A 115343-nucleotide genomic window follows, 5' to 3' on the forward strand; every position below is an offset into this window, starting at 1 on the left:
TAGCTTTAATTTTATAGTGTGGAGCCGTGGTGTAGAGGCCTAACATGCCTGCCTGTCACGCAGGAGACCGCGGGTTCGAATCCCGTCGGCTCCGCCATTATTTCTAATTACGGAATAAGAGTATTGATTTATCAACAAAATATGATATAATTTTTGTTACTGTCATTATTATTTGGCTCGGTAGCTCAGTCGGTAGAGCAGAGGACTGAAAATCCTCGTGTCGGCGGTTCGATTCCGTCCCGAGCCACCATAACATAAATAATGACAAATGCCGGTGTAGCTCAATTGGTAGAGCAACTGACTTGTAATCAGTAGGTTGGGGGTTCAAGTCCTCTCGCCGGCACCACGTGGAGGCTTAGCGAAGTGGCCAAACGCAGCAGACTGTAAATCTGTTCTCGTACGAGTTCGGTGGTTCGAATCCATCAGCCTCCACCAGTTATATAGGGGCATAGTTTAAAGGTAGAACAAAGGTCTCCAAAACCTTTGGTGTGGGTTCAATTCCTGCTGCCCCTGCCATTTTTCAAAAAAAGAAAAGAATATTTATTATGGCGGTCGTGGCGAAGGGGTTAACGCACCGGATTGTGGCTCCGGCACTCGTGGGCTCAAGTCCCATCGATCGCCCCATTTCAATTAAATGAATATTATTGGGGATTAGCCAAGCGGTAAGGCAACGGACTTTGACTCCGTCACTCATAGGTTCGAATCCTATATCCCCAGTATTTATATGCGGACGTGGCTCAGCGGTAGAGCATCGCCTTGCCAAGGCGAGGGTCGCGGGTTCGATTCCCGTCGTCCGCTCCATCTATATTATGGCGCCATAGCCAAGTGGTAAGGCACAGCTCTGCAAAAGCTTTATCCCCAGTTCAAATCTGGGTGGCGCCTCCATTTGTTTTTTTGCGGGAGTGGCGGAATCGGCAGACGCACAGGACTTAAAATCCTGCGGTAGGTGACTATCGTACCAGTTCAAGTCTGGTCTTCCGCACTGTTTGAACTCATGCGCCCTTAGCTCAGCTGGATAGAGCGTTTGACTACGAATCAAAAGGTCAGGAGTTCGAATCTCTTAGGGCGCGCCATATAACTAAATTAAATGTGCCGGTGTGGCGGAATTGGCAGACGCGCGCGACTCAAAATCGTGAGGGAAACCGTGGGGGTTCGAGTCCCTTCACCGGCATCACACAGACGGGTTTATAAAATTGCTTAAGAGCAGTTTTATAAACCCGTTTTTGTTCTTCTTATAAATAATCCCTGCAAAATACTCCCGAAAGCATACCGTTGACTTGGATGCTTTCGGGAGCTACTTATACGATGAAGAAGTTACAGCTGAATCTAATATAAGCTAGCTTCTCGCCCGCTGATCCATCCGATAGGTCTTCACCGCCGGAGGGGTATAGTTTGCGAATTGGTCCAGAATACCACTTGGGGTAGTATCTGTAATGACCATGGAGCGATAGTTATCGTGCATGAATCTCTCTTGGGCCATATGATCGAACAGAGCGATCAGGGAGTCGTAATAATGATGGATGTTTAGAAGCCCGCATGGCTTATGGTGCAATGCTAATTGTCCCCAGGTCAAGATCTCGAAGTATTCCTCCATCGTTCCGGGACCCCCTGGCAGGGCGATAAAGCCGTCAGCCAGTTCAGCCATCTTTGCCTTCCTCTCGTGCATGGAATCCACGATGATCAGCTCTGATAAAGTCGTATGAGCGATCTCACGGTCCTGCAAGAAGCTTGGGAGAACTCCTATCGCACGTCCGCCTTTTTCAAGGACAGAGCTGGCTACCTCACCCATGAGCCCGACGCTTGCGCCGCCGTAAATCAATGCAATGCCGCGTTCCGCCAGTTCATAACCTAACGCCCGTGCTCCCTCTTGATACACCGGGGATGCTCCAATACTGGAGCCGCAATATACTGCTATACTTTTCATAGTTCGGCTTTCTCTCCTTCATTTGAATATCTGCCTTTTAATTTGGCTTGATGGGATAGACATATTTCTTCCAGAGAGATGTCGTATCTGTTTGCAATAATCATTAAATTACCGAGCACATCTCCTAATTCCTCGATCAGTTCCTGTCGGTTCTCTTCGAATGTGCCTTCGATTTCATCCGGCCGGTCTCTGCCGATCTCCAATGCCCGAATGGCTCTTGCCACCTCTCCGGTCTCCTCTGCAAGGAAGCCGATGCGTACGAAGATGTCCAGATCGGACCAGCCTCTGTCCTTATAATGCTGCTTCACCCATTGCTGAAATTCAGTTATATCCACTTCAGAACCTCCACTAAAAAGACTAACATTCGGAACGAATGTTCCCTTTTCAGTATATCTTATTATTACTTCAAATTGGAAGCAATAAATGATTTATGAGCAAGTAGAGGAGGGGTCACTGGATAATACGATGAATGTGAAGCAAATATGCCTTCCGATTCAGCGGATTAGGACGGCTTCTGGATTTTTCCGGGGGTGCGCCTTCGATGGGATAATACTCTCCCGGCTTAGTGGAGAGAAAGCCTTCACCCCCTGTAAAAGAATACAATATCTGCTTCAGCGAGTCAGTATTACGCACCGGAAGGGCTCCCTGCAGGCTATATCCGTTAGGTTCCGGGATGGGATCGGAGAATGTGGCCTGCAGCCTAGTTAAATGATATAGGGCCTTATTCAAGCTGGACTCCGGAATACGCAGAAAATAGTTGTGGTAAGGCTCATAAACCAGCGTACTTGCTTCATCAAGAGCCTCCATCAGGACTAAAGGCACGAGATTACGAAAATCGCCAGCGGTTGTCACCGGGCTGGAGTATCCCGTCTGTGTCAGCGTAACGACCAAATCTCTTACTTCCCATCCATGCAGTCCTTCACGTAGTGTATCTTCAACGGTGTCTTTAATCGCTCTTTGAAACGGCAGGGGCAGCGAGCCGAGCTCTACTTCCCGGCGATATTGCAGTCCTGTGCCGGCGGCGCCGGGCTCAATTCGAAAGCCTATCGTGGCGTAGAAGGGGTTGCCTGCCTCGCCGATAAATTCAACAGAAGACCCTGTGGATACAGGTCTTTCTATGCAAATGACTTCGGGATTGGAGAAGTTCGCTTCAATCCCAAATTCACTTTTTAAAGTTTCTTCAATCACTTCTTTTTGAATATCTCCGAAAATTTTGATGCTCATTTCGCGAGTTACAGCGTTCTGCGCGTATTGAATGAAAGGATCTTCTGCGGTCAGGTCCTCTAGTGCCTCATGCAGGCGATGAGTGTCCTCGATTTGCCGAGCGGCAATCTGGATTCGGATCGGTGGTTCCTGAAAGGCAATGACCTTTATCCGATCAGAACGCTGTCCGAGAATATCCCCGATCCGTAAATCCGAACCGAACAGCACAGCTATATCTCCGCTGTACACGCAGGAGACTGATGTTCTTCCCCCGAGCTCCAAGGTTTCGAGCTTTTTGATTTTAAAGCTGAATTTCTCTTCCGCATCTGTTCGAATGATGTCAACTTCGCTGCGAATGGCCAGGAAGCCCTCGTAGACCCTGATATAAGCCAACCTCTCACCGGTGATACTCTTTTCCACTTTGAAGACAATAGCAGAAAGGGGACCTTCTTCATGTTCTTCATGGTGAAGGTTCACCGGGAAGAATTGCCGAAGATACTGCAATATCCGGTCAACGCCGATCCCTAGAGCAGCAGAGCCCGCAAGCACGGGAAATATCCGGGCCCCCTGTGTCTGCACACATAATTCTGTAAACAACTCACTGTCCTGAACCGTTACATTCTCGATATAATTGGATAACAGACGCTCATTATGAGCGGATAAGCGCTCGATCCATACATCTATGTCTATCTGGCGATCTGCTATTGCAACGTCAGGGCAACCTTCATTACTGATTTGCGTTAGCTCAATAACCGCATCCGTAAGGGAAAGTTTGATTTCCTCTATTACTTTGCTGTAATTGGCACCGAGGCGATCCATTTTATTAATGAACAGCATCGACGGGATTCCCAGATCGGTCAATGTGTTCATCAGCACTTTGGTCTGCGACTGTACCCCTTCAACCGCGGAGATGACGAGAATTACCCCGTCCAGGATACTGAGCGAGTGCTCTACTTCGGATATAAAATCGGCATGACCCGGTGTATCGATCAGGTTGATTTTTACGTCGCCGACCCAGAAGGATACCGCAGAAGCTTTGATGGTGATTCCCCTTTTCCGTTCAAGTTCCAGGGAATCCGTTATTGTGTTCCCTTTATCTACGGAGCCAACCGCATTAATAATGCCGGTTTCAAGCAGAATACGTTCCGTTAAAGTCGTCTTTCCAGCGTCAACATGGGCCAGTACCCCTATATTTATCGTTTTCATGATATAACCTCACTATTATATTCATTGGATAGAATGTTCCTTTCGTCATATCATTTTTGAATTGCCGCATGTACAACGCCTCCATTTATTTAGGTTGAATTTAGTGTAGCATCATTTCTAATATTTTAATTGCATAGCATGTGAATTAATGTAAATTATGAATGGAAACTTTAGTTATAGTTGTTTTCGGAATGTGAGAACACGTAGAATAAGGAAATAGAACTTAGAGGAAGGCAGGTGGACGGATTGATCATCAGCGCCAGCAGAAGGACGGATATTCCCGCTTTTTTTGGAGATTGGTTCATGAAAAGGATAGAAGAAGGTTATTTCTACAGGGTGAATCCGTTCAATACCAAGCAGGTCAGCGGCTTTAGCCTGAAGCCAGAGGATGTGGACATAATCGTGTTCTGGACGAAAAATCCGCGGCCTTTTCTGAAGCATCTGCCTACACTGGATGACAAGGGTTATAGCTATTACTTTCAATTCACGTTAAATGATTATCCGTCTGAATTCGAGCCTAATCTTCCGACGCTGGACAACAGGGTGGAGGTATTCAAACGGCTAAGCCAGCAAATTGGTTCCAACCGGGTAATATGGCGTTATGACCCCATTATTATTAGCAGCTTAACGCCAGTGGAATATCATCTGCAGCGGATTGAAGCTCTGGCCCGGCAACTGAACTCGTATACTCATCGCCTAGTAATCAGCTTTATGGATTTCTATGGGAAGACGGAGAATAAAATCAAGAAGCAGCCCGGCCTAAATGATGTTTCTTTTACGGATATAACGAAACCCGAATATCAAGGGCAGCTTGAAGAGATAGCACAGCAGATCAGCCGCATTGGTAATGCTAACGGAATGCAGGTCGAGACCTGCGCTGAGGCTGTTGAACTGGCGCATTGCGGTATTCAGCATGGGAGTTGTGTAGATGGAGAATTGATTTCCGGACTGCTTGGTAGCGATATTCAGGCCAGGAAGGACAAAAACCAACGGGGAGCCTGTCAATGTGTCGAATCGGTGGACGTTGGAGTATACAACACCTGCAAATTTAATTGTATTTACTGTTATGCGGTGCAAAGCGAACAAGCGGTGGATAAGACGTTGAAGCACCATAATCCCGACAGTCCGTCCCTAATTTATCAGTATGATCAAGAGATTGATATCAGAAAATCTTAATTCGATAATTCCTTCAAGGCTGCTTGTCAAGTGTCCAGCATCACCGTACAAATTTTTTCGTTATGTTATACTCTCTGGGCATATTCGAAAATCGTTGGTTTGGCCCCTTAGCAGGAGGGTTTTACAAAAAAAATTGTATGAAGGATGAACGAAATGCTAGTAATTAAGCGAGATGGTTCAGAGGTTGCGTTCAATCAACAGAAAATTATTGATGCGATTTGCGCAGCTATGAACAATACGGAGAAGAAGGTAGATTTGGAGCTTGCACATAAATTAGCGGACAAGGTGACGCACAAGATCTCCAAACTCGATAAAGTAGACATTGAGCATATTCAGGATGAAGTTCAGTCTGCACTTATGAATAGTAGAAGAAAAGACGTCGCTGAGGCATATATCGCCTATCGTGAGGTCAGAACCTTGAAGCGGCGCGAGCGCAGCAGCCTGGATCGGAAGGTGCTGGGATTGCTCGAGCTGACGAATGAAGAGGTGCTGAAGGAGAATTCCAATAAAGACGGGGCGACGATTCCGACGCAACGCGATTTGTTGGCCGGAATTATGGCCAAGGATTTCGCTCAGACCTACATGATTCCTAAACGGGTGGTTGAAGCTCATAATAGCGGTGATCTGCATTTTCATGATCAGGACTACAGCCCGTATTTTCCAATCTACAATTGTATGCTGATCGATCTGAAGGGGATGCTTGAGAATGGCTTCAAGCTCGGCAACGCTCAGATCGAGACGCCAAAATCAATTACTACAGCGACTGCGATTACTGCGCAGATTATTGCCCAGGTAGCCAGCCACATCTATGGTGGGAATACGATTAATGAAATCGATAAAATTCTGGCGCCTTATGTCCTGGAATCCTTCAAGAAGCACTATCGCAAGGGATTGGAATGGCTATATATGCTGGAGGAGTCCGAGATCAACGAGCTCGATATCTCTTGGGAGAATGAAAAATTGCACGAGAAATACCCTCGATGCCTGGACTATGCGAAGAAGCTGACGGAAAAAGAGACCTTTGATGCCTTTCAATCTCTTGAATATGAGATTAATACGCTCGTGAGCGCTAATGGGCAGACCCCGTTCAGCACGTTTGGCTTTGGCCGCGGCTTGTCTTGGGCTGAGCGTCAGATTCAGATTTCTATTCTACAGAACCGGATCCGCGGTCTGGGCAGGGACGGGAAGACGGCTATTTTCCCGAAACTGATTTTTGCTATCGAGGATGGCGTTAATTTGAAGCCCAGCGATCCTAACTACGATATTAAGCAGCTGGCTTTGAAATGCAGCACGCTGCGCATGTATCCGGATATTATATCTGTTCCGAAAGTGAAGGAGATTACGGGTTCCTTCAAATTTCCAATGGGCTGTCGTTCTTTCCTGGGGGTATATGAGGAGAATGGAGAGCTGCTGCATGACGGACGCTTCAATATGGGGGTTGTGACCGCTAATCTACCTCGTATTGCCATCCGTGCTCAAGGTTCGGAGGAGAAATTCTATCGGCTTCTGGACGAGCTGCTGGAGGCTTGTAAAGAAGGGCTGCTCTATCGGATTGAGCGGCTAAAAGGGGTTAAGGCCAAGGTGGCTCCGATTCTGTACATGGAGGGGGCGGCGGGCAGCCGGCTTCATGCGGAAGATACGATCGATCACTTGCTGGAGAATGGCCGGGCTAGCATTTCGCTTGGTTATATCGGTATTCATGAGACGATGATGGCCCTATACGGCAGATCTATCTTTGAAGATGAAGTGCTCCGTGCCAAAGGTTTGGAGATCGTCAAATATTTAAGTCGTAAAACAGCGGAGTGGAAGGAAGAGACGGGGTACGGCTTCAGCTTGTATTCAACCCCCGCGGAATCCTTATGCTATCGCTTCTGCAAGCTGGATGAGGAGAACTTCGGTGTAATTCCTGGCGTGACGGATAAAGGGTATTACACGAATTCCTTCCATCTTGACGTAAATAAGAAAGTGACTCCGTTCGAGAAGATTGAATTCGAGCGGGTGTATCCGCAGCATGCAAACGGCGGCTTTATCACTTACTGCGAGTTCGATTCCCTGGTGAATAATCCGGAAGCATTGGAGGCCGTATGGGATTACGCCTATGAAAGAGTGCCTTATTTCGGGACCAATACACCAACGGACAAATGTCTCGAATGCGGCTATGAGGGGGAGTTCGAAGCGACTAACAGCGGATTCAAATGTCCGAACTGCGGCAATAGCAACCCGAAAACTTCATCCGTCATCCGGCGCTGCTGCGGTTATTTATCGGAGCCAAGCCAACGCCCGTTCAACGTCGGTAAACAGAAGGAAGTTCTGTCCCGTGTTAAGCATATGTGATGGCTATGTATATTGCTGATTATAAGAAGTTTGATGTCATTAATGGAAAAGGGCTGCGCCATTCGCTGTTTACTTCGGGATGTACGCATCACTGCAAGGGTTGCTTCAACGCGGCTACCTGGAATTTTAACTACGGGACGCCTTATACCAAGGAGCTGGAGGATCGGATCATCGCCGATTTGAATATGCCGGATGTGAGGATAGCGGGGCTATCCATATTAGGAGGCGAGCCCTTTCAGAATGTGGAAGGCCTGTCCCCGTTAATCTCAAGGGTCCGCCGCGAATGCCCGGGTAAGGATATTTGGATCTGGTCCGGGTATACCTTCGAGGAGATTGTTGCGGATGCCCCTAAGCTAAAGCTGCTGTCAGACTGCGATGTTCTGGTCGACGGCAAATTTATACTGGAAGAGCGAAATTTGAAGCTGAAGTGGCGTGGTTCAAACAATCAGCGAGTCATTCATATTCAGGAAAGCCTGAAGGCGGGGCAAGCTATTTCATATGAATAAATAAGGAGAAGCCGCTCTTTCCGTGATCAATGGAGAGAGCGGCTTCTTAATTAGCTTTTGATCGTGATTTCACTATGGGGATCGCAATTTTTGACAATGGATTTGAGACGGTTGAGCTCCCAGCGATGGCATTTGCAATGGAGCACAGCCTCCTGACCCGAGGACGGTTCCTCATAGCTTGGGTCGCGGTTCAAATAAAGTGCGATCTCTTGCCGAATTTCTTCGCTTTTACGGCTGCTGATCATTACAGAGACATGCAGCCTGATACCGCGGAGCGATAGTTTGACCGATTCAAATACGAAAATATAAGCGATAACGGAATGCGTTGCCTGTTCAAAGCCAAGCAGCCAAATGGCACTGATGAATATAAGGCAGTTGAACAACCAGATCATTGCCTCTGTCGAGATTGGCAATTTGCAGTGTAGCCAATCGAATAGCTTCTCCGAAGCATCCAGAGCCCCACCGAAGCGAATGGCGATTCCGACCCCAAAGCCCAATGATAATCCGCCAGCGAGTGCAGCCGGAACGGGGTTACTGGTAAGCGCAGGGAAGGGATGGAGCATAAATGATCCGAGCGAGAGCACGAGCAGCCCGAGGATGGATAGAGATGTGAAGCCGCCGATTCGCTTCCAGCGCTGCAGCATAAGCAGCGGCAGATTAAGCAGAAATAAGAACAGGCCAAGCCTCATCTCTGTGTAAAAGGCGAGTAATGCCGATAGTCCGGTCATTCCGCCTACGATGATTCCGTGTGGCATCAGGAATAGCTCCAGGCCGATAGAAGCGAGCAACGCTCCGGCAATGACACCCAATACCCTCGTAAGCCGCCGGGAGTCGGGAACTCTGGTGTGAAGCTGTCGCTTCACAGGAGAGAATAACGTGAATTTGCCGTTCAAGTTCATTTCCCCTTTCCAAACCGTATTGCCTGGCGAGATAGTGATAAAATGCTATCCGAAAAGCAGCGGTTTAGGAAGGAAGGTTCTCTTCCTGAAGTATGCTTTGTTAGACCAGGCGTTGGTGATAGGGTACATCAAGTCTGTGAACATATTGCCCATGGAAAATATTAATCGATAAAAGAACGCCGCAGAGCGACGAGGAAACGCTGAGGACAAGGACAAGGGCCGGACAGAACGGAAACAAGCGCGAGGATAATATCTACAAACATGACATGCCAAGCACTTTCTCCGTTGCCGGATGGACGGTCCGTTTGAGATCTGCTACAACTTTTACAGTAATGGAACTGGAGAAAAATGTTGATACGGATTGATCTGCCGGATGAACTTCAGGCTGGCGATAGCCCAAGGTTCTCTATACGCCAACCTGACTTTAAATCCGCTATATGCTCTAAATCATGAAATTCCACTCAATAATATCTGTCTAATCTGCTGCTGGTGAAGACGCTCGCCAAGAACGACTACCAATGCGTCCGAAGTAAGCAGTAAATCCGGGCCTGGATTGATGTGCTTGGAGTGGTTCTTCTCAATCACCGCGATAATAGTGGCTCCGGAGCGCTGGCGAATGCGCAGGTCACCGATCGTCTTACCGATCGCTTTATATTGAGGATCAAGTCTGTACCATTCAATAATAAGATCACCAAGAGCAACTTCGATATTTTCGAGAGCGGTCGGTTTATAGGTTATTCCACCAATAATGGCTGATACATATCTTGCCTCATCATCGTTAAGCGTAACCAGCGAGTTAATCTCGTCATGGTCATCTCTGTCATAATGGAACACTTCACGTCTGCCGTCATCATGAATAATAATGGCAAGCTTATCACCGCTTTTGGTTTCGACTACGAATTTTTTACCGATTCCGGGCAAATCCGTTTCTTTGAGATTCATTTTACTTCAGGCCTCCAGTTATAAAAATGACAAATAAGGAAAAGCATATAGCCATAAATCCCTCGGAATTGTTACAGGCAACAAATCGGCAAGGATTCTTGTGCTTAAGCTACAAACTTGCTGGTAAATTTAATTGGTGCTAACAGGGTGCGCTTGAGACGCAGAGAGAAAAGCGGTCGAAAGGAATCTCTAGGTATGGTCAGCAAATAATATGCCGCAATTGACAGTACCAGGAGAAATTGAACAAATGCCTTCTCGAGAGGAAGTTTATTCGGGAAAAAAGTACTGGCTCTTACAAAATGTCGGGTAGGATGGTTCGTCTTATAAATATGCTTATAGACCGACTTTTGATGCTGCCCCTGTTCGGGGGCCGTTTCTCCCGAGTAATTAACAAGAGAGACAGACATGATCAAGGCGAGACAAATCAGAAAAATGATTGCGACATTTCCTCTATTGCTCCTCGTCACGGCTGCCCCCCCTTTTTGATAGCTAGGTACTTTAAAGATAGCATAAAACGCCTGATATCACAAAAGAAAAGAGTAGCTAAAAATACCTCAGCAGGATGTAAACGCTCGATATCACGATTGACAACAGCATAAACGGAAAACCGTACTTCAAGAACTTCATAAAGCTGATGGGCTCATGCTCTTTGGCTGACATTCCGGCTGCGATCAAGTTAGCGCTGGCCCCGATTAGTGAGCCGTTGCCGCCAAGGCATGCTCCCAGCGAAAGACTCCACCATAATGGTTCAAGATTGGAAATCCCCATGTTGCCCATATCCTGAATCATCGGGATCATCGTGGCTACAAATGGAATATTGTCGAGAAAAGCGGAAGCGATCGCGCTGAGCCACAGAATTAACATAGAGCTAAGCAGCGGATCTCCGCCCGTCAGATTTACGGTACGCTCTGCAAGCAGCTTGATGGTTCCCGTCTCAACCAGCCCGCCAACAAGCACAAATAACCCAATGAAGAAGAAGATCGTCGGCCATTCCACAGACTGGAACGCTCTTTCCATGACCTGTTCTCCGGTTAGAAGCAGGAGCAGAAAAGCACCGGTTAAGGCTACTGTTGCTGACTCAAGATGCAAGCTCTGATGCAAGAAGAAACCTAATAAGGTCAGGCCCAGGACAATTAGTGATTTTATCATGAGCCTGGAATCCGTAATGAGGTCGTCCAGCTTCATATTCATGATAGCTTTGCGGTTCTCCTCAGAGGTCGTCATCCCCTTCTTGAAAATAACAGTAATTAATGGAATCGTGGCGGCCATGATAAAGATGACTACCGGTGTAAGATTCATTATGAAGGAAATAAACGTCAATTCTTTAGCTGCGCTTCCGATCATAATATTAGGCGGGTCACCGATTAAGGTCGCTGTTCCCCCGATATTGGATGCAATAATCATCGAGAACACATAAGGGAATGCCCTAATCTCGAGCTTGCGGGTCATGCTGAAGGCGATCGGTACCATAAGAATGATGGTCGTGACATTATCAAGAAAAGCAGAGCCCACGGCTGTTATAATCATTAATAAGCACAGTATCATTACGGGTTTGCCCTTAGCCTTTTTGGCCGTCCAGATTCCTATATAATTGAAAAGCCCTGTCTCGGCCATCGTATTGACGATAATCATCATGCCGATCAATAGCCCAAGTGTATTGAAATCGATGTGATGAATCGCCATATCCTGATTAATAATACCGAGAATGAGCATGAGTGCGGCGCCGATCATGGCGATTACGGTACGGTGAACCTTCTCTGAAATGATGAGCGCATAGGTGAGCAAGAATATACCGATGGCCCATATAGCTTGATGTTCCATATTTTCCTCCTAAACGATGACAGATAGGATTGCCGTTATTTTTCCACATGAAGGATGTATTATCCAGAGAATGGATTTCAAAGACAAAAAAAGAGCCCGCAACATGGCAGGCTCCTCCGTTAACTGTCGTCTTAAGTTGTAATGAATCCTTTGTACAAATTGCACTGCTGTTTATTCTATTATAAATCGTTTTGGATGTAAATATGAAATTTGCAGAATTTCGAATCGTGTTGGAGACTGTGAATTCATAACTGTGCGTTCCCCGCGATCCAAAGCGAGCTTGTTGAGCTGCCTCTCTAAGGTCTGATTGAGTCCCCGACTTAGGTCTAGTATAAAGAACCGTCCGCGGTCCGTTTTGAGAAAGCTTGATTCCACCTACAATATAGACATAAGGTTAATCAATTTGAAAGGCGGTGAATATGAAATGAGAACCAACCGGTCAAATGGTTTTGCGGTAATACTTATTGCTCTGGGCGCTTTGATCCTGCTCGGCAAGTTGTCTCCGCTTCTGGGAAGTGTGCTTGGCGGCTTGTTCGGAATATTGTTCGCAGTAGCGATGATTGCACTAGGGTATTATGGAATCCGCCGTGGAAATGCATTTTTTGGATGGATCGTCCTGTTCTTCGGGATCCTGTCCTTGATCTCTAAATTAGCCTGGTTGATCGTACCGGCAATCGGTATCGGTATTATCATCTACGGTGTCTCCTTACTTAGAGGGAACCATGGATATTGATATGAATAACGAATTTACTTACGAACGAATGACCGATCGTATAGGAGGGATGGAAAGCCATGAGCGTGTTTCGTAGAGTGCGGGATATTACATTAGCGAATTTGAATGAATGGTTGGAGGAGTCACAGGATCCGGTCAGATTGATCGATCAGTTTCTGATTGAGACTCGCCAGGAGATAGCTGAGGCAGAGAAATTGCATTATCAATATGCCGGCCACACCAAACAATTGAAGCAGCAGGTTGATCAAGCTAAAGTGATGCGCGATAAACGCGAAGAACAAGCGCTGCTTGCCCTCAAGGCTGAGGAGGAACATCTGGCTAAGCTCGCATTGCAGGAGAAGATGCTGTATGAAGAGAAAATTACCCAGTACGCCGACCTGTATGAACAAAGCCGGCAGTCCCTGCAAGATCTTGAGAGTCAGTTGAATGAATTAAAGACCGAATATCAGGTAGTCTATAGCAAGAGACAATATTATTTTGCAAGAATGGAAACACTTCGCTTGCAGCAGCGCATGAATCAGCGGATGAATGGCTTCGGAACACAGGATGTGCCCAAGATGTTCAATCGCTTGGAGGATCGGGTGTCCGATATGGAATGGGAAGCCCGCAGTCTTCGCGAACTCCGCAAGACAGGACAAGATTTCGTAAGCCAAGCGAACTCTACGCTGGATGAAGAGCTCTCCCGTCTGAAGCAGAAGCTGCAAGACAAGGGAGAGGAGTGAGACGTATGGATAGATTGTACCGCTCAAGACGTGACAGATGGTTCACCGGTCTGCTTGGCGGATTAGGTGAAAAATTTGGAATAAGTCCTGCTCTACTTAGAGTAATAATGATCTTCAGTGTATTCTTTACGGGCGGGACGACGATCATGATCTATCTGATTGCTTCCCTGGTCATATCGAAAGAACCTTATATTCCTCATGACCCGTATTTTAACGGCGGGTGGCAGCAGCGTGGTGGTTACGGCAACGGCGGCTTCGGCGGTCCGGGTGGAGGAGCACCAGGCGGTCCAGGAGGGTATGGAGGCAGCTTTGGCGGGAATTGCCGGCCTAACGGCGGCAACTTTTATAACGGTCCGTCCGGACAGTTCAGCGGTCCAGGAGTGAACTCCGCGAACCGCGGCAATTCGGATCTGGACTCTATGATGGAAGACATTGAGATGAAGGCAATGAAAAAAGAAATCGAGGAGCTTCGCAAGAAGGTCTCCAAATATGAGAAGGGAGATTTGTAAAATGGGAGTTTTTAAAAGAATTAAGGATATCACAAAGGCGTCGGTTAACGATATGCTCGATAAGGTGGAAGATCCAATTGTCATGTTGAATCAGTATTTGCGTGACATGGAGAAGGAAATCCGTGATGCTGAGGTGACAGTAGCCAAGCAAATGGCTGATGAACGCAGAATGAAACAGCGCTTGGAAGAAGCTGTACGCATCTCTGCACAGAGAGAAGCTCAAGCGGAAGCTGCCCTGAAGAATGGTCAAGAGGAAGTTGCCCGCAGATTGCTGGAAGAGAAGCTTCATTATGATCAGAAGCAAGTGGAATTCAGCCAACTGCATGCCAGCTCTGAAGCGCACGCTGCTGAATTGAAAGAACAGCTTCATGAAATGAAGGATGAGTTCTACAAGCTGCGCAACAAACGCAATGAGCTTGTAAGCCGTGCTCAAATGGCTAAAGCAAGAAAGCAAATGTCACAGGTCAGCAGCTTGCATTCGATCGACAGCGGCGGCGCATCGCTTGGTTTCCAACGTATGGAAGAGAAGATCATGCAGTTGGAAGCAGAAGCTGAAGTCGCTGGCGTAGTATACCGCAGAGATCCATCCTCGACTTATGTAAATCCTGCAGATGCTGAGAAGCAATTGAAGGTAGATGCTCAATTGGAAGCCTTGAAAGCTAAACTCAACACAACCCCAGCGGGTAAGGATAGCGCTGAATAATAGCTACAAGTCTTATGGACAATATGTTATGCTAGACGTGGTGAAGCCATACGGTAGAATATACCTTATGGCTTTTCCAACTCTTAGAACGGCAGGAGGTGCGACATGGATAAGCGAAAAAGACTCTTAGCCGCGGGATTGATTGTGCTCGGCGTCATGATGATATTCGGGAAAGGGCTAAGCTTCTTTACCATTGTTGCGCTCTTCTTATTGGGATACGGCATCTATAAGGTCCGTCAAGGAGAAGAAACGAAAACAGGATATATCCTGCTTGCCATTGGTGTCGGTTTGATCCTGCTCAACAATTTCATGCTGGTCGTTGCCATCCTGATGATCTCACTTGGTCTTTATTATGCGAAGGTACGTAAGGTTCAGCCACATGGCAGCTATACGCAAAGACAGAATATCACTTCTTCCGTCCATTGGGATCGTGATCCCTGGGTATTACAAAATACAAGCATGTGGCATATTCTTGGCGAATTGGATATTGATCTGTCGCTGGCCATTGTGGAAGGTTCTCATAACGTATTGATGTTCCAAGGGGTTGTTGGGGACATTGATATGAGCTTGTTTGAGGGATATGGAATCGAGATCGAAGCTTTTGTACTGTTCGGACAAATCGAATTGGGACAGGAGCGTCGCACAGGTATATTTAATCGGGTGAACTGGAGATCGCCGAACTATGATGTCTGTGAACAAAAAGTGAAAATAATGATTTCCTACATTATAGGAGATATTGATATACGTCTATCTTAAAGAGGTTGCATTAAATTTCGAAAGAGAGGATCTACGCCGCATGAAGAGAAAAAAGCCTGTCAGTATGGTCTCACGCAGTATGCGCGGAGGGATCCTCTTCTGTTTTATTTTATTAGCGGTCATTCTATATGTTCTGTATACATATGGTTATTTCCAACTGACCGATTCCTGGAAGAAAGCGATTATGGCAGGGCTTACTCTGCTGACGCTATTGATCAGCCTGGGTTCGGTATACGGCTTCTGGCAAGGCTACAAGTATAAGAAAAAAGTAGATACGATGCGCAATGCGCTGCTGCAATGGGAGAAGGGGAACCAGACCGGGACCGTTCCGGAGTTAGGTGAGGATGAGATCGGACAGTTGGGCGAGCAGCTTGTACGAATCGGCAAGCGCTGGGAGGAGCAGGTATCCTCCTTGCAGCGTCTCTCGACCCATAATGCGCAGCTTGCCGAGCAAGCCCGTGTATCAGCGATCGTCGAGGAGCGCCAGCGTCTGGCTCGTGAGCTTCATGACGCAGTCTCTCAGCAGTTATTCGCCATATCTATGACCGCTACGGCAGTAGGACGGACCATGGATAGGGATTTCGAAAAAGCCAGGCGTCAGGTGGAGCTGATTGAGGAGATGGCTTCCGTAGCCCAGTCCGAGATGCGGGCATTGCTGCTGCATCTGCGTCCGGTATATCTAGAGGGCAAGCAATTGTCTCAGGGCTTGCTGGAGCTCGTTAGCGAGCTGAAAGCGAAAGTGCCGATTGAGCTGATGCTGGAGATGGACGAAGGGCTTAATCTCGGGAAAGGGATCGAAAATCATCTGTTCCGCATTATTCAGGAAGCAATGTCGAATACGATGCGCCATGCCAAGGCCGACAAGATGGAAATTCGTATCCATCGGCGGGGGGATGTCGTCAAGGTCACATTAAGGGATAATGGGGCGGGCTTTCAGCTCGATGACAAGAAGCAAGCCTCTTACGGCTTATCAACTATGCAGGAGCGGGTGCTTGAGGTTGGAGGTTCAATCCAGATTATCACCGCTCCGGGCAAAGGTACTCGTATAGAAATCACAATTCCGTTAATGAACGAAGAGAACGGGGAGGATCAGCAGCATGGAGAATGAGATAGACAATGAAAGAGACATCAAGGTACTGCTAGTCGATGACCATGAGATGGTGCGGATCGGGCTGGCCGCCGTGCTGGGAACCGAAGATGGAATCGAAGTTGTCGGAGAAGCAAGCAGCGGGGAAGAAGGTATCCGTCTCGCTCAGGAATATAAGCCCGATGTGGTTCTGATGGATCTTGTGATGGAGGGGATGGATGGAATTGAAGCAACAAGACAACTGCTGAAATTGTATCCGGACTGCAAAGTCATCGTGCTGACGAGTTATCTGGATGATGAGAAGATGTACCCTGTTATTGAAGCGGGAGCCTTCAGCTATTTGCTGAAGACGTCGCGCGCTTCGGAGATTGCCGAAGCGATCCGGGCAGCCGCCAGAGGGCAGTCTGTGTTGGAATCGCAGGTGGCCTCTAAGATGATGAACCGGCTGAGACAACCGAAGGCGGAGACGCCTGCCCATGAAGATCTTACGGATCGGGAGATGGATGTGCTCCGGCTTCTGGCACAGGGCAAGTCCAATCAGGAAATTGCCGATGATCTGATCATTGGTGTGAAGACGGTCAAATTCCATGTTACGAATATTTTGGCCAAGCTCGGTGTAGATGACCGCACTCAGGCGGCAATCTATGCCTACAAGAATGGGCTTGCAGAATAAATAAAACCATCTGTATCCTTGTGAACAAGGACCTGGCATATAGCCGGGTCTTTTTGGTTTGAGGGACAATCTGTATAAAAGAGTGATACATAGAACAGCTTATGCGAGTATAAATCTTTTCTGGCAGGGAATCCTAGATTTATAGATTAGTAGATTCCAGAATCGGGGGATTTAAGATGCCGGGAAGAGAACGAGCAGGACTTGATATTTTGAAGCGTTTTGGCTTCTTTATGATTGGTTTTGCACTTATTATAATGATAATTGGCTTTGCTGGACGGGATGAAAGCAAGGTGAATAAAGTGGATGCGGCGGATCAACAATGGAAGAGCGTACTTGCACTGGCACAGAATTCATCGGAGGGAAAGCTGCATGCCACTGTGAAATGGCAGGGAACATGGAATTCGCTGCTTGAGCCTGGCGAGGCTGCTTATGCGCTAACCGCCAGGCTTGGATTGTCCATACCGGAGGAGAATGAGGTCCAAGGCCATACCGTTTACAACGCCCAGGGTTCTAATAGCGGCGTCTATTCAAAGTTGTCTGTTATGCCCGAAGAGGGAGGGACCTCCTATTATGTCATCCTGCTCATGGAAGGGGATGCTCGTGCGAATGCTGATGCTTTCCGTGAATTGCAGACCATTTATGGCCATTCGCTTCAGGATGAGGGGGTCGATGTGAACTGGAATGCGGCTCTGCAAGGTTCCGTAGCTTCCGGTTTTACCAAAGGCCTGAGGATGGATGCTCAGTCACCTGAGTATTCAGGCAACTCGATTCAGAAGTTATTGAATAAGATTGAACAGCAGACAGGGTCCACATTCAAGCTTCATAAAGCTGAAGAGTATATTGATGAAGACTCGCAGACGATAAGCCGCTCCTATGAAGCTGGAGGACTGCCGATATCTGTCCGCAGCGGAGATTACAATGTCTCCCTTCAGATGGCAGTGCATTATAATGTGGACACCGGCGAGCAGGAAATCTCCTTTGGATCCCCGCTGCTTACGGTAGAATATTAAAAACGAAGTATAAGATGAACTTAAAATTAATGTTAGATTAATATTAGATGAATTTTCAGGAAACCCAACAATTTTTGATATGAATGTGATGGCAACCTTCGCGTTAATGTGCTAAAATTACATCACTACCTAGTCATGCCTTGTAAGGTGATGGTATTGATAGGAATTGTATAAATATACACTATAATATATAGAAAGAATGAGGAGCCATGACTGAAAATCAAAATCTAGAATCACTTCAGACACCGGGAGCGGTATTTTTTATTTTTGGTGCTACTGGGGACTTGGCGCGTCGTAAGCTCTTTCCTGCTATCTATTCGCTGTATCGCGAAGGGAAGCTGGCTGAGGATTTTGCAGTTATCGGCGTTGCCCGGAGACCACGCACTCATGAAGAATTTCGGGACGATCTATATCGTTCCATTCAAGAGTTCTGCCGTTACAAAGTCAAAGAGGCTGACCTTGAGGCTTGGACGAAGTTTGCGGAGCATTTCTCTTATAAATCGCTGGATATTCACAATATCGATGGGTATCATGAATTGCGGGATTTAACGGAATCCGTGGAAGACCGCTTCAATATACCGGGTAACCGCTTGTTCTATCTCGCGCTCGCTCCTGAATTGTTCGGCAGCGTATCCTTCAATCTGAAGAAGGGCGGCATGCTTGCCAGCGAAGGCTGGCATCGCCTGGTGATCGAGAAGCCGTTCGGCTACGATCTGAGCTCTGCTCAGAAGCTGAACGAAGAATTAAGCCAAGTGTTCAAGGAAGAGGAGATCTTCCGGATTGACCACTATCTCGGCAAAGAGATGGTTCAGAATATCGAAGTTATTCGCTTCGGGAATTCCTTCTTCGAGCCATTATGGAACAATAAACATATTGCCAACGTGCAAATTACGCTGAGTGAGACGGTCGGCGTGGAAGAGCGTGGAGGCTACTACGATCATGCGGGGGCATTGCGTGATATGGGTCAGAACCATATGCTGCAAATGCTGACGATGATTGCTATGGAGGCGCCTAGCCGCCTGTATCCAGAGGATATCCGCGATGAGAAGGTTAAAGTGCTTCGCTCATTGCGTCCATATGAGTCTGAAGAAGACGTGAAGGCTCATGTCGTTCGTGGTCAATACAAGTCCGGAGAGAGCCAAGGCAAGGAGATGCCGGGCTATCGTCAAGAGGACAAAGTAGATCCGGAATCCACTACAGAAACTTACTTTGCGGCTAAGGTATTTGTAGATAACTTCCGCTGGGCTGGGGTGCCGTTTTATATTCGTACCGGCAAGCGTCTGCCAGTGAAGACCACGGAAGTCGTGGTGGAATTCAAACAAATGCCAACGAACGTATACTTGGGCCAGAAGCATAATCTTGAGCCGAATCTGCTCGTCATCCGCGTTAATCCGATGGAAGGCATTTATATCAAGATCAATGCCAAGAAGCCGGGGGCAGAGTCAAAGATCGAGCCATTCGCGATGGAATTCTGCCAGAGCTGTCAGGTAGGCATCAACTCGCCTGAGGCTTATGAACGCCTCATCTATGATGCGGCCAATGGCGATTCCACTTACTTTACCCGTTGGGATGAAGTAGCTGCAGCTTGGTCCTTCGTGGATCGCATCGCTTCCGCTTGGGGCCAGAACCCGTCTGACATCCAAATGTATCCTGCAGGATCATGGGGACCTGAGCAGGCCGATGAGCTGCTTGCTTTGGATGGATTCCACTGGTGGCCGGTGAACGGACAGGAAGAAGACAACGTAATCTGGATCAAGCAGTAAGTATATCTGATCCCGGATTTAACGATAATAAGCTATATAGAGAGTCGCGCCAAACGAAAAACAGTTTGGTGCGTCTTTTTTTGCCAAATGTCCGTGAAGGAATATGCGTACTTGCATAAAAAAATATGTTAAAATAAAAGGCATGAATTTGTGAAGCGAGAGGAAAGTGAGAATGAGCAAAGCATTGGAGCAAGAGCTGCAGCAGGAAGTGGACAAACGCAGAACGTTTGCTATCATTTCCCACCCGGATGCCGGGAAGACGACCTTAACGGAGAAATTGCTGCTGTTCGGAGGAGCGATCCGTCTAGCCGGCTCGGTTAAGGCGCGTAAGGCAAGCAAGCATGCAACGAGCGACTGGATGGAGATTGAGAAGCAGCGGGGGATATCAGTAACCTCTTCCGTGATGCAATTTGATTATAAAGGACACCGCATTAATATTCTGGATACGCCCGGTCACCAGGATTTTAGTGAGGATACGTATCGGACATTAACGGCTGCCGATAGCGCCGTTATGTTGATCGACGTGGCCAAAGGCGTCGAGGCGCAGACCATCAAGTTGTTCCAGGTCTGTGCCAAGCGGGGAATCCCGATCTTTACATTTATTAATAAGCTGGACCGTGAAGGACGCAGTCCGTTTGATCTGATGGAGGAAATTGAACAGGTTCTAGGTATTCGTTCTGTACCGATGAACTGGCCTATCGGCTCCGGACGCGAGCTGTGCGGTGTATACGACCGGATGAAGAATCAGGTGGAGCTGTTCCAGGGAGACGATCACGATCATATTGAAGTGAAGAAGGTCGAAGGCTACAATGATCCACTCATCCGTGAGATGGCTGGAGAATATTTGCATGATCAGCTATGCCAGGACCTGGAGCTGCTTGATGTAGCAGGAGACCCATTTGATCTGGAGAAGGTTAAGAATGGGCAGCTTACTCCTGTGTTTTTCGGCAGTGCGGTAAATAACTTTGGGGTTCAGACCTTCCTGGAGAATTTCCTGCAGCTGGCACCTAAGCCTGAGCCGCGTCGCAGCACGAATGGATCCGTTGAGCCTACAAATGAGAAGTTCTCGGGTTATGTATTCAAGATCCAGGCGAATATGAACCCGGCTCACCGTGACCGGATTGCCTTCTTGCGTATTGTATCCGGCAAATTCGAACGAGGTATGTCGGTGAAGCAAATGAGAACCGGCAAGGACATTAAGCTCTCTCAGCCACAGCAATTTTTAGCTCAGGACCGGGATATTGTGAGCGAGGCTTATCCGGGCGATATTATCGGTCTGTTTGACCCGGGTATTTTCCGTATTGGGGATTCGTTAAGCCAGGGCGGGGGCGTTGTCTTTGATGAGATGCCGACCTTCTCACCAGAGATATTTGCCAAAGTTACTGTAAAGAATGCGTTGAAGCATAAGCAATACCAGAAGGGGATTGACCAGCTGACCGAAGAGGGGACGATCCAAGTATTCACAACCGTTGGGTTTGAGGATACGCTGTTGGGCGTCGTCGGACAGCTTCAGTTCGAGGTGTTCGAGTACAGAATGAAAAATGAATATGGGGTGGATGTACAATTACAGCGTATGCCATTCCAATTCGCACGCTGGATCGTTGCCGAGAAGGTGGACCCGTCCAAATTCCGGATTAATTCAACGCTTGTAACGGATAAGAAAGGCAACTATGTGGCCTTGTTCGAGAACGAATATGCGATGCGTACCGCGATGGAGAAAAATCCGGATGCGAAGTTCCAGGAGACTGCTCCGTAAGCAACCTTTAAAAAGCTTGCAACAACGTTATATAGAACAAGCCTTTACTTGGCCGAATTTCGGTTAGTAAAGGCTTGTTCTATACATGGGGCAGCCATCTTATTTCAAAGGCTTTATTTCCATTTGAGCAAGCTGCTGATTGAGAATGGCGAGCAATTCATCCTGCTTGGTCTGATCGATGTTCTTCCAGATGATCTCGAACATGACACCAAGCCCGGGCAGCGCTGCTTCCTGAGCGTCGATGGAACCCTCAATCATCTCGCGCAGCCCCTCCTTGTCCTTGCCATGTACCTTGTGAATGACAGCCTGACGCAGATCAAGCATAATTGACATGGAGAACCCTCCTTGAAATAGTATAGGCCCAGTGGTTAATGTTCCCGATCCGGCCTGTATAAATTCAAGTTTTGAATCGAATATGGTATACTAGATCGAATCCAAAATTTCGGGGTGAAAATAGTGGCACGCACAGAAAAGAAACAATTTGCCGTAATAGGTATGGGAAGATTTGGTCTTAGTGTCGCGAGTGCTCTTAGTGGCATGGGATTCGATGTTCTTGCAATCGATGCGAATGAACAAAGAACCCAGGCTGTATCCAATATTGTAACACATGCGGTATCCGCTGATTCTACGGATGAAGAAGCGCTGCGAGCGCTCGGTATCCGAAATTTTGATGTCGTGGTTGTGGCGATTGGCCAGGATATCCAGGCTAGTATTCTCACGACTCTAATATTAAAGGATCTCGGGGGACCGCTGATCGTTGTAAAAGCGCAGAACGAGCTGCATGGTAAAGTGCTGAACAAAATCGGAGCCGATAAAGTCATATATCCGGAAAGAGATATGGGACTTCGAGTAGCGCATCATCTGACTTCACCTAATATTCTGGACTATATTGAGTTATCCGATGAATATAGTATCGCCGAGATGCGGGCGACTTCCGGCATGCTCGGTCAGAACCTGAAGGAACTGGACGTTCGGGCCAAATTCGGCTGTAACGTAATGGCGATCAAACGGGGCACGAAGATGAATATTTCACCTACAGCGGATGACCGTCTTGAGGAAGGCGATATTCTGATTATCGTAGGGCAGAAGAATGATCTTACGAAGCTGGAACTGGCTTATGCAGAATCTTGATCGGTTAGGATGAAATAAATATGATGGAAATTTTATCGCCGCAAAATGCCCGAGTGAAAGAGTGGGCCCTGCTGCTTGAGAAGAAGCAGCGGGACAAGCAGCATAAATACCTGATCGAAGGCATCCATTTAGTGCAGGAGGCGCTTCGTTCAGGTGCGGACATAGAGTGTATTTGTTATGAGCAGGAGAACGGCATTCCGGCGGAATTATCTTCGGCAGCGGCAGCGCGGCTTGATGTGAGCTGGATCGCTGTGTCAGCGGCGGTAATCGCCAAATGCAGCGACACGAAGACGCCTCAGCCGGTATTTGCCGTTCTGCGCAAGCCGGATGAGCAGGTGCAGATGAAGTCGCTGCTGAACAAGGATCGCAGCCTTGTGGTGGTGCTCGACGGAGTCCAGGATCCCGGCAATGTTGGTACAATTATTCGTACGGCGGATGCCGTGGGAGCCGATGGTGTTATTGTCGGCTCAGGGAGCGCTGACATTTACAGTCCCAAGGTGATTCGTTCCACGATGGGGTCGTTATTTCATCTGCCGATTTTGCGAGATCGGTTAGCGGAAATTTTACCGCAAGCCAAGGAACGAGGCATTCGTCTTGCCGGCACTAGTTTGCAGGCGGCGGTGAACTGCTACGAATATGATTTCACAGGCCCTGTCTGGCTGCTGTTCGGCAGTGAAGGCGGCGGGCTGAGCGAAGAAGTCCGTGCGCTGATGGATGATGGACTGATCATCCCGATGCGCGGCCAGGCGGAATCGCTTAATGTGGCCATGGCCGCATCGGTGCTGTTGTATGAAGGGCTGCGGCAGCGGTATTTTAACAAATAAAAAACCGTTCTTTGGTAGCCCAATCCTAAAATGCCCTTAGGAAGTTAGACGATATTTATTTAGGCCGCCTGTTGAGCATATGTTCGGTTTTAGTCATGAAAACTGCACCTCCAATCCTTAGATGTTGTCTAACAATGGGGGGTGCAGTTTATTTTTTTACGTATTTTCTAATGTCGCAACATATATAAGCTGCAAGTGCTCTTCTTAGTTCTTACCGCCATAGCCCTTATAGGTAGCGTACACTTGATTGGCATATTGATCTGCGAGAATTGGGCGCCCATAAGAATCGGTAGCTCCGGGATACCAGTTATCTCCTCCGTTATAATGTAATAGCCCATTATATATGCTGCCGAATCTTACTATCTTTTCATTTAAGATGAGTCCGCCCAGGCGTACCTGATCTAGTTCACTGCCATGATTATATGCATGACCAAATTTAGAACTGAATTGAGATAAATAGGCTGCGCGAGTATTAGGTTCCACCTGCATTAATCCGTCACCCCCGGATGGGCTGCCAGGCAAGCCGGCTCCAAAGCTGCTCTCCTTCTTGATCACCGCACTTAGTAACAAGGCAAAATCCCCGCCTTTACCATATGCATTATCTACATCCATCACGTATGACCAAATATGACTTGGTACCTCGCCAGGTTTTGTCACTGAAGGAGATGGCGAACCAATATAAATTTTAACCGATGACATCTTGTCATTGATCTCGCTGCCGACCCAGGAAGAACTTGCGGTAAAGGTCCATTTTGTTCCTCCAAAGTCATTGTGCTCATACACCTCAACAGTCCAGCCGTTAGGGACCTTGAGCGAGGACATCCAGTCATTCGGAATGCCTGCCGCGTTCAGCTGAGACAGCGTATAATTGCCTACTCCAAGGGTTATGGCTGCTCCTCCGTAATTGATATCGGCATAGAATGTCACTCCATTGGCAGGTGGAGGAGTTGTTGGGGGAGTTCCACCTCCTCCTTGCGCCCATAAGGCAGGGACGACAGGGGGTTCCCAGCCGACGATAGAGGTGTGGGCCTGAAGGCAGGTGTACGTACTTCCGTTATACGTAACGTTATCATTTACTGCGTATGCTGTGTTGGGAGCCCAGGCCCCTCTACTGGCAGCACTTGCCTGTAAGGGGGGAAAGGCTGTAGAAATAAACACGGCTAAAATGACTAAAAGAGATAAAACCTTAAGAAACAAACTTAACCTTTTTTGATTCATATTCTTACCTCCTGATCAATGGTTTGTTAGCTGGCGACTTGAAGTTTTACAACTTATCACATTATATCGGTCTAATAAAGGTAATTATGAGTAAAAATAACAGTTTTAGTTGTAGATTTCTATATCAATAATCAGTTTGAAATTAATTAGAAATAGTGGTGCGGGCTTGAAGGGCAGTCCTTCTTTTTTGGCCAGGTCCGGCATAACTTGTATAGAAGTGTGTGTTCAAGAGCGGGCTTGAGCAACAAACCTCTAGAAGTTGCCTGCTGGCTGGGAGGGTGAGAGATGCTGCGATTCAGAAGGGGTTGGCGTAGCCGGAGGAGACGGCCAAGAAGAAAGTCTGGGACCAGGCGGTGGTTGTGGCTAATCATCGTGGTGATCACTATATTCGGATTTTTGCAGTTCTATAATTATGTAGAGAAGCATATGAAAGGCCCGATTATGCATTTGGCCAGTATCCGTGTGAAACAGATGGCCACGGAGGCGATCAATGAAGCGATTACTTCACAGGTAGCGAATACGGATCAAGTCGACCGATTGATCGATTGGAAGATGGATGGCAATGGGAAGGTGTCCGGATTCATGTTGAACTATTCCTCCCACATGAAGATTACATCGGATACGATCGCAACGGTGCGTGACACATTGGAGGAAGTATCGCATTTATCGGAGACGATTCCGCTGGGGCAAGCGCTAGGCAGTCCGATTCTCGCTTCATTTGGACCGCGAATCCCGATTAAGATTGAGCCGCAAGGGGACGTGAAGGTCGATTTGAGCACCCGTAAACAGGATGCCGGGATTAATATGATTCTGGTGGAGGTGTATTTGCGAGTTAAAGCGGAGCTGGCGGTTGTCGTTCCATTTGATATGGAGCCGCAATCGGTCGAGACCGAAATTCCCGTTTCGTACTTGCTCGTTGTCGGCGATGTCCCGATGTATTACTACGATAGCAAAGGCAATCCCGTAGGCAATCAGGCGGGAGCGCCCAATATTGCAATACCGGCTCCTAAAACAGGCGAGCAGCAGCCTCAGGAGGGCAGCAACTCGCCTATAGAAGGAACCGTCCCCTCGACAGAGGGGCAGGGGGACGGGCAAGATACGACACAATCGTCACAGCATTAAAAGAATAGGCTGATGCGAGTCCGTAGCTAATAAGTTATTCCGCTAATCCGGTGCTTATTTGCTGCGGCTACGCTCGGCCTTTTCCCATTGCTTAAGCAGGGGGTATGGATTGAAGGCCCACTCTGTAGTGCCGGTGTCACGGTAAATCCCGTAATGCAGATGAGGAGGGAACCTTCCCTGTGTTCCCGGCGGACCATAACCGCTGCTGCCGACCCAACCGATGACCTGGCCAGGCGTGACCATGTCGCCGATCTCAATCTTCTTCTCATATCCTTGTAGATGGGCGTAGTAATGATATCGATTATTCAGGTCGCGAATGCCAATGCGCCAGCCGCCATAAGGATTCCATCCCTTGGTCTCGATGATTCCATAACATACACTCCGAACCGGGACGCCGTAGGAGGCGAACAGGTCCGTCCCTTCATGCGTGCGCAGGCCACCCCAGCCGCGCCGGTCTCCCCACGTATCGCGATAGGTGTAGATGCTCTTGATTGGCAGCGGAAACGCGCTGGCGGTAGGATTGATTGGTCCAAACGTTTTGTAGATTTTGGCGAATTGTCGAATGCGCTTCACCGCAGAATCATTTTGATAATAACGCCATAAAGCGATTTGAAAGTCTTCTTCTTCATAACCGAGACTGATCAAATAAGAAGCCATCGTGAACATGGCGTCATGATCATCCGTTGGATCGGCGGCTCCATCCGCAGATGCATCCTTGCCAATTCCGCCGAACAAGGCAATCGTGGTCAGATTTTTGTCGGTCGGATCGGGATTAATCGGCCCGGACCAGATACCTTCCTTAAATCGGATGCTTGTTAAGCGATCGATTTGATCTTCCGACTTCACCTTTTTGCGGGAACGCGGGGTTATGGTCCGTTCATATTGATCGATAGCCGCAAGCCAATACCACGGAATTTGCGTCTGAATGCCGATTTTCTCATACAGGTCCCGTCTTAGCTCATAGACACTCAGGCTGGTCTGGGCTGCCCCGGGTTTCTCCGGACTGGCGGCATGGGCTGTAGTGACCGGGGACCCACGAAAAGACCAAGGCACCGTCACCAATGAAGCGGCGATAAGGCAGCTTATCGTCTTGCTGTATAGGGATGTTAAGGTTATCTTCAAGGTATCCGTCTCCTCCTTAGTGAGAGGTTTGTAGAGGTGGCTCAAAAAGGTCCGAGTTCGCATTGAATCAGAAAACCGATCGAAGTCATTCGAGAAGGAACCGCGATACAAAGGCCGGTTTTCACGCGATATCGAATTTTTCATCAGCTGCACTGATAGTTTATCAATCCGATATTTAACACAAAGTGAATCGGAAGTAGCTTTTTTGAGCACACGCTTATCGTCGATAGACGCAGGCCTACACTTAGGTTGGATCAAATGTTGTGCTTTTATTCCAATTTATTAAGTAGGTATTCCCAGTGGATTCATGGTATAATAAATGTCATTGTGGGATTACAATGTTCTTCAATACAAACCTATAAAGAAGGAAGGTTTCTATCTTGTCGAAGCTCGCAAATGAACCGAAACCGGACTGGATTAGAATTAAACTGACGACCGGCGATAACTATCAAGACATCAAGACAATGATGCGTTCCAAAACCTTACATACTGTTTGTGAAGAGGCACGTTGTCCAAATATATATGAATGCTGGGCGAATCGTACAGCAACTTTCATGATTCTGGGCGATATTTGTACACGCGCTTGCCGCTTCTGTGCTGTAAATACGGGAATGCCTACCGAACTGGATCTGCAAGAGCCGGAACGTGTTGCTGAAGCTGCTGAAAATATGAATCTGCGCCATTGCGTTGTTACAAGCGTAGCCAGAGATGATCTGAAGGATGGGGGCGCTTCGATCTTTGCAGGAACAGTCGCTGCCATTCGCAAGCGCCTGCCTCTTTGCTCTGTTGAAGTATTGATTCCCGACTTTATGGGGGATGAGGATTCCCTGCGTATCGTAATGAATGCGAAGCCTGACATTTTGAATCATAATATCGAGACGGTAGAACGCATGTCCGATCGTGTTCGCGCTAAGGCAAAATATCGTCGCTCCCTGGAGCTCCTGCAAAGAGCGAAGCAAATGCAGCCTGACATCCCTACAAAGTCCAGTATTATGCTTGGCGTAGGCGAGGAATGGGACGAAATTCTGCAAGCGATGGATGATTTGCGGGCGATAGATTGCGATATCCTGACGATTGGCCAATATTTGCAGCCGTCACCGAAGCATCTCCGTGTTGAGAAATACTATACACCTGAGCAATTCGCAGATCTGAAGGAAGAAGGCATGAAACGCGGCTTCAGCCACGTTGAATCAGGTCCGCTCGTCCGCAGTTCTTATCATGCGCATGAGCAGGTTAAATCGGCGAAGAGCCATAAAGATGGCGCGACTGCGTTGTCTTAAGGGCGATTAAGGAGGGAAAGCCAATGATCCACATTGGCGGCAGAACGTATGAACTGATATACAATCATAAGAATGCTTGGGATCAGGAAGCATTCAAGCAAAGATACAGCGAAGTGTTGGATCGTTATGATTACATTATCGGCGATTGGGGCTATGAGAAGCTGCGTTTGAAGGGTTTCCTGCGTGACAATCATCCGAAGGCAACACGCGATACTGCATATTCCAGCATTACTGAGTATATTAACGAGTACTGCAATTTTGGATGTGCCTACTTTGTTCTGCAGAAGATGAAAGATACTCCAAAAGAACCTTCCAACAAAACAGTCCAAGAAGAAGAGAAAACGGCTGCCGAGTAACTCGGCAGCCGTTTTATTATGTTATTTATTAATAAGATAAATGAATAATGCCTTGTTGAAAGCTCCATTTCAAATCAGGGAATTTCTGCTTGAAATCATGCAATTCCACATAGGATTCATCGTCGATAATTTTGATACTTTTGGAGGCTAGGGTAAATCCTGTCTTCTTGCCGCTTAGTTCGGTGACAACCAGCTTCTGAGCCGTTTTGTTCCAAGTCGTGTTGCCCTGGACGAGTGCCGCGAGCACTTTGGACGGTACGTAGACTTTGCTGCCGCTCTGAACGGTGTCGATATAACCGCTCAGTTCAACGCCATTCACCTTCAATGAATAGGCGCTGCCGCTTAGCTCCATGTGCTTCAGGCCAGCTTTATACAGTCCAGTGACGAGCTGAGCAACAGGATGGCCTGTAATCTCGATGTCAGGCTTCAGGCCGATATAATTGAAGTCTTCTTTATTTGGCGTTAAGTAACGCTCAATGGTCATCTTAAGGTAACCGCCATTGGATAATTGGAAGACGTTCTGGATCCGGGCTTTTCCATAGGTTTGGGCACCTACGACCTTGGCGATTCCATTATCATGCAGCGCGCCCGTAAGAATCTCAGAGGCGCTGGCCGTCCATTCATTCGTCAGAATGGTGACCGGCATTCCAATGTCTTTGCCGTCCGTGATATTTACCTTCTCCAGCTTGCCGCTCTGATCGGCTGTATACATAAGTGTACCGTTCTTCATGAATTGGCTGGCGATATTTTGCGCGGATTCCACATAGCCGCCCAGATTATCACGCAGGTCGAGCACCATCGATTTCATGCCTTGATTGCGCAATGAAGTTAATACTTTGGCGAACTCCTCATCCGCATTTTCCGAGAATGAAGCGATGGAAATATAGCCGATCTTGCTGGACGGAATGAGCTTCCCTGTTACCGATGTGAGTGAAAATTCAGTACGCTTGACGGGAAAAGTAAGGCTGTCAGATCCACGCTTGATCGTAATGCGGATGACGGTACCTGCTTGTCCGCTCAGGTCGATATCCTCCATGTCGGCAACGGGAATGCCGTTAATTTTGGTGATGATATCCCCTTGTTTAAGACCTGTATTCTTGGCTGGAGAACCGTCCAGCACACCTGTAATGTACAACTTGTCCTTAGCATACCTAAGCGTGATGCCGATGCCGATATATTCCTGGTTGATGCTGCCGGCAAATTGCTCCATATCATCAGGAGTTAGATAATCACTGTATGGATCATCAAGGGTATAGATCATTCCGCGTATTGCATTATCGATAAATTCCTGCCTTTGTGTCCCCTCGATATTGTAAGCATCTAGATAATCGAGTACCTCTTGCAAAATCTCAAGCTCTGAATCCTTGGTCTGTTCCGTGCTTTCGGCAGCGGCGCTGGCCGCCTGCGGGAGGGTGAGCATCAGGACCAGCAGCGGAACGAGCAATCTCCTACCTAATTTGTTCAACTTCATTATTGTCCATCCTTTGCAAAATAAGATTAACCTAAAAAGGCATTGCGTACCCGATTCCAGAATGGAAAAGGACGATAGCGTACAAAACTGATCTTCTGCTTGGCAACCTGACAGCGAACCGAAATAAGGTCTTCCACAGGCGTATTGATATGATCAATGGTAAGCATTAAATTTTGTTCTTTGCGTGAATATATATCACAATGGTGATGCTTAGGCAGCACCAGCGCTGAGCCCATCGTACGGAATACACGGTTGTTGATCGAAGCAATCTCAGAAATCTGCATAGCTTCTATGGAAGGATGAACCATGGCGCCCCCAAGGCTCTTATTGTAAGCCGTACTTCCTGAAGGGGTGGATACGCAAATGCCGTCCCCTCTGAACATTTCGAACATCTGGTCGTTAATGTCAACCTGGGCTACGATCGTACCGCCATCCACGCTTTTGAGAGTAAATTCATTGAGGCAGATGAACGAGGAGGTACCGGATTTCTTGACCACTTCCACTTCCAGCAGGGGATAATGGACGATTCTGGGATTCAACTGCCGGCGGTCTTTCTGTCCGCTCATAAGTAGAATGAGTTCGGGGATTTCATCCGCTTTCCAGTCGGCATAGAAGCCGAGATGGCCAGTATGTATTCCAACAAAAGCGATGGAAGATACGCGGTTAATGAAGGAGTGGAATGCATGGAGCATCGTGCCGTCCCCGCCAATAGACACAACAATATCAGGGGATTCGGCATCCAGTATCAATCCATGCTCCCCCGCCAGCTTGTGAAAGGACTTGCTAAGATCTCTGGATAGTTGATCTCCGCGATCCAGAACGTAATATCTCAAGGTGAAAGGCTCCTTTGCAAATCTTTTATAATACCTGTAAAGATCATAATCAATTATGAAAAATAACACAACGTTTCATTTTTTTCGCTTTTCTTTCTGCCAAGGCAGGGATGACAGCAGCTGCTGAATGATTCGCGCCAAAAGAGATAAAATAAGCAGTATTACTACAATTTTTACGAAGACGATAAACAGGCTCGGCACTTCGTTCCATCGTTGCAGCAGCTGTTCAGGCTGCTCCAGCGGCTTGAAGGAGGGGCTTGCACCCATTAATGGCTTCCAGGCCAGAAGCATAAGAGCTGCGGCCAGAAAAGCATGAATCAGCCTGGCGAAGAAGAACGGAAGGTAACGCAGATCCGCATCATTCAAGATGCTGGCTACCTGTGCGTGGACCGACAGACCTCCCCAGGATAAAATAAAGGCGGCCGCAGCTGCCTTGAACATAAAGGGGACATCGGCGGGGGCTGCTGCTGCTTTAGCCCCAAGCGTGACCTCGAACGTTCCGCCTACAAAGGCTTGGGCCAACTCAGGGGGCAGGTGCAGGATAGCTAGCAGCCCATGTACCATGCTATAGAAGAAGCCCATTACGTTTGCGGCGGTCAGCACCTCGAGGATGACGGAGAAAAAGACGACCAGTCCGCCCACGACGACCATGAGCTGAAGGGACGAAGTGACCGCTTGGCGCAGCAGTTCTCCCAGGCTTCGTCCGTCTACAAGTCGGGCTTCATGCATGGCCCTTAGAGCAAGCCGAATACTAAAGCGTGCTTCGCTTGACTTCTTGTTCGCGGAAGCCGCTGATTTATCGGTACTTTGCTTCGTGCCGTAGAATCTCATGATCAAGCCAACAAGGATGGCGCTGCCGTAATGAACGAGGGCGAGAGCGCCGGCCAGCTTCGGATTGCCGAAGAAGCCGACGGATACAGCTCCGATCAGAAAGATCGGATCCGAGGTCGTAGTGAAGGCGACCAGCCGCTCCCCCTCTTCGCGTCCGATCAGCAGCTGTCTACGCAGCTTGGTGGTGAGCTTGGCGCTGACAGGATAACCGGAGGCGAAGCTCATGGCGGCGACAAAGCCGCCGGTTCCAGGGATGCGAAATAAGGGCTGCATCAAAGGGTCCAGCAGTTTACCTATAAAATGGACAATGCCAAAACCGAGCATCAGCTCGGAAATTACAAAAAAGGGGAACAGGGACGGGAACAGCACGTCCCACCAAATAGCTAATCCGCGTACACCTGCCTCCCAGGAGGCCGAAGGATAGATCAGCATCAACACGATGAGAATAAGTGCTAATAGAGGAATAATCGCTCTTGTCCAGCTTTTGTTCATGGATAACGCCTCCACATGAGTCATAGTCCAGTGTATGAATCCGGAGGGACAAACATCACCAAAAAAACAAGAAAGCGATTACATAAGGTGCTGTTTTTTTCGCTTTCATATGGTAAAATAGAACTATAAATTAATTTCTGGATGGGGTGTTGAATATGAGTTTTGTTGCCGGTATTCTCGTATGCGCCTTTGTATACGTTATTCGTGCCTCTCTTGTCCACCCTGGTGAAGAGGACTGGCGTAGCTACTAACGAACTAAATTTACTACTTGTAATAAGCTCCGATAGGAGCTTTTATTTTTTTTTGGTATAATTTATCTAAGTACAACCTTTATCTGTGCGATTGAGTTACCTCTACAGAAGAAGATAGGAGATGAATGCAGGGTGAACCCCAATCTGAGTATTTACGAGAATCTTGGCGGGGCAGAGACGATCCGACGTATAGTCGAGGCTTTTTATCCGCGCGTTGTAGTTGATCCGCTTATCGGTCCGCTATTCCCTGCAGATATTAACCCGGTCATGGAGAAGCAGTATATGTTCCTGACTCAGTTCTTCGGGGGGCCATCTCTTTATTCCGATATGCACGGTCATCCGATGATGCGGGCACGCCACATGGCCTTTCCTGTTACACCAGAGAGGGCTGAAGCCTGGTTGGCATGCATGAGTGCGGCGCTTGAGGAGGTCGGGGTGGATGAACCGCTGCGAGCCATCGTTATCCAGCGTCTGTCAGGCCCCGCGCATCATTTTGTGAATACACAAAGCAGCATGAATGATTAAATTGTGGAGTAACCCCGATCAGTTTTTCTTTCAAAGGGGACTTTGTAAACAACTACTTTTAGTGAGAGATGGAAAGGAAGTATGCAGCTTGGAACTAGAACCTCTCTTTACGATTAAAGTGACATGCAACTATTGCGAGAATGAATTCACGACATCTCGTGTCCGCCCCAGCTTCAAAAGAGCGATAAAAACGGATACCGATTTTTGCGGCTATTACCGCAATGAGAATCCGGATTATTACGTGGTTCGGGTGTGCCCGTTCTGTGGATTTGCTTCTACGGAAAACTCAACCGAACGTCTCAATGAACGACAGACTGCCCGTTATCATGAGGAAATCGAGACGCGCTACATTAAGCGGGATTATGGAGGCAAGCGGGACTGGAGCACGGCGCTTGAGACATACAAGCTTGGATTGCTATGCGCCCAGACGATTAATGAGAAGGAAAGGATCATTGCAAGTCTTCTGCACCATATAGCATGGCTGTATCGATATAAAGAAGATCGTGAGCAGGAGCGGCGTTTTTTACAGTACTCATTGGAATCCTACATACGTGTATTTGAGACGGAAAGCAATCTTGGCAATGACGCCAGACTGATGTATCTGATCGGAGAATTGAATCGCCGCACGGGCAATTATAATGATGCTGTGAAGTGGTTCTCGAGAGTGATTAATGACAAGAAGATTATGGATGCCTCTATGATTCGGGCTTCAAGGGAACAGTGGGCAGTATTGCGTGAGGAAATGTTGAATGATGGGCATGAATTGCCTGAGGAGATGCAAAATTAACCGAAAATAGGGGCTGATTCGATCCTGGATCACTCAAATCCGAATAAGAATAGCCCCTATTTTTTTGCATATTAATTAACCGTTGGTTATTTAATCCTTGCGTACGATAGTATCGGTTAATAAGTAATCGTTGTCGCTGTCCAACACCGTAATTTTATTGCCGCAGCAAGGGAAGACCAGGAGTTTCTTCTTGCCTTCCCTCACGCGGACGATGTCGTCCGGCTTAAATTTTGCAAGCAGAACGTTGTCACTATGGCAGAAAGGGCATTGCGGGAGATAAACATCGCCCATAATGATGTCATAAGGCAGGGCTTTATTAAAAGGAATCATTTTGGTTCATCCTTAACATCAGAAGGGTTGCTCCCGTTGTTTTTGCTGGCTAATTCAGCGAGCTTCTGCAGCAGAATATGCTGTGGCATATGCATCAGGTGCTCGATGGGAACTTTCAGTTCCGCGGCCAGCTTCACGGCCGTCTCCGGCGAGATTTGCAATGGTTTCATAGTGGAACATGCCTCCTGTCTTGAATGTTAGAATAAGCGTATACCTATAGTTATACACTTTTACTCGGATCAGTTCCACAATTCCTGCAACACAGGTTGAAGAAGAAAGGATGATATATCGATGAAACAGGTATCTGTAAATGATCAGCTTGTAGAAACTTGGAATCTGGACTCCATCTTTCCTGGAGGATCTGCCTCAGCGGAATTTGCGAAATTCCTGGATGAATTGAGCCGCAGTCTTACTGAACTTTATTCAGCATTGAAGCAAGCATCTGCACCAAGAAATGTAGAGGAGACGCGTGCTTTGGATCAGACGATTGAGGGGCTGCAAAGTGCGCAGGCCAGAGTGCTCGAGGCCAGTTCCTTTGTCGAATGTCTGACGGCTCAGGATCAGCACGATAAGAAGGCGGTTCAGCTAACGGGCAAAGTGACCTCTCTAAAAGCAGCAATGCAAAATGTGCTGACTTTGTTCGAAAGTTTGCTGCGTGATACAGAGGATCAGGTTTGGCTGGAATGGATCGCTCGGGATGAGATCGCTCCAATCGCCTTTATTATGAATGAAAAGCGGGATTCCGCACGTGAGAAGCTTTCCCCGGAATTGGAAAGTCTGGCTGCAGATTTGGCTGTAGATGGGTATCATGGCTGGGGCCAGCATTACGATACAATTGTATCCAAGGTTGGTGTTGATTTTACGGATGACGAAGGGAAGAAGTCTACGCTCTCCGTTGGGCAGGCGGCGAATAAGCTAAGCGATTCCGATCGCTCGGTTCGTGAGAGAACATTCGTGGAATGGGAGAAGGCTTGGGGGGATGTGGCTGATTATAGTGCAGACACATTGAACAGATTGGCCGGATTTCGTCTGAAGCTGTATGAGAAGCGCGGCTGGGAAGATGCGTTGAAGGAGCCGCTGCAAATCAATCGTATGTCTAATGAGACATTGGATATGATGTGGCAGGTGATCGAAGAGAACAAACCGATTTTTGTCTCGTATTTGGAACGTAAGGCTAAAATGCTTGGAGTGGAGCAGCTTAGCTGGAGCGATGTGGATGCACCGCTTGCCAAGTCAGAGACAAAAATAAGCTACCAAGCGGCGGCGGAAGATATTGTGAAGCAATTTGGCAAATTCAGTCCGAAGATGGCTGATTTTGCGGCGGAGGCATTTAATCGCAGCTGGATTGAAGCTGAAGATCGCCCAGGGAAGCGTCCGGGGGGCTTCTGTACTTCACTTCCAGTTAGCAAACAGACGCGGATATTTATGACCTTCGGCGGTAACTACTCGAATGTATCTACTCTGGCTCATGAGCTGGGACATGCGTACCATCAATATCTGATGGAAGAGCTGCCGCAATTCAATCAGGATTACGCTATGAATGTAGCCGAGACGGCATCAACCTTTGCTGAGATGATTTTGGCGGATGCGCTTCTGAAAAATGCGGAAAGCAAAGAAGAGAAGCTGGCCCTGCTCGCTGAGAAGGTGCAAAACAGCGTGTCCTTCTTCATGAACATTCATGCCAGATTCCTGTTTGAGACCCGCTTCTATGAGAAGCGGAAGTCTGGTATGCTCGATGCTTCTGAACTATCTGCTCTGATGGAGGAAGCACAGCGTGAAGCTTTTCATGGAGTGCTTGGCAAATATCATCCGCTCTTCTGGACATCCAAGCTGCATTTTTACATTACGGATGTACCGTTCTACAACTTCCCTTACACCTTCGGCTACATGTTCAGCACCGGGATTTATGCTCGCGCGCTGAAAGAAGGAGAGGGCTTTGCAGAGAAATATGATGCGATTCTTCGTGACACAGGCCGGATGACCGTAGAAGAATTGGCCTCCAAACATTTGAATGCAGATTTAACGAAACCTGACTTTTGGCGCGAGGCGATGGCCCTTGCTGTTGCGGATGCGCAAATGTTTCTTGATTTAACCAAATAAATGGAAATCCAATCCTTTGATTGATTTGCTTAACAGCCTTGTTCCTGAATCCGGGAAACCAAGGCTGTTTTTTTGACTTTATTTGTTGAAGGGAGGGAAATGCCTTAACGATTCGGAGAAAAAATGAGCAATATTTTTATTTTTAAAATTTCATTGATAATGATTCTCATTCTATGTATAATGATTATCATTATCAATGAAATTTTATACTTGGGGGGAAATTATGAACAAAATTAGCAAAATCCTAGTTATTATCTCACTTATTGTATTGACATCCGCTTGTGCCAACTCCAAAGCTAACAATACGAACCTAAAGTTAAATAATAATCAGCAAGTTAATGCAGCGAATAGGGGGAGTAATAACGAAGCTGAAGCTAGTACAGAGAGCTCCTCAGAAATAGATCTAGGTCTTGATGAGGCAAAAGTGCAGGAAATTGTAGATCAATTTGGGGGTCAAACTCCTACAAAAACGGTGACCTTGTCTGTCGCTATTACGGAACTTTACAATGCGCTTGGATTGGAGCTGGCAGGCGTGCCAACTACGATGAGTACATTACCGGCAGCCTATGACCAGGTTCAGCGGATCGGATCGTCTCATGCACCTGACCTGGAACAAATCGCAAAGCTTGAGCCTGATGCGGTAGTTGCACCTGCATCGATCAAAGATAGCATTGCAAAAATGATTGAGCCGGCAGGATTGCCAGCGGTATACTTGCCGGTTGATTCTCTGGATGAGCTTAAACAGTCGATGGCAGCGCTTGGTAAAGTCTATGACCAAGAAGAAAAAGCTAATGAAGCCTTAACCAATTTTGCCGCCCGGGAAGCGGAAGCCCTCAAGCTCTCCGAAGGAAAAGAAGCGCCAACGGTCATGTTCCTGTTCGGATCGGTTGATTCATTGATGTTAATGAATGAAGATACATTTGCAGGAAGTTTGGCGAAAAAATTAGGTGCCTCCAATGTATTAAGTAATGTATTGAAGCAAACTGAAACTTATGTTCCGATGAACATGGAATCCGTTGTTCAAGCCAATCCGGATATAATCCTACTGGTCGCCCATGGCGATCCCTCCGCCGTTGCCAAAAAATTTGAAGAAGATGTCAAGCAAAACGGAGCCTGGGAGAAGATGGATGCATTTAAAAACAACAAATTGATTACGCTCGACTACAATCTTTATGGGATCGCTTCGCTTGTCAAAGCACCAGATGCCTATAAAGATATGGCTTCCATCTTGTATAACGACTAGGCTAAGGGGAGCACTGTGTTGACAAAATACTTAAAAAACAAACAAGTTCTTGTGATAGGAGTAGCCGTAGTGCTGCTCCTTCTATCCATCATATTGGCCATTGGAATAGGCAGCGTACGTTTTACTCCCTATGAGGCCTGGCAAACCTTAATAGGAAAAGGTAACTCTTCATCCAATACTATCCTCTGGGATATCCGGATTCCAAGGGTTCTGATGGCTTTGCTCATCGGTGCCAATCTGGCCGCTTCGGGGATATTGCTGCAAGCGGTTATGAATAATCCGTTAGCTGATCCAGGGTTAACAGGAGTATCTAGCGGTGCGGCTGTTACCGTCTTATTCATCATGCTGGTAGCTCCTGAATACACTGGGTTCATTCCAATAGCAGCGATCGTAGGAGGCGGGGGCGCTGCCATCATGGTCTATGCCTGGGCCTGGAAAAAGGACAGCGGATATACGCCAATTCGCATTATTTTGTCAGGTGTCGCAGTCAATGCAGTATTCGGTGGTGTCATTGGACTGCTATCGATTCTGTATAGCGACAAATTACCCGCTGCCCTGCAATGGATGAACGGCAGCTTGTCAGGGAAAGGAATGAAAGATGTCCTAAGCATTCTTCCTTATTCCATCGTTGGCTGGATTATGGCAATCCTGTGCATTCGTCAAGCGAACATTCTTCGATTGGGAGAACAAGCAGCGCATAATCTAGGACAAAACTTGAACCGGGTTCGGTTTATCCTCTCCTTTGTCGCTGTATTTCTCGCGGCGATCTCCGTATCCAAAGTAGGTCTTGTCGGTTTTGTTGGCCTGATAGTGCCGCATATGGCTCGTATGATTATTGGATCTAATTATAAACATAGCCTTCCTCTCAGCCTTATGTTGGGCCCTATCATTTTGATCGTAGCGGATACAGCAGGCCGTTCACTGTTTAGTCCGCTGGAAATACCGGCCGGTATCATTATGGCCATGGCTGGGGGGCCTTATTTTCTATATTTGATGCGAAAAGGAGGTGCCTGATTTGTTAAAGGTACATTCTCTTTCCATACGGTATTCGGATCGAACCATTGTAAGTGACTTTTCTATCGACGTGAAGGAAGGAGAGGTAGTATCCATTATCGGGCCAAACGGTTCCGGAAAATCCACGATATTAAAAGGAATGACGGGACTTGTTCCTTGCAAGAGCGGACAAATATGTATTGCTAATCAGGAAGCCAATCATCTGAGCAATAAACAAATGTCGCAATTGATGTGTATGTTGTGTCAGTCCAATGTAAGTCCAGTGGATATGACCGTCGGGGAGCTGATAAGCTATGGCCGCATGCCCCATAAGAAGTGGTATGAACGGCTGGATGCCGAGGATCATGAAATTATCGAGTGGGCGTTGATGAAGACAGATATGAGGAAGTTCAAGGATCGCAAAGTAACCTCCTTATCAGGCGGTGAATCCCAAAAGGCATGGCTGGCCATGGCGTTGGCTCAACGTCCTAAGGTGTTGCTTCTGGATGAGCCGACGACGTATCTCGATATCGCTCATCAGCTTGAAGTGCTTGATCTTGTGCATTCTTTAAATCGCGAGTTGAAGCTTACGGTACTCATGGTGCTGCATGATTTAAATCATGCAAGTATTTATAGTGACAAAGTATGTGTGATCCGAAACGGCGCTATACAAACCTATGGAAGGCCACAGGATGTACTGACACAGGAATTAATTCGCAATGTATATGGTGTAGAGACGGAGATAAATCATTTGCCCGGCAATCCGCGGCCTCGCATTCAAATACTTCATAAAATATAAACTGAAATGGGGATGAACATGAACGTATTAGATATAGCTTCCATCAAAAATCAATATCTGGAATTTTCGAACAGTCTTAAAACGGTGATGATGAGTACCATTGATGAACAGGGAAAGCCATTTGTATCCTATGCACCTTTTGTGAAGCACAACGGAAAGTTATATGTTTACCTAAGCAGGGTTGCCAATCATTATGATCATCTGGAAAACAATCCATTGGTGGATGTTATGCTTATTGAAGATGAAGGCAATACAGCAAATTTGTTTGCACGACAGCGTGCGCGGTTTGAATGTACTACTCAAAATGTCGGAAACGATGGATATGAAGAAGTGTTCGAGTTATTTAGTGAAACATTCAATAAAAAGATGTTCGGAATGCTGAGAACTTTGGATTTTTCACTTTTTGAGATTACACCCAGGAATGGACGTTATGTTGTGGGCTTCGGGTTAGCTTTTGACATTGATCTTATGGGGGATCGATTTGAACATGTAGCACGCGATGGACATGAGCAAAATGAAAAAACAACACAGGCCACATAAAAAGGGGTGAAAATAGATGAAGACAGTTTCCACCGTATTGCCCGTTTGGAATGCCATTCAAAATCGATTTCATGATATGGTTAGGAAATTACCGGAGGAGAGCTTGTCATTAAGCTTGGGCGGTTCCTCCATTGGTCAAATGCTGCGCCATAATGCGGAAGTAGAGTATATGTTTGCAGAATGGTTCTTTGAATGTCCCATGCCCGAAGGATTAGAAATTGTCACAGGGCGGGGGGCAGCGAGGAGCACGAGGGACTTTACAAACCTTCAGGAGCTTGTTGCTGTGCTTGAAGCATCCAATAAGCATTTGATAGCAGCGATGGAAGCACTCCCGGAGGAACAATGGCATGAGCAAAAGGACTGTCCGATCGGACCTTCAACCCCGCTTGAATCGGTGGGACGCCTAATGTATCATGCTGGGATTCACTCTGGACAAATATCGCTTATCCAGAAATGCTCGGTCAATAAAGAGAGTGCAGAGGTAAATCAATAAGGAAAATGAGAAAAGCCCAATTGTTAGATGATCTCTAGCAGTTGGGTTTCGTTCTGTCGAGAAAACAAACAATTTGAAAGTTATATTTTGGAATATAATGACGTAAATAGGTATATAGTTGGTTTAATATAGTAATAAATAACCAATTTTTCTTTTAAATGTTGAATGATAGAATATACTGGAATATAATGTGACATAAGCCCTAATTTAAGGGGATAAAAGGGAAGGGAGGGGGAGTATGCTTACAGCCGATCAGCTCTCCTTGGCAAGACAAGTCGATATCGTATTTAAGGAGTTATCCGTAGAACTTGGCGGTATGACTTCAGGCACCGTATTCATCCAAATTCGCAATAATATCATTGGCAAATTCGGTATTCGCCATAATCCGATCGCCGGCCGCAACGGTCATTTGCAGGAAGAAGAACAGGGGTTATCTTCGGAACAGATCCAATCTTTTCGCGTGATGGCAGTGGAAGCCTTGAAGTACAAGCGCTATTGGACCCATGGGGAGATTAGCTATGAGTTTGCTTTGAACAAAGGTACCATAATGGTTGATGCTACGCTGGAGTCCAATTATAATATGGCAAACCTCATGATTCAGAGATATCCGAGAGTAAATGCAGCCAATACATACAAAGAATCTGATCTATCTTCATAATTGATTAAGTGAATTTATGAACTTTGGTTATTATAGTGAAAGACAGGCGACCTGCCGATGCAGATCACCTGTCTTTCTATAGGTGTGAATAGGAGAGAGCGAATTACATGTTAGAACGACCTGACAATTGCTGCTCTGCCATTTGAACCAGACGTTTAGTGATGTATCCTCCTAAGGAGCCGGTTTCACGAGAAGTATAGTTCCCCATGTAGCCGTCTTGCGGGATCGATACGCCCAACTCTTGCGCTGCTTCATACTTCAATTGCTGCAAAGCAGCATTTGCTTGAGGAACGACAAGGTTGTTAGAGCGGTTTCCGCGGCCTTGGTTTTGACCTGCCATGTTTGTCACCTCCTTTGGCCTTTGTGATGTTAGTATGGTTTTTGCAGAATAAAATATTCAGTATAACTGCTACTTTGCAAAGTGGTAATTATTTGAAACCAGAGAACCTGTATATATAAAAATAAGAGCCCTCCGATTAAGGAAGGCCCACTTGAATATTATTCCGTATCTTAGCTGGGATAGATCATATCCAGGTTCACATAGAACTCCAAAGTCTGTGCCGGCTGCAGGTCAATCAGACCTGTGACAGAGGCTGGATGCTTGGAATTTGGGGCATCAGGCAGCCAGGTATAAGGCTCGATACACAGGAATTGGTCGGCTTCACCTTTGGTATATAGTACCCAATGCTTGAAATAAGCCGGGTCTGCGGTGTAATGAAGTCCGTATCCGTCTTTGCGCAGCAGATCAGCCGATACGGGTTTGTCTCCAATTTGGAACATCGTATCGAAGTTGGTTCCGCTCAGATTTAAACCGTCATTGAGGGCATCAAGCTCGCCCAAAGGCACGATATCTCCGGTAGTAATAAGCTCCTCGTTTGAGGAATAGATGGCGGATACCGGTAATTTGAGCGTCCACTCCTCGGGCTTGCCGTCTAGCAGGAACCAGGTATGTAAACCTAAGCCGAACGGAGCTGGCTTGTCGCCTAAATGTGTTACCTTGAAAGTCTGCTTTAGCGAAGCGCCCTGGAGCCTAAGCGTCATTTCCAATTTGAGCGGAATGGGATATTGACGCATCCAATTCGGGTCATCGGAAGTTAAAAACTCAGTAGTTACTGCACAGCCTTCATCGTCTTCCTCGATATCGCTGACACACCAGCTCTGTGTACGGTGAAGTCCGTGAATATGATTGTCATTGGCCGTGTTGCGGTCAAATTGATACTCCTGTCCTGCATAGGTGAAAAGTCCTTTGCGAATACGACCCGGTGGAATGAGCATCGGAATGCCAAAATGGTAAGGCTTCTGCAAATAGAATTCAAGCTCACTTTCCTCAGGATGACGAAGAACATGACGCTTCTCAACATGATCCCAAATGCTAATTACATTATTACCAAGGCGGGGTAGCAGTGTGACTTCAAGTTCACGGCTATTTAAAATGTACGTGTCATAACCGTTCCATTGTCCTTTGGTCACTTTTTTCATATCGTTGCTCCTTTTCCCACATATTCATCTGAAATAATCGGTTTTAAAAAAGCTTAGCACTATCATAACACTTTTTTTCAAGGACGAAAAATAGATTTGACAATGTATAATAAGCCAATTATGATGAGTATAATTTAGAATATCATAAATGAACACGATGATGGGGACAAGTAGACAATGTTTTTATTTCCTTGCAGAAAGCCGGTGGTTGGATGCGAACCGGTAGAGATGACTTTGCTGAATGGACCCCGGAGTTCCGGATGAACCCAAAAGGAATCAAGCCTTTTGCAAGTATTACCGGACGGCCAATCCACGTTACGGATATTAAGGTGTAGTTCTCAGCGGCCTAGGGCGAGCAAATCGTCGCGGCTGTTGTTTTATCGTTCTATACGAATAAGGGTGGCACCACGGTCTCACGTCCCTTCACAGGGATGTGGGGCCTTTTTTGCGTTTTTGTTATCAAACTTTAAATCTAAATATATGGAGGAGGCTGTTTTTTATGAAAAAAGTTCTGTCCGGCATTCAGCCTAGCGGAAAGCTTACGCTTGGTAATTATATTGGAGCTCTGAAAAATTTTGTCACGTTGCAGGATGATTACTCCTGTAATTTCATGGTTGTTGATCTGCACGCGATTACAGTTCCGCAGGATCCGGCTAATCTGCGTGAGCAATCTGAGGCCGTAGCAGCACTGTTCGTAGCTGCTGGCATTGATCCGAATAAATCCAACGTGTACATGCAGTCCCATGTTCGTCAGCATGCACAATTGGGATGGATTCTTACAACCTTGACATCCATGGGAGAACTGGAGCGGATGACCCAGTTCAAGGATAAGGCAGCAGGCAAAGAATCTGTAGGTGCAGGATTGTTTGTCTATCCGTCGCTCATGGCTGCGGATATTCTGGTCTACAATGCAGATCTGGTACCGGTAGGAGAAGACCAGAAGCAGCATCTTGAATTGACACGTGATTTGGCCGGTCGCTTCAATAGCCGTTTTGGCGAATATTTTACACTTCCTGACCCATATATTCCGAAAGTGGGCGCCAGAATTATGTCGCTTGACGATGCTTCCAAGAAGATGAGCAAGAGTAACCCGAATCCGGGCAGCTATATTGCTCTCCTTGATCCCCCGGATGAAATTCGCAAGAAGATCAGCCGGGCGACTACGGATTCGGGACGCGAAGTCAGATTTGACACAGCGGCGAAACCGGAGGTAAGCAATCTCATTACTATCTACAGTCAATGCTCCGGTATGTCAGTGGCTGAGGTAGAGCAGAAATATGAAGGCCAAATGTACGGGCCATTCAAGAAGGACCTGGCTGAAGTTGTTGTTAGTGTACTTGAACCGCTTCAGCAGCGTTATCATGAGATCCGCAGCTCGGGAGAAATTCATGACATTTTGCGTCAAGGCGCATCGAGAGCTAATGAGGAAGCGGAGAAGGTACTGCAGGATGTACAACGAATGATGGGCTTCATACTCTAAGCGGCAGTTCAAAAAGTCCACTTTTGATAATAAAGCCGTCATCGAGGTCAACTCAGGGTGAGCAATAGCGAATCCAAGGTATTCGCAACAAGCTGAGTTTTAGCTGCGAAAGCGCGTAGCTTTGCTCCTCATGCCTGGGCACATCCCTCTTTTGGGGCTGAGAACGGGGCTTTTTCTGAAATATAATTTTTTGCATAACTTAGCCCGGGCATTGCAGATGCCCGGGCTTTTTGAATAGTAAAGCGGCCATTCTGTTATACAGCTTCTGTCATTAAATTGTCACAAACCCTGCTTTTTATCAGATGATTGTCAAACATTTCTGCTTCTTGGTATGATAAAGTTTATAGTGTAATATGGATTCATTGAATTATTCGTGAACTTCTTTATATAGGAAGACAAAATTTATAGTTTAGGGGGAAATAACCGACATGGACAGAATTTCTTATACTGCACCTTCAGAATCGGCAGCATTGTCCGTGAGACCTACTCCTCCAGGAAAAACAGCGACTTGGAAGGATTTTATCGCGCTAACCAAACCAGGTATTTTGCGTTCAAATCTCATCGCGGCTTTTGCTGGCTTTTGGGTGGCTTCTCAATGGCATTTACAATACGGCAAACTAATCCTCATGTTGCTGGGAACCGTACTGGTTATGGCTTCCTCCTGTGTATTCAACAATTATTTTGACCGTGATCTGGATATGAAGATGGCCCGCACACAGGATCGCGTGCTGCCTACTGGGAAAATGTCGCCAAAGACGGTGCTCTGGTATGCCATTATATTAGGTATATTGGGATTGTCTGTACTATTTATTGGCAACGGCCTGCTGGCCGGTGTATTTGGTGTCATTGGCATGCTTGTGTATGTCGTTGTGTATACGTTATGGCTAAAGCGCTCCTCGACCTGGAGCACCTCAGTTGGAGCGATCTCAGGAGCAATGCCCCCGGTGATCGGGTATGTAGCGGCTGCGGGCAAGGTTGATCTTGGCGCTGTCCTGTTATTTGCGATGCTGTTCTTATGGCAGCCTCCACATTTCTGGGCGCTGGGCATCCGGCGTGTAGAGGAGTATCGGGCCGCAGGCTTCCCGTTATTGCCCGTGGTGAAGGGCATTCCGAGAACGAAATTGCAAATGATTCCTTATCTCGTTCTGCTCCTGCCTATTCCAATATTAATGTATGTCTACGATTATACAGGAATATGGTTCCTTATCATCGGTGAGCTTCTGTCCGTTTCCTGGCTGCTAATGGCGCTAAAAGGCTTTCGTTCTCAGGAAAATGATGTTTGGGCGAAGCGGGTATTCTTGTTCTCAATCAACTATTTGACAGTCAGCATGATCGTCATGATTCTCGATACAGTTCGATTGTAATGGAGGTTTGAGGATGTGGTTGCTTAAGAAATATAAATGGACCTGGATTTTGCTGGTTTTATGTCTCATCATGGCGGGGTATCTGCTCTGGACTACCTATGCCAAGCCCAAGCTGCCGATTATTCGGCCGGTGGAGAGCTTCAGCTTGGAAAATGTAGATGGCCGCAATATTACGCTGGAGGACACGAACGGCAAGGTTCGGCTATTTTATTTCTTCTTCTCCAGTTGCCCGGATGTATGTCCGGTCACGACTTTCCGCTTAAGTCAAGTGCAGGATCTGCTCAAGGATAAAGGCATGTTTGGCAAGGACGCCGAGATCATCTCGATTTCCTTCGATCCGGAGCGAGACACGCGCGAGGCTATTAAGGCGTTTGGGGACAAATTCAAGGCCGATTATTCCGGTTGGTATTTCTTGCGAGGAGATCAGCAGAAGATCATGGATCTGGCCATGAACTCATTCAAAATTTTAATTAATGAGGATCAGAATAACAATTTTGTCCACATGGATCTGATTGGTCTGGTTGACCGGGATGGCAATTTGCGAAATATTTACCGTCCGGAGTCTACACCTCAGGAGATCGCTCAAGGGGTTATCGATCTGGCCAAATAATAGCAATTTATATTGGCTTGTTGATTTTTCAGACGAAGCCGGGAGGAGGATATTCAATATATTCCTCTAGCCCGGCTTTTTCTAATTGGGAGATGATATATTCGTCAGGTGTACCCTCCACACCGGCGTAGCCTCTTCTCGTATAGATCTGGGTGGCGTCCGGGAAGCTGTCCAGTAATAGGGCGCGAATCTTCTTGCCAGATGCGTCATTGTCCATAAATAAGTATACCTCATCATCACCTACCTGCTTCCGGAGCGACTCCAGCTTGAGATTGTTCAAGGTTCCAAAGGTACAATGAATATGGATCTCTCCATGAAGCAGTCTGCGCAGCTTGCTGCGATCATTTTTGCCTTCGACGATAATACTGATCGGCATGGCGGCTCACCTCGATTAGGTTGGATGGTTGATTCTTATAGAGGTTGTCCCAAAAGTCCGATTTTGATCAGAAAGCGGACTTTTTAGAATACGCATTTCGCATTTATAGTGTATACTTGACCGTCATCTCATGCAAAAACATAATAAAAGCGGCCTGTCGGGAGGGGGACAGACCGCAACCATGATTTCATCTTACCAGATAGGGGCACGAAGGATAATCACCAGCAAAATATACAGTACCAAGATGGTACCTGCTGATGACCAGCAACCGCCAGCTCCAGCTCCTGGGCCGATGACGGGGCCTGGTCCGCATGGTCCACACGGCTCGATATGACCCACTTTGGATCACCTCCCTTTTTTAAGCTTGGGTCGGTAACTACAAAATATATTATGTTTTATCTACGCCCCTGCCCTGTGCAAGGGCCTAACCGTGTTCAAAATTATATGTGAATGCCCTTATTGCTCATCTTTCCGTTGGTATGGTGAAGGAAGCAGGCATATTTGCTTTCCAGGCAGGAACCACGATAATAACGAGCATTAAGAGCAAGAAGGCAAAGAAGTAGGGGGAGTAGTTATTATGCATCGTTCCCGCAATAATGGGGCCGAGGAAAGAACCGATCGACATCGCAATAGATTGCAGTGAGAATACGGTTCCCAGCCGTTTGCCCCCGGATAAGTCGATAAAGACGGAGGCCATAGCAGGGAAGACGATGCCTTTGGCCAAACCAAGCGCAAATAGCGAAATGACAATCGGAACCGAGTCGAGGGCTGCCAGCGAGAAGAAGGATAGAGCAATGCCGAGTATTCCAAGATAGGATCTAATATACGGCGAGAAATGGTTCAGAAATAACAACGATAGGGTCGCCAGGGCCCCGAGGCTAATAATCGAGAAGTAGAGCCCGGTATGCATGATCCCGGATAATCCGCCTGCCTGGAGCGGGAGTTCAAAATATAGAATCCCTTGGGCGCAGGATACGGCGAAGGGCAGCAAATAGAAATAAATAGGAATAATATTGAGCTTCACAGGCGCTTTTTTGATAGGCTGCTGTAGGGGGGCCTTTAATTTGGGCAGTTCCTTGATCGTAAATATGGCGATAACACCGGTAACGATCATAAGCCAGCCAAGCGTCTGGAATGTAAGGGTGAAGCCGGCGCGGGCGACAAGAAAGGCCCCGGCAGCCGGGGAGACGACGGAAGCAAGGGTATGCATCACCCCGTGTCCTGCCATCAATTTCCCTTGTTTCACCGCGTTGCTCGACAGGGAAGCGAGCAGGGCCAGACAAGCCGGGGACAGGAAAGCAAGCACAAATCCGCTAATTGAGCGCAGCACAAGAAGCTGCCATGGCTCCGTGACATGGGCTTGCAGCAGGAGGATGGCTCCACCAGATAGCAAGCTAAATATCATATAGCCACGGCTTCCATGCCGATCTACGCCCTGTCCGGCAATAAGATTGCCAGGCAGATGTGTTAGCGCATATATCCCCATCATCCAGCCAATGAAGGCAGGCGCAGCCCCTAGTGACAATGCAAAGGGCGTCAGAATAGGATATTGCGCATGCAGGTCGAAGAAAGCGAGGAACATAAAAAAATAAAGCCAGAAAGCGATTTTCACTGCCTTGCCCTCCTCTAAAAATGAGTTGTTCAAAAATTCATCATGCTATACTTGTACGTCGCTTGGGACGAACTTATACCCCCTTTCGGTACATGATGTACATAATTTTCTGTGATTTCCTGTTAAATTGGGGTTAAGCTGTCATTGGAACTGGCCATCATGTATAATAAGGGAGCGTCCGCTTGACCGGGTGGCTCTGACATAGGCAAGGTAGTTCAATAAGTGCTGGATGCAGTCTTTTTGAATACGAATGATTAAGAGTTTAGGGGTGTTCATGAATATGGATTTGAATGTTGATGTATGGATTGAATTTCTAAAACAAAACTGGCTCGTCATTGTTGTAGCCCTGGTTATCCTATTTCTGGTGCTGAATTTTGTTAAGACCGTAGTCAAATGGGCGCTGGTCCTTGTCATCGCTGCGTTCATCATTATATACAGCGGCATATCTCTCAAGGATATTGGCAATGCGGTGGAGACGGTGAAAGATCAGGCTGCTGATATCACCAAGTCGGAAGTTCTGCAGATGATGAAGAAGGAAGCAGCGGAAGCGGAAATTACACAGAATGGCGATGGAACGTTTACGATTAAGACGCCTAATCTTGAAGTTACAGGCAGTGACGGCGATGGCAAAGTAAAGGTGAAGTTCCATGGCGTATCTTTGGGTGAATGGAAGGTTAATGATACGATAGAGGCGTTTATTGAAGAAGCAAAACGCAAGTAGTGGGTAAGGTCTGCCTTAAATATTATGACCATAAGTCATCAAGATAGGGGGCAAGCATGACGATGGTCTTGGCTCAACAATTACAAGAAATAAACTGGATTAACGCATTGCTCATCTGTATTTTGCTTATATCTGTACTGCAAGGCTGGGCGCGTGGGGCATCCCGTACGGCGGGCAGGTTGTTCACCCTGGTTAGTGGGGGAATTCTGTCTGTAGTGAGCATAATCGGGGCGATTCCACTCACTATATGGTTATCCCCGAAGGTTCAGGACTGGCTATCCACCATTGCGTACCCGCAGCGTGATATGGCAACATGGGAACAAGTATATTACACCTTCATCACCGCGATCCGCGACTTTCCATTGATGCGGTTCGCTGTGTTATTTATTATTAGCTATTGGTTGATTCGTACTGTTCTGGGGTTGCTCTCGGCATTTTTACTGGGCAATTCCTCGCTGGAGCGCGTTCCGTTCGGAGGAGGGGGCAGGTCCTCGTTCCTGAGCAGGCTGCTCGGCGCATGCATCGGCACCGTAATCGGTACGGTCAGATGCATGATGATGATCGTCCTTTTATTTATCGTTGTTACACTATTTCCGAATAGCAGCTTCAGTCAATATGTGCAGGCTTCCACGGTATATCAGCAAGGAGCTCATACGGTAATTGAACCCCTGACCGGAGACTTGATCAAGGAGAAGCTGCCGGTGTTTACTCGCAGTGTGGAGGCGGAACTCAACGGTATTTTGCAGCGGAAGTATGAGGTGATCGATGCCAATATTCCGCAGGATATTGAACTGGCTGCGGCTAAAGTGACGGAAGACGCAGGTACGGATGAAGAGAAGGCAAGGCGTCTCTATGATTGGGTCGGCTCCAGAGTGAGCTATGATTATGGCAAGGTCAAGGATTATGAGGAGCGGGGGGACTGGCATGAACAGACGCCGCAGATGACCTTTGATACGAAAAAGGGAGTATGCATCGATTACTCGCGTCTGTATGCGGTTATGGCCAGGTCGCAAGGGCTTAAAGTGAAGGTTGTGACTGGATTAGGGTATGACGGTAGAGGAGGATACGGCCCTCACGCTTGGAATGAGGTCTATCTGACAGAGAAGGACAAGTGGATTCCGCTTGATTCAACCTGGGCGCAAAGTGGGGATTGGTTCAATTCGCCAGCCTTTTATGATACGCATGTTCCCGACAAAACGGCTTAAAAATAGAAGTACCGGGTGTAACCTCGCATCGGATTGAATCGTTATGTTAATATAGTTGATGAAGTATGGAAGGATGAAAGAGGAGAAACGCCCATGAAGAACTCATACAATGACGATCCTCGCGAGCAGGAAGCCAAGCTGAAGCGTCATTTTAATATTCGCTTGAATTTATTTTTTTTCAGTACTTTTATAATATTTACCGTCATTATCGTACGTCTGGCGATTTTGCAATTTGTAGAAGGGCCAAGTTTGTCCCAGCAGGAGACGAGTATGCGGGTCAAGGATGTCCCGCTATCACCGATTCGTGGCTCTATATTAGCGGCAGGCGGCGAGAAGCTTGCTTACTCGACTCCGGTTCAGTCGCTCTACATTACACTGCAGAAGGATTATAGCAAGTCGGACCGGGGCATGAAAAACCGGCCTGAAGCGCTGGAAATTGCCAAGAAGCTGAAAGAGGTATTTGATAAGTATGGCGATAAGGTCAACGAGCCGATGACGGAGGAAGATATCGTTAAGGCGATGGACCTGGATTATACCAAGGGCAATGGTTATTCGCCAAGGCTGATCAAGTCGGGGTTAAATAAGCAGGAGGTTGCTTATTTCCTGGAGCGTAAATCCGAATTCCCTGGTATCGATATCGTCGAGGATAGCGTGCGGCACTATGATACGGATACGGTGGCTGTACAGACCATTGGATACCTCAAGAAATATAAATCCATGGATGACGTTAAATGGTATGACCCGATCCGGGAAGCGAATAGTTCATTAGACAAGGACCCTGCCCTGGATTATACATCCGAGGAGCTTGTTGGTGCGGACGGATTGGAGATGTATTACCAGAATGAGCTTCGCGGCAAGAACGGCTACAAGAAAGTGCCGATCGATCCGCGAAATATGGCCACTGGCGTCTCCGAGATCGTACCTCCGGAGAAGGGGTATGATCTGCATACGAATATTAACAAGAATATTCAGCTTATCGCTGAGAAAGCCATTTTGGATCAGATTGATTGGGTCCATAAAAATCCGGTATCCGGTGAAGTTCACCCTAATGCGAAAACCGGTTATGCTGTTGCGATGGAAGTGGACACCGGTAAGATTGTGGCCATGGCGAGCATGCCGGACTATGATACGAATGTATGGCAATCCGGTGGGATTGATCCCGATGACTGGGCTAAAATAAACACAAATTATCAGAATGGAACGATTACCCCGTATAGTTCGGGGCAATCGGGACATAATTTTGGCTCTAATGTATTGCTGGGTTCAACGATTAAGCCTTTGTCTGTATTGATTGGTCTGAATGAGGGATTATTCAAGACAACTGATTATTACTCTGATAGAGGTATCGCTTACTTTGGTAAGAATGATTCTTCCAGTGTACGTAACTCGGGAAGGCATGTTTATGGCTCTATTAACCCTTCACAAGCGATCCGTGTTTCCTCCAATGCCTTTATGGTCGATATGGTGGGTGAGAGATTATACAATAAATACAAGGGCGATGGAATTGGCGTCTGGGATGAATATATGAAGAAGTTCGGTCTAGGGGTATCGACGGGAGTAGACCTGCCTAAAGAGTTCCTGGGTCAGCTTGGCTATAACAATGAATCAGAGACAGCACTTTCCCGATTGGTATATGCTTCTTTCGGACAGCAGGGCGGTTATACAACCATGCAATTGGCTCAGTATACAGCCACTCTCGCAAGCCGAGGTTCGCGAATGGAGCCGCATATCGTCAACAAAATTACGGATGAGAACGGAAATATCATCAAAGAATTTAAACCGAAGGTATTAAATAAGGTTGAGTTTAAAGATGCTTATTGGGATGCCGTGATCAACGGTATGGAGACCAATGTCCAGGCGGCCTTTGCCGGATTCCCGTATGATTTTGCCCGGAAGACAGGGACCTCACAGCAATGGGGAGCGGGAGCTAACCGCGATAACGGAGTATTTATCGCCTTTGCCCCACGCAAAAATCCGAAGCTTGCTGTCGCGGTCATTATTCCTGAAGGCGGCTTTGGTGCCTGGAGCGCCGCGCCGGTCGCCCGGAAAATCTTCGATGCTTATGATCAAGAGTATGGGCTTGATGGCATTCCGAAGAAGACGCAAAATCAGCAGACGGATAATCAGAACACGGATCAAAAAAATAACACGCAATAAGAAAAATTTAAAATTGAATAAAGACGATACATCAGCGATCTTTCATGGCATGGCTTGGGAAAGATCGCTGTTTTTTTATCTATAACAACATGTCCAAGACTTTGATCTCAACAATGACGTGGAAAGAAAGCAGGGATATATATTGAAAATCGTCTATCCGTTAAATCGACGCGAGCAAGAAGCGGTGATGAGGAGTCGGTTTAATATCATCTTTTCTTTTTCAGTGCGTTCGCTATTTTTACGGTTATCATTGTTCGCCTGGCGATCTTGCAATTTGTAGAAGGTCCGGACTTGTCCAAGCAGGAGATGCTGTTGAGAGTGAGGGATGTGCCGATGCAGCCCATGCGAGGGGATATCCTGTCTGCTGAAGGGGTAAGACTGGCCTATTCAACGCCGGTGCAAACCCTGTATTTAACTTTGCAGCAGAGCAATTATCATCCAGCGACAGAGTCGGGCAAAGGGAACTATAAGCAGGCCGTTGAATTAGCCCGACAATTAAAATTGGCTTTTGATGCATATGGTGCAGCGGATAAAACATTAACCGAGCAGGATATTATCGACAGTATGGATCTGAGCTTCCGAATGAATGGGGGATTCGTACCACGGCGGATAAAGGTGGGATTGACTCCTGAAGAGGTGGCCTACTTCCTGGAACGAAAAAGTGAATTTCCCGGAATTGACATCGTTGAAGAGAGCGTTCGTCATTACGATAAGGACAGGGTAGCAGTACAAGCGATCGGATATCTAAAAAAATATAAATCAACTACAGACCTGGGATCGTACGAGGCAATCAGGGAGTCGCAAGGCAAAGATCCGGCACTGCAATATACGGAAGAGGAGTTCGTCGGCTTTGATGGTCTGGAATTATTTTATCAGAATGAGCTTCGGGGCAAGAATGGATTCAAAAGCGTATCGATTAATCCGCGGAACATGGTGGATGGGGTAACGGACTTAACCCCACCGGAGAAAGGCTATGACTTGCACACAACCATTAATAAAGAGGTGCAACTGGCTGCACAGCAAGCGATCCTCGATCAGATTCATTGGGTGCATACCAACCCGGTATCCGGGAAGGTACATCCTTATGCGCAGACGGGTTATGCCGTGGCCATGGAAGTGGATACCGGCAATGTGGTCGTCATGGCCAGTATCCCGGATTACGACACGAATTTGTGGCCGACAGGCAACATGACAAATGAACAATTTAGCAAAATTCAGGAAAATTACAGAAACGGAACTATTTCTCCTTTTAGCTCCGGACGTTCGGGGCATCATTTCGAATCGACGGTCCTGCTTGGTTCTACCATCAAGCCGCTATCCGTCCTGATCGGATTAAATGAGGGGCTCTTCAAGACTAGCGACTATTATACCGATCGCGGAATAGCTTACTTCGGGAAGAATAATTCCGCGCGGGTAAGGAATTCGGGAAATCGGGCATATGGGAAAATTGATCCATCGATGGCGATTTTGCACTCTTCAAATGCCTTCATGGTGGATATGGTAGGAGAGAGGTTATATAACAAGTACAAGTCCAAAGGCATCAAAATCTGGGATGAGTACATGAAGGAGTTTGGGCTTGGAACTTTGACAGGGATCGATTTGCCGGGGGAATATATGGGGACGTTGGAATACAATGCAGAGTCGGAAACCGCGCTCTCCCGCCTGGCCTATGCCTCATTTGGACAGCAGGGCAAATATACAGCGATGCAGCTGGCACAGTATACGGCAACCCTGGCCAACCGAGGTAAACGAAGGGAGCCGCACCTTGTAAATAAAATCACGAATGCGGATGGCAAAGTCGTCAGACAATTCGAGCCAAAGGTACTGAATGAAGCAAAATTTAACGAGGCCTACTGGGATGAAGTAATTAGCGGTATGAAGACGGAAGTTAGCGCATTTACGAATTTTCCTTATGACTTTGCACGCAAGACAGGGACATCGGAGCAGGATTATAGGGGCGAGCGAATGGAAAATGGTGTATTTATCGCCTTTGCTCCACGCGTAAATCCGAAGCTGGCTGTAGCTGTAGTTATCCCGGAGGGTGGCTTTGGCGCCTGGAGCGCGGCACCGGTCGCGAGGAAAATCTTCGATGCTTATGATCAAGAGTATGGGTTGGACGGTATCCCGAAGAAAAGCCTGCACTAGCAAGACGGTAAGCATGAATAAACTAAAGTTAATTTAATCATTTAAGGGCCAAGGTGAGAACTATTTTCAGTAAAAGTGAAAATAGTTCTTGCTTTTTGGCCTGTTTATCATTTAAAATTTGCATTAGGGAAACTTTTTTAGGAAAACGAAACAATTATATCTCTATGAAACATTTATTCTACTAAGCAAAAAAACAGAGCGCGCTGCTCGAGATATTAGGAGGACTAATCTATGGAACAAATTCGAGTTAAGAAGAGCCCTTTGCAAAGGGCAAAAATTACACTAAGTGTACTGGTGCTGGTAATTGTTGCAGCCTGCTCCAAGGTGGATGGGGAAGCGTCGCGTCTCCAAAGAGCCGAGGACGGCAGCAAAATTCAAGTTGTCTCCACGATTGGGATGATCACGGATGTTGTTCAGGAGGTCGGCGGGGAAGAGGTCGAAGCGATCGGCTTGATGGGGCCCGGGGTAGATCCGCACCTATATAAAGCTTCTCAAGGAGATATGACACGCCTGGATCAGGCGGATATGATCTTCTACGGAGGTCTCCACCTGGAGGGGAAAATGACGGAGATCTTCGAGAAGCTGGAGCGTAGCAAGCCGACGGTGGCCGTATCCCGAGGGATTGATACATCGCTGCTCCGCTCCGGAGAGGATGCAGGCGGTACGCAGTATGATCCTCATATCTGGTTCAATGTGAAACATTGGATCTCCGCAACGGAGACAATCTGCGATGCCTTGACCAGCTATGACCCGGCCCATGCCGATCTCTATAAGGACAATGCCGAGAAATATATTCAACAATTGAAGGAACTCGACGAAGAGGTACGAACGGCGATTGCCGAGATTCCAGAATCTGGCCGTGTACTTGTAACTGCGCACGATGCCTTTGGATATTTTGGAGAAGCCTACGGGATTAAAGTCATGGGATTGCAGGGGATCAGCACGGCCGCGGAGTATGGCTCAAAAGATGTAAGCGAACTTCGGGATTACCTGGTCGACAATAAGATCAAGGCGGTGTTCGTAGAATCCAGCATTCCGACAAAATCGATGGAGGCGGTCATTGCCGGAGCCAAAGAGAAGGGACATGAGGTTGAGATCGGCGGGGAACTGTATTCCGACTCATTAGGGGAGCCAGGATCCGATGCGGATACTTATATAAAAATGGTGCGGCATAATGTAAGCACGATCGTTAATGCTTTGAAATAAAATATAGGCGGTGACTAACGCCAAGGAGATAAGGAGCGATATAACCATGGGTGTGTACCCGCTTGAAGTAAGTAATTTGACGGTAGCCTATCAGAAGAAGCCGGTATTAAATTCGGTCTCCTTTCGGATTTCCTCCGGGAAGCTGATCGGGGTGCTCGGCCCCAACGGGGCGGGGAAATCGACGATGCTAAAGGCGGTGCTGGGGCTCATTCCGGCCGTTGAAGGTAACGTAAAGGTATTTGGCCGCAGTTATCAAGAGAATCGGAAGCAGGTCGGCTATGTGCCGCAGCGTGAATCTGTCGATTGGGACTTCCCGACGAATGCGCTGGATGTAGTTATGATGGGCAGATATGGACATCTGGGCTGGATTCGCCGACCGGGGATCAAGGAGCGGCAGATTGCCATGGAATGTCTGGCCAAGGTCGGCATGGCGGATTTTGCGGGCAGGCAGATCAGCCAGTTGTCCGGAGGCCAACAGCAGCGGGTCTTTCTGGCGAGAGCATTGGCGCAAAATGCCACTCTCTACTTCATGGATGAACCTTTCGCCGGGGTCGATGCGACAACGGAAAAAGCGATCATCCGCCTGCTGCATGAGCTTAAGGAGCAGGGCAAGACCGTGCTTGTCGTTCACCACGATCTGTCCACCGTGAAGGAGTACTTTGACGAAGTCGTGCTGCTTAACGGCAAGCTAGTAGCTGCAGGGCCAACCGAGGAGATCTTTACTTCCTCCAATTTGCAGAAAACGTATGGCGGACGAATTGCCATGTTGCAGGATGTAGCGCAGGAGGCGGTGAGTCTTACATGATGTCTACTTTGTTAGGCTGGCTTACCGATCCTAATATGCAGTGGATTTTAATGGGGTCCTTATTGCTTGGGATCGGCAGCGGAGTGATTGGCTCTTTCACTTATTTGCGCAAACAGAGTCTGCTGGGAGATGCGCTTGCCCATGCCGCACTTCCGGGGATTTGTATCGCCTTTATGTTAAGCGGTGTAAAATCAATTGGATTATTCATGCTTGGTTCGATCGTGTCGGGGATGATAGCGACCTTCGGGATATATGCCATCACTCGTTATTCGCGCATTAAGCAGGATGCAGCGCTTGGCATAATATTATCGGTTTTCTTCGGAATCGGGGTCATGTTAATGACGAAGATCCAGCATAGTGGGAACGGAAATCAAAGCGGACTCGATAAGTATATGTTCGGGCAAGCGGCATCGATGATGAAGTCCGATGTATATATGATGGGCGCTGTCTCACTGCTGCTGATCTTGATCTGCTTCCTATTTTTTAAGGAATTCAAGCTTGTCAGCTTTGACCCTGGTTTTGCCCGAGGAATGGGCATGAAAGTAGGGTTGCTGGAGCAGGCGCTCTTATTTATGACGGTGATTGCTGTCGTCGTAGGCATTCAAGCGGTTGGCGTTGTATTGGTAGCAGCGCTGCTTATCACTCCAGCCGTATCGGCCCGGTACTGGACGGATTCGCTTGGGGTGATGGTTATTATCGCCGGAGTGATCGGTGCATTCTCGGGTGCAACGGGGACGTTGATTAGCGGAACGCTGTCCAATCTTCCTACCGGACCGGTTACTGTTCTGGCGGCAACTTCGATGTTCTGCGTCTCGGCGGTGTTTGCTCCAAACCGGGGTCTTATAGCCAAGTTATGGCGTAGAGCGAGGACCAAGCAGCATATACGTCAGACTCAATCGCTCGAGACAGCTCGTCATCGCGCGGGAACCGTAGAAGGGGGGCTCGACGGATGATGGATTTCTGGATTATACTTACCGGCACCTTAGTTGCGGCAACCTGCGGAATTCTTGGCTGCTTCCTCATCCTGCGCAAAATGGCGATGGTGGGAGATGCGATAAGCCATTCCGTACTTCCCGGCATTGCGATTGCTTTCCTCATCGGCGGCTCGCGCGATTCGTTCCTGATGCTGTTTGGGGCCGCAGTGCTTGGACTGATTACCGTGTTCCTGATTCAATTGCTGCAGCGTAGTGGCTTGCAGTCAGATGCTTCCATCGGCATCGTATTTACGGCATTGTTCGCGATCGGGGTTATTCTGATCAGCCGAAATGCCCAGCATATAGACCTGGACCTGGATTGTGTGTTGTTTGGAGAAATTGCCTATGTGCCATGGGACTCTTTGATCTGGAATGGCTACAATCTGGGTCCCGTCGCTATCTGGATGCTGGGAGCAACCTTCCTTATTGTGCTGATAACGGTCGTGTTATTTTATAAGCAGTTCAAAATATGCGCCTTCGATCCTGCACTCGCTGCAGCTTTGGGCATACCTGTGGCGCTATTCCATTATTTATTGATGGGGCTGGTTTCCCTATCAACGGTAGCTTCCTTCGAAAGTGTAGGAGCGATTCTCGTCGTCGGGATGCTTATCGTCCCTGCAGCGACAGCCTATCTGTTGACCGATCGTCTTGGCTTGATGCTGCTGTACAGCGTCTTGATCGGGGCCATCAGCTCTACCGGCGGTTACTATATAGCGAAGCTGTTCGATGCTTCGATTGCCGGGTCGATGATCACGGTATGCGGAATACTGTTCGTTCTGGCGTTCCTGTTCTCACCTTCGCATGGGCTAATCTCCCGATGGACGAAGCGGCAGCAGATGCGGATGGGCAGTTTGAAACAGGCAGCAGAATGAATGAAGCAGGTAACAATGTAAAAGATATAGAGAATCCCTCTCGCGGGGGATTCTTTTTTTGTTTTTGTTCTGCGAGGTGGGATGACCGGGAAGTTGGATAGATATCTATAATAAATGGTGGATTTGCCGATTATATGCTCTCCTGTGAGCAGCGTCTATGTGATGCGGTGAGGATTATGATAAAATGACGGTATGTTGTGCCTACACTCCCGAATATCAGATTACAAATTACAGACAGGGGGATTACTTGTTGAAGTATAAATTGCTGGCATTGGATATGGATGGAACCTTGCTTACAGACCAACATCAGATTTCTCCGGATACGGAAAAATGGCTGCACAAAGCGATGGCAGCCGGTGTGCATATATGCTTGTCAACGGGCCGCAGATTTGTTGATGCGGTGCCGTTCGGCGAACAGCTTGGTCTGGGTACACCGATGGTAACGGTTAATGGAAGTGAAGTATGGCGTTCCCCGCATGAGCTGTATCGCCGGGAACAACTCGATCAGTCGATCGTGAAGCGAATGCATCAAATGTCTCGGAATCATGATGTATGGTTCTGGGCGGATGCGGTAGAAGGAACTTATAATGAGAAGAACTGGAGGCCGGAGCTGCTGGAGCAGAATCATTGGCTTAAGTTCGGATACCATACTGAGGACCATGATTTGCGCCATTCCTTATTGACGGAGCTGCAAAATATCGGCAGACTTGAGATTACGAATTCTTCCCCTTATAATTTGGAGATCAATCCTGCCGGGATTAATAAGGCGACTGGGATTTGTACGGTCTGCGACCTGCTCGGCGTGAGGATGGAGGAGGTCGTGGCGTTTGGGGACAGCTTGAACGACCTTGCTGCTATTCAAGCGGCGGGTTTGGGTGTAGCAATGGGCAACGCGCAATTGGCGGTGCAGGAGCTGGCGGATATCGTAACGGCTTCCAACAATGATGATGGGATTGCGCTAGTTATTCGCGATTATATTTTGGCTTAGGAGTGATCGATGCATGGCAGTGCTGGGCTGGATATTGGTCATCGCTTTATTTGCAGTCGGGATGGCAGGGGCGGTATATCCTGTTTTGCCAGGGGTACTTGCTGTCTATTTTGCCTTCTTCGTCTACGGCTGGTTCTTCTCATTCGAATCGTTCGGGTGGGTGTTCTGGACGGTTCAAACCTTAATTGTCGTTGTACTGATGGTGGCCGACTATGCGGTTGGCGCCTGGGGTGTGAAGAAGTTCGGCGGCAGTAAGCTATCGGTCTGGCTCAGTACCATCGGCATCATTATCGGTCCCTTCGTCATACCGGCCTTTGGGCTTGTACTTGGTCCGCTGCTTGGGGCGATGATTGGGGAACTGATCCGAGGGGAAAGCATAGAAAGAGCTTTTAAGGTAGGGATCGGCTCTGTGGTAGGTTTATTCAGCAGCTTTGTGGTTAAAATTATCCTCCAGCTTGTCATGATTATTCTATTTATCATTTGGATTCTCTAACTTATTATATCGGCGCATTACTCTTGCAGTAATCCTGGAAAGAAGGAATTATTTTTGTCCAAGAAAGAATCTTTCATCAGAGGCACGTTAATTCTTGCCGGAGCGGCATTGATCGCCAGAGTGCTGGGCTTGTTCCAGCGTGTTCCCTTGGAGCATATATTGGGCGATATCGGGAACGCCTCTTACTCCCAGGCGAATGCCGCTTATTTCATGCTGCTGACCATTGCAACAGCGGGAATTCCTAGTACGCTTAGTAAAATGGTATCGGAGCGACATGCGTTGAACCGCCCGATGGAAGCAAGGCGAATCTATCATGCCGGGCTGATGTTTGCCGTGATTTCCGGGATTGTTATGTTTGTACTCCTGTATATTTTTGCCCCGGTGTATGCTCGGGCATCGGGCATTCCGGAGACGGCCGTGACGATTCGGGCGTTAGCGCCGGCCTTGCTGTTATTCCCGCTGATCGCGATTATCCGCGGATATTTGCAAGGACGGAATATAATGATTGCCGGCGGTATTTCGCAGGTTATTGAACAATTCGTTCGCGTCGGAACCGGTTTGATTCTAGCTTTTCTATTCTATCATTGGGGTTATTCGGGTGAGAAGATCGCTGCCGGGGCTACATTCGGAGCGGTCATCGGCGGCGTCGCCGCGCTGCTCGTTATGCTCTATTACAATATGAAGGTTCGCCTCAAGGACCGCAGCGAGCTGCCGCTTCAGGCTCATGATGGACAGGCCAGGATTTCCTATGGGCAAATCTATGCGGAGATCTTCAAGCTGTCGATTCCAATCGTCGTCTCTTCGATGACGGTATCTGCAGTCAATTTCATTGATAACTCAATCCTGAAGCCGCTCTTGTCGGGACAGATTGGTCCGAATGAGGCGACATATGTACTCGGAATCCTCGGCAATCGGGCGCAAATGATCGCGGGGATCCCACCGATTCTGGCTATTGCGTTAAGCCAATCGCTCGTTCCGATCATTTCGGCGGCCTTTGCCCGCGGGGATCAGGCGCATTTGAAACGGCAGGTTACGCTGGCGATGCAGGTCGCTGTGCTTACCGGGATGCCGATCATTCTTGCTCTCGGGACGGCAGCTTACTCGGTTAACGGTTTGCTGTTCAGTACGCGTGACGGAAGCGGAATCGTAGCTTTGCTTACTTTTGCCACAATATTCCAGATTACGATGATGACGAGCAACTCGATTCTGCTTGGAATTAATAAGGCGACCTTGTCGATGGTGCATGTTATCATCGGAATTATCGTCAAGCTGGCAGCCAGCTATGCTCTGGCTCCGCTGCTTGGTATCTACGGGATTATTATTGCGACAGCCCTTTGCTTCCTTGTTATTACGCTGCTTAACCTGCGTTCGATGAAGAGGATCGTACCGTTCTCGATTATGGGCGGGCGCTGGGCAGGCTTCCTGCTTACCGTCGTTGCTTTGACGGGAATTGGCTATGGGCTGAATCAGCTTGGCATCGGGATGGGAGCCATCATGCCAGGCGGCGTGGCCTTCTTCCTCACCTGCTGCATCGTCGGGGTAGCGGTGGTTGCTCTTTATCCGGTATTGCTCGTTGTGCTGCGCGTTGTCCGCAAGGAAGAGCTGGGTACTTATCCGCCGGCGCTGCAAAAGGTCTTCAGACCGCTTATGCGCCTGCAGCGCGGTTCGGCAGGCACAGGCGGAACCATGTAAGACGCTAGTCGGCGGCGTCCTCCGGGAGCGCCGCCTTTGTTATGTCGTACCGGTGCTCGCGACTGATGTCGCACAGGTACGGCGACTGCGGCGCGCTGATCCCGTTCAGCGCGCTCGGGTCCTTGAACCAATCCTCCCGCAGGATGGGTTCATAGGGGGCATCGACCCAAGCCCCCCTCAGCTTGGGGCTATAGAGACGCTCGCCTCCAGGCCGCGTCTCGCCTTCGGCACGCGCTGCCCCCCGGGCAGGCGGGGTCAGCGCTTGCCCGGGATTAGCCGTGAACAAGTCCGGCCAATAGTCCGCGCGCGAGCCCGTGTGCGGCACGCTCGCGGCGAAGCGCTGTGCGCCGCTGTGCACGGCGCGCAGGCCAAACAGCATGGCGTACAGGCTCTTGCCTAGCGCGATGCGGGCGGGCAGACTGACCGGGTTAACGACGCTGCGACCGGCCAGCCGGTGAACATCGCCGGATTCAGGGCAGTCTTGCCCGTCGCCTGCGGACTCATATTCCTTGAGTCCGTCTTCAGCCCTGCTGTTCTCCAGCAGCGGGAATATGATGTGATTCATGCCGAGCAATTGAACCAAAGCGGGTCCATTCAAATCATCCATTGATAGCTGATAATGCGGATGGCGAAAGACCTGCTTGTCTATATAGTTCTGCTCATTAATGATAAGCCCAACGGTCAGTAGCGGGCTGCTGCGATCGATCCAAAACCGCTGCCAGAAGGGCTGCATGAAGCGGGAGACATGAAAATGCGGTAGCAGGTGGAACAGGCTCCGGCCTATTTCACGGCTTTTGGCGTAGAGTAGAAGCTGCGGATAAGCATCCTGGAAAATAAGTGCATTGCTGCGCTCAAAAAAACGATAGAAAGACTGTTTTCCCGCTTCGTCGAGGGCATTCTGTAATCTGCTCCCCTTCAGATCAGTCATCCACCAGCCGGCGTTACGCGATACCATATGTGCCAGGAAGGCCCAATGCACCTCTGGATATTGCACATAAAACTGCCAATAAGCTTCGGTTCGCGTAATATTGCTAATCTCGGCTTTACGGGTTGCGTCGGTGATCTCTTCGGCAAGCTCTAGCTCGGCTTCTGTCCAGGACTCGGCGCTGCTTCCAATTGCCGGTTTGCGGCGCAGCAGATCTTCAATTTCCGCTTTAACCGCATTGACTGCAGCCTCGTTCCAGTCCAGGGGCAATCGCTCTTCCCTTAATTTGCTGGAATTGGTCCATTGAGCAGTCTTGTCTTTGACAACTTCGCTGATCGCTGAAGGTAGGCGAAGAATCAATTTTCTTAGACCGTCTTTGGACGTGTTATCCGGATCAGGGGGAATTTGCTGCGTCATGGTTGGACCTCGCTTTCTTCAAAGCATATTGTCGTGTAGTTAAAATAAGTGTGTATTTCAAAAGGTCGTTCCCAGCATCGAAGCTTATGCTTCCGATGTGGATCAAAATAGCCTTCCAGTTTTACAATACTCAGCTAATCTCTACAGACTCACCGCATTGTATTTCATACCGGTCATCCACTTTTCAGCTTGTTCCTTACTCAGTCCCAACTTGTTTTTTTGTAACGCTTCAGTTAAATTGAGCTGAGGAGCAGACCATGTGAACAACTTCTATAAGTATGGCCGAAATATTTGACTTCCACACTTCAATTTGATTGACTAGAGGTACATCGATTTGGAGAAAAACATTAGGAGAAGGGAATGAAAGTCAATGAGAAAAGTTACTTCCGCTGAGGAGTTTCAAGTCAGCATTCAATCCAGCCATTTGGTAGTCGCTGTATTTAAAGCAGACTGGTGCGTGGATTGCAAATTTATGGACCCGTTCATGCCTGAAGTAGAGCAAAAGTATGAAGACCGCTTGACCCTTGTTGAGGTCGATGTCGATCAGGTCGGAGACGTAAGTCAGGAACAGAACATCATGGGCATTCCTAGCTTTGTCGCTTATGCGGACGGTAGAGAACTCGTTCGTTTTGTTAATAAACTCCGTAAATCGCGCGAGGAGATCGAGGATTTCCTGAATAAAGCGCTGGAGGTATATTCGGCCCTTCACAATACTTCAGAGAGACGAGAAAACTAAGACCGATCCGAACAGGCACGCTGTCCCCAATTAATTTGGCGGGCGGCGTGTTTGGTTTTTGAATATTTTGTCATGTTCCCCTATGATTGCATCGTGGATATCAGGTATAATGAAGTGGTATCAATTGTGAAAATTTCCTAACACTTTGTTATAGCGGGTGAGAATCATTGAAGACAAAGCATTTGAAATGGCTTAGTTATCTGTCCTGTTTTGTGATGTTCCTCGCTACCCTGGGCGGGAGCGTGGTGACGAAGACGGAGTCGGGGCTTGGCTGCGGCAATGAATGGCCGCTTTGCAACGGGAAATTTGTTCCGGCCCATACGCTTGCATCGATGATTGAGTACTCGCATCGGGCCGTAAGCGGAGCCGCGGGATTGCTTGCCGTAGGCGCATTCGTCTCTTTTTGGCTGTATCGTAAAAACCGCAAGGACCTGCAGCTTTACGCTCTGCTGGCGCTAATCTTTGTAATGGTACAAGCGTTTATGGGGGCGATGGCGGTAATTTATCCTACCTCGTCCGGAGTGATGGCCCTTCATTTTGGCTTCTCACTAATTGCTTTTGCAAGTTCAATTATGTTAGTGCTAGGAATACGCACTGAAGAGACAGCGGAGAAGAATTCCGGTTCGGTGCCTGCTCAGTCCGATGCATTATCGGTATCGATCGGTTTTCGCAATTTAACCTGGTTTGCCACATTATATACTTATATCGTTGTATACATAGGAGCCTATGTCAGCCATACGGATTCGGCGGGGGGGTGCAGTGGATGGCCGCTGTGCAATAATGAGCTGATCCCCGATCTGACCGGCGGGACAGGGGTCGCTTTTATTCACCGTATCGCGGCTCTGCTGCTTCTGGTACTCATCGCGTTAGTCGGACATTTGGCATATTGGAAGCATCCGCATCACAGGGAAATTCGCAAATTAGGCGTCGCTGCAACGGTCCTGATCATCATTCAGGTGTTCACAGGTGCAGGGATTGTATTTACTTTGAACAATTTCGAAGTTTACTTGTTTACTTCGCTTGCTCATATTATCGTGCTCGCTTCGTTATTCGGGGTGTTATGTTATTTGAGCGTCAGAACGTGGCAGCTCAGCAAACTAAGCTCCAGCAAAGTTAGCGGCAAGCGGGTCGATGCATAGCTCAACCGGACTCTTGATCCCATGATTTCATTTGATCTTATAAAATATAGTGAGAACAAAAGTCCACGATCTGCTCGCGGGCTTTGCTTCATATTTGCCATTTGTCATGAATCTGTTGTTGGTCTTGGCAGAAAGAAACGCGAGTAACTGTTATACTGTGAAGTGGAATATTAAATCATTGAAATCATAAAGACGACAGATATATAGATACGGCAATCCAGGCTGTTCAGGGAGGAAATTTGAAATGGGCTACAAAAATTTGCGTGATTGGATAGATATGCTTCAGAGGGAGAATGAACTGACGATTATCGATGCTCCGGTTGATCCCTACTTGGAATTGGCGGAAATCCACCGCCGGGTCATTGATGATAATGGACCTGCATTGCTGTTCACAAATGTGAAGGGAACTCCATTCCCGGTGGCGACGAATTTATTCGGAACGATCCGCCGCGTTGAGCTGGCGTTTGGACCTCGTCCGGAGCAGCTTGCCAATCAATTGGTTACGATGCTGGACCGCATTATGCCGCCAAATCCGAAGGCGATCTGGAATGAGCGCGGCTTGATACGGGAAGTGCTCAAGGTAGGGCTGAAAAGCGTGCCGAAGAGTAAGGCGCCGATTCTTGAGGTATGCAAGCAGGATGCGCCTCTGCGCGAGCTTCCGAAGCTGACAAGCTGGCAGCTTGATGGCGGTCCTTTTGTAACGTTGCCTTTAGTCTATACAGAGAATCCGCTTCATCCGAAAGAGAACAACCTCGGCATGTACCGGATTCAAATCTATGATGATCAGACGACAGGCGTACACTGGCAAATTCAAAAGGGCGGCGGCTTCCATTACCATGAAGCGGAGAAGATGGGACAAGCCCTGCCGGTATCCGTCTTTATTGGCGGCCCGCCAGCGATGATTGCCTCGGCGATTTCTCCGGTGCCTGAGAATTTATCAGAGCTGCTGGTAGCTTCATTTATCCTGGGCGAGAAATTGCCGATGGTTGATAATCCACTGGGTGGACATCGGATTCCAGCGGAGGTCGAATTCGCCATTCAGGGCGTAGTGCCTCCATTCGAACGCCGTCCGGAAGGACCGTTTGGTGATCATTTCGGTTACTATTCCTTGCAGCATGATTTTCCGGTGCTGCAGGTAAAGAACATGTGGCATCGGAAAAATGCGATATATCCGGCAACGATTGTGGGCAAGCCGCGTCAGGAGGACTACTACCTGGGAGATTTCCTGCAGAAGCTGTTGTCTCCGGCATTCCCGCTTGTGATGCCGAAGGTTCATTCCCTGTGGACCTATGCGGAGAGCGGCTTCCATGCGCTATCGTCCGCGGTAGTGCGGGAGAGCTATTCCCGTGAAGCGCTGGTGGCCGGCTTCCGCATTCTCGGCGAAGGCCAGCTATCATTAACCAAGTTTCTGATGCTGACGGATCAGAAGGTCGATCTGGCCGACTTCCGTCTGCTGTTGAAGACCGTGCTGGAACGCTTTGATCCGCGAAGCGATCTGTTCATCATTAACAATACTTCACATGACACACTGGACTATACAGGGCATAAGCTGAACCACGGCAGTAAAGCGATTATGATCGGGGTTGGCGAACCTGTCCGGAAGCTGCCGAAGACCTATGATGAAGGGGATCTCGCTGAGATCAGTCAAATTTCTGTCTTCCATGACGGATGTCTTGTCGTATCCGGTGCATCCTATGAGGACGAGCCGGAATTAGCTGAACGTGTTCTGGCACGTTTACGGGAACGGGGAACCGCTTGGCCGTTCGTCGTATTGGTTGACGATGCCAAGACAGTAACGTTTGATCAGACGTCATTCCTCTGGACTGTGTTCACCCGCTTCAATCCAGCGAGCGATATTTATACGGCAAGTGAGGTGCGTCAGCACCATCTCGTCTATAGTCTGCCGATCGTGATTGATGCTCGAATGAAGCCGGGGTATCCGGATGAACTGTTCCCTCGGGAGGATATTGTAAAATTAGTGGATGAGCGTTGGAAAAGCTATTTTGTATAATTGAGAAATAGCAATTGATCACTAACCGTATTTCAAAAGGTTTCGCTTTTTAGGGTCAAGAGGTCTGGATAAAGTTGGGTCTGGGAGAGAGCTGCATGCTTTTTCGGAGAAAACAACCGCGTAAACACTTGGGTTGTTTCCGGAAAAAACAAGGCGATTTGCAAGCATCCGCGTAGACCCGGCTGATTTAAGATTTGCTGTCAATTCATTCCTGATCCACTTTGCGATCAATCGCGGGATTTTTTGCACAACTTCTAGCAGGAAGCGAGGAATGTACATGCTGCGTAGCTTGCTTGGGGAGCCGCCCAGACAACCGGAGGAGAGACTGGACAAGGCGCATAAGGCGATGAAGGAGACCATCCGTATACTGCGTCGTGAAATCAAGCTTAAACAGGACCCGACACATGATTATCGCAAGCTTGAGATTTGGATTCTGGGATTGATCTCATCGCTCGATGAACTGGAGGAGTGCTTGTTCGCCTCAAGTCTGTTCCGTAAGAAGGTTACGCATGATTCGGTAGAAGACATGGAGTTGGTAGAGCGAGAGGATTATGCCCGATACGTATTTTTCTATAAAGATGGATTTATACGTGTTTTTGCGGTTTTGGACAAGCTGGGAACTGTGCTTAACGAGTTGTTTGATATGAAGATGGCCAAGATTAAGCCTCATTTTTCGTTCTTTACGGTGCTGCGTCAGCTTCAGCTCATTTCGAAGCATGCTGAATTGGGCAAAGACTTGAACGTCATCAAAAATCAATATCGCGAAGCTTTATCTGAACTTCGACGCCGCCGCAATACGGAGATCCATTATATGAACTCAGAATTGCGCGACGATTTGTGGCAACGGCACCAGGCCTTGTTTGGTAAAATCGAGCTGGAAAACCTGGACCTGCATCTCCGCGATTTGGAGCAAGGTTATCAGATGGTGTGTGAGACGCTTGGAGCGGTTTTTAGCTACACCAATCAAAGATGGAAGCAGTTGTCCGAGAGATAAAATACGTGGTGTGACGCCGAAAATGTGAACTGTGTCAAATTTCCTTTGACAAACTGTGAGAATGTTACTATACTCAGAATAGTTTCAGAAACTTAAACCTAAAATTTCATAATATTTTCTTATCTAGAGTGGCGGAGGGAAAGGCCCGATGAAGCCCGGCAACCGATTTATCCGATGTTTGGTACGATACCGGAATCGATAAATGTCATGGTGCTAATTCCTTCAAAGTCTGTTTGCTTATGGCAGGCAGGGCTTTGGCAGATGAGAAGGCATTGTCTTTACGTAAAGAGAGCCCTTTGAATCTGTGCAGGGGCTCTTTTCTTATATTTTCTGGACGATTGATGATTAACAGTGGTGAAAGAAGCGGTCAACCGCAATTCATCATTGTAGTGGGGGGCAATTCGCTATGATTGAACTCAAGCAGCTAACGAAGACTTATGGCGACAAAAAGAAGAAGACAACAGCCTTATCCGGACTTAATCTATCCGTTGGCAAAGGCGAGATATTCGGCGTGATCGGTCATTCCGGCGCGGGAAAGAGCACGCTGATCCGCTGTATCAATCTGCTGGAGCGTCCAACGGAAGGCGAAATTTGGGTCGGCGGTGTGGAGCTGACAAAGCTGAACAAGCGGGATTTGCAGGAGAAGCGGCGAAAGATCGGTATGATATTCCAGCATTTTAACTTGCTCTCTTCGGCAACAGTGTTTGATAATATCGCATTTCCGCTGACGTTGATTCATACACCGAAGCAAGAGATTGAGAAGAAGGTCAGTGAGCTGCTTGAGCTGGTCGGACTTCAGGAACATCGCAATAAATATCCTTCCCAGCTGTCGGGGGGGCAGAAGCAGCGTGTCGGTATCGCCCGGGCGCTGGCCAGCGATCCGGATGTACTGCTCTGCGATGAGGCAACTTCCGCACTTGACCCGCAGACGACGGATTCCATTCTCAAGCTGCTGCTGGATATTAATAAGAAGTTTGGCTTAACGATCATGTTAATAACCCATGAGATGCATGTAATCCAGAGCATCTGTGACCGTGTCGCTGTTATACATGCGGGTGGTATCGTCGAGGAGGGGCCGGTGGCAGAAGTATTTCTGAAGCCCAAGCATTCTGTGACGAAGGAATTCATTGATCGCGATGCCCAAGGGGAGGAAGGCTTCAAGCTGGCGGCGGCCTCGCTGGCAAGCGGATCCAAGCTGGCAAGGATCACATTCCTCGGTGCGAAGACCTATGAGTCAATTATGTCGCAAGTGGTACGTGAGACCGGCGTTAACTTCGCTATTTTGCAGGGCACGATATCGACGATCAAGGATACGCCATATGGGAAACTTACCGTATCCTTTGAGGGCAGCCATGATGATGTTAGCCGTACAATAGCACGGTTAAGAGAGCGTGAACTTGATGTGGAGGTGATGGAGTGATGTGGGGTCTTGATTTCTCGAAGATTGATTGGTCCGAGATGGGAACGGCTTCGGTGGACACGCTGCAAATGATGCTGTATTCAACTTTGTTTACGCTCATAATTGGCTTGCCGCTGGGGGTGCTGTTATATGTTTCCTCACGTTCTAATTCCACGGTATTGCAGTGGGTATACAGAGTCATGTCATTTATCGTTAATATTATCCGTTCGGTACCGTTCATCATTCTAATCGTTGCTCTAATCCCGCTCACCCGTGCCATCGTCGGAGTCTCCTCCGGTGTGCAAGGGACGATCCCTCCGCTGGTGATTGCCGCCGCCCCGTTTTTCGCTCGTCTCGTCGAGACGGCGCTGCGCGAGGTCGATCGCGGTGTGATCGAAGCTTCGCAGGCGATGGGGGCAACCCCGCTCCAGGTTATTCGCAAGGTGCTGCTGCCGGAATCACTGCCAGGCCTGCTCGCAGGGATCACGATCACAGTGGTTACCCTTGTGTCCTATACCGCGATGTCAGGGATGATTGGCGGGGGTGGCCTGGGGGACCTGGCCATCCGATATGGCTACTACCGTTATGAGAAGGAAGTTATGATCGTTTCGGTTATTTTCATGGTTGTTTTGGTGCAGGTGCTGCAAATGCTGGGCGACCGGCTGGTCATTTATTTTACGAGGAAATAAGGAATTACTAAATATATAAGCTGTTCTGTCCTTATTCAAATTAAATTATTAGGAGGTCATACTGTATGAAGAAGTGGAGTCTTACCCTGTTAACGCTTGTGTTGGTGTTGGTGGTATCTGCTTGCGGAAGCAACGGAGACAAGGGAGCGAATAATACGGCGGGCAATAGCAGCGCTGCCGGTAGTGAGAATACACAGACGGATAAGCCTGTGAAGCTGGTTGTGGGGGCGACTTCGCCTCATGCGGACATTCTTAAGCATATTGCTCCAGCGTTAAAGGAAGAAGGCATTGAGCTTGAAGTCAAGGAATTCTCTGACTACGTACAGCCAAACGTACAAGTATACGAGAAGCAGCTGGATGCGAACTATTTCCAACATCAGCCGTATCTTGACGAGCAGAACACACAGAACAACTTCGATCTGGTGTCTGTCGTAGGTGTGCATGTTGAGCCATTTGGCGCATATTCGAAGAAAATTAAGTCTGTGGATGAACTTGCAGATGGTGCAGCTGTCGCTATTCCAAATGATGCAACCAACGGCGGACGCGCGTTGCTCTTGCTTGAGAAGCAAGGTCTGATCAAGCTGAACCCGGATGCCGGAATTACAGCTACTTCCAAAGACATTACGGAAAATCCAAAGAACCTGAAAATTAAAGAAGTGGATGCAGCTATGCTGCCGCGTCAATTGGATGAGGTTGATCTGGCCTTGATCAATACGAACTATGCGCTGAAGGCTGACCTGAACCCGTTGACAGACGCTCTGTTCATTGAAGATAAGGATTCCCCTTATACAAATATTCTCGTTGCCCGTCCGGACAATAAGGATTCCGACGCGATTCAGAAGCTAGCCAAAGCGCTGACTTCCGACGATGTAAGGACGTTTATTGAGGATACTTATAAAGGTGCGCTAGTACCTGTATTCTAAGAGGAAGTTCAAAAAGATCGCTTTTGATAAGAAAACCAGATCGAAGTTATTTCAGGGTTGGGCGACCGCGATTCAGAGGTGGGTTTTCTTGCGATATAGAATTCATCAGCTCCGCTGATAACGAAAGAATTCTATATCTAGCACGAAGCATTTCAGGGAAGTGGCTCGGCGTCGAATCTTGAATTCAGCCGGGCCTTCCGGTGCTCACGTACCCACAACGTACGCTGTGCTCCTCAGTCCCTGGCTTCATCCAATCTTCTCGGTGCTGAAAACCGATCTTTTTGAACCTCTATTTGGAGAGGAAGTTCAAAAAGAGCGCTTTTGATAAGAAAACCAGATCGAAGTTATTTCAGGGTTGGGCGACCGCGATTCAGAGGTGGGTTTTCTTGCGATATAGAATTCATCAGCTCCGCTGATAACGAAAGAATTCTATATCTAGCACGAAGCATTTCAGGGAAGTGGCTCGGCGTTGAATCTTGAATTCAGCCGGGCCTTCCGGTGAAGGAGGCGGCTATAAAAATCAAGAAACCAATCCTTTGCGGACGTTAAAAGTCCGCCAGGATTGGTTTCTTTTTATTTGCACGACTATTGCTAAATCTCGTACCACTTGATTTCATTCGCATCCAGCCGGAGCTCAAAGCTGGAACCGTCTCCACGATAGACGGTGGTTTGCTGCGGCTCATAGGTGTTGTTGACTACGCAGTATTTGCCGTTTTTCACATAAGCATGAACCTCGACATTGTAGTTGTCGCTGAACCAGCGATGCAGTTCATCCTCACTGTGGGCGCTCCATAAAATGGCGCGATACAGCAGCCGGCTGTTCTCGAAGCTGTAAGGCAGGCCGCTGATATATACTCCACGTCCCTGGCCGAACTCATTTACGGCGAGTTGCACCTCTTTGTTGATATGGCGCAGCACGGTCGCACCTTCCAGGGCGAATATATGTTTCTTTCCCTCGCCGAAGTCGATTAGCTTCTGTCCTTGTTCATCGGTTTGGCAATCGGAAGTAATGAAATGATCATGCTCGGTCCAATTGTATTTATCATAGCCCAGCGTGAAGCCTCTTTCCTGCTCTACACCGAGAATGTTGGTCAGCTGGAAGTAACGTCCGTTAGCCTGGTGGGCCGCCGGCTCGCCAACGCCAATGAAGCCGCCGCCTTCATGCACGAATTTCTTAATAGCGGTTGCGATCTCCGGATCCAGCCACCAGTCGCCGCCAGTATAAGCGGTATCGCCGTCCCCGATGTTAAGAATAACATCAATCTCTTCGAGCATGCCTGGATTCTGCTTAATATCGTCGAAGCTAATGAATCTAACGTCAAACGGCGCTCCGGAAAGCGCCTCAATAATGCCGGCATAGCTGTAGTTAGGCTTGTAATAGAGGGCATGATGAACCATATGGTTGCCCCAGGCTCTCATCTTGCCCCAGCAGTTGAGTACAGCTACCGTCTTCACGCAATAAGGCGTTGTTCCTTGAACATTGTCATACAACGTCCGGAATTCATCGCAGACGCTCTCTACGTAATCTACGAATTCAGGGAAATCGAGCGCCAGCTTCAGATAACCGCCATAGCCGATCCGGTCGATGGGTTTGCGTAGAATGGCGCGGCGGGCCGTTACCCAATTCACTTTGGCTTCCCGTATCGGGTCTCCGCCTTCATGGAAGGTGTCCGGGAAGAAGTAGGGCAGGAACCGGCCTTCGGTATATTTTACGCCAGGAATATCGCTAATCAGGCGCAGGGTCGAGCCGTTGCCCACACTGCCGACAACCGCATCCAGCCCAATCGAGGCGAATTCCTCCATGAACGGTTCGGTGCCGATCCAATGATCGCCGAGGAACATCATGGCTTCCCTGCCGTATTCATGGACAATATCGACCATCTCCTTGGCCAGCTTGGCGACTTCCCGTCGCTGGAAGGCCTGAAAATCACGGAACTGCCTGGAAGGAATCCGGTACGTATTGTTGAAATAGCCTTGATCGATAATAAATTCAGGTCGGAATGTATATCCGGCTTCCTGCTCGAATTGCTCAAGAATATAGGGGCTGACTGAGGCAGAATAGCCATACCAGTCCACATATTTCTCTCGTGCCAGCTCATCGAAAATAAGCGTAAATTGGTGAAAAAATGTCGTGAATCGGATCACATTGACATAAGGATGCTCCTCAATAAATTTGCGAATGCGCTCCATCGTAAATTTATGGGTTTTGGGTTGTCTGACATCAAAAGTGACTTGATGCTCCACATCCTTCCAGTCATTAACCACCGAATTATACATATGCACCGGATCCCACATGATATAAGCGAGGAAGCTTACTGTATAGTCATGGTACGGAACGGCCTCCATCGTCACGCTCTCCGTTGCCGGATCATAGCTCCAGCGTGCGGTTGGCACGACTTCGCCGGTTGTGCGGTCAATGACCTCCCACCAGCGGGCTATATCATCCTGATCGTTCACCTTAAGCATATCCGGATACAGGCCCTTCATCAGTGGGATGGTCAGTTCAGCGGCTGTGGCCGTATAAAATGGAGTTATCAGATACATCTGCTGAATTTCGTCCGGATTCGCCAGCGCCCATTTATTATCTTTGCGAGTCGTATAGTAAGTAGAGTAGACCTTGGCATCAATTTTATTGAGTTCGGACGGAAAGTCGGTACCGTCGCAATCTCGTATAGCATCGGCGCCCCAGCGCTCCATAATGTCATGGGTTTGCGAGATCACGTCCAGATCTGTTGGAATCGTTACACGGCCTTTTCTGTTAGCCATAGAGAATCACTCCTATTTATGCGTGTTTAAAAAGTCGGATTTTAGTACCCGAAGCTTATGCTCGCAATGTGCGTTTTTTCAAAACGCTAAAATCGCGGTGGCTTATTTTTGAATAAGCCCTTGAATAAGCTTCGATCGGGTTCTCTTATTAAAGGGGACTTTTTAAACCACCTCTATTTATATTGTTTATTATAGAACCATAGCAGGCCAACCAGCAGGCCAAGCCCGATTAGCATCGTGCCTAACCCGGCGGGACCAATACTCTTCTGACCGGTGATGACCAGGATCATGGCGATAATAAAAACGACCAGCATGAGCAAATAACGTAGCATCGTTCTCGGAGAATCGTTCATCATGGCACCTTACCCTTTCAGCCCGCCCATAGTCATGCCTTGGGTGAGCTTTTTTTGTACAAGCATATAGAGGATCAGGGTCGGCAGCATAACCAGCACCAGACCCGCATACATCTGACCGTATTGGACGGCGGATTTCTGAGCGGCCATCAGGTTCATCAAACCTACAGGCAGCGTTCTTAGTCCTGGCTTGGTCAGCAAGGTCATCGAGATAATATATTCGTTCCAGAAGGAGAGGAAGTTGAACAGAATGACGGTCACGATGCTGGGCTTGGCCATGGGCATAATAACCTGAACCATCGTACGGAAATAACCGGCACCGTCCACGGAAGCCGCTTCTTCATATTCCTTAGGCAAGGTCTTGAAATAGCCGGATAGCAGATAGATCGTGAAGGGCAGAGCCATCGCGGCATAGACGAGCGCCAGAATAAACAGATTGTTGAGAAGGAAGGGCTGCCCGAGGAGACTGCGCAGCGATTTGTCCCCATTGTTGAGCATCAGAAAGATCGGAACGACGATATAGTTAATGTTGATAAATAAACCGGCCATAAATAGCATGTTCCAGAAGCTGCTGCTTCTGAACTTGTATCTGGCCAGCACATAGGCGGCCGGCAGGGCTATGACAAGCAGCAAAACAAGGGCAATCGCCGTCGTAACCACGGAGTTGAGCATATAACTGCCCATCTTCGCCTTTTGCCAGGCGTCCGCAAAGTTCTGAAGATGGAAACCTTCCGGTAGGGCCCAAGGGCTGCCATAAAATTCAACGTCCTGCTTGATCGAAGCGAGGAAAGCCCAGCCAACAGGGACGATGATGACAACCGCAAGGGTAATCAGCAGAAGATAAATAAAGAATTTATACAATTTATTGCTGCTATGCTGATGTTCTGGATTCATTTTGTCCCCTCCTTAATATTCCAAATGCTCTCGCTTGGTGGCCGCATTCAAGATAGCGGCAAGCGCGAACGAGAACAGAAATACGATAACGCCGATAGCCATGCCGTAGCCATATGAGGAATTCGTGTAGGCTTCCTTGTACATATAGCTGAGGAACACCTCGGTCGCACCGTCCGGTCCGCCGCCCGTCATCGCCATGACGAACAAGAAGCTCATATTGATCGTACTGATGATGAAGAAGGTCAGCGTCGTGCGGATATTTGTCCAGATCAGCGGAATGGTGATGCTGAAAAATTGATGAATTCGTCCGGCGCCTTCAAGATCAGCAGATTCATACAAGCTCTCGGGAATGTTGGCCATGCTCGCCATATACATAACCATGTAGTAACCGATGGCCTGCCAGACCATGGCGCCGCTCAAGCTGTAAATGACGATCTTCTGATCGCCAAGCCAGAGAATCGGGTCTGAGCTGGCGCTGCGGAACAAATTCAGGAATGCGTTCAGCAGACCGCTGTTCGGGTCATAAATCGCTGAGAAAATAGCGCTGATAACGACGATGGACAGGATATTTGGAATATAAAAGATGATCCGAAAGAAATTTTGTCCTTTTAATTTCTCGCGCGACAGCATAGACGCAAAGATAAGAGCGAAGGCGAAGGTCACGATGGACACAACGACGATCAGCAGAATGCTGTTCTGAAATGATTGGTAGAATTTATCGCTCTGGAACAGCTTTGAGAAATTCTGCATTCCTACAAAGGTTTTGTTATCTGTATATCCGCCCCATTTATATAGAGACATGCGGAATACGTCAATCGTAGGAATAATCAGAAAGATAGTAAAAAGAATGACTGCAGGCGCAAGACAGAAAAATATGAAGCGGCCGCGTCCTTTTCTGTTATTCATGGGTCCAGCTCCCTCCTAAAGTAAAAATAACGGTGGACAGCCTGGGCTGACCACCATCATTTTCAATAATGCTTACTTAGCTCATACACGGCAGTTATTCTATTTCTTCAATGCGCCGCGCAGAGCATCGCTCGCTTTTGTAATGGCTTCAACCCATTGATCCTTTGTCTTGGACTTCGTTACCAACGAATCCACAGTACCGAATACCGTGTCCGAGATGCTTACGCCTTCCACCGGGTCGGTAGTTGCAAATGCGCCCATAGCGGCTTTGGCGCCGGAATCATAAATGCTGTAGAACAGTTGGTTATCGCCTTCCAGCTTGTCGGACATTCCCTTGATGGGTTGAACTGCGCCAACCTTTGCAAAGATGGAAGCTGCTTCATCGGAATACAGATAGGCAATGAACTGTTTGGCCAGATCCGCGTTCTCCGCTTTGGCCGGAACCCAGACCTGCTCAAAGAATGTATAGGAATAGCGATCTCCGCCGTCGGTCAGAGCAGGCAATGCCGTGAAGCCCCATTTGAAGCCGTCGGCACGAGGCGCCTTGCTCATTTCACCGACTACCCAGGTTCCGTTTGGCATGAACAGCGCTTTGTTATCGAGAATCAGCTGTTGATTTTTTACAAAGTTATCTTTGTTGCCGTTGGCAGGTACGGTCTTTTCGGTGTACCCGGCCAGCTTATCAACTACGTCGAATGCTTTGGCGGCTTCCGGTGTCTGCCAGATTCCTTCTGTGTAATTCATCGCTTGTGTGAAGAATTCTGGTCCGCCGGCTTCATTTAGCAAGGCGTAGAAGAAGGCGTCGAAGTATCCAGTCGTCGGATAGGCGAACAGGGAGATGCCTTCGGCTTTTGCTTTGTCGCCCAGCGCCCACATCTCTTCCCAGGTTTGCGGTACATCCCACCCCTTCTGTTCGAATAACGCTGCGTTAAAGAACAGGCCGCATGGGCTATAGAACATAGGCATCAGATAGGTCTTGCCGTCTCCATATGGATTGGTGATGGTCGTGTCGGTAAAGCCTGGAATCAGCTTATCGCCAACGGTAGCGCTTTCACCTGGGACAGTCATGTAGAGTACATCGCTGAGATCGGTAAGGTTGTTGTCCTTGACAAATGTTTCCGTCAGTCCCTTAGGCTGCCCCACTGCCAGATGAATCACGTCGGGGAAATCACCGGATTTCATGCCCGGTCCAATCACGTCTTCAAGGTTCTTGTCGATGGTCAGCTCAACCTTGACTTCCGGATTAACCTTCTCGAAAGCGGTGGCAATTTCATGCCATACATCCGCACCGTAAGCGGTTTCCAAAGCGGATACTTTTAAAGTGCGCTTCTCGTTGCTGGTGGTCTGCGAGTTGGTCGAAGCCGGCTCATTCCCTGCATTGGAGCTTGAGTTTGTGCTGCTGTTGTTGCCGCCGCATGCAGCCAGGCTTAATGTAAGTGTTGCAGCGAGCGCAAGGCTAAGAAGCTTTTTCATGTTTACCCCTCCTGAAATTGTCTGTACAACGATTTGGAGAAACCTTGGATGTTTCTCGTGTTTCTCGGAGCCATCTCCTGCGAAGGATGGCCGATGACTTCCGGCATATTCAAATTAGCCTATCTGGATCATTGCTTTCAATGGGTTCAGGCGATGTCAGGAAAATAGTCCATGGATATGCAAAAATTATCTATAATCGGAATTTGAGCAGGATCGGCAGCATTCATCACCCAGGAATAAAAGCTAATTTTGTACATGGATTTTCGCGTTTACGCAGGGCGATCGAATGTTATAGTAGAATGAAAGAGGTATAAGACATAATAGGATCTAGGAGCCGAAGCGCAATGAAGAAAAAAATCAGCCTATTAGCCATCGTAGCGATAAGTCTCTTCTGTATGATTTATATAAGCAACCACATCATCGTTGGCCATGGGGCGGAGCAGTCTGCGGATGAAGTCTCGAATGACGATCTGAATCATGCTGCCTGGAAGTTCAAAAATAAGGAATTGAGCATAGCGGTGTTTATGGGGGGATATGGCCCTGAGTATTGGAAGGAAATCGTTAGCCAATTTGAGGAAGCCTATCCCGGGGTCAAGGTGGATATGACCATTAGTCCGAGAATTGGCGATGTGGTCCGGCCTCAGCTCGTCGCCGGCAATCCGCCGGATCTGTTGGCTGTGGCCGATACGGAGCAAAGTGGGTTAATTACTTCATTGGTGAAAGAGAAGGGCCTGCTTGATCTGACGGATGTATTCGAGAGCAAGGCGCTTGATAAAGATGTGAAGCTGAAGGACATGGTTCTGCCAGGCATGCTGGAGAGCACCAGGTTCTCGCCTTATCAGGACGGCAAAATATATATGGCTCCGTTTAATGCAGGGCCAATGGGTCTCATCTACAATAAGAATCTGTTCCGGGAGAAGGGATGGAAGCTGCCGGAAACCTGGGACGAGTTCTTCGCACTGGGGAAGGAACTGGAGAAAGAGGAGAACTATCTGACCGATGCGAACGGCCGCAAGGTCAAGAGGGCTTTATTTACTTATCAGGGGATTTATCCGGATTACCTCGAGGAGATCATGTATCCTTCCCTGGCGAACGCGGCGGGCATCGATCCATTGAAGAAAATTTTCTCTTATGAGCCGGGTTCGTTCGAGACGGATGAGGTGAAGAAGGTTCTGGATACCTTCGCCAAGATCGGCCTGGAAGGCTATCTGATGGATGGTACGGTGAATTTGAACCACACTCAATCCCAGACTGATATGATGCAGGGCAAGGCCATTTTTATCGTGAATGGGAACTGGATGGAGAATGAAATGAAGGATTCGCCGCGGGAAGAGGGCTTTGAATTCGGTATGATTCCCGTGCCGGTCTTCCACAAGGAGGACGAGCGCTATATTCTGTCCAGCTATGAACAATTTTCGATTCCCCTACGAGCCAAAAATCCGGAGCTGGCCAAGGAGTTCCTCAAGTTCCTGTACACCGATGAATCGGTCAAATTGTTCGCGCAGAAATCCAATGGTGCTTTTGCTCTGAAGGGGGCTCAGGAGCTCTCGAAGCCGTATCTAACGCCAGGCGTGTATGAGATGTTCAGTGCCTATGACGGTGCAACGGCGATCTTTCAAGATTGGAAGGCGCTCCCGAAGGGCTCTAAGATCGATATTAAGAATGTTCTATTCAGACAGTCCATGACGTCGATTATGACGGGGAAGATGACGACAGAGCAATGGATGGAGCGGGTGGAGCAGGTCTTCGCGCAGATTCAGACCGAGATGCGCACACCCGCAAAATAATTCTATCTTGCCTGCTTATTTTGACCCTTATATTTCGAAGGAGAAACGCCAAACTGTTTCTTAAACAGGCGGTTAAAGTAGAATTGATCGCTGATGCCTACGAGGGCTGCTACTTCTTTCATATAAGTATGTCCACTTGCAATCAGAGCGGCGGCCTTATTCATTTTCACCGTATTAATATAACTGATCGGACTCATACCAACCTGTTCTTTGAAAACACGGCACAGGTAGTTCTCACTGAAATTCACGTACGTGGAGATCATTTCCAGCGTGATCTTATCCTGATAATGGGCTTCGACATAATCCATGACGTCCAGCACGACCTTCTTCAGGGCAGGCGCATCAGAGGCCTCGTTTACCAGACGAAGATGCTCGATGGCCAAAGTCGCTGTCCTCAATAAGGAGGCTGTATCTTTGCATTGCAGCAGCGCTTTTTTATAGCGCTCATATTCCTCTTCATGATCGACCCGGACTTTGTCTTCACATAACGGAATATACTCGAGGCATTTCAGCATAAAGGCTTTGACGGCGGTAGGGTGGATGCTGCTCTGTTTGCACTGCTCGACAAAATCCTCCAGCAATCCTGAAATGCTTCCTCGTCCCAGCTCTTGCCAGTGGCGCAGCAGCGAGTTGGAATAATCCACGTAATTAGCATGCTCCAGCTCTTGTACAAACCTGATATCCTGCTCGCAGATGACGGAAGAATGCTCATAGAAATTAACATTCAAGGCATCCTTGCAAGCCCAATAGGCCTGCCTCGCCGCCTCATATCCCTGGATCTCACGGGAATAGACGATAAGCGGTTCTACAGAGATATACATCTGGATTAATTTGCGTATTTTATTGATGAAACTTATCGGATCACCTTGGTGCTTCTCCAGCTGCTTCCTGGAGATCATGGCTGCGATGCCGCCCATGCCAACCTGAAATAGTTCGACGTCGCCAGCGTCATCGATGAGGTCGAGAATCGTATTCTCAATGAAAGCGAGAGAGATATCGGATTTCTCATTGTGACCCGCGGATTTGTCCAGATCGAACGTAATGTAGAACAGATAGCAGGGGGTATCCGCCATATTCAAGGTAATTTGCTTGTCCTGTATAAAATGCTCTAATTCATAGTCTGTGTCATGAAAATAATCTTTCAAAATAGAATTCTTAACACTTTTGAGACTGTTCTGCATCATTTGTCTCATATCCTGCTCCTCCAAGGTTTGCTGCTGTTCCTCCAGCAGCTTGGCTGTCTTGTGAAGCTGGGCAATCAGATCATCGGTTTTGATGCTGATCTTGAGCATATAATCGACGGCACCTAGAAGCAATGCTTCGCGCACAAGCTCGTAATCGCCAAAATTGCTGGCAACGATCACCTTGCCGGGATAATTCAGGTTGTTCAACTCCCGGATTAATTGCAGACCGTCCATATTTGGCATTTTCAGATCGGTAATGATGATGTCAGGGTGTAATTTCTCAATTAATGCTAACGCCTCTGCTCCGTCTGAAGCGGTTCCACAAATCGGGAAGCCTAGCGCTTCCCAGGCAATCATCGTTCTCAGTGCGATTTTCACGATAGGTTCGTCATCCACTAGCAGTACATTATACATTGAAATTACCTCCTCATCTAAGGTGTCTTATGCGTAGGTATAATTATTTTACAGCAGGTGCCTTCCCCAATAACACTAGTAATGAACAACCCGTAACTTTCCCCGTAGTAGAGCTTGATTCGTTCATCGACATTGGTAATTCCGATCCCGGACAGCTTCTTGCTATTCGCAACCGTATCCGGGTCTTGAACTACGCTCGTATCGAAGCCTTTACCGTTGTCGATAATTTCGATGCAGATGAGATCATTCTTCTGCTGAACTTTGATCCTGATCTCAATAGCTTTGCTGTGCTCTGACAGTCCATGGATAATCGCGTTCTCGGCGACCGGCTGCAGAATGAATTTCGGGATCAGACAATCAAGCAGCTCCTCATCGATGTCGTATTCAACCTGGAAGCTATCGGCGTAACGAATTTTCTGTATTTCAAAATAGTTGCTTAAGTTTTCGATTTCCTGGCGGATTGTAATTTGCTCGTCTCGGTCCAGGATCGTGCTGCGGAGCAGCTCTGATAAGGAACTGATTCCATTGCTCAGCACCGGAACATGATTGATAATGGCCAGCCAACGCAGCGTATTTAGCGTATTGAACAGGAAGTGGGGATTGATCTGCGATTGCAGCATCTGAAACTCCAATTCCCGCTTGCGTTTCTGATCCAGTCGCTGATTATGCATCAGGTGCTCAATTTCATCCACCATCATATTGATTTTGTAGGAGAGAATCCCCATCTCGTCCTCCTGATCATCCTTAATGCGGTTGGAGAAGTTGCCGGTCGATATTTGATTGCAGAAGCTGATAATCTTCTTGATCGGTTTGACAATGCTGCTGCTCATAAAAGAGATAATAATAATGCAGGTTATGGCCATCAGGATCATAATAATCGTCATGCTGACGGTTATTTTGCTCGTCTCCGAATTGATATAAGAGAAGGGCATCATGGAGATGAGATACCAGCCGATTTGTTCATTGTATATATAAGAGATCTGCTGCCCTGCATTGTTCACCTGCAGGGAGAAGGAATGGATGTCCTTCTGTTGATGTTCTTTAATCTGCTGGAAGAGATCCGGATCGGCATAAGGCCCACCCAGAGGAATCCCTTCTTCATTGGCCGACAGCACGCTTCCATCACGCCCCATAATCATCAGTTTGGAACCGGTTCCAAGATTGACGCTGGATAAAACATTTCTGGAGAATAAATCCCCGCTGATAAAGATAAAAGCATAACCGATAGGTACGGTACTGTCGTCTATAGCATGAATTTTACGCCCGAGCACAACGGTATCAAAGGAACGGATCGTCTTGACATAAGTAAGGCCGTCATAGGGGGCGTTTGCATCCACTTCATGCATCGCTTTCTCGAGAGAGTGATTATCCACCGTCTCAAAACCTAATTCATAGAATAGACGATGGTTCGCATCGAATATGCTTACATTGACAACATGAGACGGGAATATGGTCCGAAAGATAGCGTCCATTGCATCCTCTTTGGCCGTTTCATTGATGGGCTGATGATCCAATCCCTTGGACAAGCTTTCCTGAACAAAATTGTTGGTTGAAATAGAGCCGGCCAAATATTGATAATTTTGCAGCTCGGCCAACAGATTTTTGTTGACCAAGGTCAGGGCCTGATAGGTTGATTTGCTGAGCTTATCATTGATCGATTCCGAATAGAGCTGATAGGAATAATACCCTAGGAACAGGATCGGAAGGATGGATACGACTAAGAAGGTACCAATTAATCGATGCTGGATTTTAAATTGACGTAACATAGAATTGCCCCTTCAATTTGTTAAACATATTTTATCATAGCTTTGCAGCCTCACCAGTAATTCAGTGTACATTTGCTGTGAGTAGATAGAATAATCCATAAAAAAAATAAAATAGTCTATTTTAATTGGAAAATAAGTGGAAGTTTTGATAGTTATGGATAAATGCGGGTTTGAGGGAATGCTTCAAATCTCTTATACTTAATAAAAAGGGATTAAGTGTGTATTCTCAAGGTCGAAGCCGAAAGCTGATTCTCAGCAGCGAGAGGGCTGGAGTAGACTTCTGGAATATCCTCTTTAAGAAGGAGAAGGACAAAAGATGCGAAAAGTAGCCCTTATTACCGGAAGTGCCAAAGGTCTCGGGAAGAAGACGGCGTTGATGCTGGCGGAGCAGGGATGCGATATAGCAGTTAATTACGTACATAGCGAGAGGGAAGCACAGTCCCTGCAGCGCGAGATCGAAGAGCTGGGTGTTCGCGCGATTGCGGTAAAGACGGATATCTCTCGCAGGGAGCAGCTTGAAGGCTTGGTACAGCAGGTGAATGACCAGCTGGGCACGGTGGATATTCTGGTGAACAATGCCGGCCCGTTCATTCGCGAGCGCCGTATGTTCGCTGATTATGATCAGACGGAAATTCTGGCGATGATTGACGGGAACCTGGTCGGGACGATGCTGCTGGACCACCTCGTCTTGCCGGGGATGCGGCAGAAGGGCTGGGGGCGGATCATCCACTTTGGCTTCGGCCATGCTGCCGAGTCCCGGGCGTGGCCGCACCGGGCTGTATATGCCGCTGCCAAGACCGGGCTTGTCTCCTTCACCAAGACGCTTGCCGTTGAAGAGGCGTCATATGGCATCACCGTCAACATGGTATGCCCCGGAGACATCCGCGGCGGCAACAAGGAGATCTCCATACAGGAGGCCCGTGAGCTATCTGATGGGGAGACGCCTCTAGGCCGACCGGGCAGCGGGGAGGATATCGCCCGCGTTATCACTTTCCTGTGCCATTCGGATTCGGATTTTATAACGGGGAATGTAATGGATATATCCGGAGGACTGGACCCGATCCGGCCATGGATTAAGCGATCCGTCGATTGATAAATAGAAAAAACCTGGCCCTTTCGGATTTCCGGAGGGGCCAGGTTCATGATACAGCATAAATGCTGGATTCAATTCCACTGTGCTATATCATTAGAATACTTGTACAACCTCTTGAACGCCGTCTACTTCTTCGAACAATGCACGTTCGATCCCGGCTTTCAGAGTAATCGTTGAACTTGGGCAGCTACCGCAAGCACCCATCAGTTTCAACTTGACGATTCCGTCTTCAACGTCGACCAGTTCTACGTCACCGCCGTCGCGTTGCAGGAATGGACGAAGTTTATCCAGAACTTCGGATACTTCATCATATAATTTATCTTGTACATTTTCACTCATTGTCTTCAGCTCCTTTCGCATCTTATTATAGTACAAATAACTTTAAATTTAAATGCTTATAGAGTTTATTAAAAATAAGCCTTGTGACCAAGCATGGAAATATGGAGGAGATTCGTTTGCGAGCCATTATAGAGTATTGTACCCACAATACAGTCCATGGCACCGAGGAAATTATGGATAAAATAAGGCAGTTGCCCGATTGTGAAGTATACGAGTATGGATGTTTGACGAGCTGCGGGTTATGTTATTTGTCGCCATATGCACTTGTAAATGGAGAGAGCGTTGAGGGCGAAACGGCAGAAGCGCTATATGACCAAATAATGATCAAAATCCACGAAATCAGGATAATTGAAGATTGGCATTCATAGTTGGATAAGAGCAAATAAAAACAGCCGGGGAAATGAAGGCTGTTCTCCGGCTGTAAACATTTTGAAAGCTCAGCTTATTCGTGAACTTCGATCTCGTTGTAGAAGGTGTCCCGTTCTACCGGAATTCTGCCGGCGCCTTTGACCAGCCAGATTAATTCCTTGCGGGTCAGCCCCTCAGGGGTATTGGCCCCGGCTGCGTGGCTAATCCGTTCTCTAACCAGCGTTCCATGCACATCGGATGCTCCAAAGGCCAGCGCCATTTGTGTTAGCTGTACGCCGATGTTGATGAAGTACGCCTTAATATGCTGAATATTGTCCAGCATCAGGCGGCTGATCGCGATCGTCTTCAGATCCTCGAAGGCGGAGTTGCGGCGCATAATCCCCGCATTCTTGTTGCGTGGCTGCATAGACAAAGGAATAAACACCATGAAACCTCCGGTCTCATCCTGAAGCTCGCGAATCTGAGTCATATGGCGTACGCGGTCTTCATGGCTTTCGATTGCTCCGTACAGCATTGTGGTATGTGTCTTCATCCCCAGCTGATGAGCTGTACGATGAACATCAAGATATTGGTCGACATTGGCTTTCTCGACCTTCATCTTCTGGCGATATTGGTCGGAGAGGATCTCCGCTCCGCCGCCAGTCAGCGATTTTAGGCCGGCCTGCCGCAGCGCCACTAACACTTCCCTCGTGCTCATCCCGCTGATGCGAGTGAAGAACTCGATCTCCGCTGCGGTGTAGGCTTTGATCGTCACCTCGGGGAAGTGCTCATGCAGTGCTTTCAATGAGTCGACATAATATTGGAATGGAACATGTTGATTATGACCGCCTGTAATATGGAACTCGCGTACGCCAGGATGAATATGCTGCTCGACGTAGGCAATCATCTCTTGACCGGACAGTGTATATGCGCCGTCTTCTCCTTCATCGCGTCGGAAGTTGCAAAATGCGCAGTGTGATTCACAAACATTCGTGAAGTATAAGGTCATGTTCTCGATGAAATAAACTTTCCTGCCATTCTTTCTTAAATTGACCTCATTGGCCAGTTGGCCGATGGTCAGAATATCGTCGCTCTCATACAGGTATACCCCGTCCTCAAGAGTCAGTCGCTCACCGTTTCTTACTTTATTAACGATTTCAAGCATTCTTTGATCGGTTGTCTCAATCACTGTTGGAATCAATATGTCTACCTCCGTTTCTTCTTTGGATCTGAACTGTGAAAAATTGAACGAAATAGCCGATGCATAACCCGGCTTATATGGATGCAATTTTCATCATATCCCGTAAAACCTCATAAAGAGGTAGTTTAAAAAGTCCCCCTTTGGTCTCAAAGCAAATCATGAAGCTATTCGACATCGAATCTTGAATTCAGCCGGGCCAAAACGTATGCTTAAGAAGTCATATTTCCTACGGAAACATCTCAGGTGCTCACGTACCTTCTACGTACGCTCCGCTCAGTCTCTAGCTTCATCCAACATTCTCGGTGCCGGAGGTCTGGATTTTTAAACACATGCTTAAAATGCGAGTTTAAAAATCCGGGCGGACTCTTAGAACAACCTTTATTATAAACCTTGATTCTTATAGGGGGCAATAAGTCTGGAAGAAAAGACTTAAATTTTAGAGGAAAATCATGACAATTCATAGCGCGTTATAGAACCTGTCTCTTGAGAGGAGTTGCCATGTGGAGTATACTTTTATTAGTGAGAATTCAAAAAAGCAATCCTTTTTTTGAATGACCTCTTGGAAAGTAATCTTAAGGAGGGCGTAGGATGATTGAAATTTCTGAAAGTGCCGTCGAACGAATCAAAGATATGCTGGCCGAACAGGAAATACCGAATATGTTCTTGCGTTTAGCGGTGAAACCAGGCGGATGCAGCGGCTTCTCATATAGTATGGGTCTGGATGATGATGAGAGCGAAGCGGATGTGTTTATGGAGATCAAGGGTGTGAAGGTGGTTGTTGAGAAAGAGAATCTCCGTTACCTGAACGGTCTTGAAATCGATTTTCAGGAATCCGGCATGAGCGGTGGGTTCACTATCCACAATCCAAATGCTATCGCTACCTGCGGCTGTGGACAATCCTTCCGCATGCGTGGTGAAGAAGGCAAGCCAGAAGTTTGTGATTGAGATATATATAAAACACAGTCCCTGCAGAGGTTACTTGCAGGGACTGTGTTTTTTTGTGTTTGCTGTAATTTTGCCTTATAGAGCGGGGTTATCCACAGGGTCAGATTTGTCCTCATTTGATTCACTCGGTTGAGCCGGGTCAATGGAATCATATAAATGCGATTTTCGCTCGAACCAATCGAATAAATGAGTCACGACGACCTTCAATACCGCATATCCTGGAACCGCGAGCAGAATTCCGAAGAAGCCGAACAGATTTCCGGCAGTCAGAATAACGAAGATGATTGTAATAGGGTGAACTCGCAGCGTCTTGCCCATAATTTGCGGCGAGATGAACTTGCCTTCAATTAATTGTACGACCGTCCAGACGACGATCAGCTTGAGCAGCATAAACGGCGATGTGACTGAAGCGATAATCAGCGCCGGTGTAATGGCGATCGCCGGGCCCAGATAAGGCACGATGCTGGTGCAGGAAGCAATCAGGGCGAGAATCAGCGAATAATCAAGTCCGATAATAAGGAATCCGATGTACATCAGAATACCGATACAGAAGCTGACAATGATCTGTCCGCGAATATAATGGCTAATTTGCCCGTTCATCTCGGTCATTACTGTATGAGTGCTCTGCCGCAGGCGGATCGGCACAAATCTAAGAATGTATTGGGGCAGCTTCTTCCCGTCTTTCAGCAGATAGAACAAAATGAATGGCACGGTCGCGATGGCCAGAATGACATCCTTAATTGTCCCAAGGAAGCCGCCAATGCTGGACCAAGCGCTATTTAGAATCGTCGTGGCCTGTTGGGAGAAGGTGTCCCCAATGGTCGACGGATCAAATCCTGTCGTGGACTGGAATTGATGGAAGAAGTCGCTGCCAATCACACTTTCGAATTGAAGCTGAACCTCATAGCTGTATCTCGGGAAGTTATCAATCAGCCGAATGATCTGCTCCTGGAGGAGCGGAATGACAGACACGATAACGATGGTGAGCAAGCCAATAATCAGTAAATACAGGGCAGCGATCGTGTAGACGCGTTTGAGCCCTTTTCTCTCCAGCCAATCGACGAGTGGATTAAGCAGGTAATAGATCGCTCCGGTAAGCAGAACCGGGAGCAGGACTGTTTTTAACAATACGGTAATCGGTCTGAACACGAAGGAGATTTTATAAAAAACCAGTACATTTAAACCGATTAAGAGCAAGATCAATAGAAATAGAACGAAACGGTTGTTAATGAACAGCTTCTTGAAGCGTCCGCTCCATGTCTGTGAGTTTTCCATATAGCCGTAGAACCTCCTGAGAAATCTGTTATATAAATAATACGTTTTAGATTAATATAGTTTCAAATTTTTCAGAAAAAAAGATTCGCACCCTTTCATGGAGTGAAAAGGAACGAATCTCTTTTTGCCTGGATTATGTAGTGATTAGAAGAACTGCCTGTTGACCATGAGAACTACCATTCCAGCCGCGACGACCGAGAAGACGATGCAGCTGATTCCAAGCCCTTTGCTGGATGTCTTGATTGCCTTGAAGCCGAACAGGAACACAATTACCGTAATCGCGGCGAGCACCAGCGACATCGCAACCATACCGAACCAATACAATACTCCAAATAAAGCCGACATACTAACGTCCCTCCCGGTAATCTGAAAATTCTCCTATATCTATACGAGTTGAACTATAAGCTGGGTCAGTGACAGGCAATAGCAGTCGGAAAAACAGTTCACCCGGCTGCCTTCTGTATCATTCCATAGCTCAACTTATACACCTGCTACATACTATACGTTAAATTTGAAATTTTGCATAGAAAGCGGTTGCGAATAAAACAGGCCATTGCCGCGGACAAACATACAAGAAAAAATACATTCATTCGAGTATGAATATCACATAACGGAAAGGGGGACGTCAACCGTGGGAAGACAGTTAGCCAACAAGTGGCTGAAGACAGAAGCACTGCTCGGTAACGAAAGTGTGGCTGCCCACATACCTCAAACACGTAAGTTTAATTCAGAATCCTTGAAGCAGATGCTGCATAGTTTTGGTATGGTCGTCATCAAGCCAGTCCGTGGCGGTGGAGGTTACGGCGTAATCAAGGTAACCTATTCAGGCGGGATTTATTCTTTTACCAATATGTCAAGAAGGTCATCCTTTTCAACTTATGATGCGATGCTCCAGGCATTAAACCGGGTGAAGGTTCGCCGCTCATATATTATTCAGCAAGGCATACACCTGGCCAGGATAGCCGGTCGACCGATCGATTATCGTGTAAAGGTGGTAAAGCAAAATGGAAAATGGACCTATCGGGCAATGGTGGGAAGATTGGCTCGTCCGGGTCTGTTCGTTACGAACCTGTGCAAGGGCGGGACGCAATTGTCTGCTCGCTCAGGTTTAAGCCGTTCATTGCCTAAAGGGATGGCGAAGAAGAAAAGTGCAGAGATGCGTAATTTAACGAATACGTGCATCGGAATTATGGAGAGTTCTTTTCCGGGAATCGAGCAGTTGGGCTTTGATTATGGGATCGATGTCAGCGGCAAGGTATGGATATTTGAGGTCAACACGAGGCCGCAGTAATAAAAATGCAACAAATTTAAGAAATTTATAAAAAATTTTTCTGCGAAATTTTGACACAAAATTCCTGTGAATAACTTTTATCCACATTATCCAATTAGATTTTACAGTCAACTACGCATTTTACTAACAAGTTATTCACAGGATTTCCACAGGTATATGTGGATAACGGAACGCTTGTTCTGTCCGGAGAATCTTGTTATGATTAGAAAAAAATAGAAAGGGTGTATGATCAATGGCGATGTTAACAGATGAGATGTTGCTTGAATCCTATTTTATGGCCACGGAACTCAACCTGGATCGGGAGTTCATCGCACTTCTGTTGGCAGAGATCCATAGACGAGAACTTAATACATCGGACGGTTCTATTTTGCACTAGTTTGGACAAGCAAAGCTTCTCCCGGCCGGTGAAATCTCTAAATTTACTTCACTCGTAGTTAAGGGGATTCCCAAAGATTAACTCGATAAATATAAGCCTCATGGCAGTGTGGACATTGGACAACATGCTCGCAGCCCTCCAGGCTGTGGAGTGAGAGCGCCGAAGTATATTGGTCCGCGGAGCCATAGGGACTATATGGACCCGCATAATCCTCTCTTCGACCGGCATTATCCAGAGTATATCCACAGTCTGGACAAGCTGCAGTTAATGGGGCCAGGCCGTTGCATAACGGGCAGACATAAGGCAAAGGGTATCTCTCCTTTACGACATCATTTTCCTGCGTAAAGTTAAGATACCCTTTTTATTTGAATCTCATGTAGTTATTCTAGTAGAATTTCGAAAAGCTTGGTTTTCAGCCTCGAAGCTGGCCTTCCGATGCGCGTTTGACCAACCCCTATTATAGTTTCATATTGCTGCTATGACCTGGCGACAGCTTCGCTTCCGGATCGATATATACCTTGGCGTTGTTAACAGCAGTAGGCGCTTCACCGAAGCCGACAGCGATCAGGTCCAGCTTGCCAGGATACGTAGCGATATCTCCAGCTGCAAAGATCCCCGGAATCGAAGTCTCCATTCTTGAATCCACGACGATGGCGTTAGATTGAATATCCAGACCCCATTCAGCAATTGGACCAAGAGAAGATACGAAGCCAAAATTAACGATGACGTCATCGACATCGATGATCGATTCTTCCTTCGTCTTAACATGGGCCAGCGTTACTTGCTTGATTTGCTCCTCTCCGTGAAGCTGTGTAATCTCTGTAGGAGTTACGATATTCACACGGGAAGCCATCAACTTCTCAACGCTATGTTCATGAGCCCGGAATTTATCGCGGCGGTGTACAAGCGTTACTTGCTCGGCGATAGGTTCAAGCATGAGTGCCCAGTCGACTGCTGAGTCTCCGCCACCGCTGATCAGCACCTTCCGTCCCCGGAATTTCTCCATATCGCTAACGAAATAATGAAGATTATGTTTCTCGAAGCGAAGTGCGTTCTCAAGCTCAAGACGACGCGGTTCGAATGCGCCTACGCCTGCAGTGATTATAACCGCGTGGGCATGATGAACGTCTTTGTCGGTAGTTACGATAAAATGCCGTTCATCCTTTTTCTCGATTTGTAGTACTTTTTCCTCAAGACGAATGTCAGGGTTGAACATTTTGAGTTGTTCCGTTAAATTGTTCACTAGCTCCTGACCTGTAACTTTAGGAAAACCGGCAATATCGTAAATATATTTCTCAGGATAGAGGGCTGCTACTTGTCCACCTAACTGAGGCATACTTTCGATTAATTTGACGGAAGCTTTTCGCATTCCGCCGTAGAAAGCGGCGAACATACCTGCCGGGCCTCCTCCGATAATGAGAAGGTCGGTAAATTCTCCGTTGGCATTCAGGGATGACACAGACTTACACCTCCAGATCATTTCATGAAGTTTTTATATTGTCATTTCTACTTTATTATAATCTCCCGCTGTGGTCTTGCAAAGCTAACGCGATATTTGTCGAATTTCCAATTTATGCGACCCTAGAAATGCCCGCAAGTGGCGTAAAATAAGACTTGATCTTTTATACAAAAGTCGATATTATTCAAATTGTATGCACTTAAATTTGTGACGAAAAAAGCACATTTGAAAATTTTACACTGTCATTTTTTTGCTTTAAAATGGTTATAAGGGTTACAATATTTGTGAGAAATATCATAAACTTCATGATTGACTAATATACAAACTGGTTATTATTTTTTTATGTGGTTATTTTCACATTAAAATAGGATCCGGATAGAAAAAAATACAAAAATAGAGTGTTTGAGACTGGAAGGAGTACTAGAGATGAGTACCATACCTAAAATCGTCATTCTCGGTGCAGGATATGGCGGAATTTTAACGGCGCAGCGTCTGCAGAAGGAACTGAATTATAATGAAGCAGATGTAACCTTGGTTAATCGACATGATTATCATTATTTCACAACGCATTTGCATATGCCAGCTGCCGGGACGGATTCAATCGAGCATACTCGGGTGTCCATTTCGAAGTTAATCGATGAATTCAAAATAGACCTGGTTAAATCCAATGTCAAAGAAATTCGTCTATCAGACCGTAAGGTGATTCTTCAGGATGGGACTTTATCTTTTGATTACCTCGTCATTGCACTTGGCGGGGAGCCTGAGTCATTTGGCATTCCGGGGCTGTCTGAATTTGCGATGACGATTCGCAGCATTAATTCGGTTCGCTTGATCCGCGAGCATATTGAGTATCAATTCGCTCTATATAAGCTGGACGAGAGCCGCACTGACCGTCTCAATTTTGTCGTGGGCGGAGCCGGCTTCAGCGGCATTGAATTCGTTGCTGAATTGGCTGACCGTATCCCGCGTCTGTGCAAAGAATATGATGTCGATCCTAGCCTCGTTAATATTTATAATGTGGAGGCTGCTCCAGCGATTTTGCCGGGGTTTGATCCTGAACTGGTGGAATATGCCCAAAATGTGCTGGTGAAGAAGGGCGTTCAATTCAAGATCGGCATCGCGATCAAAGAGTGCATGGAAGATGGAGTGGTGCTGGCGAATGGAGAAGTAATCCGCTCCGCTACCGTCGTATGGACGGGGGGAATTCGCGGCAATCGTCTGGTCGAGGCCGCTGGCTTCGAGACATCCAGAGGCCGGGTGATGGTTGATGAATACTTGCATGCACCGGGTTATGATCATGTGTTCATTATTGGCGATAACTCCGTTATGCTTAATCCGGAAGGGCGACCATATCCGCCGACCGCACAAATTGCCATGCAGCAAGGGGTAACATGTGCGCAAAATGTTGTGGCTTCGATCCGTAACAAGGAACTGAAGAAATTCGTCTTCAGCAACAAGGGGACGGTGGCTTCCTTGGGCAAAGGCGAGGCGGTGGCCAGTGCGTTCGGCAAGAAGTACAAAGGCTGGGTCGCTGCTCAGATTAAGAAGCTGGTGGATATCCGATACTTGTTTACCATTGGCGGGATTCCGCTCGTTCTGAAGAAAGGCAGATTCCTGTAAAATGAGACATTGCAGCGTGCAGGTAAGAGGTTTGTTAACCCGGGAGGAACTGGATCGTTATAACGCCTTGATGGAGGTCGGCTCCTTTCTGGAGAAGCAAGGGCAATATGACTTATCCTATGTGATCCAGAAAGAAGTTGATATTCTGATCCTGCCTGCCATAGAGCGCTTGAAGGAGAAGAGCAGGGACCGCGACCGGGCGACTGCGGAATTTCTGGAATCGCTGCGCAGGCTTGAGGAAGAGGAAGATAGCGAAGAATAATATGATAGAGTTGTCCTATTAGTCGTTCAAGACGAGATGGGACAGCTCTTTTTAGAATCAAGGCAGCACAAATCGTATGACGTCGGCCATAAAATATAGAACTGTTGTTTTTGCCTAATAAACGTTTGTGGTGTTCGTTACACGCAGCGTAGAGAAAAAAAGAGCTATCCTTAGTCATGACTAGGGATAGCTCTTTTTGAATGGAGACTGTTTGACTGTCTCTATTAGATTTTGAGCATGTCTTCGAACAACTGTTCATTTAACAAATTACCTACAAAGAAGGAACCGAACTCACCATAACGAGCACTTACTTCATCAAAGCGCATCTCATAAACAAGTTTCTTGAACTGCAGCGGGTCATCGGAGAACAATGTGACTCCCCATTCCCAATCGTCCAGACCGACGGAACCGGAAATGATCTGCTTGACCTTGCCGGCATAACTGCGTCCAATCAAACCGTGACTTCGCATCATCGCGCGTCTCTCATCCATAGAGAGCATGTACCAGTTATCGCCTAGATCCCGCTTTTTATTCATAGGATAGAAGCAGATATGCTTCGATTTAGGAAGAATAGGCTGCAAACGGGCCATAACTTCCGGGTTCTCCTTGGGATCTCCTCCGCCGGAAGCGAGATAATTGCTAAGCTCTACTACACTGACATATGAATAGGCTTTGTTTGTATATTCGGCAAAGGTCGTTTTATTAAAAGCATTCTCCAAAGCATTCAGCTCCTCAAGCGAGTCGCGGAGGTGCATGAATACAAAATCAGCCTTTTGTCCAAGGATAGAATAAACGGCAGTACTGCCCGTCTTGGATTGCTCTAATAAGTCCCATTCCTGCAGAAAGGTGTGAAGCTCCTCCAGGGCGCCAGCACGCTCTTCATCATCAGTCTCTTTCCAGGCGGTCCAGTTCATGGTGCGGAAATCATGGAGAGCATACCAGCCTTCCAGGGTTAATGCAGCTTCGTTCATTTTATGATCACTCCTAAATAATCATTAGGTAGGCATAAGTATATGCACTGTCACCATTGTATCCTAATATGATCGGCAGGAGCAAATGAAAACGTTATAAAAATAAGTAAAGTTCATTGCTTTGCAACATTTTTTTTAGTAAACTATCTACTAGTTATAAATAGTGTGACCTTTGTTATAGTGTACATAAGGGGTGAGGTTCGTGGGATGGCTCATCGTATTGATATTGATGGTATTGTTTTTTGTCATGATGTTTGGGATCGGATTCATTCTTAATATGCTAATGAAAACGACATGGTTCCCCGCTTACGTGTTCGTCATTATCATCGTCCCGGTAGTTGTATATACGCTATGGGATCATGATAGGAGTCTGGGGCTTTATTTGTCCTCATTCCGTCTCGTTGATTATTTGACCGCTGTGGCTGGTCTGGCAGGAGCAATCCTGAGCGGATGGACGATACGCAAGCTGCGTTTTGCCGGTTATAAGATGTTTTAGATTTACAGGTTCATACTTAACAGATGGGAAAAAGCCGATAATGCTGCAGTTTGAAGCGTTATCGGCTTTGTTTTGTCGATTTTTTAGAATTATTGCCAGGGAAATGGCATGATTTTTGTAAGGTTTAAATGATTCAAGTAGAATCATTTTGTGATAGAATATAGAAACATTGATCGAACGTGGACAAGTTCAGAGGATGATCAATTCCGTATCGAATCAGATCCTCAGAAGACGTTTCAATAGAGTATGACCATTTAATTGTGGGAAGGGGCGATGAAGCCGTGCGCATGAACAACATGCTGCATTTTACTGAAAATCATCGTTACTGCGTATATCGTGACTTCAGTCTCAGTCCTGTTGACGGGAAGACGCTTAGTCTAATCTATCAGCCTATGGTCGGGGCTTTTGCCATTTCACTATATCGGCTCCTGGTGGAGCAGGTGCCTCAGGATCAGGTCGGCTATTCACGAGTTGAGCAGCAGCGGGTGCTTTTCTTGACTTTGGGGATTGATCCGAGCGAGAGGGGACGCACTTATCTCGTAGAGCAGACATCCAAATTGGAAGCAGTCGGCCTACTGCAGACGAGCCGGATGTATATGACGGATAGCGATGAGTATATGTATGAATACGAGTTGCAGCCGCCTTTATCGCCAACGGAATTTTTTAATACTCAGCATTTGACGCTGCTGCTGCGCGACAAGATCGGGAAGTTTGCCGTCTTGTCTTTGCGTGAACGGTTCTTCAGCAAGGAACCGGGGGATATGTACGGCTTGTCTCATAACAAAGAAAATATTACGGTTCCGTTTTATGATATTTTTGAATTAAATACTCATTCCATAGATTACGAACTGGAGCAGGCGATCGCCGAGACAGCTCTGGCTCGGCAAAGCGGAGGCCCGCTTGATGCGGAAGAAGAGCGGATTAACTATGCGGATATTATTCTTCGCTTCCCGCGCGATTCGGTAAACCGTTCTCATGTCGAAGGGCTTCGCTTCAATCTGGAAGGGATGGGCGTGCTTAATTTTGTGTCCCGGAAATTCGATTTAAGCGTCCAGGATCTTTGCCGCCTGCTGGATGAGGATGGGGTATTTGATCCAAGCGGAGGCATCCTGCTGGATGAGCTGCAGCATCGGGCGAATCTCCATTTCCGTCAAGGCAAGCGGCGCAACGAGGAACGGGAAGTGGCCTACGCCAAGGTTGTCTCTATTGCTCGGGAAGAAGAGGAACAGCTGGAAGAGTTCCCGGTACAGATGGAATATTATTTGGAGGTGCCCAAGCAATTCATTAACAAATGCGATATTCATCAGTACAACATGATGCTCCGCAATGAGCCGTATACGCGCCTCTTGAGAACTTTCTTCCCGGGAGCTGTTCCTGACAATTTGCTGGATATTTTTACGAAGATCGATTTGAATTATAAATTGCCAGGTGAAGTCATCAATGTTCTGATTCATTACTTGATGTCGTTGCTAACTTCCAATACAGAGCAGCGGATTAATCGCAATTTTGTGGAGGCGATTGCTTCCAATATGCTGATGAAGCAAATTAATACTTATGAGAAGGCGGTTGGCTACATCCGTGAGCAGTCTAAGGTCAAGGCCAAATCCACCCCAGAGGCGCAAGATGGGGCGGGCCGCAGACGCACCTACAAAGGGCGTCAAGCCACTGGCAAGAGCAAGCCGGAAATTCCTATTGTGCCGAGCTCTACCCAGGAGGAGGGCGTCTCGGATGAGGAATTCGCGGAGATGCTGAAGCTTGCGGAACGGATGCAGGCGGGCAGAAACAATGAGGCTTAATCGGGAAGGGGGACGCAAGCCATGGATTCACTCGGTCAAATACTGGCAGGAATGAAGAATAGCAACCTGCTCAGGCGGTCGGAGCAGCTTAAGGCGGAGCTGTTGAACGATCCGCTTGTACTTGAACTGCGCGCGAAGCATCCCGAACTGGACGAAGAGCAGTTGATTCGAGATATGGCCAAGCTATATCAATACGTAAATGACAGCCGTCATTGCGCCAAGTGTCCCGGGCTCGATCAATGTCCTAATGATTTCCCCGGCCATTTCACGAAATTAACCGTAGAGAACAATACGCTTGGTCCGCAAATCGTCGCTCGCCAGGTTCCTTGCTCGAAACAACTGCAAAGGGAGAACGAGCTATCGATTCAGAAGAAGATCCGCAGCTTCTATGTCGATGAGCGGGCCCTTCAGGAAGGTTATGATGAAGTCGAGATTCTCACCAAGGATCGTGTCCGTGCGCCTGCCGTAACCCAAGTGCTTCGCTATATCAGCGCTACAGAGGAGGGCGGTTTGCAACCGCGCGGCTTGTATCTGGAAGGCAACTTTGGAACGGGCAAGACCTTCTTGATGTGCTATCTGCTGCACAAGCTGGCGAAGTCGGGATATTCCGGGGTCATTGTGTATATGCCGGAATTTGTAGAGGACCTGAAGTCGATGCTTCAGGATTCCCAGAAGCTGAAGGAGACCGTTGAAGTGATGAAGCAGGCGGACCTGCTCATCTTTGATGATATCGGGGCGGAGAATTTGAACCCATGGGTTCGCGATCATGTCATGGGCTCGATCTTGAATTTTCGAATGAATCGTAAGCCGACCTTCTATACCTCCAATTATTCCTTGGAAGCGCTGGAGCAGCATTTGAGCTTTACAAGCAAGGACGGGGAGGAACGGCATAAAGGCCAGCGGCTGATGGATCGGATCGCTCCATTCGTAGATGTGGTGACCGTCACTGGCAGCAATAAGCGCGGCAAGAGATTTTAGATGGGATGAATGGGAATCATCGGTCATATATATCCACAGACGCAAAGAAGACCTCGGCAACAACCCTTACCTGGGATTGCGAGGTCTTCTGTGTGTTATCCAAGCGTAGATTAGAAAAATATCGGCCGGACTGCCTTGACCGACAGCAGCAGCGATTAGGCTAGCTGGCGATAAATTTCAAAATGACCATGCCGAAGAAAATAACGGCCATAAGGGTGAGCATACCGAAAAAACCATTCATCAGATCGAACAAATCGTTGCGCGGCTCTTCATTGATATGCTGACGCGGGTCGTTCACATGCGGGTTAGCATCCATGCGGGCGAGGCCTCCTTAAACAACTTTTATGTAGCGTCAATTAAAAACATCATAGACAAATCGATATTTGGATATTCTTAGTATAACCAATCGCTTTTAAGTTTGTAAAGATGATGCCTGAACGCGAATTCCCATTTACTAAAAAGTTATGTTATAATGTAATCCATAGCGTCAACATAGGGCGCTACTATACCATTACTGATTAGTTAGGGAATGCTGTGGCTGGCTTCATACAGGCATTCCAGTAACATACAAGGAGGAGATATCATGGCAATAGTAAATGTTTCCGATCAATCTTTTAACAGTGAAGTCGAAAGTACGGGTACCGTTCTGGTCGACTTTTGGGCGCCTTGGTGTGGTCCTTGCAAAATGATAGCGCCAATTTTGGAAGAATTGTCTGGTGATTTGGGGGATTCGGTTAAAATCGCAAAGGTAAATGTGGACGAGAACCCTGAATCCGCATCCCGTTTTGGCGTAATGAGTATCCCAACTCTGATCTTGTTCAAAGACGGCCAACCTGTCGATAAGGTTGTTGGCTTGAACTCCAAAGATGCGCTGAAAAACATGATTGCCAAACATTAATTTGGCCAGCTGATTTAGAGTGCTACAACTACGCCTCCGGCATGCCCGGGGGCGTTTTCTGTGCAGAACAGCATCATGTAGTGAGAGGGGGAGAGGACAATGAGCAATAGCCATCATTCGGATACCTATGCCAAGGAAATGCGGGAGAAGGAGCAGGCGATGGAAGCGATCCGTCACAAGCTTGCGCTGCTGCCGGATCTGCCGGGCTGTTATTTGATGAAGAACAAGAACGGCACGATTATTTATGTCGGAAAGGCCAAAATCCTGAAGAATCGTGTGCGCTCCTACTTCACTGGCAGTCATGACGGGAAAACTCAACGGCTCGTCTCGGAGATTCGCGATTTCGAATATATCGTTACCGGCAGCAATATGGAGGCTCTTATTCTGGAGTGCAATCTGATCAAGAAGCATTCTCCCCGATATAACGTATTGTTGAAAGATGATAAGAGCTATCCATATATCAAAATTACAAATGAACGTCATCCGCGGCTGGAAGTCACGCGGAAGATCCTTAAGGATAAGGCTAAGTATTTTGGACCCTATCCGAACGCTTATGCAGCACAACAAACGAAGAAGCTGCTCGATCGGATGTACCCGCTGCGCAAGTGCAATGTGATGCCGAAGGAGGTTTGTCTGTATTATCATATGGGCCAATGCTTGGCGCCCTGTGTCAAGGAAGTGCCGCAAGAAACCTATGACGAGATGATTCAGGAGATCGTATCCTTCCTGAATGGCGGGCATGAGGAGATCAAGCAAGAGCTTCAGCGCAAGATGGAGGAAGCGGCAGAGGAGCTGTACTTCGAGCGGGCAAAGGAGCTGCGGGATCAGATCAGAAGCATAGACGCTCTGATGGAGAAGCAAAAGATTACGATGAATGATGCGAGAAATCGTGATGTATTTGGCTTTGCCGTTGATAAGGGCTGGATGTGTGTACAGATTCTATATGTAAGACAAGGGAAAATGATCGAACGGCATGCCTCGGTATTTCCGTTCTATGGGGAGGCCTATGGTGACTTCTTGTCCTACGTAACACAATATTATAGCGACAATCCTGCGCTTCCACAGGAGATTCTGCTGCCAGATATGAAGCCGGGACAGCGGGAGGAGCAGGCGGGCGAAGACGTCGAAGGGCCAGTTAGCGAGGCTTCGGATGATGAAGGCGGAGAGCTGCTTGATGCGGAAAGTGGGGCAGCCGCTTTGCAGAACTGGCTGAATGTGAAGACGCTGGTTCCCAAACGGGGACTGAAGCGTCAGATGACGCAGATGGCCTTTGATAATGCCCGCGTTGCGTTGGACGAGAAATTCCGTCTGATCGAGCGGGATGAGGAGCGAACCTCCAGGGCGGCGGAGAATCTGGGCGTTGCTCTCGGCTTGAACGAGCTGTCTCGGATCGAAGCGTTCGATAACTCGAATATTCAAGGAACCAATCCGGTATCGGCGATGGTCGTATTTATCGATGGCAAGCCGGCCAAGAAGGAATACCGCAAGTACAAGGTTCGTACGGTTCAGGGCCCTGATGATGTGGAGACGATGCGTGAGGTGGTGCGGCGCAGATATGAGCGCGTGCTCAAAGAGAATCTGCCGCTTCCTGATCTAATCGTTATGGACGGCGGCAAGGGGCAGATGGCTGCGGCCAAGGATGTGCTGGAGAATGAGTTGGGACTGTTCATTCCCGTCTGCGGTCTCGTGAAGGATACGAAGCATAAGACGGCCCAGCTTATGATCGGCGATCCGCCGGAACCGGTGAATCTGGCTCGGGATAGCCAGGAGTTCTATTTGCTTCAGCGCATTCAGGATGAGGTGCACCGCTTCGCGATTTCTTTCCACCGCGAGCAGCGGGCCAAATCGATGGTCGTATCTCAGCTAGACGCGATTCCCGGTGTAGGCGAGAAGCGGCGCAAGCAGTTGCTGAAGCATTTCGGATCGCTGAAAAAAATAAAAGAGGCCTCGATCGAAGATTTTCGGCCTCTTTCTATTGGAGATAAACTCGCACAAACTATTATGGATTCGCTTCGGGATGAGGAGTCGGAATAAACGGCTCCTCTTTTTTTATTGGCCCAAGCGGACGTTCCTTATGCGCTGGATTGAAGCGGTAGATCAGATAACCGACAATGGCTGGCAGTACCAGATAGAATAACCCGGCGGCTATATTCAATCCTCCGCCCATGACCATCAGACTGATTGACATCAGTATCGTATCAAAGATGACGTGGGAGAAGACAGCGGTAATAAATCCGTAGCGCAGAAACACGAAGCTGAACAGCAAGCCGATGAACATGAGCTCAATAGGCCGCGAAATGACCGGATATATCGGATACAGGGTATGGCCGAAAGCCCAGATCAGTGAAGTAATCAAGCTGGCTACAAATGTGCTGCGGAACATCTTCTTCAGCATAGCGATTCCGAATAGTCGGTATACGGCCTCCTCTCCGATACCTGCTACCCAGGCCAGCAGCGGGAATAGCAGCGGCAGAAGCATGTTGTAGGTGGATTGGGAGGCATCTGTCGTCGACCAGGTGTGAATCGTATTTTCGAGAGCCAGGAAAATAATGGACTGTACCCCGAGCAAAATCAGCGCCCAGGCATACCCGTTCGTCATCGCTGTCAGCACGTGGCGTCCATAACCGGGTTCTTTGGCCCTTGGCCAGAGATTCCGCCCCTTCTGTCTCCAGAGCGCATCGCCACCCACTAGCGATACATAGATAGAGCCGGACAGCAGGAGAGTAACTACACCCTGGATCACGAAGCTGAAAATAAGTATGGAGTTGCTCAGGCTATCCTTTTGTAAATAGGGCAGCATGTTGATTGCTCCGACCATACTTAGGACAAAATAAAGAGAAGCCAAAAAGAGACCCCGCTTAAAAGAGGTGTAAGCTCTTGTCACTATGCTGTATACGATGGCCAGAACAGCCAGAACGAAGGTCAGCAGCCCATAACCTGCAAAGGTAAGGATGTAGGCGAGCGTCTTTTGACTACTGAGATACTCGTTGTAGGAATTCGGAACGGTGAACTTCGTCTCCATGGAAGCTACTGTGCCGTATTCAAAATAGAATTGGATCTGGGCCCGCGACTGTCCGATCTCGTAATTTGGCAATCCATACAGCAGCCCATATTGCCCTTCAGCGGTAGCCAGCTCCAGATCGGCTTCACTCACTCCTAAAGCCTTCAGGTAAGGTCGGACCAGCTGCTCTTTATCAGCCAGGTTGATATCGCCTTCCCGGGCCACCAGGGATCGTGTATTCTCGCGACCGTAGTCGAGTAAAGTCTGCTTGGTGGCATTGCTTGTCGAGATGACCTTCTCAAAGGCGACGACGTTCCCCTCCTGCATATTGACATCAATGCTCAACAGGCTTAAGATGTCGTCCGGGTCCGTAAAGGCAACATGGAAAACGTCATAAGGAAATTGTTTGCCGTAGGATTTAGAATATTGGCGGATTAAATTTTCCTTCGTCAAATAACCAAACAGTTCAGGTTTTGTATCGTATGTAACGTGAGCGTTCTGGAAATTACCGTTGATGCCAAGCTCCGTCTGAGCGAATGAAGCAGCGGCTTGCCTGGCTTGTTCTTTGCTGATGGTCTTGCTTAATTGCTGCTCCGGCTCGTTCACAGAAGGCAGCCAAAGCTGCAGGACGATGAAGAGGACCAATCCAATTGCAGCAAGTATCCAGAGTGCTTTAGGTTTGAGCAAGATCCCAGGTGAGTTCTTGGAAGTTTGCATGTTTACAGCTCCTTTAACACTTTTTTCTATAACAAGAAATTGTTCAATGAGTCCGCTTGTCATAACCGGGCGAGAGAAGTGGGTGTGACATAAAGCGTAATTCTCAGAAAACACGTCAATTAAAGATAACATAGGAAACCTTAAATTTGCCAATCGGGCTTTAGTTCACGAGAATCTGCAATATCTCTGGTAAGGTCTCGCACGGCTCAGATAATGGAGTATCATAATCATAGTTTCACTCCTTTTAGGCCTTTTTCGAGTTATTTAATCCAAAAGAAACTTTGTTATTACACGCCGATAAGGCTTATAATCCATTTGACGAAAATGAAATGAAAACAATGAAATAATAAAATATATAAATGGCCGAATTTCTTTACGAAAACGGGGGAACCGATTTTTAGGGGTGAGTTTCGCTGAATTCCTGGATATTCCAAGGATCCAAGCGAATAGGGCAACCGTTCATGTCCGAATCCGTCAGCTAACCTCGTAGGTCTTTGAGCAGGGACCAATCAAAAAGCATTGGATTTCCAGTGCTTTTTTTCTTTGCTACAAAAAGGATGGAGTGATCAAGTTGCAGTTGAACATGTGGGTAAAATGGTTCAGGTTTTCCCCGCCGCAGATTTTAGTATTGGGCTTTGCAGCCATTATCCTCGTCGGAGCGCTGCTGTTAATGCTGCCGATCTCAAGTACAACAGGGGAATCTTTACCTTTCGTTGATGCGCTGTTTACCGCAACTTCAGCAACCTGTGTAACTGGATTAATCGTCGTGGATACCGGGACATATTATTCTACGTTCGGTCAGGTCGTGATTATGCTGCTGATTCAGACCGGCGGTCTCGGTTTCATGACCGTGGCTACCCTATTCTCGCTCGTATTCAAGCGTAGAATATCGCTCAAGGATCGTCTTTTGCTGCAAGAGGCGATGAACCAGAACACGATGGAAGGGATCGTCCGCTTGATTCGCAAGGTTCTGATCTATTCCCTGGTCATTGAGAGCAGCGCGGCGTTAATCTATACGATTCGCTGGTCCTTTGATATGCCGTTTGGACGCGCGCTATATTTTGGAATCTTCCATGGAGTGTCCATGTTTAATAATGCCGGTTTTGACTTGTTTGGCCACTATCAGAGCCTTACTCGCTACGTAGGCGATCCGATTGTTAACCTGGTTACGATGTTCCTGATCGTATCCGGTGGCCTTGGATTCATCGTGTTGTCGGATCTCGTTGACTTCCGGAAGCACCGGAAGCTATCGCTTCATTCCAAAGTGGTATTGACGATGACGGCTTCGCTTATATTGATCGGGGCCTTGGTGATTTACGTATTTGAATTTACAAATCCGGGCACCTTCTCAAGCCTTAGCTGGGGAGAGAAGATATGGGCTTCCTTCTTCCAGTCGGTATCGCCGCGGACGGCAGGGGCAAATACGGTCGACCTGGGCTTGCTAAGACAGGCAACTCAATTCTTTATGGTTATCCTTATGTTTATCGGTGCTTCCCCGAGCTCTACCGGGGGCGGGATTAAGACAACGACCTTCATGATTCTGGTCGGCGCTGTCATCTCGATGATTCGCGGCCGGTCTGATCTAGTGCTGTTCCGCTATCGTCTGACTCAGGACCGTATCTTCAAAGCAGTTACGCTGACGATGTTATCCTTGTTTCTTGTCATCGCGGTATCGATGGTGCTATCGACGACCGAGAGTGCAAGCTTCCTGAGCATCCTGTTCGAGACGACTTCGGCTTTTGGCACGGTTGGCTTGACCGTAGGATTAACGGGTAAATTAACAGTGATAGGTAAATTTATTATCAGCTTCACGATGTTTGCCGGACGGCTTGGGCCATTGACGATGGCTTATGCGCTTGGGCCGAAGAAGGGCAAAGAATTATATAGACATCCGGAAGGTAAAATTATTATTGGATAAGGGGAAGGTTAAGCATGAAAACACAGCAGTTTGTAGTGATCGGACTGGGGCGTTTCGGATCTAGTTTGGCACTGGAACTGATGGATCTCGGTTATGAGGTACTGGGAATCGACCGGGATGAGGAAATTGTAAATGAATGGAGCGATAAGCTGACTCATGCCGTTGTGGCTGACGCAACGGATGAAGAGGTGCTCAAATCGCTGGGAGTGCGTAACTTTGACTGCGGGATCGTCGCGATCGGCAATGATATTCAGATGAGCATATTAGCGGCGATTTTGCTTAAAGATCTCGGCTTGCCGATGGTAGTAGCCAAGGCGATCTCAGTACTGCATGGCAGGGCACTGGAGAAGTTGGGCGTGGATCGGGTTATTTCGCCGGAGCGGGATATGGGCATTCGGGTAGCTCACCAATTGGTGACGCCCAATCTGCTGGATTATATCCAGCTATCCAAAAATTACAGCATCGTGGAGATGAACGTTCCGGAATGCCTTAACGGTAAAAATGTAGGGGAGCTTCATCCGCGAGCGCGCTTTGGCTGCACGATTGTGGCTATTCATCGCGAGAATGGCGTTATCGTTGCCCCGACAGCGATGGATCAATTGAAAACCGGAGATATCATGGTCATTATCGGCTCCAATGAAAATGTTGAAGAGTTCGAGATGATGGTCAACGAGAATATTTCCTAATCTATCCCTGGGATGTGATCACAGATGGAATCTGCAGCTACCGAGGCCATCAGGCACTTACTTATTTTGATTTTATTTGTTATTACCGTGGGTATGATCTCGGGGAAAATTGCTTCCATTCTTAAGCTCCCGGATGTAGCAGTCTATATTGCAACAGGGATGCTGCTGGGCCCGGGGCTCGGCTGGATTCATGAAGCGAGCGGCTCGCTGATCAATCAGATCATTCTGACCGTTGGCTCGGTCCTGATTCTGTTTGATGGGGGACGCAACTTAAGGCTTAGCGGGCTCAAGGAGATTTGGATCAGCCTCTCGCTGTTAAGTGTATTGGGAGTGCTAATTACGATGGGCGTAGTTGGTGTAGGGGTTCATTATTTATTTGGGGTCAGTTGGGTGTTCTCGTTCCTGGCCGGTGCGGTGATCGCTTCAACGGACCCGGCATCCATCATTCCGGTGTTCAGGCAGGTGAACATCAAGAAGCGGGTTCGGGAGACAGTGGAAAGCGAATCAGCTTTCAATGATGCTACCGGCTCGATTCTAACCTTTGCCTTCCTGGCGGCAGTTGCCAGCGGAAGAGAGCTGAACATCGGGATCATGGGCTGGGATTTCGTAAAGACAGCCTTTGGCGGCATTGCTGTCGGACTTGTTATAGCCGGTTGTCTGTCGTATTTTACCGGACATATTAAGCGCGGGATTCTAAGTGAATATACGACCCTCGTTATGATCGTGTGTGCATTGGCCAGCTATCTGATTGCGGATTTGCTGGGTTTCAGCGGATTTATGGCTACTTTCGTAGCTGGAGTTATATGGGGGAACGCGGACATATTCAATCTGAATATGGAGGAAAAGCGCTCAGAGATCGGAGCCGTCTCCGACAACATTACTTTAATGATGCGCATGCTAATTTTTATCCTTCTAGGCAGTCAAGTGAATTTCACGACGCTGGGGCATTACTTCTGGCAAAGTCTGGCTGCTGTCTTAATATTGATGTTCGTGGCCCGGCCTGTAACGGTGTTGATCTGCGCATGGCCAGACCGTAAAGCGAAGTGGACCTGGCAGGAACTGCTCTTCATGTGCTGGGTGCGGGAGACGGGAGTTATTCCCGCGGCGTTATCCGGCATGATTGTAGGGATGGGCGTCGCCAATGCCCAGATGATTTCAGCGATCGCCTTTATGGCTATTATGCTGACGATTATCGTACAAGCCAGCACGACAGGTTGGGTAGCCCGGAAGCTGGGGCTTGAAGTAAGCAAGGAAGCGGCGCGCCTGTAAGACAGGCGCGCTGCTTTTTTATACATATTAGATAGTAAGAACCTGAATCAAATGGCTGCGGATGTCGTTTACCCATTCTTTGATTTCACTGCTTAGATTGGTCTTGCTGCCATAGATCAGACAAGTCTCCCGGCGTGTCTGCTCCAGCTCCTTCATCGGCAAGGTGACGAGATCATTATCCCTTAGAAGTTGCTTGCGCAAATAGGATTTTGGAAGCAGCGTGGCGAATTTACAAGTGGGCAGAAGACGCACGATCGCTTCAAAGGAATCGATCTCCATCCTGACATCAGGGATAATGCCATAACGTACGAACATCTCATCAATCAGCTTGCGATACCAGGTGCCTTTGGAGAAGATGATCATCGAGCGGTCGTTCAGATCGCCCATCGTCACAGGACCGCCATCCGCAAGCTCGTGTCCGCGCGGGACGACCAGTTCAAGATGATCCTGGAAGAGCGGAATGCATTTTAAGCCGGACTCGCTGATGGAGGAGGCGATGACGCCGATATCGACTTTTTTCTCCCTAACGTAGGAGACAATTTCATGGGTTTTGCCAGTAAGCAGCTTGACCTCCATGTCCGGGTAGTTGTTCATCAGAGCGGTGACAAGAGGAGGCAATGTTGTCTGCAATGTTGTGAGGCTGGCGCCAAGGGTTACGATGCTGCGATTGGCTGCTTTGAAGCGTGAGACGGACTGCAGAAAGTTCTGATGGCGCTGCTGCTGCTCCATGGCATATAGATAGGCCTCATGACCAACCCGGGTCAACTCCAGCTTCTTGCCGTTGCGGTGGAACAGGGCGATTCCCCATTCTTCCTCCAGCTTGGCAATTTTCCTCGATAAGGCAGGCTGAGACAAATTAAGCAGCTTCGAAGCTTTATTTAAGCTAGACTGTTCTACAACGGTAGTAAAGACAATCAATTCTTCCAGCAATTCGATCCTCCTCTTTATTCAATCGATTTCCACAGATATATTCTCTTATGCGTAATAGTTATAACAGTTAATAATTATATTGCAATTCCATTATAAGCTAAAAAGGAGTAACATGAAAGTGACACAAGTTGTTCACATGTTACTTTTGTAACAAAGTACTTAGATGGCGGTTTGTGCGATTTTTCATATACGATTTATTTCGTAGACTGCTGTCGAATTTTAATGTATGAGTATTTAAAAGGACGATGGAGACAAGAAAGGGGTACACGAACTTATGAAAGGGTTTTATTCCAGGAAACTGCATTCGCTTCTGGGCATTATTCCGCTAGGTTTTTTCCTTCTGGAGCACATGCTGACGAACTTCTCTGCGGTTGAGGGGGGGAGCCAGGGCTTTAAGGACAGTGTGGCATTCTTGAACAGTCTGCCGCTGATCCTGGTACTGGAGATTGTGGGCATTTATTTGCCGCTGCTGTACCACGGGGTTTACGGCATATACATCGCTTTTCAGGCGAAGCCGAATAACGGCAATTATGCTACGGAGCGCAATCTGCGCTATCTGCTGCAGCGAATTACGGGAATTATCGTATTCATATTTGTGATCTGGCATGTGTATGAGACGAGAATACAAGTGGCGCTTGGCCATGTAACGCACGATCAGTTGGGCGGAGTCATGCATGACATTATGATGCAGCCGATATTTTTCATTATTTATTTGATCGCGGTTGTGTCTGCCTCTTTCCATTTTGCCAATGGCTTATGGTCGTTTCTAGTTAGCTGGGGCATTACGGTGGGGCCGCGCTCGCAGCGTGTATCCTCATATATTTGCATGAGTATGTTTGTGATCGTATCGATAATGTTTGTATGGTCATTGTTCGCATTCCGCAGTGTGGAATTTGCGGGAGGAACGGCCCTGCTGCAATCATTTAGAATGCTAGGATAGGGAAGGCCGCTTGCGAAGCAAGTTTTGTACGATGTAAATCTAAGCAGCATAGCTCACAAAACGAAGCGAATGCTTACGAAGCAAGTTTTGTATGGTGTCAGTCTAAGTAGCATAGCTCACAAAACTTTTAGGAGTTGAAAAGGATGTCGAAACAAAGCATAGTTGTCGTCGGTGGAGGGCTTGCCGGGCTGATGGCTACCATCAAGGCGGCCGAAGCCGGGGTTCAGGTTCATCTATTCTCGATCGTTCCGGTTAAGAGATCGCACTCTGTGTGTGCGCAGGGCGGGATCAACGGCGCGGTAAATACAAAGGGGGAAGGCGACTCTCCTTGGGAGCACTTCGATGATACGGTATACGGCGGAGACTTCCTCGCCAACCAGCCGCCTGTCAAAGCCATGTGTGAAGCAGCACCGGGCATTATCCATCTGATGGACCGGATGGGGGTTATGTTCAATCGTACCCCTGAAGGCCTCCTCGATTTCCGCCGATTCGGCGGTACGAAGCGCCACCGTACGGCGTTTGCCGGTGCAACAACTGGCCAGCAGCTGCTTTACGCTCTCGATGAACAAGTTCGCCGTCATGAGACGGAAGGGCTGGTGGTCAAATATGAGAACTGGGAGTTCCTGTCCGTAGTTCTTGATGACGAGGGGGCTTGCCGCGGTATTACTGCACAGAATTTACGCTCTATGGAGGTCGTGACCTTCGCCTCGGATGCCGTGATACTGGCAACAGGCGGGCCGGGGATTATTTTTGGCAAGACGACCAACTCTGTTATTAACACAGGAACAGCAGCGAGCGCGGTGTACCAGCAAGGCGTGCATTATGCAAATGGTGAATTCATTCAAATCCATCCGACAGCGATTCCAGGCGATGATAAGCTGCGCCTGATGTCGGAGTCAGCTCGCGGTGAGGGCGGACGGATCTGGACTTATAAAGACGGCAAGCCATGGTACTTCCTTGAGGAGAAATATCCGGCCTACGGCAATCTTGTGCCACGGGATATCGCAACGCGGGAGATCTTCTCTGTATGTGTTGACCAGAAGCTTGGCATCAACGGCGAGAACATGGTGTATCTCGATTTGTCGCATAAAGATCCGAAGGAACTGGACGTTAAGCTCGGCGGCATTATTGAGATTTATGAAAAATTCGTCGGCGATGATCCGCGTAAGGTTCCGATGAGAATCTTCCCGGCGGTCCATTACTCGATGGGCGGCATGTGGGTCGATTATAATCAGATGACGAACATCCCGGGGCTGTTTGCAGCAGGCGAATGCGATTATCAATATCATGGAGCCAACCGCTTAGGTGCGAACTCGCTCGTATCCGCTATTTTCGGCGGCATGGTTGCCGGTCCTAAAGCGGTGGAGTACATTCACGGTCTGAAGAAATCGGTCGAAGATATGAGCTCGACAATACTGGACAATGCCCGCAAGGTACAAGAGGACAAATTCGAGAAGCTGCTCAAGATGGAAGGCAAGGAAAATGCCTATGTACTCCATAAAGAGCTAGGGGATTGGATGACGGACAATATGACCGTGGTTCGCTATAACAATCGATTGGAAGCAACGATTAACAAAATTAAAGAACTGAAGGTTCGTTATAAAGATATCAATATTAATGATAATTCGCGTTGGAACAACGCGGGGGCTGCCTTTACCCGTCAGCTATGGAACATGCTGGAGCTGGCTGAAGCGATGACGCTTGGCGCATTGCTCCGTAATGAGAGCCGTGGCGCCCATTATAAACCGGATTATCCGGATCGTAATGACGGGGAATTCCTGAAGACGACCAAGGCGACTTGGACGCCGGACGGGCCGCAAATTTCATATGAAGATGTCGATGTATCACTGATTCCGCCGCGTATTCGCGACTATTCGAAGGAAAAGTAGGAGGGGAGAGCAATGGCAATGGCGGAAACAAAAGCAGCAAGCAGAAAGATAAAGTTTATTATCACGCGTCAGGATGGCCCGGAAACCAAGCCATATACCGAGGAATTTGAACTTGATTATCGTCCTGGTATGAATGTAATCAGTTCCCTGATGGAAATTCAGCGCAACCCGGTGAATATGAAGGGTGAGCATATTGCTCCAGTATGCTGGGAGTCGAACTGCCTGGAGGAAGTATGCGGAGCCTGCTCCATGGTGATTAACGGTAAACCACGTCAGGCTTGCGCTGCTCTGATTGATAATTTGGAACAGCCGATTCGTATCGAGCCGATGCGCACCTTCCCTGTAGTACGGGACCTGATTATCGACCGCAGCCGGATGTTTAATGCTCTGAAGAAGGTCAAAGCCTGGATTCCGATCGATGGTACGTATGATCTCGGTCCTGGACCGCGGATGCCGGAGAAGAAGCGGCAATGGGCATACGAGCTTTCGAAATGTATGACTTGCGGCGTCTGTCTGGAGGCTTGTCCGAATGTGAATGAGAAGACAGACTTTATGGGCCCGGCTCCGATCTCACAGGTGCGTCTGTTTAATGCTCATCCGACCGGTGAAATGAACGCCGAGGAGAGACTTGAGGCATTGATGGAAGCTGGAGGCATCGAAGGCTGCGGCAATTCGCAGAACTGCGTACGGGCATGTCCAAAAGGCATTCCGTTAACGACCTCGATTGCCGAGATGAATAAAGCGACAACCAAGCATATGTTCAAGCGCTGGTTGGGCGTGTAATACCTAGCGTAGAATGGATTCCTATATCCCATGAATAGAATGGGGTATAGGAATTTTTTTGTCTCCCAAACAAAAGTAATAGGCTGGAGAATAGTCCATTGATCGTTCTGATTGACGATCTCTGCCGCCACATGCTAAGGTTAGCGAAGCTGGGATGGTATTGGCTCGTTGTTATTCACGTGAACCATTTCACTTTTAATTGGAATAGTTAAATTGACCTTTTACTTTCATTTAAGGAGGCCAATGATGAAATATCTTTATTTAACATTAGGTTTTTTATTTCTGGGTTTGGGGGCGATTGGCGTATTTCTTCCCGTGCTGCCTACGACCCCGTTCCTGCTGCTCGCCTCGTTCTTCTTTTCCAAAGGTTCTGACCGGTTTCACCGTTGGTTCCGCGGTACGAAGCTGTACAGGGAACATTTGGAGGAGTTCATTCATTCGCGATCTATGACGCTTCGCGGCAAGCTCGGGATACTTGCACTAGCTACTTCTATGTTGGCCATAGCCTTTATTGTAATGAATAATTGGATCGGCAGAGGTTGTATCCTGCTTCTTATCTCGTTTATGTACTACTATTTTATTTTTCGTATCAAAACGGTGAGAAGATCGGAGACGACTGCCTCTGTTGAAGAGATTAAATGATAGTTGCCATACATTACGGCATAGGAGTACGATTAATATATAAAATTTATGGCAAGCAATAAATGATAGGAAGGAAAGTGAATTTGCTATGGAAGCTTCCAATACAGTGAAATTAACCACTTTAACAACCAAGGGAGGATGTGGCTGCAAGATCGGTCCGGCCGATCTTATGCAGGTCATCCGTAGTCTACCGCCAACAGAGCCTAACCCTGATTTATTGGTGGGTTTGGATACAAGCGATGATGCAGGGGTATATAAAATCAGCGAGGATCTGGCTCTGGTGCAGACGCTGGATTTCTTTACGCCAATTGTTGATGATCCGTATTCCTTCGGACAGATCGCAGCGGCTAACGCGATTAGCGATATATATGCGATGGGCGGTAAGCCTTTGACAGTGATGAACATCGTAGCTTTTCCAATTTCGACGTTGGACAAGAGCATTCTGGCTGACATTTTGCGCGGAGCTGCGGACAAGGTGCGGGAAGCCGGAGCTACCTTGGTCGGCGGCCATTCGATCGATGATAAGGAGCCGAAGTTCGGTCTCGCAGTTACCGGCTTGGTGCATCCGGACAAGGTAAGGACCAATGCCGGCGCGAAGGCTGGCGATAAGCTGATCCTGACGAAGCCAATCGGTGTGGGCATTATGACGACTTCGATCAAGAAGGGACAGCTAACTGCTGAAGAGACAGAGCGGGTTACCCGTGTCATGGCGACACTGAACAGAAAAGCGGCAGAAATGATGGAGCCGTATGATGTTCATGCGTGTACGGATGTGACTGGATTTGGGTTGATGGGACATGCTCTGGAAATGGCAAAAGGCAGCGGAACGGGAATCCTTATTAAACAGGATCAGGTTCCTGTATTGCCGCGCGTGCGCGAGCTGGCAGAGAGCGGGTTCATCCCCGGCGGAACGAAGAATAACTTCGCTCATGTGGAGGGGGATATTTCGTTCCCGGAAATGATGGATCAAACCGACCGCTGGATTTTGTGCGATGCAGTGACCTCCGGTGGTTTGTTGATCGCCGTTGCAGCTGATGAGGCGAATTCCTTGCTGGACGAGCTGGTTAAAGCAGGGGTTGAAGCGAGCCTGATCGGTGAAGTGACAGACCAGCATCCAAGCCGCATCGTTGTTAAATAATAAGCGCGTGATCCGAGCTTTTTGAACAACCTCCATAAAAGCAAGTTCAAAAAGTACGGTTTTCAGCACCGAGAAGGTTGAATGAAGCTAGGGCGTGAGGAGCGGAGCGTACGTAGTGGGTACGTGAGCACCGGAAGGCCCGGCTGAATTCAGGATTCGATGTCGAATCTGCTTTCAGTGGTGGCTTCGTGATCAAAAGTGAGCTTTTTGAACAACCTCCGTAAAAGCAAGTTCAAAAAGAACGGTTTTCAGCACCGAGAAGGTTGAATGAAGCTAGGGCGTGAGGAGCGGAGCGTACGTAGTGGGTACGTGAGCACCGGAAGGCCCGGCTGAATTCAGGATTCGATGTCGAATCAGCCTTCAGTGATGGCTTCGTGATCAAAAGTGAGCTTTTTGAACAACCTCTATAAGCAGGAAGGGAAAGAGATTAATGTTTCAGGATCTAAGCATCAACGACTGGCTAGAAAAAAAAGACAAGGGCATGACGATGATCGATGTACGTTCCCCTTCAGAATATGCCGATTCATCGATTCCAGGCAGTATCAATATACCTCTGTTCGATGATCAGGAACGGGCCGAGGTAGGTACGTTATATACACGAGTAAACGTTGAAGCCGCCAAAGAGCGGGGGCTGGAGCTTGTATCTGCCAAGCTGCCCCGGTTTATCCGCCAATTTGCCGATATAGAAGGCCCTAAGACGGTGTTCTGCTGGCGTGGGGGGATGCGAAGTAAGACGACGGCCACCTTATTGTCTTTGATGGATATCCACGTCTATCGACTGGCCGGAGGGTACCGTGACTATAGAAAATGGGTCGTATCGACTTTAGAGAGTATGGATTTCACACCGAGTGCGCTCGTTATCCATGGAAATACAGGGAATGGAAAGACTGCGATTTTACGTAATTTGCATGCGAAGGGTTATCCGGTTGTTGATCTGGAAGGAATGGCCGGACATCGTGGTTCGGCCTTCGGACATATTGGATTGAAATCCAACAACCAGAGGATGTTTGATTCTCTGCTATTGGAAGATCTGCTGCGTTTGCAGCAGAGCGAATACATTATGCTAGAGGCAGAGAGCAAAAGAATCGGTAAAATTTGCGTGCCTGATTTCATCCTGTCCAAGAAGGATCAGGGAAGGCATATTAAGCTGGAGCTGCCGCTGGAAGTACGCGTGCAGAATATTTTGGATGACTATGAGCCTTGGAAATATCCGCAGGATTGCATGCTTGATTTTCAGAAGATACGTTCCAAGATTCATGTGCCGATCGCTGCCGAGATCGCAGAATGTCTGGAGCAGGGAAGATATGCACCGGCCGTGGAATTGCTGTTGCTTCATTATTACGACAAGCGGTATGCTTATTCGGAGAAAAATTATGCGGAGAGTGATTTCATCACGATTACCGCCAATACCATGGAAGAAGCGGAGCAACGATTAGAGCAGCTTCTACAAGAGAGTTATCATTAAGAGGATTATATGGCGCATAAAGGGGGACGTCGTTCAGGAACGATGTCCCTCTTCTATTTGAGTCAAACTGGAAAAATAAAGGAAATAAAGCTACAATAAAAAAGATTAGCTGTTTGGAAGGGTCAAACAAGACATCACTTACTGGAGGCATCAGGTATGAAGAAAAGAATGATTTTTCGATATGTATGTGTTCCCTTGTTTGCAGTTGTCCTATTCGTTGCCGGCTGCGGTGGTGGGGGCGGCGGGACGGACTCCAGCCGTAACCATCAAGGTGGAAATACATCGTCCGGAACCGAAGGAAATCTGAATGGAAATCAGACTGGCGAAGATAATCAACCGCCTTCCTCGATGCCCGAACCAACGGATCCGGTGCAAGTGAAGTTGGATTCGCTAAGCACGGCCGAGAAGATTGGTCAATTGTTCATCGTTGGCATGGATGGAACTGCGAGCAATGACAACATCCGGGAGCTGCTGCAGCAGCAGCATGTTGGAGGAGTTATTTTCTATAAGAATAATATAGAGAACACGAAACAAGCTTTATCCCTGTTCAATCAGCTTAAGGAGGAGAATAGGGATAATCCTGTACCGTTAATCCTTAGTGTTGATGAAGAGGGAGGACGGGTCTCGCGAATGCCGGCTGATTATACAAAACTGCCGGCAGCGGCGAAAGTCGGCGCGGTAGGGGATGCCAAGGCAGCGGAGGAGTTAGGAGACATTATTGGCACGGAGTTGGCGGGCTTTGGCCTAAATATGGACTTCGCCCCTGTGCTTGATGTCAATAGCAATCCTGATAATCCGGTGATTGGCGATCGCTCGTACAGCTCCTCGGCCTCGACTGTTAGTGAGATGGGGCTTGCTGAAATCAAGGGGCTAAGCGGGCAGGGGGTTATTCCGGTTGTCAAGCATTTCCCTGGACATGGCGATACGTCGGTTGACTCTCACTTGGGGCTTCCGGTCGTTAAGCACGATCTGGAGCGGCTGCGCAAGCTTGAGCTTGTTCCCTTTCAGGCCGCAATTGAGGCTGACGCTGATGCCGTTATGGTTGCTCACCTGCTAATGCCCAAGCTGGACCCGGATCATCCTGCTTCCTTCTCCAAGGCGGTTATTCAAGATCTGTTGCGCGGTGAGCTTGGCTTCGGCGGGGTCGTTATCTCGGACGATATGACAATGGGAGCTATTTCCGAACACTATAAAATAGAGGATGCTGCGGTCCAGTTCATTCTGGCGGGCGGCAATATCGTATTGATCGGACATGAACTCGAAAAAGAGCAGGCGGCCATTCAAGCGATTACCGATGCTGTAGAACAGGGAACAATCCCGATGAATGTACTTGATGATCGCGTGTATAAGGTGCTTGATTTGAAGGAGAAATATAAGTTGAACGATGACCCGGCGAAAGGGCCGGATACCAAGCAGGTCAACAAACGAATCCAACAATTTTTGAGTGAGTTTAAATTATAATAGATCTTGTTCAGGACTGTCTTGCTCGGATGAGGGGGCGGGTTGATGCAGGTACTGCTGCAGGTCGATCCCTCCTCCAAGCCCGATGTATACGCCCTCTGCCTCCAGCAGCATTCTCTGGAGCGAAGCGCCCTCGTCATCCTGAAGGGCAATTTCTCCTCGCGAGTTCACCACTCTATGCCAGGGAAGCTGATATTTGCGGCTCATGGAATGGAGGATACGTACGACCTGTCTGGCCGCGCGAGGGCTTCCGGCCTCTTTGGCGATCTGACCGTAGGTCATCACCTTTCCTTCCGGAATGGATGATATAATGTGGATTACCTGGGTAGTAAACGGCTGCATAGGTGAGCACTCCTTTATCGTTACAAAATTCATTAATGGATAAGCTGATATGAAAATGTGAGGAGAACTATGAAATCAATACTTTATACGGATCGTCTAACCTTGAGAATGCTGGATGACCAGGACAGTGGTGCTGTAGTCCGGTATCTGCAGGATAACCGCAGTTCCCTGGCTGAATGGGAGCCGCTTCGATCGGAAGATTACTATTCAGAATTGTATCAAAAAGAGCAGCTTAGACAAAGCATAATGATGAGCTATCGAGGAGAAATGTGCAAGTGGTGGATAGCCCGCACTGATGAGCCGGAACGGATTATCGGGTCGATCTCGCTTAGTAACATCACAAGAGGAGCGTTTCAGTCCTGTCATTTAGGGTATGGTCTGGCCGGGCGGGAGCGGAATCAGGGCTTCATGACAGAGGCGCTGCAGGCCGTTATTGAATACGCCTTTGCAGAAATGGGTTTGCACAGAATTGAAGCTAATATTATGCCAAGGAATGGGGCGTCCTTGAAGGTTGTGGAGAAGCTTGGCTTCTATCATGAAGGGTTGGCTTATAAGTATTTGAAGATCAATGGCGTCTGGGAGGATCATATCCACATGGTATTAAGGAATGAAGCGATGGAGAAATAAAGGGTTCGGCCTTGTAATCTCTGCTCGTATATATATCCCCGAATCTTAAGCCGTAACTATCCGTTGCCCCGATACGTATATGAGGTACGGAATCTGAACATGCTTCGTAA

General features: G+C 47.8%; 109 protein-coding genes, 12 tRNA genes and 2 riboswitches. Of the genes, 84 read left to right on the plus strand and 37 right to left on the minus strand.

Translation table 11 applies throughout. The features are described from left to right. Positions 1-20: 20 nt before the first annotated feature. The 12 genes from DMN77_RS13975 to DMN77_RS14030 all read left to right on the plus strand — a co-directional run bounded on the left by DMN77_RS13975 (position 21) and on the right by DMN77_RS14030 (position 1171). Positions 21-97: transfer RNA gene (locus DMN77_RS13975), tRNA-Asp, on the plus strand. Between the two features lie 77 nt (positions 98-174). After that, positions 175-250 (plus strand) — tRNA-Phe (locus DMN77_RS13980). 20 nt (positions 251-270) lie between these two features. Continuing rightward, positions 271-346: transfer RNA gene (locus DMN77_RS13985), tRNA-Thr, on the plus strand. A gap of 3 nt (positions 347-349) precedes the next feature. Further along, positions 350-435 (plus strand) — tRNA-Tyr (locus DMN77_RS13990). Positions 436-442: 7 nt separating this feature from the next. Beyond that, positions 443-516, plus strand: a tRNA-Trp gene (locus tag DMN77_RS13995). Between the two features lie 32 nt (positions 517-548). Next, positions 549-624, plus strand: a tRNA-His gene (locus tag DMN77_RS14000). A gap of 21 nt (positions 625-645) precedes the next feature. Then, positions 646-717: transfer RNA gene (locus DMN77_RS14005), tRNA-Gln, on the plus strand. Positions 718-726: 9 nt separating this feature from the next. Further along, positions 727-801 (plus strand) — tRNA-Gly (locus DMN77_RS14010). Between the two features lie 10 nt (positions 802-811). Next, positions 812-885, plus strand: a tRNA-Cys gene (locus DMN77_RS14015). A gap of 11 nt (positions 886-896) precedes the next feature. Next, a tRNA-Leu gene (locus DMN77_RS14020) sits at positions 897-982 on the plus strand. A 14-nt stretch (positions 983-996) separates the two neighbouring features. Further along, positions 997-1073 (plus strand) — tRNA-Arg (locus tag DMN77_RS14025). 18 nt (positions 1074-1091) lie between these two features. Next, positions 1092-1171 (plus strand) — tRNA-Leu (locus DMN77_RS14030). 165 nt (positions 1172-1336) lie between these two features. Here the strand turns inward: DMN77_RS14030 and DMN77_RS14035 are convergent. From DMN77_RS14035 to DMN77_RS14045, 3 genes are all read right to left on the minus strand, one after another. Further along, entirely contained in the window at positions 1337-1924 is a 588-nt protein-coding gene (locus DMN77_RS14035) for an LOG family protein (protein ID WP_179015485.1), read from the minus strand. Continuing rightward, the gene (locus DMN77_RS14040) at positions 1921-2259 is read right to left on the minus strand and encodes a MazG nucleotide pyrophosphohydrolase domain-containing protein (protein WP_068778044.1); all 339 of its coding nucleotides are present in this window, start codon (positions 2257-2259) and stop codon (positions 1921-1923) included. The genes DMN77_RS14035 and DMN77_RS14040 overlap by 4 nt, the downstream gene beginning before the upstream one ends. Positions 2260-2374: 115 nt before the next feature. Next, on the minus strand, positions 2375-4333 hold the full coding sequence (locus DMN77_RS14045) for an elongation factor G (protein WP_179015486.1): 1959 nt from the start codon (positions 4331-4333) through the stop codon (positions 2375-2377). Between the two features lie 237 nt (positions 4334-4570). On the opposite strand from DMN77_RS14045, the gene DMN77_RS14050 reads away from it, so the two are divergent. The 3 genes from DMN77_RS14050 to nrdG all read left to right on the plus strand — a co-directional run bounded on the left by DMN77_RS14050 (position 4571) and on the right by nrdG (position 8349). Continuing rightward, a complete protein-coding gene (locus tag DMN77_RS14050; protein ID WP_267490875.1) occupies positions 4571-5509 on the plus strand; it encodes a DUF1848 domain-containing protein in 939 nt (312 codons plus the stop codon). A 153-nt stretch (positions 5510-5662) separates the two neighbouring features. Beyond that, positions 5663-7843, plus strand: a complete 2181-nt coding sequence (gene nrdD / locus DMN77_RS14055) for an anaerobic ribonucleoside-triphosphate reductase (protein ID WP_148466493.1) — start codon at positions 5663-5665, stop codon at positions 7841-7843. 5 nt (positions 7844-7848) lie between these two features. Then, positions 7849-8349: an anaerobic ribonucleoside-triphosphate reductase activating protein gene (gene nrdG / locus DMN77_RS14060; RefSeq protein ID WP_256872394.1), complete on the plus strand. Its 501-nt coding sequence runs from the start codon at positions 7849-7851 to the stop codon at positions 8347-8349. Positions 8350-8399: 50 nt separating this feature from the next. Here nrdG and DMN77_RS14065 read toward each other — a convergent pair whose 3' ends face one another. The 3 genes from DMN77_RS14065 to DMN77_RS14075 form a co-directional block, all read right to left on the minus strand. After that, positions 8400-9242, minus strand: coding sequence for a YitT family protein (locus tag DMN77_RS14065; RefSeq protein ID WP_179015487.1), 843 nt, complete (start codon positions 9240-9242; stop codon positions 8400-8402). 453 nt (positions 9243-9695) lie between these two features. Continuing rightward, entirely contained in the window at positions 9696-10190 is a 495-nt protein-coding gene (locus tag DMN77_RS14070) for a cation:proton antiporter regulatory subunit (RefSeq protein ID WP_068778038.1), read from the minus strand. A gap of 543 nt (positions 10191-10733) precedes the next feature. Then, positions 10734-12011 carry an ArsB/NhaD family transporter gene (locus tag DMN77_RS14075; protein WP_068778036.1) on the minus strand — a complete coding sequence of 426 codons (1278 nt, stop codon included), beginning with the start codon at positions 12009-12011 and terminating at the stop codon, positions 10734-10736. A 424-nt stretch (positions 12012-12435) separates the two neighbouring features. On the opposite strand from DMN77_RS14075, the gene DMN77_RS14080 reads away from it, so the two are divergent. The 10 genes from DMN77_RS14080 (at position 12436) to DMN77_RS14125 (ending at position 21723) form a co-directional block, all read left to right on the plus strand. Further along, entirely contained in the window at positions 12436-12744 is a 309-nt protein-coding gene (locus DMN77_RS14080) for a hypothetical protein (protein WP_068778035.1), read from the plus strand. Positions 12745-12803: 59 nt separating this feature from the next. Further along, on the plus strand, positions 12804-13466 hold the full coding sequence (locus tag DMN77_RS14085; RefSeq protein WP_068778034.1) for a PspA/IM30 family protein: 663 nt from the start codon (positions 12804-12806) through the stop codon (positions 13464-13466). Between the two features lie 5 nt (positions 13467-13471). Continuing rightward, positions 13472-13975 (plus strand): PspC domain-containing protein, encoded by a 504-nt coding sequence (locus DMN77_RS14090; protein ID WP_068778033.1) that lies wholly within the window; start codon positions 13472-13474, stop codon positions 13973-13975. Between the two features lies 1 nt (position 13976). Next, positions 13977-14678 carry a PspA/IM30 family protein gene (locus DMN77_RS14095; protein WP_068778032.1) on the plus strand — a complete coding sequence of 234 codons (702 nt, stop codon included), beginning with the start codon at positions 13977-13979 and terminating at the stop codon, positions 14676-14678. 105 nt (positions 14679-14783) lie between these two features. Next, positions 14784-15434, plus strand: a complete 651-nt coding sequence (liaF, locus tag DMN77_RS14100) for a cell wall-active antibiotics response protein LiaF (RefSeq protein ID WP_068778031.1) — start codon at positions 14784-14786, stop codon at positions 15432-15434. A gap of 40 nt (positions 15435-15474) precedes the next feature. Next, entirely contained in the window at positions 15475-16542 is a 1068-nt protein-coding gene (locus DMN77_RS14105; RefSeq protein ID WP_068778030.1) for a sensor histidine kinase, read from the plus strand. Beyond that, positions 16532-17194, plus strand: a complete 663-nt coding sequence (locus tag DMN77_RS14110) for a response regulator transcription factor (RefSeq protein ID WP_068778029.1) — start codon at positions 16532-16534, stop codon at positions 17192-17194. Before DMN77_RS14105 ends, DMN77_RS14110 begins: the two co-directional genes overlap by 11 nt. 176 nt (positions 17195-17370) lie before the next feature. Next, positions 17371-18204: a hypothetical protein gene (locus tag DMN77_RS14115; protein ID WP_179015488.1), complete on the plus strand. Its 834-nt coding sequence runs from the start codon at positions 17371-17373 to the stop codon at positions 18202-18204. A gap of 209 nt (positions 18205-18413) precedes the next feature. After that, positions 18414-19967, plus strand: a complete 1554-nt coding sequence (gene zwf, locus DMN77_RS14120; RefSeq protein ID WP_179015489.1) for a glucose-6-phosphate dehydrogenase — start codon at positions 18414-18416, stop codon at positions 19965-19967. 172 nt (positions 19968-20139) lie between these two features. Next, positions 20140-21723: a peptide chain release factor 3 gene (locus tag DMN77_RS14125; RefSeq protein ID WP_179015490.1), complete on the plus strand. Its 1584-nt coding sequence runs from the start codon at positions 20140-20142 to the stop codon at positions 21721-21723. Between the two features lie 99 nt (positions 21724-21822). Here DMN77_RS14125 and sspI read toward each other — a convergent pair whose 3' ends face one another. Beyond that, entirely contained in the window at positions 21823-22056 is a 234-nt protein-coding gene (gene sspI / locus DMN77_RS14130) for a small acid-soluble spore protein SspI (protein WP_068778025.1), read from the minus strand. Between the two features lie 123 nt (positions 22057-22179). Here sspI and DMN77_RS14135 point away from each other — a divergent pair, with 123 nt between their 5' ends. Further along, positions 22180-22854 (plus strand): potassium channel family protein, encoded by a 675-nt coding sequence (locus DMN77_RS14135; protein WP_148466492.1) that lies wholly within the window; start codon positions 22180-22182, stop codon positions 22852-22854. A 23-nt stretch (positions 22855-22877) separates the two neighbouring features. Further along, on the plus strand, positions 22878-23678 hold the full coding sequence (locus DMN77_RS14140) for a TrmH family RNA methyltransferase (RefSeq protein ID WP_179015575.1): 801 nt from the start codon (positions 22878-22880) through the stop codon (positions 23676-23678). Positions 23679-23882: 204 nt separating this feature from the next. Here the strand turns inward: DMN77_RS14140 and DMN77_RS14145 are convergent, their stop codons facing one another. Beyond that, entirely contained in the window at positions 23883-24896 is a 1014-nt protein-coding gene (locus DMN77_RS14145; protein WP_068778024.1) for a carbohydrate-binding protein, read from the minus strand. 285 nt (positions 24897-25181) lie between these two features. On the opposite strand from DMN77_RS14145, the gene yunB reads away from it, so the two are divergent. Beyond that, positions 25182-26018 carry a sporulation protein YunB gene (gene yunB, locus DMN77_RS14150; RefSeq protein WP_082789887.1) on the plus strand — a complete coding sequence of 279 codons (837 nt, stop codon included), beginning with the start codon at positions 25182-25184 and terminating at the stop codon, positions 26016-26018. A 54-nt stretch (positions 26019-26072) separates the two neighbouring features. On the opposite strand, the gene DMN77_RS14155 is transcribed toward yunB, so the two are convergent. After that, complete coding sequence (locus DMN77_RS14155) at positions 26073-27140, minus strand: M23 family metallopeptidase (RefSeq protein ID WP_256872396.1); 1068 nt, start codon at positions 27138-27140, stop codon at positions 26073-26075. A 380-nt stretch (positions 27141-27520) separates the two neighbouring features. On the opposite strand from DMN77_RS14155, the gene lipA reads away from it, so the two are divergent. Both lipA and DMN77_RS14165 read left to right on the plus strand, forming a co-directional pair. After that, a complete protein-coding gene (lipA, locus tag DMN77_RS14160) occupies positions 27521-28420 on the plus strand; it encodes a lipoyl synthase (protein WP_068778022.1) in 900 nt (299 codons plus the stop codon). A gap of 23 nt (positions 28421-28443) precedes the next feature. Next, the gene (locus DMN77_RS14165) at positions 28444-28776 is read left to right on the plus strand and encodes a YutD family protein (RefSeq protein WP_068778021.1); all 333 of its coding nucleotides are present in this window, start codon (positions 28444-28446) and stop codon (positions 28774-28776) included. 28 nt (positions 28777-28804) lie between these two features. On the opposite strand, the gene DMN77_RS14170 is transcribed toward DMN77_RS14165, so the two are convergent. From DMN77_RS14170 to ylbJ, 3 genes are all read right to left on the minus strand, one after another. After that, entirely contained in the window at positions 28805-30247 is a 1443-nt protein-coding gene (locus tag DMN77_RS14170) for a S41 family peptidase (protein ID WP_179015491.1), read from the minus strand. A 26-nt stretch (positions 30248-30273) separates the two neighbouring features. Then, positions 30274-31080, minus strand: coding sequence for an NAD kinase (locus tag DMN77_RS14175; RefSeq protein ID WP_068778019.1), 807 nt, complete (start codon positions 31078-31080; stop codon positions 30274-30276). 75 nt (positions 31081-31155) lie between these two features. Next, entirely contained in the window at positions 31156-32403 is a 1248-nt protein-coding gene (ylbJ, locus tag DMN77_RS14180) for a sporulation integral membrane protein YlbJ (protein ID WP_068778018.1), read from the minus strand. 383 nt (positions 32404-32786) lie between these two features. On the opposite strand from ylbJ, the gene DMN77_RS14185 reads away from it, so the two are divergent. Both DMN77_RS14185 and DMN77_RS14190 read left to right on the plus strand, forming a co-directional pair. Next, a complete protein-coding gene (locus tag DMN77_RS14185) occupies positions 32787-33179 on the plus strand; it encodes a globin domain-containing protein (protein WP_179015492.1) in 393 nt (130 codons plus the stop codon). A gap of 88 nt (positions 33180-33267) precedes the next feature. Beyond that, positions 33268-33966, plus strand: coding sequence for a DUF2225 domain-containing protein (locus DMN77_RS14190; RefSeq protein WP_179015493.1), 699 nt, complete (start codon positions 33268-33270; stop codon positions 33964-33966). Between the two features lie 90 nt (positions 33967-34056). Here DMN77_RS14190 and DMN77_RS14195 read toward each other — a convergent pair whose 3' ends face one another. Both DMN77_RS14195 and DMN77_RS14200 read right to left on the minus strand, forming a co-directional pair. Then, positions 34057-34296, minus strand: a complete 240-nt coding sequence (locus DMN77_RS14195; protein ID WP_068778015.1) for a hypothetical protein — start codon at positions 34294-34296, stop codon at positions 34057-34059. Next, positions 34293-34466, minus strand: coding sequence for a YycC family protein (locus DMN77_RS14200; protein ID WP_069188260.1), 174 nt, complete (start codon positions 34464-34466; stop codon positions 34293-34295). The genes DMN77_RS14195 and DMN77_RS14200 overlap by 4 nt, the downstream gene beginning before the upstream one ends. A gap of 121 nt (positions 34467-34587) precedes the next feature. On the opposite strand from DMN77_RS14200, the gene DMN77_RS14205 reads away from it, so the two are divergent. From DMN77_RS14205 to DMN77_RS14235, 7 genes are all read left to right on the plus strand, one after another. After that, complete coding sequence (locus DMN77_RS14205; RefSeq protein ID WP_179015494.1) at positions 34588-36396, plus strand: M3 family oligoendopeptidase; 1809 nt, start codon at positions 34588-34590, stop codon at positions 36394-36396. A 223-nt stretch (positions 36397-36619) separates the two neighbouring features. Next, positions 36620-37639 (plus strand): helical backbone metal receptor, encoded by a 1020-nt coding sequence (locus DMN77_RS14210; RefSeq protein WP_256872397.1) that lies wholly within the window; start codon positions 36620-36622, stop codon positions 37637-37639. 18 nt (positions 37640-37657) lie between these two features. Then, positions 37658-38653 carry a FecCD family ABC transporter permease gene (locus tag DMN77_RS14215; protein ID WP_179015496.1) on the plus strand — a complete coding sequence of 332 codons (996 nt, stop codon included), beginning with the start codon at positions 37658-37660 and terminating at the stop codon, positions 38651-38653. Further along, positions 38646-39431, plus strand: coding sequence for an ABC transporter ATP-binding protein (locus DMN77_RS14220; RefSeq protein WP_324254216.1), 786 nt, complete (start codon positions 38646-38648; stop codon positions 39429-39431). The genes DMN77_RS14215 and DMN77_RS14220 overlap by 8 nt, the downstream gene beginning before the upstream one ends. An 18-nt stretch (positions 39432-39449) precedes the next feature. Further along, complete coding sequence (locus DMN77_RS14225) at positions 39450-39971, plus strand: HugZ family pyridoxamine 5'-phosphate oxidase (protein ID WP_068778010.1); 522 nt, start codon at positions 39450-39452, stop codon at positions 39969-39971. Positions 39972-39987: 16 nt separating this feature from the next. After that, positions 39988-40464, plus strand: a complete 477-nt coding sequence (locus DMN77_RS14230; RefSeq protein ID WP_068778009.1) for a DinB family protein — start codon at positions 39988-39990, stop codon at positions 40462-40464. Positions 40465-40702: 238 nt separating this feature from the next. Continuing rightward, the gene (locus tag DMN77_RS14235) at positions 40703-41122 is read left to right on the plus strand and encodes an O-methyltransferase (RefSeq protein ID WP_068778008.1); all 420 of its coding nucleotides are present in this window, start codon (positions 40703-40705) and stop codon (positions 41120-41122) included. A 103-nt stretch (positions 41123-41225) separates the two neighbouring features. On the opposite strand, the gene DMN77_RS14240 is transcribed toward DMN77_RS14235, so the two are convergent. Continuing rightward, the gene (locus DMN77_RS14240; protein ID WP_068778007.1) at positions 41226-41462 is read right to left on the minus strand and encodes an alpha/beta-type small acid-soluble spore protein; all 237 of its coding nucleotides are present in this window, start codon (positions 41460-41462) and stop codon (positions 41226-41228) included. Between the two features lie 170 nt (positions 41463-41632). Next, positions 41633-42601, minus strand: a complete 969-nt coding sequence (locus tag DMN77_RS14245) for an aldose 1-epimerase (protein WP_179015497.1) — start codon at positions 42599-42601, stop codon at positions 41633-41635. Between the two features lie 499 nt (positions 42602-43100). On the opposite strand from DMN77_RS14245, the gene trpS reads away from it, so the two are divergent. From trpS to DMN77_RS14260, 3 genes are all read left to right on the plus strand, one after another. After that, the gene (gene trpS / locus DMN77_RS14250) at positions 43101-44081 is read left to right on the plus strand and encodes a tryptophan--tRNA ligase (protein WP_068778005.1); all 981 of its coding nucleotides are present in this window, start codon (positions 43101-43103) and stop codon (positions 44079-44081) included. A gap of 428 nt (positions 44082-44509) precedes the next feature. Continuing rightward, positions 44510-45445: a heme o synthase gene (gene cyoE / locus DMN77_RS14255; RefSeq protein ID WP_068778004.1), complete on the plus strand. Its 936-nt coding sequence runs from the start codon at positions 44510-44512 to the stop codon at positions 45443-45445. Positions 45446-45458: 13 nt separating this feature from the next. Further along, entirely contained in the window at positions 45459-46055 is a 597-nt protein-coding gene (locus DMN77_RS14260; protein WP_179015498.1) for an SCO family protein, read from the plus strand. A gap of 28 nt (positions 46056-46083) precedes the next feature. Here DMN77_RS14260 and DMN77_RS14265 read toward each other — a convergent pair whose 3' ends face one another. The 3 genes from DMN77_RS14265 to DMN77_RS14270 form a co-directional block, all read right to left on the minus strand. Then, entirely contained in the window at positions 46084-46431 is a 348-nt protein-coding gene (locus tag DMN77_RS14265) for a toprim domain-containing protein (RefSeq protein WP_068778002.1), read from the minus strand. Between the two features lie 192 nt (positions 46432-46623). Beyond that, positions 46624-46725 carry a sporulation protein YjcZ gene (locus tag DMN77_RS24290; protein WP_148466494.1) on the minus strand — a complete coding sequence of 34 codons (102 nt, stop codon included), beginning with the start codon at positions 46723-46725 and terminating at the stop codon, positions 46624-46626. Between the two features lie 169 nt (positions 46726-46894). Then, on the minus strand, positions 46895-48043 hold the full coding sequence (locus DMN77_RS14270; RefSeq protein ID WP_068778001.1) for an MFS transporter: 1149 nt from the start codon (positions 48041-48043) through the stop codon (positions 46895-46897). A gap of 274 nt (positions 48044-48317) precedes the next feature. Here DMN77_RS14270 and DMN77_RS14275 point away from each other — a divergent pair, with 274 nt between their 5' ends. The 11 genes from DMN77_RS14275 (at position 48318) to DMN77_RS14325 (ending at position 61301) form a co-directional block, all read left to right on the plus strand. Continuing rightward, positions 48318-48764, plus strand: coding sequence for a hypothetical protein (locus DMN77_RS14275; RefSeq protein WP_372775938.1), 447 nt, complete (start codon positions 48318-48320; stop codon positions 48762-48764). A 56-nt stretch (positions 48765-48820) separates the two neighbouring features. Beyond that, a complete protein-coding gene (locus DMN77_RS14280) occupies positions 48821-49969 on the plus strand; it encodes a transglutaminase domain-containing protein (RefSeq protein WP_179015499.1) in 1149 nt (382 codons plus the stop codon). A 93-nt stretch (positions 49970-50062) separates the two neighbouring features. Then, the gene (locus DMN77_RS14285; RefSeq protein WP_179015500.1) at positions 50063-52126 is read left to right on the plus strand and encodes a peptidoglycan D,D-transpeptidase FtsI family protein; all 2064 of its coding nucleotides are present in this window, start codon (positions 50063-50065) and stop codon (positions 52124-52126) included. A gap of 291 nt (positions 52127-52417) precedes the next feature. Further along, positions 52418-54271: a peptidoglycan D,D-transpeptidase FtsI family protein gene (locus DMN77_RS14290; RefSeq protein WP_256872399.1), complete on the plus strand. Its 1854-nt coding sequence runs from the start codon at positions 52418-52420 to the stop codon at positions 54269-54271. A 231-nt stretch (positions 54272-54502) separates the two neighbouring features. Beyond that, positions 54503-55477, plus strand: a complete 975-nt coding sequence (locus DMN77_RS14295; RefSeq protein WP_179015501.1) for a metal ABC transporter solute-binding protein, Zn/Mn family — start codon at positions 54503-54505, stop codon at positions 55475-55477. Between the two features lie 46 nt (positions 55478-55523). Beyond that, positions 55524-56282, plus strand: coding sequence for a metal ABC transporter ATP-binding protein (locus DMN77_RS14300; RefSeq protein ID WP_218652974.1), 759 nt, complete (start codon positions 55524-55526; stop codon positions 56280-56282). After that, positions 56282-57235, plus strand: coding sequence for a metal ABC transporter permease (locus DMN77_RS14305; RefSeq protein WP_179015578.1), 954 nt, complete (start codon positions 56282-56284; stop codon positions 57233-57235). The genes DMN77_RS14300 and DMN77_RS14305 overlap by 1 nt, the downstream gene beginning before the upstream one ends. Next, complete coding sequence (locus tag DMN77_RS14310) at positions 57232-58128, plus strand: metal ABC transporter permease (protein ID WP_068777996.1); 897 nt, start codon at positions 57232-57234, stop codon at positions 58126-58128. Before DMN77_RS14305 ends, DMN77_RS14310 begins: the two co-directional genes overlap by 4 nt. Before the next feature lie 184 nt (positions 58129-58312). Continuing rightward, positions 58313-59116 carry a Cof-type HAD-IIB family hydrolase gene (locus tag DMN77_RS14315; RefSeq protein ID WP_179015502.1) on the plus strand — a complete coding sequence of 268 codons (804 nt, stop codon included), beginning with the start codon at positions 58313-58315 and terminating at the stop codon, positions 59114-59116. 13 nt (positions 59117-59129) lie between these two features. After that, positions 59130-59609 (plus strand): DUF456 domain-containing protein, encoded by a 480-nt coding sequence (locus tag DMN77_RS14320; protein WP_179015503.1) that lies wholly within the window; start codon positions 59130-59132, stop codon positions 59607-59609. A gap of 54 nt (positions 59610-59663) precedes the next feature. After that, positions 59664-61301, plus strand: coding sequence for a putative polysaccharide biosynthesis protein (locus tag DMN77_RS14325; RefSeq protein ID WP_179015504.1), 1638 nt, complete (start codon positions 59664-59666; stop codon positions 61299-61301). Positions 61302-61305: 4 nt separating this feature from the next. Here DMN77_RS14325 and DMN77_RS14330 read toward each other — a convergent pair whose 3' ends face one another. Next, positions 61306-62643 (minus strand): DUF2515 family protein, encoded by a 1338-nt coding sequence (locus tag DMN77_RS14330; RefSeq protein WP_179015505.1) that lies wholly within the window; start codon positions 62641-62643, stop codon positions 61306-61308. A 370-nt stretch (positions 62644-63013) separates the two neighbouring features. On the opposite strand from DMN77_RS14330, the gene DMN77_RS14335 reads away from it, so the two are divergent. The 7 genes from DMN77_RS14335 to DMN77_RS14365 all read left to right on the plus strand — a co-directional run bounded on the left by DMN77_RS14335 (position 63014) and on the right by DMN77_RS14365 (position 70534). Beyond that, complete coding sequence (locus DMN77_RS14335) at positions 63014-63379, plus strand: thioredoxin family protein (protein WP_179015506.1); 366 nt, start codon at positions 63014-63016, stop codon at positions 63377-63379. Positions 63380-63546: 167 nt separating this feature from the next. Beyond that, a complete protein-coding gene (locus tag DMN77_RS14340) occupies positions 63547-64518 on the plus strand; it encodes a COX15/CtaA family protein (protein WP_179015507.1) in 972 nt (323 codons plus the stop codon). Between the two features lie 244 nt (positions 64519-64762). Further along, positions 64763-66529, plus strand: a complete 1767-nt coding sequence (locus DMN77_RS14345; protein WP_068777970.1) for a UbiD family decarboxylase — start codon at positions 64763-64765, stop codon at positions 66527-66529. A 277-nt stretch (positions 66530-66806) separates the two neighbouring features. After that, on the plus strand, positions 66807-67523 hold the full coding sequence (locus DMN77_RS14350) for a Cthe_2314 family HEPN domain-containing protein (protein WP_068777991.1): 717 nt from the start codon (positions 66807-66809) through the stop codon (positions 67521-67523). Positions 67524-67639: 116 nt separating this feature from the next. Beyond that, positions 67640-67791, plus strand: a riboswitch (SAM riboswitch). Positions 67792-67929: 138 nt separating this feature from the next. Continuing rightward, positions 67930-68943, plus strand: coding sequence for a methionine ABC transporter ATP-binding protein (locus DMN77_RS14355; protein WP_068777969.1), 1014 nt, complete (start codon positions 67930-67932; stop codon positions 68941-68943). Further along, positions 68943-69611: a methionine ABC transporter permease gene (locus tag DMN77_RS14360; RefSeq protein WP_068777968.1), complete on the plus strand. Its 669-nt coding sequence runs from the start codon at positions 68943-68945 to the stop codon at positions 69609-69611. Before DMN77_RS14355 ends, DMN77_RS14360 begins: the two co-directional genes overlap by 1 nt. 65 nt (positions 69612-69676) lie before the next feature. Then, positions 69677-70534: a MetQ/NlpA family ABC transporter substrate-binding protein gene (locus DMN77_RS14365; protein WP_068777967.1), complete on the plus strand. Its 858-nt coding sequence runs from the start codon at positions 69677-69679 to the stop codon at positions 70532-70534. Between the two features lie 591 nt (positions 70535-71125). Here DMN77_RS14365 and gnpA read toward each other — a convergent pair. The 5 genes from gnpA to DMN77_RS14390 all read right to left on the minus strand — a co-directional run bounded on the left by gnpA (position 71126) and on the right by DMN77_RS14390 (position 76926). Then, entirely contained in the window at positions 71126-73300 is a 2175-nt protein-coding gene (gene gnpA / locus DMN77_RS14370) for a 1,3-beta-galactosyl-N-acetylhexosamine phosphorylase (RefSeq protein WP_179015508.1), read from the minus strand. A gap of 173 nt (positions 73301-73473) precedes the next feature. Beyond that, a complete protein-coding gene (locus DMN77_RS14375; protein WP_068777965.1) occupies positions 73474-73656 on the minus strand; it encodes a DUF6903 family protein in 183 nt (60 codons plus the stop codon). Between the two features lie 6 nt (positions 73657-73662). Beyond that, on the minus strand, positions 73663-74547 hold the full coding sequence (locus tag DMN77_RS14380) for a carbohydrate ABC transporter permease (RefSeq protein ID WP_179015509.1): 885 nt from the start codon (positions 74545-74547) through the stop codon (positions 73663-73665). A gap of 12 nt (positions 74548-74559) precedes the next feature. After that, positions 74560-75453: a carbohydrate ABC transporter permease gene (locus tag DMN77_RS14385; protein ID WP_068777963.1), complete on the minus strand. Its 894-nt coding sequence runs from the start codon at positions 75451-75453 to the stop codon at positions 74560-74562. 99 nt (positions 75454-75552) lie between these two features. Continuing rightward, entirely contained in the window at positions 75553-76926 is a 1374-nt protein-coding gene (locus DMN77_RS14390) for a carbohydrate ABC transporter substrate-binding protein (protein WP_068777962.1), read from the minus strand. Between the two features lie 344 nt (positions 76927-77270). Between DMN77_RS14390 and DMN77_RS14395 the strand changes: the two genes are divergently transcribed. Beyond that, positions 77271-78713, plus strand: coding sequence for a carbohydrate ABC transporter substrate-binding protein (locus tag DMN77_RS14395; protein WP_179015510.1), 1443 nt, complete (start codon positions 77271-77273; stop codon positions 78711-78713). Between the two features lie 2 nt (positions 78714-78715). Here DMN77_RS14395 and DMN77_RS14400 read toward each other — a convergent pair whose 3' ends face one another. Next, positions 78716-80311, minus strand: a complete 1596-nt coding sequence (locus DMN77_RS14400; RefSeq protein ID WP_179015511.1) for a response regulator — start codon at positions 80309-80311, stop codon at positions 78716-78718. A gap of 17 nt (positions 80312-80328) precedes the next feature. Next, entirely contained in the window at positions 80329-82077 is a 1749-nt protein-coding gene (locus tag DMN77_RS14405; RefSeq protein WP_179015512.1) for a sensor histidine kinase, read from the minus strand. A 316-nt stretch (positions 82078-82393) separates the two neighbouring features. Between DMN77_RS14405 and DMN77_RS14410 the strand changes: the two genes are divergently transcribed. Then, positions 82394-83170 carry an SDR family oxidoreductase gene (locus tag DMN77_RS14410; RefSeq protein WP_179015513.1) on the plus strand — a complete coding sequence of 259 codons (777 nt, stop codon included), beginning with the start codon at positions 82394-82396 and terminating at the stop codon, positions 83168-83170. 93 nt (positions 83171-83263) lie between these two features. Here the strand turns inward: DMN77_RS14410 and DMN77_RS14415 are convergent, their stop codons facing one another. Then, complete coding sequence (locus tag DMN77_RS14415; protein WP_068777957.1) at positions 83264-83509, minus strand: NifU family protein; 246 nt, start codon at positions 83507-83509, stop codon at positions 83264-83266. A gap of 101 nt (positions 83510-83610) precedes the next feature. On the opposite strand from DMN77_RS14415, the gene DMN77_RS14420 reads away from it, so the two are divergent. After that, positions 83611-83877 (plus strand): YuzB family protein, encoded by a 267-nt coding sequence (locus DMN77_RS14420; RefSeq protein WP_179015514.1) that lies wholly within the window; start codon positions 83611-83613, stop codon positions 83875-83877. A 74-nt stretch (positions 83878-83951) separates the two neighbouring features. Here DMN77_RS14420 and mqnE read toward each other — a convergent pair whose 3' ends face one another. Next, positions 83952-85022 (minus strand): aminofutalosine synthase MqnE, encoded by a 1071-nt coding sequence (gene mqnE, locus DMN77_RS14425; protein ID WP_068777990.1) that lies wholly within the window; start codon positions 85020-85022, stop codon positions 83952-83954. Between the two features lie 624 nt (positions 85023-85646). Between mqnE and DMN77_RS14430 the strand changes: the two genes are divergently transcribed. Further along, positions 85647-86003 (plus strand): HesB/IscA family protein, encoded by a 357-nt coding sequence (locus DMN77_RS14430; protein WP_068777955.1) that lies wholly within the window; start codon positions 85647-85649, stop codon positions 86001-86003. Between the two features lie 75 nt (positions 86004-86078). Here the strand turns inward: DMN77_RS14430 and DMN77_RS14435 are convergent, their stop codons facing one another. Both DMN77_RS14435 and DMN77_RS14440 read right to left on the minus strand, forming a co-directional pair. Further along, the gene (locus DMN77_RS14435; RefSeq protein WP_068777954.1) at positions 86079-87278 is read right to left on the minus strand and encodes an AI-2E family transporter; all 1200 of its coding nucleotides are present in this window, start codon (positions 87276-87278) and stop codon (positions 86079-86081) included. Between the two features lie 144 nt (positions 87279-87422). Further along, entirely contained in the window at positions 87423-87623 is a 201-nt protein-coding gene (locus DMN77_RS14440; protein ID WP_179015515.1) for a hypothetical protein, read from the minus strand. Between the two features lie 286 nt (positions 87624-87909). On the opposite strand from DMN77_RS14440, the gene DMN77_RS14445 reads away from it, so the two are divergent. Continuing rightward, positions 87910-88569: a YheC/YheD family protein gene (locus tag DMN77_RS14445; protein WP_068777952.1), complete on the plus strand. Its 660-nt coding sequence runs from the start codon at positions 87910-87912 to the stop codon at positions 88567-88569. Between the two features lie 232 nt (positions 88570-88801). After that, positions 88802-88945: a sporulation histidine kinase inhibitor Sda gene (gene sda / locus DMN77_RS14450; protein WP_148466487.1), complete on the plus strand. Its 144-nt coding sequence runs from the start codon at positions 88802-88804 to the stop codon at positions 88943-88945. 457 nt (positions 88946-89402) lie between these two features. Here sda and DMN77_RS14455 read toward each other — a convergent pair whose 3' ends face one another. Beyond that, a complete protein-coding gene (locus tag DMN77_RS14455; protein WP_068777951.1) occupies positions 89403-90404 on the minus strand; it encodes an NAD(P)/FAD-dependent oxidoreductase in 1002 nt (333 codons plus the stop codon). A gap of 426 nt (positions 90405-90830) precedes the next feature. On the opposite strand from DMN77_RS14455, the gene DMN77_RS14460 reads away from it, so the two are divergent. Both DMN77_RS14460 and DMN77_RS14465 read left to right on the plus strand, forming a co-directional pair. Then, a complete protein-coding gene (locus tag DMN77_RS14460; RefSeq protein ID WP_068777950.1) occupies positions 90831-92024 on the plus strand; it encodes an NAD(P)/FAD-dependent oxidoreductase in 1194 nt (397 codons plus the stop codon). 1 nt (position 92025) lies between these two features. Beyond that, entirely contained in the window at positions 92026-92286 is a 261-nt protein-coding gene (locus DMN77_RS14465) for a hypothetical protein (protein ID WP_068777949.1), read from the plus strand. Positions 92287-92510: 224 nt separating this feature from the next. Here the strand turns inward: DMN77_RS14465 and hemQ are convergent, their stop codons facing one another. Further along, on the minus strand, positions 92511-93257 hold the full coding sequence (gene hemQ / locus DMN77_RS14470) for a hydrogen peroxide-dependent heme synthase (RefSeq protein ID WP_068777948.1): 747 nt from the start codon (positions 93255-93257) through the stop codon (positions 92511-92513). 202 nt (positions 93258-93459) lie between these two features. Here hemQ and DMN77_RS14475 point away from each other — a divergent pair, with 202 nt between their 5' ends. The 3 genes from DMN77_RS14475 to dnaI all read left to right on the plus strand — a co-directional run bounded on the left by DMN77_RS14475 (position 93460) and on the right by dnaI (position 96527). Further along, complete coding sequence (locus DMN77_RS14475; protein ID WP_068777947.1) at positions 93460-93753, plus strand: YuiB family protein; 294 nt, start codon at positions 93460-93462, stop codon at positions 93751-93753. 281 nt (positions 93754-94034) lie between these two features. Then, positions 94035-95549: a replication initiation and membrane attachment family protein gene (locus DMN77_RS14480; protein WP_179015517.1), complete on the plus strand. Its 1515-nt coding sequence runs from the start codon at positions 94035-94037 to the stop codon at positions 95547-95549. Positions 95550-95570: 21 nt separating this feature from the next. Next, positions 95571-96527: a primosomal protein DnaI gene (dnaI, locus tag DMN77_RS14485; protein ID WP_179015518.1), complete on the plus strand. Its 957-nt coding sequence runs from the start codon at positions 95571-95573 to the stop codon at positions 96525-96527. A 160-nt stretch (positions 96528-96687) separates the two neighbouring features. Here dnaI and DMN77_RS14490 read toward each other — a convergent pair whose 3' ends face one another. After that, the gene (locus tag DMN77_RS14490) at positions 96688-96843 is read right to left on the minus strand and encodes a YqzM family protein (protein ID WP_127002435.1); all 156 of its coding nucleotides are present in this window, start codon (positions 96841-96843) and stop codon (positions 96688-96690) included. 267 nt (positions 96844-97110) lie between these two features. Between DMN77_RS14490 and trxA the strand changes: the two genes are divergently transcribed. Together trxA and uvrC are read left to right on the plus strand one after the other, a co-directional pair. After that, entirely contained in the window at positions 97111-97425 is a 315-nt protein-coding gene (gene trxA / locus DMN77_RS14495; protein ID WP_068777944.1) for a thioredoxin, read from the plus strand. 99 nt (positions 97426-97524) lie between these two features. Continuing rightward, positions 97525-99459: an excinuclease ABC subunit UvrC gene (uvrC, locus tag DMN77_RS14500; protein WP_306294251.1), complete on the plus strand. Its 1935-nt coding sequence runs from the start codon at positions 97525-97527 to the stop codon at positions 99457-99459. Here uvrC and DMN77_RS14505 read toward each other — a convergent pair. Next, a complete protein-coding gene (locus DMN77_RS14505; protein ID WP_179015519.1) occupies positions 99425-101143 on the minus strand; it encodes a CPBP family intramembrane glutamic endopeptidase in 1719 nt (572 codons plus the stop codon). The genes uvrC and DMN77_RS14505 overlap by 35 nt on opposite strands. 351 nt (positions 101144-101494) lie before the next feature. Then, positions 101495-101651: riboswitch (cyclic di-AMP (ydaO/yuaA leader) on the plus strand. A 75-nt stretch (positions 101652-101726) separates the two neighbouring features. On the opposite strand from DMN77_RS14505, the gene DMN77_RS14510 reads away from it, so the two are divergent. Genes DMN77_RS14510 through DMN77_RS14520 form a run of 3 tightly spaced genes read left to right on the plus strand, consistent with a single transcriptional unit; the run spans position 101727 to position 105016 of the window. Next, positions 101727-103061, plus strand: a complete 1335-nt coding sequence (locus DMN77_RS14510) for a TrkH family potassium uptake protein (RefSeq protein ID WP_179015582.1) — start codon at positions 101727-101729, stop codon at positions 103059-103061. Positions 103062-103075: 14 nt separating this feature from the next. After that, positions 103076-103747, plus strand: a complete 672-nt coding sequence (locus tag DMN77_RS14515; RefSeq protein WP_068777941.1) for a potassium channel family protein — start codon at positions 103076-103078, stop codon at positions 103745-103747. 24 nt (positions 103748-103771) lie between these two features. Beyond that, the gene (locus DMN77_RS14520) at positions 103772-105016 is read left to right on the plus strand and encodes a cation:proton antiporter (protein ID WP_179015520.1); all 1245 of its coding nucleotides are present in this window, start codon (positions 103772-103774) and stop codon (positions 105014-105016) included. 27 nt (positions 105017-105043) lie between these two features. Here DMN77_RS14520 and DMN77_RS14525 read toward each other — a convergent pair whose 3' ends face one another. Next, positions 105044-105946, minus strand: coding sequence for a LysR family transcriptional regulator (locus tag DMN77_RS14525; protein WP_179015521.1), 903 nt, complete (start codon positions 105944-105946; stop codon positions 105044-105046). Positions 105947-106220: 274 nt separating this feature from the next. Between DMN77_RS14525 and DMN77_RS14530 the strand changes: the two genes are divergently transcribed. The 7 genes from DMN77_RS14530 (at position 106221) to nagZ (ending at position 114264) form a co-directional block, all read left to right on the plus strand. Then, positions 106221-106886, plus strand: coding sequence for a succinate dehydrogenase cytochrome b558 subunit (locus DMN77_RS14530; protein WP_068777938.1), 666 nt, complete (start codon positions 106221-106223; stop codon positions 106884-106886). A gap of 143 nt (positions 106887-107029) precedes the next feature. Then, on the plus strand, positions 107030-108775 hold the full coding sequence (gene sdhA, locus DMN77_RS14535; protein WP_179015522.1) for a succinate dehydrogenase flavoprotein subunit: 1746 nt from the start codon (positions 107030-107032) through the stop codon (positions 108773-108775). 18 nt (positions 108776-108793) lie between these two features. Then, complete coding sequence (sdhB, locus tag DMN77_RS14540) at positions 108794-109558, plus strand: succinate dehydrogenase iron-sulfur subunit (RefSeq protein ID WP_068777987.1); 765 nt, start codon at positions 108794-108796, stop codon at positions 109556-109558. 243 nt (positions 109559-109801) lie between these two features. Further along, positions 109802-110200 carry a YbaN family protein gene (locus DMN77_RS14545; RefSeq protein WP_256872401.1) on the plus strand — a complete coding sequence of 133 codons (399 nt, stop codon included), beginning with the start codon at positions 109802-109804 and terminating at the stop codon, positions 110198-110200. A gap of 88 nt (positions 110201-110288) precedes the next feature. Continuing rightward, a complete protein-coding gene (selD, locus tag DMN77_RS14550; protein WP_068777935.1) occupies positions 110289-111338 on the plus strand; it encodes a selenide, water dikinase SelD in 1050 nt (349 codons plus the stop codon). Between the two features lie 430 nt (positions 111339-111768). After that, positions 111769-112803, plus strand: a complete 1035-nt coding sequence (gene mnmH, locus DMN77_RS14555; protein ID WP_068777934.1) for a tRNA 2-selenouridine(34) synthase MnmH — start codon at positions 111769-111771, stop codon at positions 112801-112803. A gap of 156 nt (positions 112804-112959) precedes the next feature. Beyond that, entirely contained in the window at positions 112960-114264 is a 1305-nt protein-coding gene (gene nagZ, locus DMN77_RS14560) for a beta-N-acetylhexosaminidase (protein ID WP_068777933.1), read from the plus strand. Here nagZ and DMN77_RS14565 read toward each other — a convergent pair. Beyond that, complete coding sequence (locus DMN77_RS14565; RefSeq protein WP_179015523.1) at positions 114259-114606, minus strand: MGMT family protein; 348 nt, start codon at positions 114604-114606, stop codon at positions 114259-114261. The two genes, nagZ and DMN77_RS14565, sit on opposite strands and share 6 nt — an antisense overlap. Positions 114607-114675: 69 nt before the next feature. On the opposite strand from DMN77_RS14565, the gene DMN77_RS14570 reads away from it, so the two are divergent. Beyond that, positions 114676-115233, plus strand: a complete 558-nt coding sequence (locus DMN77_RS14570; RefSeq protein ID WP_068777931.1) for a GNAT family N-acetyltransferase — start codon at positions 114676-114678, stop codon at positions 115231-115233. Positions 115234-115343: the final 110 nt, after the last annotated feature.

This window comes from Paenibacillus sp. 79R4 (assembly GCF_013393165.1).
Taxonomy (GTDB): Bacteria; Bacillota; Bacilli; order Paenibacillales; family Paenibacillaceae; genus Fontibacillus.

Coding starts and splice junctions, on each gene's coding strand:
- DMN77_RS14095 (WP_068778032.1), top strand. CDS start 13,977: ATGGGAGTTTTTAAAAGAATTAAGGATATCACAAAGGCGTCGGTTAAC.
- DMN77_RS14380 (WP_179015509.1), bottom strand. CDS start 74,547: ATGAATCCAGAACATCAGCATAGCAGCAATAAATTGTATAAATTCTTT.
- DMN77_RS14400 (WP_179015511.1), bottom strand. CDS start 80,311: ATGTATAATGTACTGCTAGTGGATGACGAACCTATCGTGAAAATCGCA.
- DMN77_RS14490 (WP_127002435.1), bottom strand. CDS start 96,843: ATGGATGCTAACCCGCATGTGAACGACCCGCGTCAGCATATCAATGAA.
- DMN77_RS14045 (WP_179015486.1), bottom strand. CDS start 4,333: ATGAAAACGATAAATATAGGGGTACTGGCCCATGTTGACGCTGGAAAG.
- DMN77_RS14165 (WP_068778021.1), top strand. CDS start 28,444: ATGATCCACATTGGCGGCAGAACGTATGAACTGATATACAATCATAAG.
- DMN77_RS14435 (WP_068777954.1), bottom strand. CDS start 87,278: ATGGAAAACTCACAGACATGGAGCGGACGCTTCAAGAAGCTGTTCATT.
- DMN77_RS14395 (WP_179015510.1), top strand. CDS start 77,271: ATGAAGAAAAAAATCAGCCTATTAGCCATCGTAGCGATAAGTCTCTTC.
- gnpA (WP_179015508.1), bottom strand. CDS start 73,300: ATGGCTAACAGAAAAGGCCGTGTAACGATTCCAACAGATCTGGACGTG.
- DMN77_RS14075 (WP_068778036.1), bottom strand. CDS start 12,011: ATGGAACATCAAGCTATATGGGCCATCGGTATATTCTTGCTCACCTAT.
- DMN77_RS14305 (WP_179015578.1), top strand. CDS start 56,282: ATGTCTACTTTGTTAGGCTGGCTTACCGATCCTAATATGCAGTGGATT.
- sdhA (WP_179015522.1), top strand. CDS start 107,030: ATGTCGAAACAAAGCATAGTTGTCGTCGGTGGAGGGCTTGCCGGGCTG.
- DMN77_RS14460 (WP_068777950.1), top strand. CDS start 90,831: ATGAGTACCATACCTAAAATCGTCATTCTCGGTGCAGGATATGGCGGA.
- trxA (WP_068777944.1), top strand. CDS start 97,111: ATGGCAATAGTAAATGTTTCCGATCAATCTTTTAACAGTGAAGTCGAA.
- DMN77_RS14415 (WP_068777957.1), bottom strand. CDS start 83,509: ATGAGTGAAAATGTACAAGATAAATTATATGATGAAGTATCCGAAGTT.
- DMN77_RS14390 (WP_068777962.1), bottom strand. CDS start 76,926: ATGAAAAAGCTTCTTAGCCTTGCGCTCGCTGCAACACTTACATTAAGC.
- DMN77_RS14240 (WP_068778007.1), bottom strand. CDS start 41,462: ATGGCAGGTCAAAACCAAGGCCGCGGAAACCGCTCTAACAACCTTGTC.
- DMN77_RS14145 (WP_068778024.1), bottom strand. CDS start 24,896: ATGAATCAAAAAAGGTTAAGTTTGTTTCTTAAGGTTTTATCTCTTTTA.
- DMN77_RS14335 (WP_179015506.1), top strand. CDS start 63,014: ATGAGAAAAGTTACTTCCGCTGAGGAGTTTCAAGTCAGCATTCAATCC.
- DMN77_RS14420 (WP_179015514.1), top strand. CDS start 83,611: ATGGAGGAGATTCGTTTGCGAGCCATTATAGAGTATTGTACCCACAAT.
- sda (WP_148466487.1), top strand. CDS start 88,802: ATGGCGATGTTAACAGATGAGATGTTGCTTGAATCCTATTTTATGGCC.
- DMN77_RS14080 (WP_068778035.1), top strand. CDS start 12,436: ATGAGAACCAACCGGTCAAATGGTTTTGCGGTAATACTTATTGCTCTG.
- DMN77_RS14115 (WP_179015488.1), top strand. CDS start 17,371: ATGCCGGGAAGAGAACGAGCAGGACTTGATATTTTGAAGCGTTTTGGC.
- DMN77_RS14090 (WP_068778033.1), top strand. CDS start 13,472: ATGGATAGATTGTACCGCTCAAGACGTGACAGATGGTTCACCGGTCTG.
- hemQ (WP_068777948.1), bottom strand. CDS start 93,257: ATGAACGAAGCTGCATTAACCCTGGAAGGCTGGTATGCTCTCCATGAT.
- DMN77_RS14520 (WP_179015520.1), top strand. CDS start 103,772: ATGGAATCTGCAGCTACCGAGGCCATCAGGCACTTACTTATTTTGATT.
- DMN77_RS14505 (WP_179015519.1), bottom strand. CDS start 101,143: ATGCAAACTTCCAAGAACTCACCTGGGATCTTGCTCAAACCTAAAGCA.
- DMN77_RS14565 (WP_179015523.1), bottom strand. CDS start 114,606: ATGCAGCCGTTTACTACCCAGGTAATCCACATTATATCATCCATTCCG.
- cyoE (WP_068778004.1), top strand. CDS start 44,510: ATGGACAGAATTTCTTATACTGCACCTTCAGAATCGGCAGCATTGTCC.
- DMN77_RS14085 (WP_068778034.1), top strand. CDS start 12,804: ATGAGCGTGTTTCGTAGAGTGCGGGATATTACATTAGCGAATTTGAAT.
- DMN77_RS14295 (WP_179015501.1), top strand. CDS start 54,503: ATGGAACAAATTCGAGTTAAGAAGAGCCCTTTGCAAAGGGCAAAAATT.
- DMN77_RS14440 (WP_179015515.1), bottom strand. CDS start 87,623: ATGTCGGCTTTATTTGGAGTATTGTATTGGTTCGGTATGGTTGCGATG.
- yunB (WP_082789887.1), top strand. CDS start 25,182: ATGCTGCGATTCAGAAGGGGTTGGCGTAGCCGGAGGAGACGGCCAAGA.
- DMN77_RS14280 (WP_179015499.1), top strand. CDS start 48,821: ATGACGATGGTCTTGGCTCAACAATTACAAGAAATAAACTGGATTAAC.
- DMN77_RS14320 (WP_179015503.1), top strand. CDS start 59,130: ATGGCAGTGCTGGGCTGGATATTGGTCATCGCTTTATTTGCAGTCGGG.
- DMN77_RS14265 (WP_068778002.1), bottom strand. CDS start 46,431: ATGCCGATCAGTATTATCGTCGAAGGCAAAAATGATCGCAGCAAGCTG.
- DMN77_RS14275 (WP_372775938.1), top strand. CDS start 48,318: ATGAATATGGATTTGAATGTTGATGTATGGATTGAATTTCTAAAACAA.
- mqnE (WP_068777990.1), bottom strand. CDS start 85,022: ATGCTTGAAATCGTTAATAAAGTAAGAAACGGTGAGCGACTGACTCTT.
- DMN77_RS14235 (WP_068778008.1), top strand. CDS start 40,703: ATGCTTACAGCCGATCAGCTCTCCTTGGCAAGACAAGTCGATATCGTA.
- DMN77_RS14465 (WP_068777949.1), top strand. CDS start 92,026: ATGAGACATTGCAGCGTGCAGGTAAGAGGTTTGTTAACCCGGGAGGAA.
- DMN77_RS14570 (WP_068777931.1), top strand. CDS start 114,676: ATGAAATCAATACTTTATACGGATCGTCTAACCTTGAGAATGCTGGAT.
- DMN77_RS14310 (WP_068777996.1), top strand. CDS start 57,232: ATGATGGATTTCTGGATTATACTTACCGGCACCTTAGTTGCGGCAACC.
- mnmH (WP_068777934.1), top strand. CDS start 111,769: ATGTTTCAGGATCTAAGCATCAACGACTGGCTAGAAAAAAAAGACAAG.
- nrdG (WP_256872394.1), top strand. CDS start 7,849: ATGTATATTGCTGATTATAAGAAGTTTGATGTCATTAATGGAAAAGGG.
- DMN77_RS14315 (WP_179015502.1), top strand. CDS start 58,313: ATGACGGTATGTTGTGCCTACACTCCCGAATATCAGATTACAAATTAC.
- DMN77_RS14430 (WP_068777955.1), top strand. CDS start 85,647: ATGATTGAAATTTCTGAAAGTGCCGTCGAACGAATCAAAGATATGCTG.
- DMN77_RS14545 (WP_256872401.1), top strand. CDS start 109,802: ATGATGAAATATCTTTATTTAACATTAGGTTTTTTATTTCTGGGTTTG.
- liaF (WP_068778031.1), top strand. CDS start 14,784: ATGGATAAGCGAAAAAGACTCTTAGCCGCGGGATTGATTGTGCTCGGC.
- DMN77_RS14375 (WP_068777965.1), bottom strand. CDS start 73,656: ATGATGAACGATTCTCCGAGAACGATGCTACGTTATTTGCTCATGCTG.
- DMN77_RS14210 (WP_256872397.1), top strand. CDS start 36,620: ATGAACAAAATTAGCAAAATCCTAGTTATTATCTCACTTATTGTATTG.
- DMN77_RS14365 (WP_068777967.1), top strand. CDS start 69,677: ATGAAGAAGTGGAGTCTTACCCTGTTAACGCTTGTGTTGGTGTTGGTG.
- nrdD (WP_148466493.1), top strand. CDS start 5,663: ATGCTAGTAATTAAGCGAGATGGTTCAGAGGTTGCGTTCAATCAACAG.
- DMN77_RS14410 (WP_179015513.1), top strand. CDS start 82,394: ATGCGAAAAGTAGCCCTTATTACCGGAAGTGCCAAAGGTCTCGGGAAG.
- DMN77_RS14285 (WP_179015500.1), top strand. CDS start 50,063: ATGAAGAACTCATACAATGACGATCCTCGCGAGCAGGAAGCCAAGCTG.
- sdhB (WP_068777987.1), top strand. CDS start 108,794: ATGGCGGAAACAAAAGCAGCAAGCAGAAAGATAAAGTTTATTATCACG.
- DMN77_RS14110 (WP_068778029.1), top strand. CDS start 16,532: ATGGAGAATGAGATAGACAATGAAAGAGACATCAAGGTACTGCTAGTC.
- DMN77_RS14140 (WP_179015575.1), top strand. CDS start 22,878: ATGGAAATTTTATCGCCGCAAAATGCCCGAGTGAAAGAGTGGGCCCTG.
- DMN77_RS14105 (WP_068778030.1), top strand. CDS start 15,475: ATGAAGAGAAAAAAGCCTGTCAGTATGGTCTCACGCAGTATGCGCGGA.
- DMN77_RS14355 (WP_068777969.1), top strand. CDS start 67,930: ATGATTGAACTCAAGCAGCTAACGAAGACTTATGGCGACAAAAAGAAG.
- DMN77_RS14330 (WP_179015505.1), bottom strand. CDS start 62,643: ATGACGCAGCAAATTCCCCCTGATCCGGATAACACGTCCAAAGACGGT.
- DMN77_RS14510 (WP_179015582.1), top strand. CDS start 101,727: ATGTGGGTAAAATGGTTCAGGTTTTCCCCGCCGCAGATTTTAGTATTG.
- DMN77_RS14405 (WP_179015512.1), bottom strand. CDS start 82,077: ATGTTACGTCAATTTAAAATCCAGCATCGATTAATTGGTACCTTCTTA.
- DMN77_RS14360 (WP_068777968.1), top strand. CDS start 68,943: ATGTGGGGTCTTGATTTCTCGAAGATTGATTGGTCCGAGATGGGAACG.
- trpS (WP_068778005.1), top strand. CDS start 43,101: ATGAAAAAAGTTCTGTCCGGCATTCAGCCTAGCGGAAAGCTTACGCTT.
- nagZ (WP_068777933.1), top strand. CDS start 112,960: ATGAAGAAAAGAATGATTTTTCGATATGTATGTGTTCCCTTGTTTGCA.
- dnaI (WP_179015518.1), top strand. CDS start 95,571: ATGGATTCACTCGGTCAAATACTGGCAGGAATGAAGAATAGCAACCTG.
- DMN77_RS14245 (WP_179015497.1), bottom strand. CDS start 42,601: ATGAAAAAAGTGACCAAAGGACAATGGAACGGTTATGACACGTACATT.
- DMN77_RS14035 (WP_179015485.1), bottom strand. CDS start 1,924: ATGAAAAGTATAGCAGTATATTGCGGCTCCAGTATTGGAGCATCCCCG.
- uvrC (WP_306294251.1), top strand. CDS start 97,525: ATGAGCAATAGCCATCATTCGGATACCTATGCCAAGGAAATGCGGGAG.
- DMN77_RS14385 (WP_068777963.1), bottom strand. CDS start 75,453: ATGAATAACAGAAAAGGACGCGGCCGCTTCATATTTTTCTGTCTTGCG.
- DMN77_RS14515 (WP_068777941.1), top strand. CDS start 103,076: ATGAAAACACAGCAGTTTGTAGTGATCGGACTGGGGCGTTTCGGATCT.
- sspI (WP_068778025.1), bottom strand. CDS start 22,056: ATGTCAATTATGCTTGATCTGCGTCAGGCTGTCATTCACAAGGTACAT.
- DMN77_RS14225 (WP_068778010.1), top strand. CDS start 39,450: ATGAACGTATTAGATATAGCTTCCATCAAAAATCAATATCTGGAATTT.
- DMN77_RS14260 (WP_179015498.1), top strand. CDS start 45,459: ATGTGGTTGCTTAAGAAATATAAATGGACCTGGATTTTGCTGGTTTTA.
- DMN77_RS14195 (WP_068778015.1), bottom strand. CDS start 34,296: ATGATTCCTTTTAATAAAGCCCTGCCTTATGACATCATTATGGGCGAT.
- DMN77_RS14170 (WP_179015491.1), bottom strand. CDS start 30,247: ATGAAGTTGAACAAATTAGGTAGGAGATTGCTCGTTCCGCTGCTGGTC.
- DMN77_RS14530 (WP_068777938.1), top strand. CDS start 106,221: ATGAAAGGGTTTTATTCCAGGAAACTGCATTCGCTTCTGGGCATTATT.
- DMN77_RS14300 (WP_218652974.1), top strand. CDS start 55,524: ATGGGTGTGTACCCGCTTGAAGTAAGTAATTTGACGGTAGCCTATCAG.
- zwf (WP_179015489.1), top strand. CDS start 18,414: ATGACTGAAAATCAAAATCTAGAATCACTTCAGACACCGGGAGCGGTA.
- DMN77_RS14345 (WP_068777970.1), top strand. CDS start 64,763: ATGGGCTACAAAAATTTGCGTGATTGGATAGATATGCTTCAGAGGGAG.
- DMN77_RS14125 (WP_179015490.1), top strand. CDS start 20,140: ATGAGCAAAGCATTGGAGCAAGAGCTGCAGCAGGAAGTGGACAAACGC.
- DMN77_RS14070 (WP_068778038.1), bottom strand. CDS start 10,190: ATGAATCTCAAAGAAACGGATTTGCCCGGAATCGGTAAAAAATTCGTA.
- DMN77_RS14350 (WP_068777991.1), top strand. CDS start 66,807: ATGCTGCGTAGCTTGCTTGGGGAGCCGCCCAGACAACCGGAGGAGAGA.
- DMN77_RS14230 (WP_068778009.1), top strand. CDS start 39,988: ATGAAGACAGTTTCCACCGTATTGCCCGTTTGGAATGCCATTCAAAAT.
- selD (WP_068777935.1), top strand. CDS start 110,289: ATGGAAGCTTCCAATACAGTGAAATTAACCACTTTAACAACCAAGGGA.
- ylbJ (WP_068778018.1), bottom strand. CDS start 32,403: ATGAACAAAAGCTGGACAAGAGCGATTATTCCTCTATTAGCACTTATT.
- DMN77_RS14205 (WP_179015494.1), top strand. CDS start 34,588: ATGAAACAGGTATCTGTAAATGATCAGCTTGTAGAAACTTGGAATCTG.
- DMN77_RS14200 (WP_069188260.1), bottom strand. CDS start 34,466: ATGAAACCATTGCAAATCTCGCCGGAGACGGCCGTGAAGCTGGCCGCG.